Origin of the sequence: Streptomyces sp. 11x1, assembly GCF_032598905.1 — a bacterium.
Lineage (GTDB): Bacteria > Actinomycetota > Actinomycetes > Streptomycetales > Streptomycetaceae > Streptomyces.
Genome location: NZ_CP122458.1, coordinates 1827235 through 1942577, shown reverse-complemented (window position 1 = coordinate 1942577; position 115343 = coordinate 1827235). Strand labels below are relative to the sequence as shown.

Below are 115343 nucleotides of genomic sequence, written 5' to 3'. Positions count from 1 at the left end.
CACGAGCTCGACCGCCTGGAACGCATCGTCACCGCCCACGACCACACCGGAGAACCCCACGATGGCCACTGACCGCGACTCCGAACGCGACGCCATCACCGCAGCGATCCAGCGGCTGCTCGACGGACGTCCAACCCGGTCCACCGGGGCGCTCACCACGCTGCAACTCGCCGCCGAGGCAGGCGTCAAGCGCTGGGTCCTCACCCACAAGCACGTTGACCTGAAAGAGGAATTCGCCCGCCGAAAGTCCGAGGTGAACGGCATCCCGCCCGCGTTCCAGCATCTGCACGCCCGCGCAGTAGACGCCGAAGCCGCCGCCCGCGCACTGCGGGAGGACAACGAACGACTCCGCGAGCACGTCGCCGTCTACGCCCAGGTCATCCACGAACTCCGCACCGAGCTGGACCGGCGCACCGCCAACAGCACCCAGCGCAGCCCCGTCCGGAGCCTCCCCACCGGCATCACCTGACGCGCGAGGCGGTCGCGGCGCTGACCGTTTCCCAAGCCTGGTCCGTGTCACAAGAACTGCGATGCGTGTCTGGGATAGGGAACTCTGTCGACCGCATCAGCCGGTCGAGTGCTACCGGCCCGGCCGCTCGGGCTCCATCCGGAAGCGGACCAAGCGGGTCTTCGCGGCGGCCGTGCGCAGCTCGTTGTCGGTGGGCTGCCGGTCGCCTGGGAGGCCGAGCATCAGCCCCTTGGCGGCCTTGGGCCCTTTGCGCCGGCCGAACTCGCCCAGCAGGGCGGCGACTTCCTCAGGGTCCTCGACGACCGTCGGGACGGCGCCGTGGTCCTGGCCCCGGATGCGCAGCCGGACGGCGGACCCTTCGCGCATGCTGGGGATCCAGCCGAGCTGGGAGGACATGGCGAGCACCGTGCCGGGATCCCAGTCGAAGTAGCCGATGGGAACCGTGAATTCGCGGCCCGTCCTGTGCCCCTTGTACGTGAGCAGCATCAGGCGCCCGCTCAGCGGCTTGTGGAAGCGGGAGGCGAGCAGCGGCCGTACGACCTTGTTGGCGGCTCGGAAGATCTTCACCATGGGTGGCCTGGTCGTGTTCCCCGCGGGTGTGCCGGAGGTGCTCACCAGATGCCGCCGGGGACGGTGTGGACGATCTCGGCCTGGTCGCGCTTGGTGTAGGCGTCCCAGTAGTGCTCGGCGATGGTCTCGGGCTCGGTGCCGGGACCGCTGCCGATAAATACTCCGATGGCCACGTGCGCGGTGTGTACCCCGTGCTCGGCGAGGTCGACGCCCAGGGCCAGGGCGTAGTTGCGCAGGGCCGCCGCCGCGACGCCGATGCTGCCGAACGCGCCGCCGAGCGGCCGGACCGAGGAGGCGCCCGTGGAGAACAGCAGGGTGCCACTGCCGCGTTCGAGCATGGCGGGCAGCACCTGACGGACCGCGGCGACCGCTCCGTACAGGTAGTAGTCGAGCTGCTTGTGGAGGTCCTGCGCCGTGGCGTCGACGGCGGCGGCGCCGGCGAACGTGGGGTCGGCGGGTGAGTACTCCAGTACGTCGACGGCCCCGAACCGGTCGGCGACCGCGGCGAGCGCCGACTGCAGCGAGTCGGGACGCGTCACGTCCGCGGCGAAGCCTGCGGCCTCGATGCCGTCCTCGGCGAGCCGCGCGGCGAGCGCGTCGAGCTTGTCCTGGGTCCGGGAGACCAGGGCGACCTGGAAACCTTCCCTTCCGAAGCGGCGGGCGATGGACAGGCCCAAGCCGGGGCCTGCCCCGATGACGGCGATGACGGGCATGGGTAGTGCTCCTGTGGTCGGACGGGCTGGACGGATGAGGTGCACCTCCCGCCACGACAGCGGTCGGGACTGAAAGTCGAGGGATGCCTCATGTTCTTGGATCGTAGCAGAGAACATGAGGCATCCCTCCGGTTGGTAGCCTGAGTGACATGGCCATCGACCGTCCGTCCGCCTCTGCCTGGAACCCGGCCCCTGTCCGCCCCCTGCGGCGCGACGCGCAGCGCAATCGCGAGGCCCTGCTCACCGCGGCCCGCTCCTGCTTCGCCGAGCAGGGGATGGAGGCACCCCTGGAGCAGGTGGCAAAGCGGGCCGGGGTGGCCATCGGCACGCTGTACCGGCACTTCCCCACCCGGCTGGACCTGGTGCAGGCAACCTTCGCCGGGAAGCTGGCCGTCTGGCGGGAGGCCGCCGAGAAGGCCGTCAGCATGGATGACGCCTGGGCGGGGCTGTGCCACTTCCTGGAGACCATGTGCGAACTCCAGTCACAGGACCGGGGGTTCAACGACCTGGCCTCCATACGGTTGCCGGAGAGCGCCTGCCTGGCGGGCGCCCAGACCCGCATCCGCGAACTCGGTGTACACATCGTCGAGCGTGCGCAGGAGCAGGGCAGCCTGCGCCCCGACCTCACCCCCGAGGACCTTGCCTTCGTCATCTGGTCGCACAGCCGCGTCACCGAGGCCACCCACGCCATCGCCCCGGACGCCTGGCGCCGCCACCTTTACCTTCTGCTCGACGGCTTCCGAACCGACCGCGCCCACCCGCTACCGGCGCCGCCGCTCACCGAGGAGCAGTTGTACCGCGCCATGATCAGCCTCGGCGGAAACGGGGCCTGCGGCGCCTGACCGTCGGGACGCGGGTTGTCTCAAGGCGCCGCGGGGAGCCCCTTCCCGGCGACCAGGCCGAGCCGGTACGCCTCCGTCCCCGCGACGCAGAGTTCGTGGAGGCATTCGGTGACTCCGCATGCACCGGCGGCACAGCGTGCGTCTCGAAGGCCGCCGCCTCGGCGAAGCGTTCGTACTAGGTGCGGGTCCGGTCGGCCGCCCCGGGAGCCGGCCGGACGCGGTCCCGAGCACCGGTCAGGCTCAACCGATCGAGCGAACATCCGGACCAGACGGCGGGCAGCTGCCCACAAGAATCATGGTGATGCGGCTGGGACCGGTCCCCGGCGGGACACTGGAAGCAACAGCTGGCAATAGGCGAGAGAACCGGGGGGCTACACCGGGGGGTGGGGGCGGGTTCCGGTTCGTGGGTGGCCGCCGGTGAGTGGGGGCCGTTCGCGCAGTTCCCCGCGCCCCTGAAAAGCAGGGGCTGCGCCCCCTGCTTTTCGTCCAGCGGCCCCGCCGCCTCCAGGCCCGCGGGGCCTGGTCTTTCAGGGGCGCGGGGAACTGCGCGAGAAGCCCCACGCGCCGGTGGTCGCCCGATCACCGGCCGGGCAACGGTGCTCCGCAACAACGGTCACCGCGCGGTCAGCACGCGCGGCCCCGCCTCCGTGATCGCCACCGTGTGCTCCGCGTGCGCCGCCCGGGAACCGTCGTTCGTGCGCAACGTCCAGCCGTCCGGGGCCGCGTGGTACCCGTCCGTACCCCCGCCGATCACCATCGGCTCGATCGCCAGGACCATCCCGTGCCGCAGCTTCATCCCGCGCCCGGGGCGCCCCTCGTTCGGCACCCCCGGATCCTCGTGCATCCTGCGCCCGATGCCGTGCCCGCCGAACCCGTCGGGGATGCCGTACCCGGCGGCCCGGCAGACGCTGCCGATCGCGTGCGCGATGTCTCCGATGCGGTTGCCCACGACGGCCGCCTCGATACCCGCCGCGAGGGCGCGCTCGGCCGTCGCGACGAGCCGCAGGTCTGCCGTGCGCGGCGTGCCCACCACGAAGCTGAGCGCCGAGTCCCCGGCCCAGCCGCCCAGTTGCGCGCCGAAGTCGAGGGACACGAGGTCACCGTCGTGCAGCCGGTACGCCGTGGGAATGCCGTGCACGATCGCGTCGTTCACGGATGCGCAGAGCACCGCGGGGAAGGGCGTGGGCGCGAAGGAGGGGTGGTAGCCCAGGAAGGGGGAGGTGGCGCCCGCCTTCCGCAGCACCTCGTGGGCCAGCTCGTCCAGTTCGAGCAGGGAGACCCCCACGTCGGCGGCGTCCCGCACGGCCGTGAGCGCCTGCGCCACGACCTGCCCCGTCTCGTACATCGCTTCGATCGACTCATCCGTCTTCAGTTCCACCATGCCAATTACTATACCGCTCGGTATCCAATTCTAATACCGGTCCGCCGGAGGGGATCGGTATTAGAATGGGGTCATGGTGCGCACCCCTCTCACCCCCGAAGAGCGCGAACGCGGCGAGCGGCTCGGCCGGTTGCTGCGTGACGCCCGTGGCGGCCGCAGCATGGCTGAGATCGCCGCCGGCGCGGGCATCTCCGCGGAGACCCTCCGGAAGATCGAGACCGGCCGTGCCCCCACCCCGGCCTTCTTCACGATCGCCGCCCTCGCCCGCGCGCTGGGTCTGTCCATGGACGACCTCGTGACGCGCTGCGGGCCGGTCGACGCCGAGACGCCGACGGCGGCGGCGGCGGTGGGGGCGACGGTGGCGGCTGTGGCCTGAGGGTGGATCGTCGCCCTGGCCGAAGTTGTTCGCCGGCCCTGGCCGGACTTCTCGCTCATGGCCACCGGGGCGGCGCGCACGGCACACTGCGCCCGCTCTGAAAACTTTACGTAGCCCGTCTGTAACACAACTGGTGTTTTCTTGCGGACCGGAGCACTCCAGTCGGCCGGGGAGTATGCGATGGCTGTGGATCAACTCCCGGGTCAGGTGCGGGAGTTCGCGGGATACCTGAACAAGCTGATGACCAAGCTCGACCAGGGCGCCGGTTGGTGCGCCGTCTTCTGGCAGCGGGATCCCGAGGGTATGCGCGCGTGCCTGGACGGTCTGGAAGTGCCGCCCTGGGACGTCGTGGAAGCGCTGATGCACGACCTCGAAACCGCGTACGGACCCGCCGCGGCCGCCCAGGAGACCCAGCGGGCCCGCGCGCTGCACCGCGCCTCGCTCGCCGCGTACGACTCCCGGCCCGGTGGCCGTCACGCCCTTGGCGACCGGCTCGACGTCATGCTCCGCGAACAGCGCTACGCCGCCGACCGTACCGCCGACCTGACCCGCAGGCTCCAGGCGGCCACCAGCCAGGAGGAGGCCGACTCCCTCCGCCTGGACCTGGCCTGGGCCCACAACGACCACGAACGCGCCAGTGCCCGCTGCGCGGAATTGCGCACCCGCATCGAGAACGCCGACCGCCGCGCCCCGCACCACCCCGTGCGGGGCGCGGCGCGCGTCGAGGAGGATGCCGTCGGGGACGTCCGCCGCGTACCGTCGGCGGGGGAGCGGGCGGACGACCGTCGCCCCGTATCCACCCCCGCCCCCACCGCCACACCCACCCCAGCCCCCGAATCCGAGCCCGATCCCGGCCCCCGGGACCACGCCCCGGAATCCACCGCCCAGGAGTTCCCCGCACCCGCCCCCGCGGCGACCAAGCAGCGTGCCAAGCGCCGCCCCCGAGGGGGTGCCCGTTTCGCCGGGGCGGTGGAGGTCGAGGAGGCACCGCCCGTGGTCGAGCCCGCGGCCGAGTCCAAGACGGAGCCGAGCGGGGGCCGCAAGGGGATGATTCCCCGGGGTGCCCGGTACGCCGGGGCCGGGGAGCCGGCCGAGGCCGTGGCACCGCAGCAACCGCAGGCGCGTCAGGCGTTGGACGACGAGGCGCGGCAGGAGGTCGCCGGGACCGTGCACCGGCTGGTGAGGTTGCGCCGGGAAGGCCGCAGCGGGGAGGCGCACGCCCTCCTCGTGGAGGTCGCGCACTGGCCCGCCGCCCGTTTCCCGCTGCTCGCGGCCGAGTTGCACCGCGCGGGGCTGGACGCCGACTGGGCGACCCTGCTGTGGGAGGCCGGGTCGTTGCCCGCCGACCGGCTGGTCGCGGTCGCGGACGCCCTGAACGCGGTCGGTCGCGCCGCGGACGGGGAGCAGATGCTGCGGCAGGGCGTCACGAGGCCCGCCGAGGAGATCGGCGAGGCGGTGCTCGGCTTCGTCGCGCAGGGGCGTGATCGGGAGGCGCGTGCGCTGCTCGACGTCTATGTGCGCGTGCGTACGCCGGAGGAGGCGGCGCGGAGCGTGGAGGCCCATCCTCGGCGGCTCGCGCCCCTCGTTCTGGCGGCGGCGCGCGGTGTCTCGCAGGAACGCCACCGAGACGTCACCCACGCCCTACGAGTCCAGGGCCTCACCTGACCCCACCCCCACCCCCACCCCCACCCCCGACGCCACCCGTTCCCGCTGTCCCCCTGCCCCCTGCCTCACCGGTCCGGACGCCGATCCGATGTACCGCCCGGAAGGTGTCGCGCCGATGCCGCCGACGCCCTGGACGCCCAACTCCGCCCGCCTTCGTGCCCGCCTGTCCGCGGTGGTTCCCCTCCCACCCGACACCCCCGCCCCACCAGCCCGCAGCCGGGCCGCCGTCGCCGGTGCGTCCGGTTCCAGGTGCGAAACGCAGGTGTAATCACCCACTGGAGTGCGAAACGTGATCGACTCGGCCGGTTGACGACGATGGTCTTGCCCAGCCCGTCGACGGGGCTTAGTTTCAAGCCTCTACGGCCTGCTTCTACGGGCGTAGAGGCTCTCTGACGTCCCTGTCGAAGGAGCAGCTGACATGACCAACGTCGTACGCGCCGCCCTGGTCCAGGCCACCTGGACCGGAGACACCGCGTCCATGGTCGACAAGCACATCGAGCACGCCCGCGAGGCGGCCCGGCAGGGCGCGAAGGTGATCGGCTTCCAGGAACTCTTCAACGCGCCCTACTTCTGCCAGGTCCAGGAACCGGAGCACTACGCCTGGGCGGAACCCGTGCCCGACGGCCCCACCGTGACCCGCATGCGGGAGCTGGCCCGCGAGACCGGCATGGTGATCGTCGTCCCCGTCTTCGAGGTCGAGCAGTCCGGGTTCTACTACAACACCGCCGCCGTGATCGACGCCGACGGCAGCTACCTCGGCAAGTACCGCAAGCACCACATCCCCCAGGTCAAGGGGTTCTGGGAGAAGTACTACTTCAAGCCCGGGAACCTCGGCTGGCCGGTGTTCGAGACGGCCGTCGGCAAGGTGGGCGTCTACATCTGCTACGACCGCCACTTCCCGGAGGGCTGGCGCCAGCTCGGCCTGAACGGCGCCCAGCTCGTCTACAACCCGTCGGCCACCCACCGCGGCCTCTCCGCCCACCTCTGGCAGCTGGAACAGCCGGCCGCGGCCGTCGCCAACGAGTACTTCGTCGCCGCGATCAACCGCGTCGGGCGGGAGGAGTACGGGGACAACGACTTCTACGGCACCTCCTACTTCGTGGACCCGCGCGGCAAGTTCGTGGGCGAGGTCGCGAGCGACCAGGGCGAGGAACTCGTCGTCCGGGACCTCGACTTCGACCTCATCGAGGACGTACGACAGCAGTGGGCGTTCTACCGGGACCGCCGGCCCGACGCGTACGAAGGACTCGTACAGCCCTGACGTGGGCACGTACAGCCGTGACACTCGCAGAACCCGTACAGCAGTGAAAGGAGTGGTGCAGCCGTGACCGACGAACTGCTCGGACGCCACAAGGCCGTACTGCCCGACTGGCTCGCGCTCTACTACGCGGACCCGCTGGAGATCACGCACGGCGAGGGGCGCCACGTCTGGGACGCCGCCGGCACCAAGTACCTCGACTTCTTCGGCGGCATCCTCACCACGATGACGGCGCACGCCCTGCCCGAGGTCACCAAGGCGGTGAGCGAGCAGGCCGGGCGGATCATCCACTCCTCGACGCTCTACCTCAACCGGCCGATGGTCGAACTCGCCGAGCGGATCGCGCAGATGTCCGGCATCCCGGACGCCCGCGTCTTCTTCACCACCTCCGGCACCGAGGCCAACGACACCGCCCTGATGCTGGCCACGACGTACCGCGGCAGCAACCAGATCCTGGCGATGCGCAACAGCTACCACGGCCGCTCCTTCAGCGCGGTCGGCATCACCGGCAACAAGGGCTGGTCCCCGACCTCGCTGTCCCCGCTGCAGACGCTGTACGTGCACGGCGGCGTCCGCACCCGCGGCCCGTACGCCGACCTGAGCGACGCCGACTTCATCACGGCCTGCGTCGCAGACCTGGAGGACCTGCTCGGCCACGGCCGCCCGCCGGCCGCGCTGATCGCCGAACCGATCCAGGGCGTCGGCGGCTTCACCTCACCGCCCGACGGCCTGTACGCGGCCTTCCGCGAGGTGCTCCAGCGGCACGGCGTGCTGTGGATCGCCGACGAGGTGCAGACCGGCTGGGGCCGCACCGGCGACAACTTCTGGGGCTGGCAGGCGCACGGCCAGAACGGGCCGCCGGACATCCTGACCTTCGCCAAGGGCATCGGCAACGGCATGTCCATCGGCGGTGTCGTCGCACGCTCCGAGGTCATGAACTGCCTCGACAGCAACTCGATCTCGACCTTCGGCGGCACCCAGATCACCATGGCCGCCGGCCTCGCCAACCTCAACTACCTGGTCGAGCACGACCTCCAGGGCAACGCCCGCCGCGTCGGCGGGCTGCTCATCGAGCGGCTGCGGGCGATCACCGCGCAGATCCCGGCGGTCAAGGAGGTACGCGGCCGGGGCCTCATGATCGGCATCGAGCTGGTGAAGCCCGGCACCGAGGAGGCCAACCCCGAGGCCGCGGCCGCCGTTCTCGAAGCGGCCCGCCGGGAGGGCCTGTTGATCGGCAAGGGCGGCGGCCACAACACCAGCGCGCTGCGCATCGCGCCCCCGCTGTCGCTGACCGTCGCCGAGGCCGAGGAGGGCGCCGACGCCCTCGAACGGGCTCTGAGGAGCATCCAGTAGCACCAGAGGAACAGATCTGAGGAACATCGCCATGACCACCACCTCGGCCACCGCTCCGGAACCCGCCCTGTCGGTACGCCAGGTCCTCGCCCTGGACCGGGTCCTCGCCGGAGAGCCCGAGGTGGTGGCCGGGGCCGGTCACCTCGACCGGCCCGTGCGCTGGGTGCACGTGGCGGAGGCGCCCGACGTCGGCGTGATGCTCAGCGGCGGCGAGATGGTCCTCACCACCGGGGTCCTGCTCGCCGGCGACGAGGACGCCCAGGCCGAGTACATCCGCTCGCTGTACCGGTCCGAGGCCGCCGCGGTGGTCCTCGGCCTCGGGCGGGCCTTCCCGACACCGCCCGACGTGATGCGGCGGGCGGCGGAGCGGTGCGGTCTGCCCATGGTCGTGCTGCACCGGCCGTTCCCCTTCGCCGACCTGACCGAGGAGGTCCAGTCCCGACTGGTACGGCGGAAGTTCGCGGCCGTGAGCCTGTCCGAGGCCGTCCGCACCACCCTGACCGGGCTCATCACCGCGGGCGCCCCGCTGCAACGGCTGCTCGACGAGATCGCCCAGCACGCGGGCTGTCCGCTCGTCGTCACCAACCTCGCCCACCGGGTCCTCGCCACGGCGGGGGAGCGGTCGGCGGTCGACGACGTGCTGCGCGACTGGGAACGCATCTCCCGCCAGGCGGGCGGCACCCAGGGCGACGGCTGGGTCCGGGCCGAGCTGGGCGGGCGCGGGGAACGCTGGGGGCAGATCGTGCTGTGCGGCTACCGGGGCGACATCGCCACCGGGCGGCTGCTCGCCGACCGGGCCGCCGAAGCGCTCGTTCTCCACCGGATGCTCGGCGGCGCGGCACACTCCTGGGAGGAGCAGTCCGCGCAGAGCCTGCTGACGGACCTCGTCTCCGGGGTCGTACCGGCCCGGCAACTGCTGCCCAGGGCGCGGGCGGCAGGGCTGCCCGTCAATCGCCGTACCTTCGTGCCGCTCGTCGTACCCGACGGTGGACCGGCCCAACTCGACCGCGTGTTGCGGATGTTGGGGCTCCCCGGGCTCGTCGCCGAGCTCGCGGAGGGGGCCACCGCCGTACTCCTCAGCCTGGCCCGGGACCAGGACGCGACCGCGCTCACCGCGCACTTCGCGGCCCGGCTGCGGTCGGAGTCCGGGGTGCGGACAACGGTCGTGGCCGCCGCCGAGGCGCGCACCACGTGGGAGGACGTGCCGGGCGGGCTGCGCGAGGCACGGCACGTGGCGGACGCCGTCGCCCAGTCCGCCGCGACCGGGCTGGACCTCCCCGTCGTCGTACGCCTCCGCGACGTCCATCTGCGCGGCCTGATCCGGCTGTTGCGCGACGACCCGCACGTCCAGGCATTCGCCGAGCGGGAGTTGGACGGGCTGCTGTGCGGCGACGGACACGCCGAACAGGATCTGCTGCCCGTGCTGCGGACCTATCTGGCGACCGGCCGGAACAAGTCGCACACCGCGCAGCTGCACCATGTGAGCCGGCCCGCGCTGTACCGCCGGCTGGAAGCCATAGAGGCCCGCCTCGGTGTGGACCTCGACGACTTCGAACAGGCCGCCTCCGTCCACATCGCCCTGCTCGCGCACGACGCGCAACAGGGCTGAAACATGCCGGGACCTGCGAAAACAGCGGTGAAACATGCGCCCACGAAGAGGTGACACGGTGGAACGGAGAAGGCCCGCAGACGTGACACCGTGCAACTCAAACCGGCTTCGCGGACTTCCTACTCTCGCTGCACACCGAGTGACCGGAGGTCCCGATGAGCAGAGTCATCCGCGCAGCCATCTTCCAGACGGCCTGGACCGGCGACAAGGAGTCGATGATCCAGGTCCACGAGCAGGCGGCCCGCGACGCGGCGGCCCAGGGCGCGCAGGTCATGTGCTTCCAGGAGCTGTTCTACGGGCCCTACTTCTGCCAGGTCCAGGACAAGGCGTTCTACGAGTACGCGGAAGCGATCCCCGACGGCCCGATCGTCAAGCGCTTCCAGGCGCTCGCCAAGGAACTCGGCCTGGTCCTCGTGCTGCCGATGTACGAGGAGGAGCAGCCGGGGGTCCTCTACAACACCGCCGCCGTGATCGACGCGGACGGCAAGTACCTCGGCAAGTACCGCAAGCACCACATCCCTCAAGTCCCCGGATTCTGGGAGAAGTTCTACTTCCGCCCCGGCAACGCGGGCTGGCCGGTCTTCGACACCGCCGTGGGGAAGATCGGCGTCTACATCTGCTACGACCGGCATTTCCCGGAGGGCTGGCGTGCGCTCGGCCTCGGCGGCGCCGAGATCGTCTTCAACCCCTCGGCCACCTCGCGCGGCCTGTCCCGCTACCTCTGGCAGCTGGAGCAGCCGGCGTCGGCCGTCGCCAACGAGTACTTCATCGGCGCCATCAACCGGGTGGGTGTCGAGGAACTCGGCGACAACGACTTCTACGGCACCTCCTACTTCGTGGACCCCGAGGCCCAGTTCGTCGGCGAGGTCGCGAGCGACAAGGAGACCGAACTCGTCGTACGGGACCTGGACCTGGCCAAGCTCCGCGAGGTCCGCGACCGCTGGCAGTTCTTCCGCGACCGCCGACCGGACGCGTACGGCCCGCTGACGGCGCCGTAAGCAGCGAGGTCCAGCACCCCCGTGCCCCAAAGGGGCGCGGGGAACTGCGCGACCAGCCACGAACGACCGGCACTTTCCCGACAACCGAACGGAGCGTGACCGAATGAGCGGCCGTACTCTGATCCGCGGCGGTCTCGTCATCACCGCGTCAGACGAACTGCATGCCGACGTCCTGATCGAAGACGGCCGAGTCGCCGCTCTGGCGGCAAGTGGCACATCCGCCGCGGAGGCCTGGACCGCCGACCGAACCCTCGACGCCACGGGCAAGTACGTGATCCCCGGCGGCGTGGACGCCCACACCCACATGGAGTTGCCCTTCGGCGGCACCTTCGCCTCCGACACCTTCGAGACCGGCACCCGCGCCGCCGCCTGGGGCGGTACGACGACGATCGTCGACTTCGCCGTACAGAGCGTCGGCCACACCCTCCGCGAGGGCCTCGACGCCTGGCACGCCAAGGCGGAGGGCAACTGCGCGATCGACTACGGCTTCCACATGATCGTGTCGGACGTGAACCAGGACACGCTCAAGGAGATGGACCTGCTGGTGCAGGAGGGCGTCACTTCCTTCAAGCAGTTCATGGCCTACCCGGGCGTCTTCTACAGCGACGACGGCCAGATCCTGCGCGCCATGCAGCGCTCCGCCGAGAACGGCGGCCTGATCATGATGCACGCGGAGAACGGCATCGCGATCGACGTACTGGTCGAACAGGCCCTGGCCCGCGGCGAGACCGACCCCCGCTACCACGGGGAGGTCCGCAAGGCCCTGCTGGAGGCCGAGGCCACCCACCGCGCCATCAAGCTCGCCCAGGTCGCGGGCGCCCCCCTGTACGTCGTGCACGTCTCGGCGATGGAGGCAGTCGCCGAGCTGGCCCGCGCACGGGACGAGGGGCTCAACGTCTTCGGCGAGACCTGCCCGCAGTATCTGTTCCTGTCCACGGACAACCTCGCGGAGCCGGACTTCGAGGGCTCCAAGTACGTGTGCAGCACGCCCCTGCGGCCGCGCGAGCACCAGGCCAAGCTGTGGCAGGGCCTGCGCACCAACGACCTCCAGGCGGTCTCCACGGACCACTGCCCCTTCTGCTTCGTCGGGCAGAAGGAACTCGGCCGCGGCGACTTCTCCAAGATCCCCAACGGCCTGCCGGGCGTCGAGAACCGGATGGACCTCCTCCACCAGGCGGTCGTCGACGGGCACATCTCGCGCCGCCGCTGGATCGAGATCGCCTGCGCGACCCCGGCCCGGATGTTCGGCATGTACCCGAAGAAGGGCACCATCGCGCCGGGCGCCGACGCCGACATCGTCATCTACGACCCGCACGCCGAGCAGGTCATGTCCGCCCGGACCCACCACATGAACGTCGACTACTCGGCGTACGAGGGCAAGCACACCACCGGCCGGGTCGAGACGGTCCTCTCGCGCGGCGAACTCGTCATCACCGAGCGGGAGTACACCGGGCACGCCGGGCACGGCGCCTACACCCCCCGCTCCACCTGTCAGTACCTCAACTAGGAGTGGAGCAGATGGACTTCGGACTCGTCCTGCAGACCGACCCGCCGGCCTCGCGTGTCATCGAGCTGATGAAGCGCGCCGAGGACAACGGCTTCACGTACGGCTGGACCTTCGACTCCGCCGTGCTGTGGCAGGAGCCGTTCGTGATCTACAGCCAGATCCTGTCCAGCACCACGAAACTGACGGTCGGCCCGATGGTCACCAACCCGGGCACCCGCACCTGGGAGGTCACCGCCTCGACCTTCGCCACCCTCAACGACATGTTCGGCAACCGCACGGTCTGCGGCATCGGCCGCGGCGACTCGGCGATGCGGGTCGCGGGCCGCAAGCCCAACACGCTGGCCCGGATCAGCGAGGCGATGAAGGTCATCCGCTCGCTGGGCAGCGGGGGAGAGGCCGACCTCGGCGGTACGGTCATCAGCTTCCCCTGGATCAAGGAGGGCGCCGAACTTCCGGTCTGGATGGCCGCGTACGGCCCCAAGGCCCTGAAGATGACCGGTGAGGAGGCCGACGGCTTCATCCTCCAGCTCTCCGACCTCTACCTCACCGAGTACATGGTCAAGGCGGTCAAGGACGCGGCCGTCGCCGCCGGGCGCGACCCGTCCGAGGTGAAGATCTGCGTGGCCGCGCCCGCCTACGTCACCGAGGACGACTCGCCCGAGGCGCTGGCCCATGCCCGCGAACAGTGCCGATGGTTCGGCGGGATGGTCGGCAACCACGTCGCCGACCTGGTGTCCAAGTACGGCGAGCACTCCGCGGCCGTACCGGAGGAGCTGACGGACTACATCAAGGCGCGCGAGGGGTACGACTACTCCCACCACGGCCGCGCCGACAACCCCGACACCCAGTTCGTGCCCGACGAGATCGTGGACCGCTTCTGCGTCATCGGCACCCCCGCCATGCACATCGAGAAGCTGAACGCGCTGCGGGCCCTCGGCGTGGACCAGTTCGCCGTCTACGACATGCACGACGCGCAGGAGAGGGTGATCGACACCTACGGCTCGACGGTCATCCCGGCGGTCAACGGCTAGACCCGGCTTCCCTGCGGTCACCGGCCGACCCGGCTTCCCGGAAGGCCCCGCCGACTGCAAGAATCCGGCCACCCCGACAACCGGAATCAACCGCTCCGATCTGCTTCTTCACCCTCCCCCCGCCCCTCCCCCGAGACCCCCCACACCTTGTCTCCTGTCCTTCCGCCGTCCCGGAAGGGCAGGGCCCAAGGCCTCCGCACGGCCTTTCTTCCCGTCCCGCCTTCCTGATTGGCCTGCCCATGACCGACATAGCTCCCACGGGGTCGCCGACGGCCCCGTCCGCCGACCTGTCCGGCCGGATCGAGCTGGCGCCCGGGGACTTCCCCGCCGAAAGCCCCTTCGCCAACGAGGACCTGCGCCCCGTACCCGTCTCCGAGCGCAAGTGGACGACGTACAACTTCGCGGCGCTGTGGATCTCCATGGCCCACTGCATCCCCAGCTGGACCCTGGCCTCCGGCCTGGTCGCCCTCGGTATGGACTGGAAGCAGGCCGTCTTCACCATCGCCCTCGCCAACGTCATCGTGCTGCTGCCGATGCTGGCCACCGGGCACGCCGGCCCCAAGTACGGCATCCCCTTCCCGGTGCTGGCCCGCGCCTCCTTCGGTCTGCGCGGCGCCAACATCCCGGCGATGATCCGTGCCGCCGTGGCCTGCGGCTGGTTCGGCATCCAGACCTGGATCGGCGGCTCCGGGATATTCGCCCTCGGCTCCAAGCTCACCGGCGGTGAGTGGGAGAGCGCGGGGAAGATCGCGGGCAACCCGTGGCCGCTGTGGCTCTGCTTCATCCTCTTCTGGGCCCTGCAGATAGCGATCATCTACCGCGGCATGGACTTCCTGCGGCACTTCGAGAACTGGGCCGCGCCGTTCGTGATCGTCGGCGCGTTCGTGCTGCTGGTCTGGATCGCGGTCAAGGCCGACGGCTTCGGCGCGCTGCTCGACCAGCCCTCCAAGCTCGGCTGGGGCCCCGACTTCTGGCCGGTCTTCTTCCCCTCGTTGATGGGAATGATCGGCTTCTGGGCAACTTTGTCCCTGAACATCCCTGACTTCACCCGTTTCGGTGCCAGTCAGAAGGCGCAGACCTGGGGCCAGTCCCTGGGCCTGCCCACCACGATGACGCTCTTCGCGATCCTCGCCGTCCTGGTCACCTCCGGCTCCGAGGTCGTCTACGGCGAGGCCATCTGGGACCCGGTCACACTGGCGGCCAAGGCCGACAACGTCTTCGGTCTCCTCTTCGCCCTGATCACCGTGCTCGTCGCCACCATCTCCGTGAACATCGCCGCCAACGTGGTCTCACCGGCGTACGACCTGGCGAACCTCGCCCCGAAGCTCATCAACTTCCGTACGGGCGCGCTCATCACGGGTGTCGTCGGCATCCTGATCTTCCCGTGGAAGCTGATCTCCACGCCCGAGTTCTACATCTTCACCTGGCTCGGCGTGGTCGGCGGTCTGCTCGGCACCGTCGCCGGCATCCTCATCGCCGACTACTGGATCGTCCGCCGTACCGTCCTGCACCTGGCGGACCTGTACACGCCGGGCGGACGCTACTGGTACGCCTCCGGCTGGAACTGGCGGGCCATAGCGGCCTTCGTGGTCGGCGGTGTGCTCGCGGTCGGCGGCTCGTACTCGACCGTCTCCGAGGACGGCGTCTCCTCGGGGCCGTTCCCGCACGACGGCCTGATCCCGTTCCTCAAGCCGCTCGCCGACTACGGCTGGGCGGTGGGCCTGGGCACGTCGATGCTGCTGTACGTGGTGCTGATGGCCGGTGAGCGGGAGAAGGTCCGGACCGACAGGGAGCGGGTGTCCGTCTGACGGGCCCGTGCTCGCGGCGGCGGCCGGCGCCGGGGAGACGCCCTACTGGGAGTCCTCCAGCACGGCCGCCGCCTCCTTCGCAACCTTGATGGCACCCTTGTTGATCTCGTCCGTGCCGGGCGCCTTGCGCGACTCGAAGTCGCTGCCGTTGTAGGTGACGACCACCAGGGCGTTGGACATCCGGACGTACACCACACCCTCCCGGGTCTGCTGCTTGTCCTCCGTGGTGAGGTTCACCACGGAGTACGCCTCGTCGCCGAGACCGGGCACGGCGCCGCCGCCGCTCTTCTCCGTGGTGCGCGTCCTGTAGGCGCTTTCGGCCTTGTCGTCCGACTGCTGGACTTCGTACGAGACATCCAGCCAGCGGTAGTCGAAGCCCTTGAGCGCGTTCCACGAGCAGGTGCGGCGCACGGACTCGTTGGTCGACGCGATCTCCTTGCCGGCCGTCTTCGCGCCGGGAACAAGTGCTTTGACCGTTTTCTCCGTGACGCCGGAGCAGGGCGAGGGCGCCTTCTCGTACGTCTTGGTCACCGTCGCCGTCGACGGCGCGGACTCGTCGGTCGAGACGGGGCCCGACGCCGTGTCCCGCGCGGTGTCCTCCCCGGCCGGGCTCGCGGACAGCGGACCGGACGCCAACGCCCAGCCCGCGACGGCGAGTACGGCGACCGGCATCAGTCGCGCGGTGAGGGCGAGCGGCAGAGGGAGATCACGCACAGCGCACTTCTCGGGGTCGAGGCGGCGGTACCGCCGGGCGATGGGGTACGCCAGTGTCACACGACTGCCTGTGGGACGAAAGTGCGAACTCGCTCCGTGCACACCCGGTGACAGGGTCCCCGCGCGTGCGGAGTCACGGCGTCCCGTGCGGAGTCACGGCCTCCGCGCCCTCGTCCGTGTCAGGATCGGACCATGATCCCGATACGCGGCCGTACGGCCTCCCGCGCGCTCGTGGTGGTGGCGCTGACCCTGGCCGTCGGCGGCTGCGGACTCTCCGAGGAACTCGACCGCGAGCGTGACCCGGACCGTGCCGGGCCCACGGCCGCGGCCTCGTCGGCGGGGACGGAAGCCCCCGGTGGACCGGGTCTCCCGGCGCCTTCCGAGGCGCTTGAGGGCGAGTTGGGGGCGGATCCGACGGGGGACACCTCGCCCGGCACGACGGCCGGCTGCCCGAGCTCCGGGGTGCGTATGCTGCCCGGCCTCGTGGAGGCGGCGATGGGGTTGCGGGCGATGGGCGTGACCCTCACCAACTGCGGCGAGAAGACGTACACCGTCAAGGGCTACCCGTCGATCCAGCTGCTCGACGCAGAAGGCGAGCCCCACGACGGCGTACGTGTCCTCCAGGGCCCCCAGGACGTCACCACAGCCGTGCCCGACCTCGGTCCGCACCAAGTCACCCTGAAACCGGGCGAGTCCGCCGGGACCACACTGGTCTGGCGCAACACGGTCACCGAGGCGGACGCACCGGCCGTGAACGCCCAAACCCTGCGCATCGCCCCGCTCCCCGGCCGCCCCGCGGAGGTCCTCACCCCCGACGGCGGCCTCGACCTGGGCAACACGGGCCGCCTCGGCGCGACGGCCTGGACGAAATTCGCCCCTGACTTCTAACCGTTTGCGCGTACTCCACGGTGATCAGCACCCTGGCACCATGAGCCGGTCACCGTACGACACCGAGCCCCGACTCCCGTCCCTGCCCGAGGAGATCCTCGCCTACTACGAGCGCGGAGGAGAGCTCACCCGCCTCCGGGAGGGCGCCGGTCGGCTGGAGTTCTGGCGCACCAGGGACCTCCTCCGCCGACTGCTGCCCGGGGCGCCCGCGCGCGTGCTCGACGTCGGCGGCGGTACGGGGATCCACGCCGAGTGGCTCGCCGGGGACGGCCACCGGGTCGAGGTCGTCGACCCCGTTCCGCTGCACGTGGAACGGTCCGGGCGGCTGCCCGGGGTCACCGCCCGGCTCGGGGACGCCCGCGCGCTGCCCGCCGAGGACGCCGCACACGACGTCGTGCTGCTCCTCGGTCCGCTGTACCACCTGCCCGAACGGCCCGACCGGGTACGGGCGTTGGCCGAGGCCCGGCGCGCGGTGCGGCCCGGCGGTGTGGTGGTCGCGGCCACGATCAACCGCTTCGCCGGCCTCAACGACAGCCTCAGGCAGGGGAACTACTTCATCCCCGAGCGCCGCGAGCGCACCGACGCCGTGTCGGATCACGGCAGGCACCGGTACTCGCCGGCCGACCCCGACTTCACCACCGCCTACTTCGCCGATCCCGCGGACGTGCCGGGCGAGTTCGCCGAGGCCGGCCTCGCGCCCGACGGACAGTACGGCGTCGAGGGCGTCGCCTGGCTGATGGGCGGGGTGGAGGAGTGGCTGGACGACCCGGAGCGCCGGGAGGCCGTACTGGCGGCGACCCGGCGCATCGAGGCGGAGCCGTCGCTGCTGGGGGCGAGCGGACATGTGCTGACCGTGGGGCGGAGGCCGGGAGAGGATCTGGAGGGCGGCCACTGCTGAACCGCGGTGCGCCGCCCGCTGCGTACGATCACCGAACGCCCGCCGCGCAGTGAGGAGTCCGCCCGTGTTCACCACTCGACCGACGCTCCAGGGGACCTTCGGCATGGTGTCCTCCACGCACTGGCTCGCCTCGCAGTCGGCGATGGCCGTGCTGGAGGACGGCGGCAACGCGTTCGACGCGGCCGTGGCGGCGGGCTTCGTCCTGCACGTCGTCGAACCCCACCTCAACGGCCCGGCGGGCGAGGTGCCCATCCTGCTCGCCCCGGCCGGCGGCGAGGTCCGGGTGCTGTGCGGACAGGGCGTGGCACCCGCCGGGGCGACCGCCGCGCACTACCGGGGGCTCGGCCTCGAACTCGTCCCCGGCACCGGCCCCCTGGCCGCCGCCGTGCCGGGCGCCTTCGACGCGTGGATGCTCCTCCTGCGGGACCACGGCACCAAGGACCTCGCCGACGTCCTGAAGTACGCCATCGGGTACGCGGAGGACGGACACGCGCCCGTGGAGAACGTGGGGGCGACCGTCGAGGCCGTGCGGGACCTCTTCGAGAAGGAGTGGCTGTCGTCGGCGGAGGTGTACCTGCCGGACGGGCGGGCGCCCCGGCCCGGCGAACTGTTCCGCAACCCCGCCCTGGCCGCGACCTGGCGGCGGCTGCTCGCGGAGGTCGAGGGGGCCGGGGACCGGGAGGCCCGGATCGAGGCGGCGCGCGCGGTGTGGCGCTCCGGCTTCGTCGCCGAGGCCCTCGTCCGCCAGGCCGGCCGGCCCACCCTCGACACCAGCGGCGAACGGCACACCGGCACGCTCACCCTGGCCGACCTGGCCGCCTGGTCCGCGACCTACGAGGCGCCGGCGACGTACGACTGGAACGGCTGGACCCTGTGCAAGGCGGGCCCTTGGAGCCAGGGCCCGGTCCTCCTCCAGCAACTCGCCCTGCTGCCGCGCGACCTGCCCCCGTACGGGTCCGCCGAGTACGTGCACCTCCTCGTCGAGGGCTGCAAGCTCGCCATGGCGGACCGGGAGGCCTGGTACGGGGATGCGGCGCCGGTGCCGCTCGCCGAGCTGCTGTCCGACGAGTACAACACCGCGCGGCGGGCGCTCGTCGGCGACACGGCGTCGTACGGCCTGCTGCCGGGCGCCCCGGGCGGCCGTACCCCGCGACTGAGCGCGCACGCGCGCGTGGTGGCCACCGAGGAGCCGGGCTTCAGCGCGCTGGGTGTGGGCGAGCCCACGGTCGCAAGCGGGCTCGGGGGTGTCGGCGAGCCCACCGTGGCCAAGAGCCCCCGGTCGCCGGTGCCGGGGGAGCCGGAGGTCGCGGCGGACGGCGGCACCCGGGGCGACACCTGCCACCTCGATGTCGTCGACCGTTGGGGCAACATGGTCGCGGCCACGCCCAGCGGCGGCTGGCTGCAGTCCAACCCGGTGGTGCCCGAGCTGGGCTTCCCGCTCGGCACCCGGCTGCAGATGGCCTGGCTGGACGAGGGCCTGCCCAACTCCCTCACGCCGGGCCGACGCCCGCGCACCACGCTCACCCCGTCGCTCGCGCTGCGCGACGGGGTGCCCGTCATGGCCTTCGGCACGCCCGGCGGCGACCAGCAGGACCAGTGGCAGCTGCACTTCTTCCTCGCCGTCGCCCTCCGTCCGCACGTGCGCGGCGGCCTCGACCTCCAGGGCGCGATCGACGCCCCGAACTGGCACAACGACAGCTTCCCCGGCTCGTTCTACCCGCGCGGCATGCGCCCCGGCAGCGTCACCGTCGAGTCCCGGACGCCCCCGGCGGTCGTCGAGGAACTGCGCCGGCGCGGCCATGACGTCGTCGTCGGCGAGGCCTGGTCCGAGGGCCGGCTGTGCGCGGTGGCACGCGACCCGGAGACCGGGGTGCTGTCGGCGGCGGCGAACCCGCGCGGCATGCAGGGATACGCGGTCGGGCGCTGAGCCGGGGCGCCTCCTCCCGCTTCCGGGGGCTCCGGCCGGCACCGGGAATTCACGGCGATTCCATGCTGAATGCCCCGAACGGGTGGGGATTGTCAGTGCCGCGTGCTGTCATGGAGACATGATCGAAGACAACGAAACCATCGACGAGTTTCTCGCCCGACACGCCTCGGACGTCGAGGAAGCGATCCGCAAGGCCGCCGCCACGGAGATCATGCCGCGCTTCCGGCAGCTCGCCGCGCACGAGGTCGACCAGAAGAGCGGCCCGCACGACCTGGTGACCGACGCCGACCGCAAAGCCGAGGCGTACCTCACGGAGGCGCTCCCTGCGCTGCTGCCCGGATCGGTCGTGGTGGGCGAGGAGGCGGTGCACGCCAACCCCGCGTCGTACGAGGCGCTCCAGGGGCAGGCACCGGTCTGGATCGTCGACCCGGTGGACGGCACCCGGCAGTTCGTGCGCGGCGAGCCCGGGTTCTGCACGCTGGTCGCCCTCGCCCAGGGTGGGGTCCTGCTCGCCTCCTGGACGTACGCTCCCGCGCTCGACCGGCTCGCCGTGGCGATCCGCGGCCAGGGGGCCACGCTCGACGGTGAGCCGCTGCGTGCCGGAGCGCCCGCCCCCGGCCGCGACCTCGACATAGCCACCTCCCACCCGGACTACACCACCGAGGACCAGAAGCGGGCCCTGCTCGGCCTCTGGACCGACGGGGTGTCCCCGCGTGCCTGCGGCTCGGCCGGGCTGGAGTACCTCGCCATCGCCCGGGGCGACTTGGACGCGGTCGCCTTCAGCTGGGAAGCGGCGTGGGACCACGCGGCCGGCCTCCTGCTGGTCGAGGAGGCGGGCGGCGCCCACCTCACCCTGGCCGGCGAGCCCTTCCGCATCACGGGCGGCAACACCCTGCCGTTCACCGCGGCCCGGGACGCGGCCACGGCCCGCCGCGTGGCGAATCTGCTGGCGGCCGGGGCCTGAAGAGGGGGCCCGGGCCGGCGCGGGGGACAGCCCGCCGGGAACGGGGCACGCGCGCCGGGCCGTGTGGCGGCCCGGGGTGCGGAGGACGGCATGCGGCGGCACGGGGTGCGGAGGACTGCGCGCGGTCCGGCGTGCGAGTCGGCCGGGCGTGGGGTCACCCCTGACCGGTGCTGTCGGTGCCGCGGCATATCCTGAGCGCAGGTGTTGCCGTCGGCGGGAGCCCGTCGGCACGGCCTGCTGGTCATCGGCCGACGACGAAGGGGTCCGGACGTGCCGTCGATGCTCGACGCGGTGGTGGTGGGGGCGGGGCCGAACGGCCTGACGGCCGCCGTGGAGCTGGCCCGCCGCGGCTTCTCCGTGGCCCTGTTCGAGGCGAAGGACACCGTGGGAGGGGGCGCCCGCACCGCGGAGCTGACCCTGCCCGGCTTCCACCACGACCCCTGCTCGGCCGCCCACCCGCTCGGCGTCAACTCGCCCGCGTTCAAGGCGATGCCGCTCCACCGCTACGGCCTGGAGTGGCTGCACGCCGACCTCCCGATGGCGCACCCCTTCCTCGACGGCTCGGCGGCCGTGCTGTCCCGCTCGGTGGGGGAGACGGCCGCCTCGTTCGGGCCGCGTGACGCGGGCGCGTACCGCAGACTGGTCGAGCCCTTCCTGCCCAAGTGGGACACGCTCGCCCGGGACTTCATGTCGCTGCCGCTCTCCGCGCTGCCCCGCGACCCGGTCGGTCTCGCCCGCTTCGGCCTCGTCGGCCTGCCGCCCTCGACCTGGCTGATGCGCCGCTTCAAGGACGAGAAGGCCCAGGCGCTCTTCGCCGGACTCGTCGCCCATGTCATCGCTCCGCTCGGCGGCCTCGCCACCGGCGCCGTCGGCCTGGTCTTCGCCCTGGCCGCGCACGCCGCCGGCTGGCCGGTCGCCCGGGGAGGCTCGCAGGCCATCTCCGACGCGCTCGCCGCCTACCTGAAGGACCTCGGCGGCACCGTCCACACCGACTACGAGGTCAAACGCCTCGACGACCTGCCGCCGGCCCGCGCCTACGTCTTCGACACCTCACCCACCGCGCTGGCCCGGATCGCGGGCTTCGGCGGCCACTACGACGCGTACCGCTACGGCGCGAGCGTCTTCAAGCTCGACTACGCCCTGGACGGCCCCGTGCCGTGGACTGCCGAGGAGGCGCGCCTCGCCGGTACCGTCCAGGTCGGGGCGAGCAGGGCCGAGATCGGCGCGGCGCTCGACGCGGCCTCCCGTCAGGGCCGCGCGCCCGACCGGCCCTTCCTGATCACCGTCCAGCCCAGCCTGGTGGACCCCGGCCGGGCCCCTGAGGGCAAGCACGTCTTCTGGGCCTACGGTCACGTCCCCAACGGCTGGACGGGCGACCTGACGGACGCCGTCGAGCGTCAACTGGAGCGTTTCGCCCCGGGCTTCCGCGACCGTGTGCTCGCCCGCGCCACCGCCGGCCCGCCCGAACTCGCCGCGCACAACGCGAACTACGTGGGCGGCGACATCGCCTGCGGCGCCGCCTCCGGCCTCCAACTGCTGCTGCGCCCCAGGCTCTCGCTCCGCCCGTACGGGACCCCGCACCCGGCCGTGTTCATCTGCTCCTCCGCGACCCCGCCGGGACCCGGGGTGCACGGCATGTCGGGCCACAACGCGGCCAAGGCGGTCTGGCGGAGACTGCGGCAGGAACCCTGAGTCCACCGGCGCTCTTGCCCGCACCCCGGCCAACATCAATCGGGCACGCGCACTGCGCGGAGGGCCGGACCGTGCTGGGGTGCGTCCGCCTCGTCGCCCCGCGTCTGCTGAACGTGCAGATCGAGGACATGCGGCGTGGCGTGCACCAGCATCTCGAACTCGGCACCGGAGAGATCGACTTCCCACCCGTGGTCGCTGTCCTCCAGGGCCTCGACCACCGAGGACCGGTCTCCGTGGAGATCCAGCGCGGTTCCCTCGACGCCCCCGAAGTGGCCCGCCGCCCGCTCGACTTCCTGCGCGGCGACGGCCTGACCCGACCACGCCGGAAACCGCCCGACCCCACCTAACCACCTCTCTCGTCCCTCACCTCCGGCGTTCTTCGCCCCTGGTGTCCCTCACGCTCCAGGCCGCCAACCGCGCCTGTCCGTCTTCGCCGACCCCGACACCCTGGACGTGCGCCGCGGTGCCTCCGGCCATCTGGCCTTCGGCCACGGACTGCACCGGTGCATCGGCCGGTCCCTGGCCCGCGCGGAACTCCAGGTCGGCCTGCCCGTGCTCTTCGCCGTCTGCCGGGCCTGCGCCCGACCGCACCGCCGGAGGACTTCGCGCCGACGATGACCACGGTCCACGGGGTGCGGTCGCTGCCGGTCGGCTGGTAGGCCGTCGCGAACGAGGCGTGCCGCCCACCACGGAGTGCGCCGGAAATGGAGGGCTCGCGTGTCCCGTCGGCTGGTATAGAGGCGGGCATGACGACCATCACCCTCGTCCGGGGCGACATCACCCGGCAGTCCGTCGACGCCATCGTCAACGCCGCGAACTCCTCCCTCCTCGGTGGGGGAGGAGTGGACGGCGCCATCCACCGGCGCGGCGGCCCCGCCATCCTGGCCGACTGCCGCAAGCTCCGCGCCTCCCAGTACGGCAGAGGCCTCCCCACCGGCCAGGCCGTCGCCACCACGGCGGGCGACCTGGACGCGCGCTGGGTCATCCACACCGTCGGACCCGTCCACAGCCAGAGCCTCGACCGCTCCGCCCTGCTCGCTTCCTGCTACCGCGAGTCCCTCCGCGTCGCCGACGAGTTGGGAGCCCGGACCGTCGCCTTCCCGGCCGTCTCCGCCGGCGTCTACGGCTGGCCCATGGCGGACGCCGCCCGTATCGCCGTGGAGACGGTCCGCACCACCGAGACCTCGGTCGAGGAGGTCAGGTTCGTCCTCTTCGACGACGAGGCATACCAGGCGTTCGCCGAACAGACGGGCTGACACCGGCGCGCAGCGGGACGCGGCACGGCTGTCGCTCTCCCGCACTCTGACGGACGAACAGCGCGACCGACTCGAACGGAGTCGTACGGAGGGGTCGTTCGAGGGAATCACGCTGGTCAGGGTGGTCGGCGTGGTCGATCGGCGGGTCCGTCCGGGGCGCTGTGCTCGGTTGCGGCGCCTCGTGGCGCCTCCCACCGTGAGCGCAAGGACAGCTCTTCGAAAGGAACGTGCATGCGCGCCCTCGTCTCCCGTGCTCTTCTCCTGTCGCCTCTGGTCTGCGGGGCACTGGTCTTCGGGCCGGTCGGCACCGCCACCGCGGCCGTCGACGCGGGCCGAACCGCCTCCGACCGTGCCGCTTCCCGGGCCGCCGCGGTCCCCGAACCCGATCTGGACGCCTTCTTCGACTCGTTGGAGAAGGAGATCGACGCCCTCGTGGCGAAGGAGGGGGCGGAGGCGGACGCCATCGTCGACAAGGAGATCGCCGACATGGAGACGCTCCTCGACAAGCTCGAGAGCGACTTGGACGCGCTGCTGGCGGACCTCGACGCCGACACGGACGCGGCCGCGGAGGCGGCGGGCACGGTCACGGAGACCGACGCCGTCGGCATCGACGTGGACGAGCTGCTGGGCCAGCTGGACCTGCTCGACCGCATGGACCAGAACGACGTGCTCGCCCCGTTGCTGGACGAGATGACCACCATCGCCGAGCTGGACGCCGACCAGCTGAACACCACCGAGGCGGCCCGGCACGTCGCGGCGCTCAGGACCGCCCACGCCACCGTGCAGCAGCGGTTGCAGAAGATCGAGGCGGCGGCCCCGACCGGCTCAGACCGCGCCGCCGCGGCGAAGGCCGACCCGGTCGCGGATCTGCCGGCCGCCCTCCAGGCCGCGGTCGACGCCTTGCTGAAGGCGCTGACCTCGCTCGACCTGGGCGCGGTCCTGGGGGCAGTGACCGGTCTGCTCGCCCCGGTCCTCGGTGTCGTCACCGGTCTCCTGCAGCCGGTGCTCGGCCTGGTCACCGGTCTGCTCGGCGGTCTGCTCGGCGGCTTGCCCGCCACGACGCTCCCGGCGATTCCCTCGACGTGACGGACGGCCCGGACACTCGCCTCGGGCACCCGTCCCGGCCACCGGCCGGGGCGGGTGCCGTGTTGTTTGCCCGGTGCTGCGTCCCGATTGCCCGGTGCTGCGTGCTGTCAGCCCGGTGGTGGGAGGTGCCGGTCGCCGCCCGGTGGGCTCAGTCCCCTTCCGGCGCGTCGCTGAGCCCCAGCCGCAGGTGCTCGACGTGGTAGACGGCCTGGTCCAGCAGCTCGGCGACATGGTGGTCGTGCAGCGCGTACACCACGGAACGGCCCCGGCGCTCGCCGACGACCAGGCCGAGGTTGCGCAGCAGACGCAGCTGGTGGGAGCAGGCGGACTGTTCCATCCCGACCTCGGCGGCCAACTCGGTGGCCGGGAGCGGCCCTTCGCGCAGCCTGGCCAGGATCAGCAGGCGGGACGGGGTGGAGAGGGCCTGGAGGGTGGTGGCCACCTTGGCGACGTTGGCCGCGTCCAGACGCACACGAGGGGTGGCGTCCTGCGCTGAGGTGACGGCTCCATGACCCATGGCGAGTATCTTACCCATCGCACATGAAGGCATGAATGAGTCTTCATGTGTTCCTGTATGGTGGCCCGCGTGTCTGCCACCCTCACCCCCACCCCGGTCCGCCGTCCGTCCGCGTCGACGGCCCCCCGCCGCCGCACCCGCGTCCTCGCCCTTCCCGAGGCCCGCTGGGCGCTGGCGTCCACCCTCGCCTTCCTGCTCGCGTTCCCGCTGGACCTGGCCGGAGGCTCCGCCTGGCTGCACGGCCCGCTCTACGCGATCGCCTACGTGGCCGGCGGCTGGGAGCCCGCCCTCGAAGGGCTGCGGGCACTGCGCGAGAAGAGCCTCGACGTCGACCTGCTGATGATCGTGGCGGCGCTGGGCGCGGCCGCGATCGGCCAGGTCCTCGACGGGGCCCTGCTGATCGTCATCTTCGCCACCTCCGGTGCCCTGGAGGCCCTCGCCACCGCCCGCACCGCCGACTCCGTACGGGGTCTGCTCGACCTCGCGCCCACCACGGCCACCCGCCTGTCGCCGGACGGCACCGCCGAGGAGACCGTGCCGACGGACCGGCTCGCCGTCGGTGACGTGGTGCTGGTCCGCCCCGGCGAGCGCATCGGTGCCGACGGGCTGGTCCTTGCGGGGGAGAGCGAGGCTGACCAGGCCACCATCACCGGGGAACCGCTGCCGGTCCCCAAGGCCCCGGGCGACGAGGTCTTCGCGGGCACCCTCAACGGCACGGGAGCGCTGCGCGTCCGCGTCGCGCGTGACCCGGCCGACTCCGTGATCGCCCGCATCGTGAGCCTGGTCGAGGAGGCCTCCCGCACCAAGGCGCCGACCCAGCTCTTCATCGAGAAGGTCGAACAGCGGTACGCCGCCGGTGTCGTCGTCGCCACCCTCGCCGTCTTCGGCGTCCCCCTGGCCTTCGGCGAGGACCTCACGGCCGCGCTGCTCCGCGCCATGACCTTCATGATCGTCGCCTCGCCCTGCGCGGTGGTCCTCGCCACCATGCCGCCGCTGCTCTCCGCCATCGCCAACGCCGGCCGCCACGGCGTCCTTGTGAAGTCCGCCGTCGCGATGGAGCGGCTGGGCGAGATCGACGCCGTCGCGCTCGACAAGACCGGCACCCTCACCGAGGGCACGCCCGAGGTCGTCGCCGTACGACCGCTGCCGGGCTCCGGGCTCGACGAGGACGGACTGCTGGCGCTGGCCGCGGCCGCCGAGTACCCGAGCGAACACCCGCTGGCCCGCGCGGTGGTGGCCGCCGCCGGGTCGCGGGGACTGCGGGTGGCCGCCGCCGAGGACTTCGTGGCCACGCCGGGCCGAGGCGTCCGGGCGACCGTCGAGGGACAGGCGGTGACCGTGGGGCGGGCGGGGGAGCACGGCGGCGACGGCGACGAGGCCGCCGTGGACGCAGCGGTCGCCCCGGGGACGACCGTTCTCGTCGAGCGGGACGGGGCCGCCGTCGGAACGCTCACCCTGGCCGACCGGTTGCGCCACGACGCGCCCGCCGCGGTGGGCGCACTGACCGTCCTGACCGCTGGGTCGCCGGTCCTGCTCACCGGGGACAACGCCCGTGCCGCTGCCCAGGTCGCGGCGGACACCGGCATCGACGACGTGCGGGCCGAGCTGTTGCCGCAGGGCAAGGTGGAGGCCGTGCGGGAGCTGCAGGGCGGGGGCGCGCGGATCCTGTTCGTCGGGGACGGGGTCAACGACGCGCCCGCGCTCGCCGCCGCGCACGCCGGTGTCGCCATGGGCCGGGCCGGCTCCGATCTCGCGCTGGAGACCGCGGACGCGGTGGTGGTGCGCGACGAGCTGGGCGCGATCCCGGCGGTGGTGCGGCTGTCGCGGGCGGCCCGGCGGCTGGTGGTGCAGAACCTGGTGATCGCGGGGGTCTGCATCGCGGTGCTGGTGGTGTGGGACCTGGTCGGTCATCTGCCGCTGCCCCTCGGGGTGGCGGGACACGAGGGGTCCACGGTGCTGGTGGGGTTGAACGGCCTGCGGTTGCTGCGGGAAGCCGCGTGGCGGAGGGCCGCGGGGGCCTGAGAGGGAGGGGCGTCCCGTCGCGCGGCGGCTGCGGGTGCGTCGTGGCCGTTCGCGCAGTTCCCCGTGCCCCTTGAGGACGGCATGGGCTTGCGGAGGTCGCAGGCCACCCCACGCCGATGTCGGATTTCCGCCAGCCCTGCCCCCTCTCCCTCCCCGATGCTTGAGTCATGCGGAACGGGATGCACGCGGATACGGAACGGTGTGTGCGGGCCGTGCGGTCGAAGGACGCGCGGTTCGACGGATGGTTCTTCACGGCGGTGGTGACCACGCGGATCTACTGCCGGCCCAGCTGCCCGGTGGTACCGCCCAAGGCGGAGAACATGACCTTCTACCCGAGTGCGGCGGCCTGTCAGCAGGCCGGGTTCCGGGCCTGCAAGCGGTGCCGGCCGGACACGAGCCCGGGGTCACCGGAGTGGGACCAGCGGGCGGACCTCGTGGCGCGGGCGATGCGGCTGGTCGGGGACGGCGTCGTGGACCGGGAGGGCGTGCCGGGACTGGCACGGCGGCTCGGCTACAGCGCCCGGCAGGTCGAGCGGCAACTGCTGGCCGAGCTGGGCGCGGGCCCGCTGGCCCTCGCCCGGGCGCAGCGGGCGCAGACCGCGCGGCTGCTGATCGAGACGACCGCGCTGCCGATGGCGGAGATCGCGTTCGCCGCCGGGTTCGGGTCGATCCGGACGTTCAACGACACCGTCCGGGAGGTCTTCGCGCTGGCGCCCGGCGCCCTGCGCGAGCGGGCGACGCGGTCGGCCCGGCAGCGCTCCGACTCCGCCAGCACATCAGGGGCGTTGAGCCTCCGGCTGCCGTTCCGGGCCCCGCTCAACCCCGACAACCTCCTCGGACACCTCGCCGCGACCGCCGTACCCGGGGTGGAGGAGTGGCGCGACGGCGCGTACCGGCGCACGCTCCGGCTGCCGTACGGTCACGGCGTCGTCGCCCTCACGCCGGAGCCCGACCACATCGCCTGCCGGCTCTCCCTCGGTGATCTGCGGGACCTGCCCGTCGCCATCAGCCGCTGTCGCCGCATGCTCGATCTGGACGCCGACCCGGTCGCCGTCGACGAGCAACTGCGCACCGATCCCGTGTTCGCGCCGCTGGTGGACAAAGCACCGGGGCGCCGGGTGCCACGGACCGTCGACGAGGCCGAGTTCGCCGTACGGGCGGTGCTCGGCCAGCAGATCTCCACGGCCGCCGCCCGGACCCACGCGGCCCGGCTGGTGGTCGCGCACGGTGAACCGGTCGACGACCCGGAAGGGGGCCTCACCCATCTCTTCCCGTCCCCCGAGTCGCTGGCGGCCGTCGATCCCGAGACCCTCGCGATGCCGCGCACCCGACGGACCACCTTCACCACCCTGGTCGGGCAACTCGCCGACGGAACACTGCACCTGGGCGTCGACAGCGACTGGGCCGAGACCCGTGCCCGGCTCCTCGCGCTGCCCGGTTTCGGTCCCTGGACCGTCGAGGTCATCGCCATGCGCGCGCTCGGCGACCCGGACGCCTTCCTCGCCGGGGACCTCGGCATCCGGCGCGCGGCACGGGAGTTGGGCCTGCCGGCCACCCCGGCGGCCCTCGCCGCCCGGGCCGAGGTCTGGCGGCCGTGGCGGGCGTACGCGGTCCAGTACCTCTGGGCGACGGACAGCCACCCCATCAACTTTCTTCCTGTATAGGACAGTTCATGCAGCAGCAGAAGCGGCACACCGTCGTCGACAGCCCCTACGGCCCCCTGACCCTCGTCGCCGACGACGGTGCCCTGTGCGGCCTCTACATGACCGAACAACGCCATCGCCCGCCGCAGGAGAGCTTCGGCGCACGCGACGACACGGCCTTCGCCGAACCCCGGGAACAGCTGGAGGCCTATTTCGCGGGCGAGTTGAAGGTGTTCACTCTCGAACTCCGGCTGCGGGGAACCCCGTTCCAACGCCAGGTCTGGGAGCAGCTCGCCCGGATCCCCTACGGCGAGACCCGTTCGTACGGCGAACTCGCGGGCGCCCTGGGCAATCCCAAGGCATCCCGCGCGGTCGGTCTGGCCAACGGCAAGAACCCCGTGGGCATCATCGTCCCCTGCCACCGTGTGGTCGGCTCCGACGGCAGCCTCACCGGATACGGCGGCGGCACGGAGCGCAAGCAGCGCCTGCTGGACTTCGAACGGGGCGCGGCCCTCTTCTGAGGGGCCCGGCCCCGGGCCTGTCAGTCGCTCGCCGCGCGGATCTCCCGCAGCACCTCCGGCAGCGCCGCCCCGATCGGCTCCCGTACGATCTCGTCCGCCCGCTCGTCGTACGGGGTCGGCTCGGCGTTGACGATGATCAGACGGGCCCCGTGGTCGGCGGCGACGCCCGCGAGCCCGGCGGCGGGCTGCACCTGGAGACTGCTGCCGACGGCGATGAAGATCTGGCAGGCCTTGCTGATCGCGACGGCCTCGCCGAGGACCACCGGGTCGAGGCGCTGGCCGAACATGACGGTGGCGGACTTCAGCACGCCCCCGCACTTCAGGCACGGCGGGTCGTCCTCACCGGCCTCGACCCGGGCGAGCGCGTCCTCCATCGGCATCCGGGCGTGGCACCCGACACACACCACGGACCGCGCGGAGCCGTGCAGTTCCAGGACCTTGCGGGCGGGCATCCCGGCCAGCTGGTGCAGCCCGTCCACGTTCTGCGTGATCACCCGCACCGGCACCCCGGACCGCTCCAGCTCCGCCACCGCCCGGTGCGCCACGTTCGGCTCGGCCTGGAGTGTCCGGTTCCGCCGCCGCATCTGCCACGAACGCCGGCGGATCTCCGGATCACCCATGTAGTACTCGTACGTCACCAGCTTCTCGGCCTCCGGATCGCGCCGCCACAGTCCGTTGGGGCCCCGGTAGTCGGGGATGCCGGAGTCGGTGGAGATGCCTGCGCCACTGAGGAGGGCGACGAGGGGCTTGTTCATGGGGCGAGCGTAGGTCGGCCCAGCGGCCGGGGCGAGCGGATATCGGCGTGGCGGGTCAGGGGGCGGGCAGGCCGTAGGTGCGGTCGTAGTGCTGGGCGACCAGGACACCGCTGTGGTCGCAGGCGAGCTGCCAGTCGTTGACGCCGGTCTCCACGCCGTCCGTGAAGTTCCACAGGAGCCGGCCCTTGGCGGCGCCGATCGCGTAGAAGCCGTTCTTGTTCTTGTAGGCGGGGACGTAGACCGCCTCGGGGCCCGCCGTGATCGGCTGGTCGATGTTGAGGCGGGGGGTGGGGCAGAACCAACGGCGGGCGCCGGTGCCGGCGTTGAACGCGTACACACCGGCCGGGTCCGTGCCGGTGACGTAGACGGTGTTGCCGTAGCCGCCGAGGGACGCGAACATGCCGCGCTCGGGCTTGACCCGCCAGCGGAGTCTGCCGCTGCCGAGGTCCAGGGCCTTGAGCTCCTGGCCGATGGCGAACACCGTGCGGTTGATCACGGCGAGCCCGGGCCGCAGGTCGTAGCCGACCGGGTACCGCCACAGGACGCCGGAGCTGTCGGTGTCCCGGACCGTGACGTTGCGCAGTCCGTCGGCGTAGACGAAGTAGCCGGGGAGGATGACCGGCGCCAGCTTGATGCCGACGTCCTCCGGGCTGATGGGGATGACCTCGGCGCGGCGGGCCGCGAAATCCACGCCGAACACCGCCTCCGTGGACGTCGCCACGCCCTGCTCGTCGGAGTCGCGCCGGAGCCGCACGCCGATGATGGAGACGGCTTGGTCGTCGGTGGCGCCGAGCAGGGTGGTGAAGCGGAAGTCCGGCCCGAAGTCGATGGTGAAGCGTTCCGTTCCGTCGACCGGGTCGACCCCGATCACGGTCGCCCCCTCACCGAGCGCGATCGCGGCGTCGAAGGCCAGCAGGGCCGGGGTGGGCGACTGACTGATGCCCTCGTAGACCCACTTGGGCCGGGTGCCGTCCTTGAGGTCCAGGCAGACCAGGTCACCCGGCCGGGTCTTCACCAGGGCCGTGCCGTCCTTGAAGGCGGCGGGCGCCTGGAGCAGCGGGGCGCTCCGGTAGGTCCACAGCGGCTTCGGGGCCGGACCCGCGGGCTCCGTGGACGACACCGTCGGCTTGTTGCGGCTGAGCACCAGGCCGGCGCCGACCGCGGCCGCGGCGGAACCCGCCGACACGGTGAGGACGGTGCGCCGGGACGGACCGGAGCGCGGTACGGCACGGCGGTGCCCGGCGGCGCGGTACGGCTCGGGCTCGTCGGGAGCGGCACCGGGCTCCGCGCCGTCGACGGCCCCGCTGTGCCCGCCGTCCCCGTCGGCCGACGACACCTCGGCCGCCCGGCCCCCGGAGCCGTCGTACAGGCCGCCGGAGCCGCCGGACGCGCGCGTCGACGCGGCGTCCGCGATGCCCGGCGCTTCCTCCCGCTCGAAGTCGTACGTGGCCGGTTCCTGCCGCGTGTCGTACACGGCCCGGTCGGGTCGCGGCGTGTAGGCGTGACGTTCCTGCTGGAAGTCGTACGCGTCCTGCTTCCGTTCGGTCTCGGTGGAGCGGAAGGAGACCGACCCGTTCGGCCCGGTCTCCAGGGTCTGCACCGCCGCCGCGCGGAGGGCGACCGAGGAGGCCACCGACGGGGGCAGCCAGCCGTCGGCCGCCAGTTGCTCCACACCGCCGGGCGCGCAGGCGGCGGCCAGCTTGTCCGGGGTGATCCGCAGCCGGGGGTCCTTGGTGAGACAGAGGTTGATGATCTTGTCGAGGGGTTCGGGCACACCGGTCAGATCCGGTGCGCTGTGCACCACCTGGTACAGGAGCGTGGCCGCCGCGCTGCCGCTGAACGGGGCGTGCCCGGACGCGGCGAACGTGAGCACCGAGCCCAGCGAGAAGACGTCCCCCTCGGGGCCCAGCGGCTCGCCCGTGGCCTGCTCGGGGCACATGTACTCGAAGGAGCCGAAGAGCGCGCCGGAGCGGGTGAGGTCGTAGCCGTCGCTCGCCCGGACGATGCCGAAGTCGATCACGCGCGGACCGTCGGCGGCGAGCAGCACGTTGGAGGGCTTCAGGTCGCGGTGCACCAGTCCGGCCGCCTGCACCGAGATCAGGGCCTCGGCGATTCCGGCGCCCAGCACGAGCACCGACTCCACCGGCAGGGGCCCGTGCGCGGCGACCGCCTCGGCCAGGGTGGGCCCGGCGATGTAGTCGGTGGCCAGCCAGGGGGTGGGGGCCTCGGGGTCGGCGTCCACCACGGGCGCGGTGTATCTGCCGCCGACCGCCCCCGCGGCCTCCACCTCGCGGCGGAAGCGGATACGGAAGTTCTTGTCCCCCATCAGCTCGGGCCGGATGGCCTTCACCGCGACGGTCCGCCCCTGCGGGGAGCGCGCCAGATAGACCCGCCCCATCCCTCCTGCGCCGAGCCGTGCCACGAGACGGTAGGGACCTAGCTCCTCGGGATCGTCTGAGCCCAGTGGTTCCATGACCTCAGCTGCCTGTTCGGTGAGGACGGGCGAGAAACGGCCCGCAGGTGGGGGGGAGACCGACTGCCCCGGGCGGCTCCCGGTGACCGTTCCCCCAAAGGCTCCGGATCTCCCGGCGCCACGGCCCGCGCCCGGGCCGCCGGTCACGGGTGTCCCGAGTGCTGCCCCGGCCACCGAACGGGGCGACGAGGCGCGATCGCTCGGACGGGGCTGACGTCAGCCTAGATGCTGGAGTGACGAACGGGCAGCGTTTTCAGCCAGCACTTTAAACTTCCATTAAGTGGAAGGTTCACCCACTTCACGTTCTGTGCAAGGCAAGTTGACGCGATGTCAACTGACTCCTGTCAACGGCGGACGGTGACCGAGCGACCCCGCGGTGGCCGATTCTCGACGGTTCAGGCCACCCGCTCGCCGTTCTCCAGCTCGACCGCCCCCGTGCCCTCCGCCAGCGCGTCGAGGGCGGCCAGCACCCGTCGGCCGAGCGGTCTCAGGAGATACCCGGGCAGTTCGGCGCGCGGGACGAGCCGCCACGACAGCAACTCCTCCTCCTGCAACCGGATCCGCTTCAGATCGTCCTCGTCGAGCACCCCGCCGTCGTACACATACGCGACCAGCGGCGGCCGTCCCGCCCCGCGCACCCAGTCCACGGCGAGCAGCCGCCCCGGCTCCACGTCCAGCCCGATCTCCTCCAGGGTCTCGCGCCGCGCCCCCTGCCTCGGGCTCTCGCCGTCGTCCGACTCGATCGTCCCGCCCGGAAGCGCCCATCCCTCACGGTAGTTGGGCTCGACGAGCAGAACGCGCCCCTCGGCGTCACGGAAGATCGCGGCGGCACCGGCGAGGATACGGGGCAGGCTCGCGATGTACGCGGCGAAGTCCTGAGCGGTCATCCGCCCAGGGTAGACGGCCCGCGACGGCGGGAAATCGGCGCTCGGGGAGCGGAAGGACCGGCGCTCAGGGGCCGAATGCCTCGGCCAATCGCACCGTGCGCTGCGCGAGTTCGCTGATGCGCACCCCGTCGAAGCCGAACACGGCGCTGCGCACGGTGTCCTCCAACGGGTCCTTCCAGCGCTCCGGGATCGCCGCCGCCCCGCACAGCACACCCGCCACCGAACCGGCGGTGGCCCCGTTGGAGTCGGTGTCCAGGCCGCCTCGGACGGTCAGCGCGAGGGTGCGGGTGAAGTCGCCCTCGCCGTAGAGCAGCCCGGCCGTGAGCACGGCGGCGTTCGGCACCACGTGGATCCAGCCGAGCCCGGACGTCTCCTCGCCCACCGTCGTGAGCGTCTCCTCCCAGGCCAGTCCGGCCTCGTACAGCGACACCACCCGCCGCACCGTCCGCGCCAGCCGGCTGCTCGCCGGGACCACCGCCAGCGCCTCGTCCAGCGCGGCCCGCGCCCCCGGCGCCGTGAATGCCGCCGCGATCAGCGCCGCCGCCCACATCGACCCGTACACGCCGTTGCCGGTGTGCGACAGCACCGCGTCGCGCCGGGCCAGCGAGGCAGCGCGCCGGGGCAGGCCGGGGGAGGTCCAGCCGAAGACGTCGGCGCGGATCAGGGCGCCGATCCACTCCTGGTACGGGTTGTCGTAGGTTGCCGTCAGCGGCGGCTTCAGCCCGTTCGCGAGGTTCCGGTACGCCACCCGCTCCGCCGTGAACGTCTGGAGGTACGGCAGCCGCAGCAGCCACAGGTCACCGAGCTGCTCGGTGCTGAAATCGAAGCCGTGCGTCTCCAGCAGGTGCAGCCCGAGGATCGCGTAGTCCACGTCGTCGTCGCGGCAGCTGCCGTGGATCCGCCCGCGCACGCACTCGCGCCACTCCGGCCGCAGCGCGAGCCCGTCGCTCTCAGTGGGCGGTTCCGGGAGGTAGTCGGTGAGCGGCAGGGCACCGGCCAGCCGTAGATAGCGGTCGATGCGCGCCCGTGTCCACACCTCCCCCTGCTCCACCGGCTTCCCGAGCATGTTCCCCGCGATCCGGCCCAGCCAGCCCCCGAGCACACGGTCGGCGAGCTCGGCGCCGACCGGGGGCGCGAGGGAGGTGGTGGTCGTGGGCGTCATGTCCGAAGGTCTACCCGATTCCGCCCGATTCCGCGCACGCCGGCCCGGCGGGGCTCGCGCGGCGTCCGCCCGTGGTGTCCGCCCGGCGCCGTCCGGCGGACGGTCTTCGGTGGACGGTGTTCGGTGGGCGGGACGGGGCATGACGTACCGGGACCGGGGCGGTTAGGGTCACAGCGGCGCGACTGCCTTGACGTGCGCAAGGCCCGACGAGCGAGGGGAACGCAAGGTGGCGAACGCCGCGATGGACGGGATCGACACGTCCGGCGACAGGGACATGCCTGGCGACACAGGCACGGACACGGCCGACGGCACGGGCACGGCCGCCCCGCGGGTGCTGATTGCCGCGGACAAGTTCAAGGGCACGCTGACGGCCGTCCAGGTCGCCGAGCGGGTCACGGCGGGCCTGCGCCGGGTCCTGCCCGACCTGGAGGTCGAGGCGCTGCCGGTCGCCGACGGCGGCGACGGCACGGTGGCCGCGGCGGTCGCGGCCGGTTTCGAACGCCGCGAGGTACGGGTCGCGGGGCCGCTCGGTGAGCCCGTCACCGCCGCCTACGCGCTGCGCGGTGACACGGCCGTCGTGGAGATGGCCGAGGCGAGCGGCCTGCAACGGCTCCCCGCCGGGGTCTTCGCACCGCTCACGGCCTCCACGTACGGCTCCGGGGAGCTCTTGCGCGCCGCGCTCGACGCGGGCGCCCGCACGATCGTGTTCGGCGTCGGCGGCAGCGCCACGACGGACGGCGGCGCCGGCATGCTGGCCGCGCTCGGCGCGCGCTTCCTGGACGCGGCGGGGGAGCCCGTCGGGCCCGGCGGCGGAGGCCTGCGCGACCTGGTGACGGCGGACCTGTCGGGCCTCGACGAGCGGCTCACGTCGGTCGACCTCGTCCTGGCCAGCGATGTCGACAACCCGCTGACGGGCCCGAAGGGCGCCCCGGCCGTGTACGGCCCGCAGAAGGGCGCGAGCCCCGAGGACGTGGCGGCGCTGGACGCGGCCCTGACGCACTTCGCGGCCGTCCTGGAGAAGACGGTCGGGCCGCGCGCCGCCGAGCACGCCCTCGCCCCGGGCGCGGGCGCCGCGGGCGGCATCGGCTACGGCGCCCTCGTCCTCGGTGCCCGCTTCCGGCCCGGCATCGAGGTGATGCTCGACGTGCTGGGCTTCGCGGCGGCGCTGTCGAAGGCCACGCTCGTCATCACCGGCGAGGGCTCCCTCGACGAGCAGACCCTGCACGGCAAGGCCCCGGCGGGGGTCGCGGCGGCCGCCCGCGCCGCCGACAAGGAGGTCGTGGCGGTCTGCGGACGCCTGGCCCTGCCACCGGAGGCCCTGGGCCGGGCCGGCATCCGCAGGGCATACCCCCTGACGGAGGCCGAGCCGGACGTGGAGCGGTGCCTGGCGGATCCGGGGCCGATCCTGGAACGGGTGGCCGAGGGGATCGGCCGGGACTTCCTGACCTGACGGCTAGGGCATCGGGATCAGATTGCCGTCCAGTTCCCTGAAGTAGCTGCCGCTGCCGAGGCCCTCGACCTTGCCGTTCTTGAGCCAGTGCTTCGAGAAGCGGTGGATGGCCTCGGCGGTGGTCTCCCAGACGAGCGAGTGACCCGAACCCTCGAAGCAGAACATCAGCTTCTTCGACCCCGCGATGGCCTTGTACAGGGCCGGCACGGAGAAGTTCAGATCGTCCGGCATCGGCGTCGGAGTGTTGGCCGTCCGGTCGTTCTGTCCGTAGAGGATGAGCACGGGTACACGGCCACCGAGCACGTACTTGTTCTGGTGCATGAGCGGCACGGTGTGGTTGTTCCAGCCCCACCAGTAGGTGTTGCGGTATCGCAGGACGCCCTCCGGCTCGCCGCCGTTCACCCTGCGGCCCCACTTGCTGCCTTCGTGGTCGTCCCGCATACAGGCCTCCCACGCCAGTTCGTCGATGCCGGGCTCCCAGAGGGCGGCGGGACCGCTCAGCGAGGCCTTGAACCCCGACTTGCTGGCGACGTGCATCGGGAAACCGGGCCGAGGCAGCTGCGCGGCCTCGGCCGGACGCCCGAAGGGTTCGTCGACCTGCTCCGACCAGCGCCCCTTCGGCGGGAACATCGGGGCGAGCAGGAAGAGGCTCCTGACGTCGTCGGGGTTCTGGAGCGCGTAGGGGCCCATCACGAACGCGGCCGCGGACCAGCCCACGAAGTGGATCGGCTTGTCCGCGTCGGGACGGCTCCTGATGAAGTCGACGACCGTCTTCACCTCGGCCCATTCGCTCTCCGAGTTGCCCAGCTGGTAGGGGTACGGGGGTGGCGGAGTGCACGGTTCCGGCAGGGGGTTGGGGACGAGCACCGGCGCCTGCTGGGCGGGATTGGCGTTGCACGGCACGTCCATCATCGGGCGGGGTGACCGTCCGGAGCCCTGGAGGTCCATGATGAAGACGTCGAAGCCGGCCTTCGCCAGTTCCTGTGCCCAGCTGTACCGGATCGGGTTGTCACCGGGCACCGGTGCGAGGTCGAAGCCGGGGAGTGCCGGCACGCTCCTGCCGTGCAGCATCAGCACGGTCGCGCGCTCGTGCCCGTGCGTGGCCCTGTACTCGCGGACGGGCAGCTCCACCTCGATGTCCTCGTTCGCCGGGATCTTCGAGACGTGCCTCACCCTGTGCTCTTCGAGTTCGTACGAGGTCATGCTCTTCTCCTGACGCTTGACGCTCGAAAGGGATCAAATAATGTGAAATCCCCCCTCTCCACCGTCCGCCTCTTCCTCACCCGCAGCAACTGGAGCCCCACGCGAGGTAGTTGACCCCTCAAGGGCAACCCCGACGCCCTTGAACGCGAAACGGGTGTGGCCCGAGCCGTATCGGCTCGGGCCACACCCCTCAGTGCTGGAGCGGAGCGTCAGGGCAGCTGGGTCGCCCGCGCCTCGCGCCGGTTGTCGCGGAAGTTGTTCACCCGGCGGGCCGTGGCGAACAGCGGGATGACCGCGCCCATGACGAGCTGCAGCGCGCAGCCGGTCTGGAGGAGGAGCTGGCCGCCGGGGGCGTCGAAGGCCCAGGCCGCCAGGAGGCCCATCGCGAGGACGATCCAGGTGAGCACCGCGCCCGCGAGGGGACCCCGCGGCTTCGGGTACTCGACGCGGCTCACCATCAGCCACGCGACACCGACGATGGCCAGGAGCGTCGCCACGAAGGGCAGCTCCAGCAGCACGATCGAGATGACCGTCAGCGCGCCGAACGGCGACGGCATGCCCTGGAAGGTGCCGTCCTTCACCGTCACGCAGGAGAATCTCGCGAGCCTCAGCACCACGGCCAGCAGCACGACGATCGCCCCCACCGCCGCCACCCGCTGGTGCGCGTCGTCCGCGACCATGCCGTAGACGAGGACGAAGTACGCCGGCGCGAGGCCGAAGCTGATGAGGTCGGAGAGGTTGTCCAGCTCCGCGCCCATCGGCGAGGAGCGGAGCTTGCGCGCCACCAGCCCGTCGAACAGGTCGAAGATCGCCGCGCACAGCATCAGGATCACGGCCGTGGCCGCGCTGTGCCGGGCCATGCCCGACTCCTGGCTACCGGTGAGGTGCGGGATCAGGATGCCCGTGGTGGTGAAGTACACCGCCATGAAGCCGCACGTGGCGTTGCCGAGGGTGAGCGTGTCCGCTATCGACAGGCGGAGCGACAGCGGCATCTCCTCCGCGTCGTCCTCGACCTCGTCGACTTCGGGCACCCAGCCCGTCGCGGCCGTCTGGCCGGGTTGGGTCTCCGGATCAATCACGGTCAATGCGAGTCACCCCAGCCACGGTCTTCTGGCCCACCTCGACGTCGATCTCCACACCCTCGGGCAGGTAGATGTCGACGCGGGAGCCGAAGCGGATCAGCCCGATCCGGTCACCCTGCTCGACCTTGGTGCCCTCGGGGATGTACGGAACGATACGGCGAGCCACGGCGCCGGCGATCTGGATCATCTCGATGTCACCGAGTTCGGTGTCGAAGTGCCAGACGACGCGCTCGTTGTTCTCGCTCTCCTTGTTGAACGCCGGTACGAACCCACCCGGGATGTGCTCCACGGACGTCACCGTGCCGGAGAGCGGCGCGCGGTTGACGTGGACGTTGAGCGGGCTCATGAAGATCGCGACGCGGGTGCGGCCGTCCTTCCACGGCATGATGCTCTGCACCACCCCGTCGGCGGGCGAGATGACCCGGCCCTGGGCGATCTCACGCTCGGGGTCGCGGAAGAACCACAGCATGCCCGCCGCCAGCGCGGTGGCGGGTACGGCCACGGCCCGGGCAGCGCCGGAGCGGCGCGAACGGGCGAGGCTGAGTGCTGCGGTGGCGACGGTCGGGAGAAGCCACGGCGATGCTCCGCGCGCAAGACGTACGCCTGCCAGGCTGTCGCGTGGTGCAGAGGTTTGGCTGTGGGGCATGGATGACCTTCGTAGCGGATGATGCCGCGCGGTGACTGGGGACGGCGGCTTTCACGGGATCGTACCGGTCGCGGACCGCAACTGGGCAAGCCAGGAAGCCGAGTCGACGGCCGAAGAGTGCTGACGGGGTGTGATCTTCTTCTCGAAGAAAACACCCCGAACCAGACATCCGACCCCGGACCGAACGCGTACTAGCCCTGGAATCGATACTCTTCGAGCAGTCGACGACCGATGATCATTTTCTGGATTTCGGCGGTACCTTCACCGATCAGCAGCATCGGCGCCTCGCGGTAGAGACGCTCGATCTCGTACTCCTTGGAGAAGCCGTAACCGCCGTGGATCCGGAAAGCGTCCTCGACGACTTCTTTGCAGTATTCGGAGGCGAGGTACTTCGCCATCCCTGCTTCGAGGTCGTTTCGTTCGCCCGAGTCCTTTTTGCGTGCTGCGTTGACCATCATCGCATGCGCGGCCTCGACCTTGGTAGCCATCTCGGCCAGCTTGAACTGGATCGCCTGGTGCTGGGCGATCTGCTTGCCGAAAGTGTGGCGCTGCTGGGCGTACTGGACACCGAGTTCGAATGCACGCTGAGCGACACCGCAGCCACGTGCGGCCACATTCACCCGGCCGACCTCGACGCCGTCCATCATTTGGTAAAATCCCCGGCCGGTGGTGCCGCCGAGTACACGATTGGCCGGAATGCGCAGTCCGTCCATGATGAGCTCGGTCGTGTCGACGCCCTTGTAGCCCATCTTGTCGATCTTCCCGGGAATGGTGAGGCCCGGGCGGACCTCTCCGAAGCCGGGCTCCTTCTCGACGAGGAAGGTCGTCATCGACTTGTGGGGCGCCGTGCCCTCGGGGTGTCCTTCGTCACTTCGGACGAGTACGGCGACGAGTGTTGACGTTCCGCCGTTCGTGAGCCACATCTTCTGACCGTTCAGGACATACTCGTCGCCGTCCTTGACCGCCTTCGATGTGATCGCCGACACATCGGAACCGAGCCCCGGCTCCGACATCGAGAAGGCGCCGCGGACGTCACCGGCCGCCATCCTCGGCAGGAAGTGGTCCTTCTGCTCCTGCGTGCCGTGCTGCTTGAGCATGTACGCCACGATGAAGTGCGTGTTGATGATCCCGGACACGGACATCCAGCCCCGGGCGATCTCCTCCACGCACAGCGCGTACGTGAGGAGGGACTCGCCCAGACCGCCGTACTCCTCGGGGATCATCAGGCCGAACAGGCCCAGCTCCTTGAGCCCGTCGACGATCTGCTGCGGGTACTCGTCCCGGTGCTCCAGCTCGGTCGCGACCGGGATGATCTCCTTGTCCACGAAGTCACGGACGGTGGAGAGGATCTCCCGCTGGACATCCGTGAGGCCGTGGGTCTGGGCGAGTCGTGCCATGGCTACTTCTCCTGCTCCCTGAGCTCGGGGCGGCCCGGCTGCTCGCCGCCGCGCTCCTTGATGTAGGTCTCGGTGGGCACCATGACCTTGCGACGGAACACACAGACCAGCGTGCCGTCCTGCTTGTAGCCCTTGGTCTCCACGTACACGATGCCGCGGTCGTTCTTCGACTTCGACGGCCACTTGTCGAGCACGGTCGTCTGGCCGTAGATCGTGTCGCCGTGGAAGGTCGGCGCCACGTGCCGCAGCGACTCGATCTCCAGGTTGGCGATCGCCTTGCCGGAGACGTCCGGCACGGACATGCCCAGCAGCAGCGAGTAGACGTAGTTCCCGACCACCACGTTCTTGCCGAAGTCCGTCGTCCTCTCGGCGTAGTTGACGTCCATGTGGAGCGGGTGGTGGTTCATGGTGAGGAGACAGAAGAGGTGGTCGTCGTACTCCGTGACCGTCTTCCCGGGCCAGTGCTTGTACACCGCCCCGACCTCGAACTCCTCGTAGGTGCGTCCGAACTGCATCGCGCTCAGGCCTCCGGGATCTCGAACTTGCTGGTGCGCTGCATGCCGGCGGCGCGCCCCTTGCCGGAGATGACCAGCGCCATCTTGCGGCTGGCCTCGTCGATCATCTCGTCGCCGAGCATCGCCGAGCCCTTCTTGCCGCCCGCCTCGGAGGTGTAGTAGTCGTACGCGTCCAGGATCAGCTCGGCGTGGTCGTAGTCCTCCTGCGAGGGCGAGAAGATCTCGTTCGACGCCTCGACCTGACCGGGGTGCAGCACCCACTTGCCGTCGAAACCGAGGGCCGCGGCTCGCTGGGCGACCTCACGGTAGCCGTCGATGTTGCGGATCTGCAGGTAGGGGCCGTCGATCGCCTGGAGGTTGTTGGCGCGGGCGGCCATCAGGATCTTCATCAGGATGTAGTGGTAGGCGTCCGCCGGGTAACCGGGCGGCTGCTCGCCCACGACCAGTGACTTCATGTTGATCGAGGCCATGAAGTCGGCCGGGCCGAAGATGATCGTCTCCACGCGCTGGGAGGCCGTGGCGATCTCGTTGACGTTGTTCAGGCCCTGCGCGTTCTCGATCTGTGCCTCGATGCCGATCTTGCCGACCTCGAAGCCCATCGTCTTCTCGATCTGGGTCAAAAGCAGATCGAGGGCGACGACCTGCTGGGCCGTCTGCACCTTCGGCAGCATGATGCAGTCGAGGTTCTGGCCGGCGCCCTCGACGACGGTCACGACATCGCGGTACGTCCACTCCGTCGTCCAGTCGTTCACGCGCACGACCCGCGTCTTGCCGGTCCAGTCGCCCTCGTTGAGGAACTTCACGATGGTGTGCCGAGCCTCGGGCTTGGCGAGCGGGGCGCAGGCGTCCTCCAGGTCGAGGAAGACCTGGTCCGCCGGGAGGCCCTGGGCCTTCTCCAGGAAGCGCGGGTTGCTTCCCGGCACTGCGAGGCAGGAGCGCCGCGGGCGAAGGCGGTTCACCTGAGGAACAGGGCTGGTCATGCGAGGACCTCCGTGCTGATGGGGGGGTTGAGCTTGTTCGCTTTGCGGATCTCGTCGACGATACGGCCGATGATCCCGGTGATGTCGAAGTCCTTCGGGGTGAACACCGCGGCCACTCCGGCGGCCCTGAGCCGGTCCGCGTCGGCGTTCGGGATGATCCCGCCGGCGATCACCGGGATGTCGCCGGCCCCCGCCTCCCGCAGCCGCTCCAGCACGTCCGGGACCAGTTGGGCGTGCGAGCCGGAGAGGATGGAGAGCCCGACCGCGTGCACGTCCTCGGCGAGGGACGCGTCCACGATCTGCTCCGGGGTGAGCCGGATGCCCTGGTAGACCACCTCGAAGCCCGCGTCACGGGCCCGCACGGCGATCTGCTCGGCCCCGTTGGAGTGCCCGTCAAGGCCGGGCTTGCCGACCAGGAAGCGGAGCTTGCCGACGCCCAGGTCCCGCGCCGTCAGGTCCACCTTGCGGCGGACCTCCGCCATGGCCGAGCCCTCCTCGGCGGAGACGGCCACCGGAGCCGACGAGACACCGGTCGGCGCCCGGAACTCGCCGAACACCTCGCGCAGGGCCCCGGCCCACTCGCCGGTCGTCACCCCGGCGCGGGCGCACTCCAGGGTGGCCTCCATGAGGTTGTCGGTGCCCTTCGCGGCCTCCTTCAGCCGCTCCAGCGCCTTGCACGGGCGCGGGTGGTTGAAGGGTGGCTGGTAACGGGTGTCGCGCCAGTTCCGGAGCGACTCGATCACCCGCGCCTCGACCGCCGGGTCGACCGTCTGGATGGCCGCGTCCAGGTCGGCGGTCAGCGGGTTCGGCTCCGTCGACTCGTAGATGTTGACGCCGACGATCTTCTCCTCGCCGGACTCGATCCGGGCCCGGCGCTCGGCGTGCGAGGAGACCAGCTGCGACTTCAGGTAGCCGGACTCGACGGCGGACATCGCGCCGCCCATCTCCTGGATCCGCTCGATCTCGGCGAAGGACTCCTCGACCAGCTCGGCCACCTTCGCCTCGATGACATGGGAGCCCTCGAAGATGTCCTCGTACTCCAGCAGGTCGCTCTCGTGCGCCAGCACCTGCTGGATGCGCAGCGACCACTGCTGGTCCCAGGGCCGGGGCAGGCCCAGCGCCTCGTTCCAGGCCGGCAGCTGCACCGCCCTGGCCCGTGCGTCCTTGGAGAGCGTCACGGCCAGCATCTCCAGCACGATCCGCTGGACGTTGTTCTCCGGCTGCGCCTCGGTCAGCCCGAGAGAGTTGACCTGGACGCCGTACCGGAAGCGCCGCTGCTTGGGGTTCTCGATGCCGTACCGCTCGCGGGTGATCCGGTCCCAGATGCGGCCGAAGGCCCGCATCTTGCACATCTCCTCGACGAAGCGGACGCCCGCGTTCACGAAGAAGGAGATGCGTGCGACGACCTCACCCATGCGCTCCTCGGGCACCTGGCCGGAGTCGCGCACGGCGTCGAGGACCGCGATCGCCGTGGACATCGCGTACGCGATCTCCTGCACCGGCGTGGCCCCTGCCTCCTGCAGGTGGTAGCTGCAGATGTTGATCGGGTTCCACTTCGGGATGTGGGAGACCGTGTACGCGATCATGTCCGTCGTCAGCCGGAGCGAGGGTCCCGGCGGGAACACATGGGTGCCCCGCGACAGGTACTCCTTGACGATGTCGTTCTGGGTCGTGCCCTGGAGCCGGGTGATGTCCGCGCCCTGCTCCTCGGCGACGACCTGGTAGAGCGCCAGCAGCCACATGGCGGTGGCGTTGATCGTCATCGAGGTGTTCATCTGCTCCAGGGGGATGTCCTGGAACAGCCTGCGCATGTCACCGAGATGGGCCACCGGGACGCCGACCCGGCCGACCTCGCCGCGGGCGAGGATGTGGTCGGAGTCGTAGCCGGTCTGGGTCGGCAGGTCGAAGGCGACCGACAGACCCGTCTGCCCCTTGGCGAGGTTGCGCCGGTACAGCTCGTTGGACGCCTCGGCCGTGGAGTGACCGGCGTATGTGCGCATCAGCCACGGCCGGTCCTTTTCCTTTTGCGCCGGAGGCGCAGTGCGCTGTGTGCCGGTGTCGACGTTCCTCAGCCCGCGACCGCTTCGCTCCCTTGTCTTCGTCTCTTTCGACACCGGCGCGCACTGCGCCTCCGGCGCGGCCTCCCGCTTGCCGCCATCGGCGGGCTGACGCTCACTCATCTTGGACCTCAGATGTTCCGGAAGCGGTTGATGGCGTCGATGTGCTGGGCGCGCTTGGCGTGGTCGCGCACACCGAGGCCCTCCTCGGGGGCGAGCGCGAGGACGCCGACCTTGCCCTGGTGGAGGTTGCGGTGCACGTCGTACGCGGCCTGCCCGGTCTCCTCCAGGGAGTAGACCTTCGACAGCGTCGGGTGGATCTTGCCCTTGGCGATCAGGCGGTTGGCCTCCCAGGCCTCGCGGTAGTTTGCGAAGTGGGAGCCGATGATCCGCTTCAGTGACATCCACAGGTAGCGGTTGTCGTACTCGTGCATGTAGCCCGAGGTGGAGGCGCAGGTGGTGATGGTGCCGCCCTTGCGGGTGACGAAGACGCTGGCACCGAAGGTCTCGCGGCCCGGGTGCTCGAAGACGATGTCGATGTCCTCGCCGCCGGTCAGCTCGCGGATGCGCTTGCCGAAGCGCTTCCACTCCTTGGGGTCCTGGGTCTGCTCGTCCTTCCAGAACTTGTAGCCCTCGGCGTTGCGGTCGATGATCGCGTCGGCGCCCATGGCCCGGCAGATGCCGGCCTTCTGCTCGCTGGAGACGACACAGATCGGGTTGGCGCCGCCGGCCAGCGCGAACTGCGTGGCGTAGGAGCCGAGTCCGCCGCTGGCGCCCCAGATCAGCACGTTGTCGCCCTGCTTCATGGCGGCGCCGTTGCGGGAGACCAGCTGCCGGTACGCGGTGGAGTTCACCAGACCCGGTGCGGCGGCCTCCTCCCAGCTGAGGTGGTCGGGCTTCGGCATCAGCTGGTTGGACTTGACGAGCGCGATCTCGGCGAGGCCGCCGAAGTTGGTCTCGAAGCCCCAGATCCGCTGCTCGGGGTCGAGCATCGTGTCGTTGTGGCCGTCGGAGGACTCCAGCTCGACGGAGAGGCAGTGCGCGACGACCTCGTCACCGGGCTTCCAGGAGTTGACTCCGGGGCCGGTGCGCAGCACGACGCCCGCGAGGTCGGAGCCGATGATGTGGTACGGCAGGTCGTGACGCTTGGCCAGCTCGCTGGTGCGGCCGTAGCGCTCCAGGAACCCGAAGGTCGACAGCGGCTCGAAGATCGAGGTCCACACGGAGTTGTAGTTGACCGAGGAGGCCATGACGGCCACCAGGGCCTCGCCGGGGCCGAGCTCGGGCACCGGGACCTCGTCCAGGTGGATCGACTTGCGCGGGTCCTTCTCACGGGTCGTCATGCCCGCGAACATCTCCGTCTCGTCCTTGTGCACGGTGATCGCGCGGTACGACTCGGGGAGCGGCAGAGCGGCGAAGTCGGCGGACGTGGAGTCCGGCGACTGGATCGCGTCCAGGATGTCCTTCACGGTGGTGCCTCCGGCGACGAGCGTCCTCGCGGGAAGACGCTGTTGAGGGTTACGTCGGGTGCTGCTGCTGGGTGGTGATGCCGTCGGTTCGGCGGAGGTGGTGCTTCGGCGGCGCTGTGTGTGGCGCGGAGGGTTGCCTGTGACGCAGGCGTCCGGGCGCGCGGACCGAGGTCTGCGGGGACAGTCGGCGTACGGGGTTCATCCGCACTCCGGCCGCCCGGACTCCTTCAACGTATGGCACGCCGTGTCACCTCGCAAGGCACCGAGTGCCAGAAAGTTCGCTCAGGTGAAATCTTTACGCAACACCTGAGCGATGATCGATCAGGTGGGGGTGGAAAAAGGCCTCTGACGTGCCAAAACGGCCACCCCGGGGGGTGGCCGTTCTCACAGTTACCGTTGAGTAGATCGAGGTTTCGAGCGCGGTTCCGGAACGGATCAGCGGTCGCGGAGCGCCTCTTCGATGGTCCGCATGACCTCGTCGAGCGGGGCGTCGGTGCGGGCGACGGTCACCAGGACCTCGCCGTGCGTGGACGTCGTCGCGGCGGCCGGCTCGGGCGCCAGGGTGCGGCCCGCGCCGATGCCCGTGCCGAAGGTCTTGCGGACGATGGCGAAGGCGTGGTCGAGCTGGGTCTCGACGTCGCCCTGTCCGCCGGATCTGAGCCACCGCCGCAGCACGTGGTTGTGCGCGGTGACCACGGCGGACGCGGCCACCTCGGCGAGCAGCGGGTCGTCGTTGCCGGCGTCGTGGTGGGCGTGCTCGTCGAAGTGGCCCAGCAGATAGCGGGTGAAGAGGCGCTCGTAGCGGGCCACGGAGGCGATCTCCGCCTCCCGGAGGGTGGGGACCTCACGGGTCAGCTTGTAGCGGGCGACCGAGATCTCCGGCCGGGCCGCGTACATCTTCATGACCTCCTTGATCCCGCGGCACACCGTGTCGAGCGGATGCTCGTGCGGGGGCGCCGCGTTGAGCACCGCCTCGGCGCGGATCAGGGTGTCGTCGTGGTCCGGGAAGATCGCCTCTTCCTTGGAGCGGAAGTGGCGGAAGAAGGTGCGGCGGGCGACCCCGGCCGCCGCCGCGATCTCGTCGACGGTGGTCGCCTCGTACCCCTTGGTCGAGAACAGCTCCATGGCCGCGGCCGCCAGTTCCCTGCGCATCTTCAGGCGTTGGGCGGCGGCACGACTTCCCGCGGCGCTCTCCGGAGCGTCGGGCGCAGCTGGTGTACGTGAGGACTTGGCGGGCTGGGACATGCCCCGAACGTACTGCATCCGTGCAGGAGAGTGCGCGTGAGCGGCCATCGTTCCGCCCGGCCGGGACCGGGGTGGGACCAGGTCGGCGGCCGGGGCGGCGGGGGAGGGGCCGGGCACGGAGACGGCGGACCGGGACGCCGAGGGGCGGCTGCCCGGGCCGAGCAGACCGCCCCAGTCCGCCTCGGCCGCCGGGCCGACGGAACGGCTCGGACCGACCGCCGACTTGCCGGCACGGCTTGTGCCGGCCGTCGACGGTGCGGGAGGGCCTGTGCCGGCCGCCGGCGTTGCGGGACGGTTTGCAGCCGTCGGCCGAGGCTCCGGTCCGGGATCCGCCGGGCGGCGCCCCGGCCCGGTCCTTGTCGTCGGCCCGTCCGAGGGCGCGCCGGTCGGCGCCGGGGACGCCCGGTCCGTCGCCGCCGGGCCCGGTCGGCGGGCCGACGACAAGGATGCGGGGCCCCCGGCCGTGCCGAGCTCGTCGCCCGTCCCGTCAGCGCTTGGCATATTCGCGGAAGCCGCGGCCCGTCTTGCGGCCGAGGCAGCCCGCGGCCACCAGGTGCTCGAGAAGCGGCGCCGGGGCCAGTCCCGGGTCGCGGAACTCGCGGTGCAGCACCTTCTCGATGGCCAGCGAGACATCCAGCCCGACCACGTCCAACAGCTCGAACGGGCCCATCGGGTAGCCGCCGCCCAGCTTCATGGCCGCGTCGATGTCGTCCAGCGTCGCGTAGTGCTCCTGCACCATCTTGATCGCGTTGTTCAGGTACGGGAACAGCAGCGCGTTCACGATGAACCCGGCCCGGTCGCCGCAGTCCACCGGGTGCTTGCGGACCTTCGCGCACAGCTCGCGGACCGTGGCGTGCACGTCGTCGGCCGTCAGCACCGTACGGACCACCTCGACCAGCTTCATCGCCGGCGCCGGGTTGAAGAAGTGCATCCCGATCACGTCCTGCGGACGTGAGGTGGCGCGGGCGCAGGCGACGACCGGCAACGAGGAGGTGGTCGTGGCGAGGATCGCGCCCGGCTTGCAGACCTTGTCGAAGGTCGCGAACAGCTGCCGCTTGACCTCCAGGTCCTCGGCCACCGCCTCCAGCGCCAGATCGACATCGGCGAAGGCGTCGTAGGAGCCGGCCGGAGTGATCCGGTCCAGGGTCTCGGCGGCGGCCTCGACCGTCATACGCCCCTTGTCGACGGAGCGGGCCAGCGACTTGCCGATCCGCGCCTTCGCGGCCTGCGCCTTCTCCTCGCTGCGGGCGGCGAGCACGACCTCGTACCCGGCCTTCGCGAACACCTCGGCGATCCCGGACGCCATGGTGCCGGAGCCCGCGACACCGACCGAGCGGACGGTGCGCCCGGCGACCGTGGCGACCCCGTCCCGCGGCGTCAGTGCGTCCGGCACGACCGTGGCGGATCCGGGCGCCTCGTAGGAGTAGAAGCCGCGCCCCGACTTGCGGCCGGTCAGGCCCGCCTCGCTGAGCTGGCGGAGGATGGGCGCCGGTGCGTGCAGCCGGTCGTGCGAGGCCGCGTACATGGCCTCCAGGACCGTGCGCGCGGTGTCGACGCCGATGAGGTCCAGCAGCGCCAGGGGGCCCATCGGCAGCCCGCAGCCGAGCCGCATGGCCGCGTCGATGTCCTCGCGGGAGGCGTACTTGGCCTCGTACATCGCGGCGGCCTGGTTGAGGTACCCGAACAGCAGCCCGTCGGCGACGAAACCGGGCCGGTCGCCCACCGCGACCGGCTCCTTGCCCAGGTCGAGGGCGAGATCCGTGACGGCCGCGACGGCCTGCGGCGCGGTCAGCACCGAGGAGACGACCTCGACCAGCTTCATGGCGGGCGCCGGGTTGAAGAAGTGCAGACCGAGGACCCGCTCCGGACGCGCCGACTCCGCCGCCAGCCGGGTCACCGACAGGGCGTTGGTGCCGGTGGCGAGCACGGCCTCCGGCCGCACGATCGCGTCGAGTTCACGGAAGACCTGCTGCTTGATCTCGTACGACTCCGGGACCACCTCGATCACCAGGTCGGCGTCGGCCGCGGCCTGGAGGTCGGTGAAGGTGCGGAAGCGGGCGAGGGCGTCACCGCGCTCCCGCTCGGTGATCCGCCCACGGGTCACGGCGCGCTCGGTCGCGGCCTCCAGGGCCGCGACGGCACGCGCGCCGGCGGCCTCGCTGATGTCGATGCCGACGACCTCGCGGCCGGCCCGGGTCAGCACCTCGGCGATACCGGTGCCCATGGTGCCGAGACCGACCACAGCGATCGTCTGGAACGGGGATTGCGCGGACAGGGGGGACAGCGACGAGTCGGAAAGGGGAGTGGCCATCGCGGGACTCCAGGAATGAGGGTGACGACTGAGGGAAGCGCCGCGGATACGCGAAGAGCGCGCAAGCGGCGCGTGGGGCGCGGGTGTTGGTGATGCCGGGCTGATGAACGCACACGCCCGGTGCCGTCGCCACGGGGCGTGCACACGCCCGGGGAACGGCTGAACCGACCGGCCCTGTCCCGAGGCTGAGCCGTACTGGTACGCGGACATCGAAACTCCGGGTACCGAACCGACTGTGCTCGCGACGGCTGCGTCACCAAACCGTCGAGAGCGAACACGAGTGGGTAACTCGCTCGTCTGAGCTTAACCGGTGGGTAACGAGCGCGCCAGCCCTCGTGTTTGTGACGTACGTCCCGAAGGGTGTTCGCGAAGCGCGTTCACGCCCGTACGCTCGGTCGCATGGACGAAGAGTTGCGATCACTCACGGAGCGTGTGCGGGGCGAGTCGGGAGGCTCGGCGGAATGGGAGCGGCTCGTCACGACCGAGTCCACGGACGAGTTGGCGGCGGTGCTCACCGAACCGGGGCAGCCGCTGTGGGCGCGGGAGTTGGCGGCGTTCAGGCTGGGGGTGGCGGGGGACCGCCGGGCCTTCGAGGCGCTGGTCCTGCTCCTCAACCACCGCGATCCCCCGCGGTGCGCCTCCGCCGCGTACGCGCTGGCCCGGCTCGGCGACCCGCGCACCGCGCGGGCGGCCGCCGCCCTCGCGACGAACGAACTCCGGGTCGCCTATGCCCTGCACCCCGTGCGGTTGCTCGTCGAGCTCCGGGCGCCCGAGGCGGTGCCGGCGCTGATCACCACGCTGCGGCGCCGCCTCGGTCCGCACGACCCCTACCGCCGGGTGGCCTTGGCCTGTGTGGAGGGGCTGGGGGCGTTGGGGGACAGCAGGGCCGAGCCCGTCCTGAAGGACGCCCTCGCCCATCCGAGGCTCGCGGAGGCGGCGGTGCGGGCGCTGACGCGAATTCCCCGCCAGCGGTAGCGCTCCGCTCTCAGGGCCGTGGTTCGGCTGCGGGTCGGTGACGGGCCGTGGTTCGGCTGCGGGTGCGTGGGGGTTCTCGCGCAGTTCCCCGCGCCCCTCAGCGGTGTCGTGCGTAACGAACCTCGGGAACTTCCACCCCCTCCACCTCGAAGGGCTCCTCCATGCCGTCCGGCGTGAAGCCGTGGTGTTCGTAGAAGCGGCGGGCCCGGACGTTGTCCTTCAGCACCCACAGGAGCATCCGGTCGTGGCCGACGGCCTCGCAGCGTTCGGCGCACGTGCGCAGAAGCGCCGCGCCGACCCCGCCGCCCCAGTGGCCGGGGTGGACGTAGAGCGCGTACAACTCGGCGTCCTCGGTACGGACTTCGCCGTCGCGGTAGGGGCCGTACGCCGCCCAGCCGACGATTTCGCCGGCCCGCTCGGCGACCAGGTTCACCACAGGGTTGCCGGGCTTCAGGAGCAGCTCGCGCCGTCGTTCCGCGTCCTCGGTCACCCGCATCGCGTCGAGGTACGACCGGGGTACGAGCCCGGCGTACGCGGTCCGCCAGCCCGCCACCCGTATCTCCGCCACGGGACGGCAGTCGGCCGGCGTCATTTCACGGACGCCGAGGTCATGGGGGGTGTCGTTCATGACGGCACCCTAGGCGGGGCGGCCGTGGGAGTCCCGTGGTTTTCGGCGGGCCACTCCCACGGCCGGGGCTCAGCCGCGGAAGCCCAGCAGGCCGTGCAGCGTCGAGCCCCGGGACGAGGCGGACGCGGCCCGCTTGCTCAGGGGCTTGGGGTCGGGGAGCTTCGCACAGACGGCGTCGACCTCGCCCGTGCCGCGCGGCACCCTGCCGTCGGTCAGGTACGCCGCCAGGTGCTTGTCCAGACAGGTGTTGCCGCTCAGCGAGATGCCGTGGTTCCCGCCGCCCTGCTCGACCACCAGGCTGGAGTTCCGCAGCAGCTGGTGCGTGGCGACCCCGCCCTCGTACGGGGTCGCTGCGTCGTCCGTCGCCTGGAGGATCAGGACGGGCGGCAGCGCGGTGTTGGAGACGTCCACCGGATCCAGGGCCTCGGTCGGCCAGAACGCGCAGGGCGCGTTGTACCAGGCGTTGTTCCAGGTCATGAAGGGCGCCTTCTCGTACGCCGTCCAGTTGTCGTCGCGCCACTCGGCCCAGTCGCGCGGCCAGCGTGCGTCGCGGCACTGCACCGAGGTGTAGACGCTGTAGCCGTTGTCACCGGCCGCGTCCACGGCGCCGAAGTTCTCGTAGGCCTCGACCAGAGGGTCGTCGTTCTTCTTCTTCGCGTAGGCGGCGAACGCCTCGGCGAGATGGGGCCAGTAGCCGTCGTAGTAGCCGCCGGGCATGAAGGTGTCCTCCAGCTCGGAGGGGCCCACCTTGCCGTCCGCGGGTCTGCGGGCCAGCGCCGCCCGCATGGCGTACCACTTGGCCTCGATCTTCTCCGGGTCGGTTCCGAGCCGGTACGTCTTGTCGTTCTTGGCGATCCACGCCATCAGTGCCCGGTGGCGGTCGTTGAACGCGTGGTCCTGGCGGAGGTTGTCGTCGTACCAGACGCCCGACGGGTCGACGACGGAGTCCAGCACCGCGCGCCGCACCCGGTGTGGGAACAGCTTGGCGTAGACGGCGCCCAGATAGGTGCCGTACGAGTACCCGAAGTAGTTGATCTTCTTGGCGCCGAGGGCCGCGCGGATGGCGTCCATGTCCTTGACCGAGCTGACCGTGTCGATGAACGGCAGCACGTCCGCGTACTTCTTCGCGCAGGCGTCGGCGAAGGCCTTGGCGCGCTTGAGGTTGGCCCGCTCGGTCTGCGCGTCGGCCGGCAGGGAGTCGGGGCGCACCGGCCCGAAATGTCCGGGTCGGCAGTCGAGTGCGGGCTTGCTGGCGCCGACGCCGCGGGGGTCGAAGCCGATGACGTCGTACTGCGCCGCCACCTTCTTCGGCAGCGAGGACGCGACGAATCCGGCCAGGGTGCGGCCGCTGCCGCCGGGGCCGCCCGGATTGACCACCAGGGGACCCTGGTACTTCTTCGCGGTGTGCGGGACGCGGGACAGGGCGAGCGTGATCTTCCTGCCGTCCGGCTCGCCGTGGTTCAACGGCACTTTCAGGGTGGTGCACTGGAGCGTCGGATAGTCGCCTGTGGCGCACTTCTTCCAGGCGAGCTTCGCCGTCGGAGCGGCGGCGAGGGCGCCACTCGCGCCGGCCGGGACCGCCGTGACCATTCCGGCCAGCACGGCGGCGGCACCGCACAGAGCGGCTGCGCGTTTCTTCATCAGTCAGGCCTCCCAGGACGGAGGAACGCGGGCCGTGCAGACCACGGCCTTCGTCGCATGGTCCCGGAGCGGGCCTCCGAAGGAACTCGTGCCGGTGAGAGTTGACCCGATCGGGGCGCTGGAAGCGCCCGGATGCCCTGAGGGAGGGTCAGAGCAGCGTCAGCTGTGTCGGTTCCGGGTCCCGTACCGGTTCCGGTGCGACCGGCTCGCGCGCGGGTGCCCGTCGCGGCAGCTCCGCGCGCCGGGGTCCCATGCCGTACTCCTGGGCCAGCTCGTGGACCTGACGGGTGATCTGCCGCTGGTACCACTTGGGGGCGTAGGCGCCCTCCGCGTACAGCAGCTCGTACCGCCGTACGAGATGGGGGTGGTGGCGTTCCAGCCAGGCCATGTACCACTCGCGGGCGCCGGGCCGCAGATGCAGCACCAGGGGGGTCACCGAGGTGGCGCCGGAGGCGGCGATCGCCCGCACGGTGGCGCGCAGCCGGTCGGGGTGGTCGCTGAGGAAGGGGAGCACGGGGGCCATCAGCACCCCGCAGCCGATGCCGACGTCGGTGAAGGCCCGCACCACGTCGAGTCGGCGCTCGGGGGCGGGCGTGCCCGGCTCGACCGTGCGCCACAGCTCGGGGTCGGTGAAGCCGACGGAGACCGAGATGCCGACCTCGGTGACCTCCGCGGCCTGTCGGATCACATCCAGGTCGCGCAGGATCAGCGTGCCCTTCGTCAGGATCGAGAAGGGGTTCGCGTGATCGCGCAGGGCGGCGATGATGCCCGGCATCAGACGGTAGCGGCCCTCGGCGCGCTGGTAGCAGTCCACGTTGGTGCCCATGGCGATGTGCTCGCCGTGCCAGCGCGGTGAGGCGAGCTGCCGGCGCAGCAGGTCGGGGGCGTTGATCTTCACCACGATCTGGGAGTCGAAGTCGAGGCCCGTGTCGAGGTCCAGATAGCTGTGCGTCTTGCGGGCGAAGCAGTAGACGCACGCGTGCGTGCAGCCCCGGTACGGGTTCACCGTCCATTCGAACGGCATCCGCGAGGCGCCCGGCACCCGGTTCACGATCGTCCTGGCCCGGACCTCGTGGAAGGTCATGCCGCGGAACTCGGGAGTGTCGAAGGTGCGGCTCGTCACCATGTCCGCGCCGAACAGCGCGGCGTCCCGGGCCGTGACGGGGTTCTCGGCCAGATGGTCCCAGCGCATGGACGCCTCCTCGGTTGCCCTCGCCCCAGAATAGAACACATGTTCCCTTGATCGTGCGAACTGGTTTTCGAACATCGTGTGGAGGTCTCGTCGGGGGCCCTCGGGCCGTCCGCTCCGGGCCCTTGACGCGGTCCGCTACGGGGCCCCGGGGCCGTCCGCCCCGGGCCCTTCGGGCGCCCCGATTTGGGCCCTCCGGCCGGGGGGTGGTTGGCTTTCCGCACATCCCCGAGTTACCAAGTGCTGGAGGAAGTGCAATGGCGCAGGTCGAGGCCACGACCGAACGAGTCGTAGCGGCGGACGCGGAAACGGTGTTCGACACCCTGGCCGAGTACAACGGCGCGCGCGAGAAGCTGATGCCGCAGCACTTCAGCGAGTACGAGGTGCGCGAGGGCGGCGACGGCGAGGGCACCCTCGTCCACTGGAAGCTCCAGGCCACCAGCAAGCGTGTCCGCGACTGCCTCCTGGAGGTCACCGAGCCCTCGGACGGCGAGCTCGTCGAGAAGGACCGCAATTCCTCCATGGTCACCGTCTGGCGGGTGACCCCGGCCGGTGAGGGCAGCTCCCGCGTCGTCGTCACCACCACCTGGCAGGGCGCCGGCGGCATCGGCGGCTTCTTCGAGAAGACCTTCGCCCCCAAGGGCCTCGCCCGGATCTACGACGCCCTGCTCGCCAACCTCGCCGCCGAGGTGGAGAAGTAGCACGCAATGCGCGGTGCGCCCGGCCCAACGGGCGACCGCCCGGGGCGCGTTGGAGTCCTCACCGGTTCGAGTGGATCTCCTTGGCGCTCCCCGGAATGCCGTAACTCGCCGCACTTGCCGACAGTTGCCGCTTGACGCGGGAATTGTGCGGTAAGTGCGACGAGGGGAGCGGTACGCATGGGCGCGACCACACTGGTGAAGGACGAGCCGACCACCACACCCGCTCCACCGCCACCGGCGGACGGGCCTGCCCGACTCGGCCCGCACCGCGTCCGGATGGTCTTCTCCGCCCTGCTGCTCGTCCTGCTCCTCGCCGCGCTGGAGCAGATGGTCGTCGCCACCGCCCTCCCCGAGATCGTCGGGGAGCTGCACGGCGCGGACCGACTGTCCTGGCCGATCACGGCCTATCTGCTCACCGCCACCGTCACCCTCCCCGTCTACGGCAGGCTCGGTGAACTCCACGGCCGCAAGGGCGTCCTGCAGTGCGCGCTCACGGTCTTCGTGGCCGGCTCCGCGCTCGCCGGGTTCTCCCGGACCATGGACCAGCTCATCGCGTTCCGCGCGCTCCAGGGCGTCGGCGCGGGCGGCCTCATGATCGGCGTGCAGGCGATCATGGCCGACATCCTGCCGACCCGGAACCGGGGGCGCTGGCTGGGCCTGGTGGGCGCCGTCTTCGGCCTCGCCTCCGTCGCGGGCCCGCTCCTGGGCGGCGTGCTCACGGATCACGTCGGCTGGCGGTGGTGCTTCCACCTCAACGTGCCCGTCGGGCTCCTCGCGCTGGCCGTCGTCACCTTCGCGCTGAGACTGCCGCCGTCCACGGCCAAGGGGCGCCTCGACGTCGTGGGGGCGGTGCTGCTGGCCACCGCCTCGACCTGCGCCGTCCTGCTGGCCGGTTGGGGCGGCACCACCTACGCCTGGACCTCGCGGCCCGTCCTCGGCCTCGCCGCCGGCGCGGTCGCCGCCACCGTGCTCTTCCTGGTCGCCGAGCGGTTCGCGCCCCAACCCCTCATCCCCCTACGGCTGTTCAGGGACCCGGTCTTCGTCGTCACCGGCCTGGTGGGGATCGCCATCGGCATCGCCCTCTTCTGCGCCGCCGGTTACCTGCCGACCCAGCTGCGGATGGTGGGCGGGATCTCCGCCACCGAGGCCGGGGTGCTCATGCTGCCGATGACCGCCGGCATCGTCGGCGCGTCCGTGGTCTCCGGCCGGCTCATCGACCGCACCGGCCACTACCGGACCTACCCCGTCCTCGGCTGCGCCCTGGCCGCGCTCGGCGTGTGGCTGCTGTCCCGTCCGGGGACGGACGCGTCCCGGCTCCAGTTCGGCATCTGGACCGCCGTCCTCGGCGCGGGCATCGGCATGGTGATGCCGGTCCTGATCCTCGCCGTGCAGAACTCCGTGCGCCCCGCCGACATCGGGCCCGCCACCGCGGCCGGCAACTACCTCCGGCAGGTCGGCGGCGGCGTGGGCGTGGCCGCCTTCGGCGCGCTCCTCACCGCCCGGCTGACCGACCGCCTCCCCCAGCGCCCGGGCGCCGTGCTCCCCGACCCCGGCTCGCTCACCCCGGACCTCGTCCACACCCTGCCGCACCCCCTGCGGGAGGCCTACGTCCAGGCGTACGCGGACGCCATGCCGGGGATCTTCCTGTACCTCACGCCGGTGCTCGTCCTCGGGCTCCTCGTCGCCTGCTTCCTCAAGGAGAGGACACCGGTGCCCGTCGACGAGGTGCCCGCCGACCCGGCCCCCGAGCCCGAGCCCACGGACACGCCCCCCGTCCAGATCCCGCAGGCCCGTTCGCCGTACGTCCCCGGCGTCGCCGTCCCCGTCCGCGGCACGGTCCGGCTCTCCGACGGCAGGGTCGTGACCCGGGCCGCGCTCACCCTCATCGACGCCGGGGGCCGGCAGGCCGGGCGCGGCGGCAGCGGCGACGACGGGCGATACGCGCTGTCCACCCCGGGGCCGGGCGCGTACGTGCTGATCGCGGCCGCCGGGGGCCACCAGCCGCAGGCCGTGAGCGTCACCGTCGGGGAGGGGCCCGTCGAGGTCGACATCGTGCTCGGCGGCGCGGGCCGCCTGGCCGGGACGGTACGCACGGCGGACGGCCGGACGGTGAGCGACGCGACCGTCACGCTCACCGACGTCCACGGCGAGGTCGTCGTGACGACCCGCAGCGGGGAGTGGGGCGAGTACCTCGTCACGGAGCTGGTCGCGGGCGAGTACACCCTCGCGGCGGGTGCCCACTCCTACCGGCCGGCCGCGCTGCCCGTCACCGTCCGGGCCGCCCGCGAGACACGCCAGGACATCGAGCTCGCCGGGGGCGCCGTCCTGCGGGGCACGGTCCGCGCCGGGGCCGGCCGGCCGGTGGAGGACGCGCGCGTGACCCTCCTCGACGCCGCCGGGAACGTCGTCGACACGGCGACCACCGGCATCGACGGGACCTTCCGGTTCGTCGACCTGTCCTGCGGCGAGTACACGGTCATCGCCACCGGCTATCCACCCGTCGCGACGGTGCTCCAGGTCGCCTCCGGCTCCAGGACGGAACAGGACCTCCACCTCGGCCACGCGGACTGAGGTGCCGGCACTCGGGGGCGCGCGGACCATCGTGCGCCGCCCGTGTGGCCTGCGCGTGCGCCGGAGGCTCCCAGGGAGCAATTTGCGTATTGCCACACATCGCAACGCTACGCAGCCGTACGGTAGTGGGGGCGGCGCAGATCTTGCGAGCCATGGGAAGAAAGGGCCTTGGCCATGGACCGTGGCACCGACACGGGCGCGACTACCGGCCTCGTAGCCGGTGACGAGACGCCGGAACACGCCGCCGTCGGCCGGATTCCCCTGGCCGTCGTCGTGGTCGACCGCGCCGGGCTCGTGTCGCACTGGAGCTCCGGCGCACGCCGGCTCTTCGGCACGACCAAGGACGAAGCGGTGGGCCACCCCGCCCTCGACCTGCTGCCCGTCTCCGGCGCCCTCCCCGACGAGGACGACATCCTGCTCCGCGTGGCCGACGGCGCGTACGACGTCCTCGGCCACGACCTGGAGACCTCGCTCGACGGGCAGCTCTCCTACCCGGCGGCCGGCCGCGCCCGGCTCACCGTGCCCGGCCGCGGCAGGATCGACGTCCTGTGGTGGGCGTACCCCCTGGTCGGCCCCGGCCGGGAACGGCTGCTGGTGCTGGCCGCCGACGCGGAGACCCTGCGGCGCGAGGACGGGGCGGACGTCGCCGTCGAGCGCATCGCCCCTGGATTCGCCCTGCACACCGACTTCCCCGGTGCCGAGGAACTCGCCCGCAGGCTCCCCGAGATCCTGCCCAGCATGAGCGTCGGCGAGGGCGCCCGCATCGTCGCCCAGGTTCTCGAACTCGGTTATCCGGTACTGGAGTTCAGCCAGAACAACCGGGTGCCCGTCACCCCTGACTGGGGCGTGCCCCGGCGCGCGGGGCGACGGGCCCGCCGGGAACGGGCCGCGCGCGCCGTCGCACAGGGGCTGACGGTGCCGGAGGACGCGCCGGACGAGGGCGAGGACCTCGAACACGCGGCCGTGCGCGAGCGTCTGGAGTTCCTCAACGAGGTCAGCGGGCGCATCGGCACCTCCCTCGACCTCTCCCGGACCATCGTCGAGGTCAGCAGGGCGGTCGTGCCCCGCTTCACCGACGTCGCCGGCACCTATCTGCGCGAACAGGTCGTCGCCGGCGAGGGGTTCCCGGATGGGGTGCCCGACACGACGACCATGTGGCACCGGGTGGCCGTGGAGCACACGGACGAGCCGGGTCGCTGGGACGACGTCGTGCCCGTCGGCGAGGCCATGCCGTTCCCGGCGCACACCCCGTTCTTCCAGTGCATGACCACCGGCGAGCCCGTCCTCGTCCCGCGCATCACCGAGCAGATGGGGCACGCGATCGCCGCGCAGTTCGAGAAGCGCGACATCCGGCCGCTGATCACGGGCCGCTCCATGCTGGTCGTGCCCCTGAAGGCCCGCAACGTCGTCCTCGGCTTCATGATCCTGCTGCGCCACCCGGAGCGCGAGGTCTTCGACGACATGGACCGCGTGACCGGCGCCGAACTCGCCGCCCGGGCCGGCCTCGTCCTCGACAACGCCCGGATGTACACCTACCAGGAGAACGTCGCCGAGACGCTCCAGGACAGCATGCTCCCGCAGATCGAGGCCCACATGACGGGCTGCGACATCGCCACCCGCTATCTGCCGGGCACCCTGCTCGGGCGGGTCGGCGGCGACTGGTTCGACTCGGTGAAGCTGCCGGGCGCCCGCACCGCGCTGGTCGTCGGCGACGTGATGGGGCACGGCCTCAACTCGGCCGCGATGATGGGCCAGTTGCGCACGGCCGTGCAGACCATGGCTGCCCTCGATCTGCCGCCCGCGCAGCTCCTGCGCAACCTCGACGACCTCGCCCAGCGCCTCGGCGAGCACTATCTCGCGACCTGCCTCTACGCCGTCTACGACCCCATCGCGAGCGAACTGCACCTCGCCAACGCGGGCCACATCCCACCCGTGCTGGTCCGCGCGGCGGACGGCCGCAGCGAACTGCTCGACCTGCCCACGGGCGCGCCGATCGGCGTCGGCGGGGTGGCGTTCGAGGCGGTACGCGTGCGCGTGGAGCCGGGTGACCGGCTCGTGATGTGTACCGACGGGCTGGTCGAGATGCGCGGCGAGGACATCGGCGTGGGCCTCGCGACGCTCTGCGAGTCCGCCGCCCACCCGGCCGCCTCCATGGACGACGCCTGCGACACGATCATCCGCGCCCTCAACACACGCGGCGGCCGAAAGGACGACGTCGCCCTGCTGATGGCGCGGCTGAGCGGCATCGAGCCCGAGGACGTCGCCGAGTGGCGTCTCGCCCCCGACCCGGTCGAGGCGGCCCGCGCTCGCGCCGCCGTCCGCGAACAGCTGTCCGTCTGGGGCCTCGACGCCCTCACGGACACCACCGCGCTCCTGGCCGGCGAACTCGTCACCAACGCCGTACGGCACGCGCGTGGGCGCCGGATCGAACTGCGTCTGGTCCGTGGCGACACCCTGCTGTGCGAGGTCTACGACGACGATCCGACGCTGCCGACCCTGCTCAGCGCGGCACCGACGGACGAGTTCGGCCGTGGACTGCGTGTCCTGACCGCCCTGGCCCGCGAGTGGGGGACCAGCCGGACGGGCGCGGGCAAGACCGTGTGGTTCGAACTGACCCTGCCGAGGCGGCGCGCGTGATCCGAACGCGGGGTGAAGGTACGCGCACGGCGCTTGTCTCCGGCTGCCGGGCAGGGTAGACCGATCTGGGCCGTCACAGCGGCGGCCGTGTCGCTGGTCGGGGGTAGGGCATGAGTGTGACGAGTCGGTACCGGGACGCCTGGGAGGGGTTCTGGCGGGAGGCCTCCGACGAACCGGGCGCCGTCTTCTGGGACGCGGGGCCCGAGCGGACCGCGGCCGTTCATCTGGCGCTCTTCGAGCCCTACCTGACCGCGGCGGACCTCCCCCTGGTCGACCTGGGCTGCGGCAACGGCACCCAGACCCGCTTCCTGGCCGACCGCTTCCCCCGCGTCATCGGCGTCGACCTCTCCGGCGCCGCCCTCGACCGGGCCCGCGCGGCCGACCCGGACGGCCGGGCCGCCTACCGTGTGCTCGACGCGGCCGACAAGACGGACGCCGAAGCCCTCCACGCCGACCTCGGCGACGCCAACGTCTATGTGCGCGGCGTCCTCCACCAGTGCGAGCCCGACGACCGCCAGCGACTCGTGGACACCGTTGCCACGCTGCTGGGCGAACGCGGCCGGGTCTGCCTCGTCGAACTGGCCGAGGCCGCGAAGCCCGTTCTCATGGGCCTCGCGGCCGACCCGGCCGGTCCTCCCGCCAAGCTCGCCCCGATCTTCCGGCACGGCATCGCCCCCGGCGAGGTCACCGACGCCGCGGTCCCCAAGTACCTGCGTGCCGCCGGTCTCACCGTGGTGGCCAGCGGTGAACTCCCGCTGGCCACCACGGAACACACCGCGGACGGCACCCGCCTCGAACTGCCGTCCAGGTGGTACGTGGCCGGCCGCACGGCCTGAGGCCGGGCGTCGCGGGCGGACGGCGAGGTGACGACAGGCCCCGGTCCACGCCTCGGTGGGCCGGGCCGGTGAGAGTTATCCACAGGTCTGCCACGGATCGTCGTGAGCGCGTACGGTTCGAGCCATGAAGATCCTCATCAGCGCCGACATGGAGGGCGCCACCGGTGTCACCTGGCCGGCCGACGTGCTGCCGGGGACACAGCAGTGGGAGCGGTGCCGTTCGATGTTCACCTCGGACGTGAACGCCGCCGTGCTCGGGTTCCTCGACGGCGGGGCCGACGAGGTGCTGATCAACGAGGCGCACTGGACGATGCGCAACCTGCTGCTGGAGGAGCTGGACGAGCGCGCCCAGATGCTCACCGGCCGCCACAAGGCGCTGTCCATGGTGGAGGGCGTGCAGCACGGGGACGTGGACGGCATCGCGTTCGTGGGCTATCACGCGGGCGCCGGGATGGAGGGCGTCCTCGCCCACACCTACCTGGCGAACTCCATCACCGGGGTGTGGGTGAACGACGAACGGGCCAGCGAAGGCCTGCTCAACTCGCATGTGGTGGCCGAGTACGGGGTACCGGTGGTGCTGGTGACCGGCGACGACGTGGCGTGCGAGGACGCCCTGGGCTATGCGCCCGAGGCGCTCAAAGTGGCGGTCAAGGACCATGTGTCGCGGTACGCGGCGGTGTGCCGCACCCCGGCGAGAACGGCCGCGGACATCCGCGCGGCGGCGAAGGAGGCCGCGGCGCTCGCCGTACGGCACGAACCGGTCAGGGGCGGCCCGTTCACCGTGGCGCTGGAGTTCGACGCCGAGCATCTGGCGATGGCCGCGACCGTGGTGCCCGGGGTGGTCCGTACCGGTGAACGCAAGGTCGCGTACACCAGCCCGACGATGTACGAGGGAATCCGCACCTTCAAGGCGGTCACCACGATCGTCTCGGCCGCGGTGGAGGAGACATATGGCTGAGCAGACGGCACCCGTGGACCAGCGGGCGCTGGACGAGGTGGTCCGGTTCACCTCCGACCTCATCCGCATCGACACCACCAACCGTGGCGGCGGGGACTGCCGGGAGCGGCCGGCCGCCGAGTACGCCGCCGCGCTGCTGGCCGAGGCGGGCCTGGAGCCCACACTGCTGGAGCGCACCGAGGGCCGGACCAACGTGGTGGCGCGGATCGAGGGCACCGACCCGTCGGCGGACGCCCTGCTGGTCCACGGTCATCTGGACGTCGTGCCCGCCCAGGCCGCCGACTGGACCGTGCACCCGTTCTCCGGGGAGATCCGCGACGGTGTGGTCTGGGGGCGGGGCGCGGTCGACATGAAGAACATGGACGCGATGATCCTCGCCGTCGTACGCCAGTGGGCGCGCACCGGCGTGCGCCCCCGCCGGGACCTCGTGATCGCGTTCACCGCCGACGAGGAGGCGAGCGCCGAGGACGGCTCCGGGTTCCTCGCCGACCGGCACGCCGCTCTCTTCGAGGGCTGCACCGAGGGCATCAGCGAATCGGGGGCCTTCACCTTCCACGACGGCGGCGGCCGGCAGATCTATCCGATCGCGGCGGGGGAGCGCGGCACCGGCTGGCTGAAGCTCACCGCACGCGGCCGGGCCGGCCACGGCTCCAAGGTGAACCGGGCCAACGCCGTGACCCGGCTGGCGGCGGCCGTCGCCCGGATCGGCGCCCACGAGTGGCCCCTGCGGCTCACCCCGACCGTCCGCGCCGCCCTCACCGAACTCGCCGCGCTGTACGGCGTCGAGGCCGACCTCGACGGCCCGGGCGGCGTCGACCGGCTGCTCGACAAGCTCGGCCCGGCCGCCGCCCTGGTCGAGGCGACCGTCCGCAACAGCGCCAACCCGACCATGCTGGACGCCGGTTACAAGATCAACGTGATCCCGGGGGAGGCCGCCGCACGTGTGGACGGACGGTATCTGCCCGGCGGCGAGGACGAGTTCCGGGAGACCCTCGACCTGCTCACCGGACCGGACGTGGAGTGGGAGTACGAACACCGGGAGGTGGCGCTCCAGGCGCCGGTGGACTCCACCACGTACGCGCGGATGCGGGCAGCCGTCGAGGAGTTCGCGCCCGAAGGGCACGTGGTGCCGTACTGCATGCCGGGCGGCACCGACGCCAAGCAGTTCTCGCGGCTCGGCATCACCGGCTACGGCTTCTCGCCGCTGAAGCTTCCCGAGGGCTTCGACTACGCGGCGCTCTTCCACGGCGTCGACGAGCGCGTCCCCGTGGAGGCGCTCCACTTCGGCGTCCGTGTGCTCGACCGCTTCCTGCGGACGGCCTGACCGATGAGACTCGGGGGACGAAGGGACATGGGGGACAAGGTGCAGACCCTGGCGTACGGTTCGTGGCCCTCGCCGATCGACGCGGCGCTCGCCGCCGCGCACGACGGGCATCCCGAGTTCGTGGGCTTCGTCGGCGACGAGGCCTGGTGGACCGAGCCACGGCCCGCCGAGGGCGGCCGGCGCACCCTGGTGCGGCGCACGGCCGACGGCACGGAGGAGTCGGTCCTGTCGGCCCCGTGGAACGTGCGCAGCCGCGTCATGGAGTACGGCGGGCAGCCCTGGACCGCGGTCCCGCGGGACACCGGCCACCTCGTGGTCTTCGCGAACTTCGCCGACCAGCGCCTCTACGGGTTCGAACCGGGCGGCGAGCCCCGCCCGCTCACCCCGGTGTCGCCGGTCGGCGGCGGCCTGCGCTGGGTGGACCCGAGACCGCACCCGGAGCGGGACGAGGTGTGGTGCGTCCTGGAGGAGTTCACCGGCGAGGGGCCCACCGACGTCCGCCGGGTCGTCGCCGCCGTACCGCTGGACGGCTCGGCGGCCGAGGACCGGGGTGAAGTACGGGAACTCACCGACGACAGCCGGCGGTTCGTCACCTGCCCCCGGCTCTCGCCCGACGGCCACCGTGCCGCCTGGCTCGCCTGGGACCACCCCAGGATGCCCTGGGACGGCACGTCGCTGCTGGTCGCCGAGGTGACCGAGGACGGCCTGCTCGGCACGCCCCGGACCGTCGCGGGCGGCCCGGAGGCGTCCGTCGCCCAGGTCGACTGGGCCGCCGACGGCACCCTCGTGTACTCCAGCGACACCACCGGCTACTGGAACCTCTACCGCCTCGACCCCGACGGCGGCGACCGCACGGCCCTGTGTGCCCGGGAGGAGGAGTTCGGCGGCCCGCTGTGGAAGGTCGGCTGGCGCTGGTTCGCGCTGCTGGAGGGCGGGCTGGTCGCCGTGATCCACGGGCGGGGCGCCACCGCGCTCGGCGTCCTCGACCTGGAGACCGGCCAGGTCGTGGACGCGGCCGGACCATGGACGGAGTTCGCGCCCTCGCTCGCCGTGCGCGGCGGCCGGGTCCTCGGCATCGGCGCCAGCCCCCGCAGCGCCTACGAGGTGGTCGAACTGGACGCGGCCACCGGCGACGCCCGGGTGGTCGGAGCCGTGCACGACGACCCGGTGGACCCCTCCTACTACCCCGAACCCCAGATCCGCAGCTTCCTCGGCCCCGCCGGACGCGAGATCCACGCCCACGTCTACCCGCCCCACAACCCCGGCGCCGTCGCCTTCAGCACCGAGCTGCCGCCCTACGTCGTCTGGGCCCACGGCGGGCCCACCAGCCGCGCGCCGCTGGTCCTGGACCTCGCGATCGCCTACTTCACCTCACGCGGCATCGGCGTCGCCGAGGTCAACTACGGCGGGTCCACCGGATACGGACGGGAGTACCGCAACCGGCTGCGCGAACAGTGGGGCGTCGTCGACGTCGAGGACTGCGCGGCCGTCGCGCTCGCCCTCGCCGACGAAGGCACCGCCGACCGGACCAGGCTGGCCATCAGGGGCGGCAGCGCGGGCGGCTGGACCGCCGCCGTGTCCCTCACCGCGACCGATGTATACGCCTGCGGAACCATCCTGTACCCCATCCTCGACCTCGCGAACTGGGGTTCGGGGGAGACGCACGACTTCGAATCCCAGTATCTGGAGACTCTAGTGGGTCCCCTGACCGAGGAGCCGATGCGGTACGCGGAGCGGTCGCCCACCGAGCACGCCGACCGGATCAAGGCGCCGTTCCTACTGCTCCAGGGCCTCGACGACGTGATCTGCCCGCCCGCGCAGTGCGAGCGGTTCCTCGCCCGGCTGGACGGGCGGCGGGTGCCGCACGCCTACCTCGCCTTCGAGGGGGAGGGGCACGGCTTCCGGCGGGCGGAGACGATGGTGCGGGCCCTGGAGGCGGAGCTTTCGCTGTACGCGCGGGTCTTCGGGTTGAATCCTCCGGGTATCCCAACTCTGGAGCTCGCCAAGTGACACCCGTGATACCAGTGACACCCGTGACATCAGTGACGCCGCTGACCAGACCGGCTCGCCTCGTCCCCGGCGCCCGGGTGGCCGTCGTCGCGCCCAGCGGACCGGTCGCCGAGGAACGGCTCAGCGCCGGGCTGGACCTGCTGCGCGGCTGGGACCTCGACCCCGTCGTCGCACCCCACGCATTGGACCGGCACCCCGAGTTCTCCTACCTCGCGGGCACGGATGCCGACCGGGCCGCCGACTTCCAGAGCGCCTGGTGCGACCCCTCCGTGTCCGCCGTGCTGTGCGCCCGCGGCGGCTACGGCGTCCAGCGGATGGCCGACCTGCTCGACTGGGACGCGATCCGGGCCGCGGGCCCCAAGACACTCGTCGGGTTCAGCGACATCACGGCGCTGCACGAGGCGTTCGCCACCCGCGCCGGACTGGTCACCCTGCACGGCCCCATGGCCGCGGGGGTCGACTTCCTGAAGAACACCCGGGCCCAGGAACATCTGCGTGCCACCCTGTTCTCCCCCGAGTCGGTCCGCACGATCCGGGCCGTCGAAGGCAGTGCCGCCCTCGTACCGGGCCGGGCGCGGGGCGTGCTCCTCGGCGGTTGCCTCTGTCTGCTCGCGGCCGAGCTGGGCAGTCCCCACGCCCGGCCATCCGCCCGGGGCGCGCTGCTCTGCCTGGAGGACGTCGGCGAGGAGACCTATCGCCTCGACCGCTATCTCACCCAGCTCCTGCGCGCGGGCTGGCTCGACGGGGTCGTCGGCATCGTCCTCGGCTCCTGGGCGGAGTGCGAACCGTACGAGAAGGTGCGGGCACTGCTCGTCGACCGGATCGGCGGGGCCGGGGTACCGGTGGTGGAGGAGTTCGGTTTCGGACACGGGGAAGGGGCACTGACGATCCCCTTCGGGGTGACGGCGGAGCTGGACGCGGAGGCGGGGACGCTGACGCTGGACGAGCCGGCGCTGATCTGACGACCCGCGCCGCCCCCGGCCGACTGCCCGACGCCTCTCCCACCAGGCGCGTCTGGGGCGCCCCCGTCATTCTGGAGGTATGAGCGCGAAGAAAACGCCACGAGTCGGGACGCACGGGCGGAAGCGATGGAGCGAGACGCTGACCCCCGGCCGGGTCGTCGTGGGCCTGCTCGCCGTCCTCGCGCTCGTCTTCGTCTTCCAGAACACCCAGAGCACCGAGATCCAGCTGCTGGTCTCCGAGGTCACCATGCCCCTGTGGCTGGCGCTCCTCGGGACGGGCCTGGTCGGAGCGGTGTGCGGGGCCTACTTCATGAGACGCCACAGGTGATACCCGCCCCGACGTACCGTGGCGGGGTGTCCGAGAACGTTCGTCATCTCATCGAAGGCCCCCGCGTCGTGATCCGGCGCTTCACACCCGAGGACGGTCCCGAGTTCGTCCAACGGGTGCGGGAGAGCGGGGAGCTGCACCGGCCGTGGCTGTTCCCCCCGGCGACCGAGGCCGCGTACCGCGCCTACGCGGGACGGCTGATCGAGGATCCGACCAAGGCCGGGTTCCTGGTGTGCGAGAGGGACGGCGGGGGCATCGCCGGCTTCATCAACATCAACAACATCGTGGAGGGCGGCTTCCAGAGCGGCGCCCTCGGCTACGGCGCCTTCGCCCACGCCGCCGGGCGGGGCCTGATGGGGGAGGGGCTCGCGCTGGTCGTGGAGTACGCGTTCACCTTCATGGGGCTGCACCGGCTGGAGATCAACGTGCAGCCCCAGAACGCCGCCTCCATCGCCCTCGCCCGGCGGTGCGGGTTCCGGCTGGAGGGGTTCTCACCGGACTTCCTGTTCATCGACGGTGCTTGGCGGGACCACCAGAGGTGGGCGCTCACCACGGAGATGGAGCGCCCGGCGCCGGGCGGGGGCCGCCTGCCGGAATGATCCGTTCCCGTCCCGGTGGGCGACCCCGTCGCGCAGGATGGGAGCCATGCGGAACATCGTCGTCGTGGACGCTCCCTCCAACCTCGGCCTGCGGCCGCCCGCCCCGGGAACCGTGCCCGGCTGCCACAAGCTCGCCGGCGCGCTGCGCGAACAGGGCATCGTGCGGCGACTCGCGCGCTGGAGGGCGGGGTGGTCGTGCCGCCGCGCTACGACCGGGGCGACTGGCAGGAGGGCGACGGTGTCTTCAACGCCGGGGCGATCGCCTCGTACACGCGCAGGCCGGCCGACCGGATCGAGCGGCACGTCCGGGCCGGTGAGCTGCCCGTCGTCCTCGGCGGGGACTGTTCGATCCAGCTCGGCGCCGCGCTCGCGCTGCGCCGGATCGGGCGGTACGGGCTGGTCGCCGTCGACGCCTCCGCCGATTTCCGGCACCCGGGGAACTCCGACCGGGTCGGGGCGGCCGGCGGCGAGGAGCTGGCGCTCGCCACGGGGCGCGGCCAGCCGGACCTGACCGATCTGGAAGGGCTCGGGCCCTATCTGCGCGACGAGGACGTACGGGTCTTCGGCATCCGGGACGCGTTCGAGGACGACCGCACCGAGCCGGCCGCCCTGCAGATCCCCGTCGTGACCGTCGGCGAGCTGCGCACCCAGGGCCTGCTGCGAAAGTGGCGCGTGCCGTGCGACGCCCGGCACGCACTCTCGCCGAACCGCCCGAACTGGACGGCTTCTGGGTCCACCTGGACGACGACGTCCTCGACCCGTCCGTCATGCCGGCCGTCCACAGCCCCGACCCCGACGGGCTCCTCCCCGACGAACTGACCGCGCTGCTCCGCCCGTTGGTCAGCTCACCGCACTGCGTGGGCCTCAACGTCACCATCTACGACCCGGATCTGGACCCCGACGGCACGGCGGGCGCGCTGCTCACGGACCTCGTGGTGGCCGCGTTCGCCGCCTGAGGCTCACCCGGCCGCCCGGCGGTCCGCGTACTCGTAGACCGAGCCGTCGGGGTGGACCGCGATCAGATTGCGGCCGACGGGGGTCGGGACGGGGCCGGCCAGCACCTGGGCGCCGGAGGCGGTGAGGACCCGGTTCGCCTCGTCGACGTCCTCGACCGCGATGGTCGCGGCGACCTTGCGCAGGACCTCCAGCTCCGCCTCCGGGCCGCTCATCAGCAGGAAGCAGCCGACGGCTGCGACCTGGACGCCACCGCGTTCGAAGCGCATCGCCGGTCCGCCCGAGAGTCTCTCGTAGAACGGGACCGCTGCTTCCAGGTCGTCGACGCAGATGCGGAGCGTGGTGCCGAGAATCTCCATGGTGCAGAGCCTAGTTGGGGATCCGCCCCCGGCGCATGCCGCGTTACCGGCCCGCGTTACGCGGGCACGGGCAGGGGTACCCGGGCGCAATGGACCGCTTGGATCATCTCGAACATCTGGACAAGCACCTGGTCGACGAGCTGGCGCTGGTGGCCCGCGAGACCATCCGCGACGAGCTGCGGCAGCAGACCCGCAAGCAGCGCCGCAAGGCCGCGCTGTACGCCGCGTCCGGGGCACTCGCCCTCTACGCGGGTGCCGCCCTCGCGCTGGCCCTCGGGCTGGCCCTGTCGCTGGGCCTGCCGGACTGGGCCGCCGCGCTGATCACGGCCGTGATGCTCGGTGTGGCGGCGTATGTGCTGCGAAGCGCGGCGCGTCCCTCGGCGTCCCGGCCGACGGCCGAGCACGAGGGCGAGATCGCCGGGGGCCGTGACCGGGTGGTCGGCGGCACGGCGCCGGGGATGCCCCCGGGCAGTGCGGGGCCGGCCGGATATCCGCCGGTGCCGCCCGTCGCACCCGGCGGCGCGACCGGTGCGCCGCCCCCGGCCGGTGTCGACCCCGAGGACCCGCGTCACCGGTAGCGGTGAGCGGAGGAAAGAGCAGGAAGAGCAGGAAGAGCAGGAAAGCCGAGCAGAAAAGAGAGCAGCCGAAGGAGCGGGGCCCGGACGGCAAGGACGTTCCGGGCCCCGCTCCTTGCGCACGTGCACTCGGCCCAGACGATGGGGAGAGGGAAACACCATCTGGGCCGAGAACTCGGGGGCGGTGCGGATCAGCGCTGGAGTTGCGGCAGCACCTTCGTGCGGTAGAAGTCGAAGAAGCCACGCTGGTCGGGGCCGACCTGGCTGACGTACACACGGTCGAAGCCCGCGTCGGCGAAGGCGGTCAGCTCGGCGACGTGCTCGTCGACGTCGTCGCCGCACACCGTGTTCTCGCCGACCATCTGTTCGGTGACCAGCGGCTCCAGCTGTTCGAAGAGGCTGGGCGGGGGCAGGATCTGCCCCATCTCGCCGGGCAGCAGCTGGCTCGACCGCAGGTGGCGGACGAGCCGGACCGCGGCGTCCCGGTCGGGGCCCCAGCACACCTTCGTGCCGCCGCTGACGGGGTTCGCGCCCCCGCCGCCCTGCGGTACTCGATCAGCTCGGCGGGACCGAACTCCTCGGTCGCCAGGAAGTATCCGTACTCGGGCATGGGGGTACCTCCGCGACAGGTGCGCTCGGGGCGGGCCGGTTCGCGGTCCGAGTACCCGTGGATCACGGCGGAAACCCGCGCACGATCGGGCGGACCTCCGGTTTGGGCCCGTGGACCAGGGGGACGCGGAAGGTTCGTACGCACGCGACCCGCCGGAGGCGAACCGTGAGTCGACCCCGCATCGTGATCGTCGGTGCCGGTTTCGCCGGCTACCGGACGGCCCGCACCCTCGCGCGGCTGACCCGGAACAAGGCCGACATCACCCTGCTGAACCCGACCGACTACTTCCTGTATCTGCCCCTGCTGCCCCAGGTCGCCGCCGGCATCCTGGAACCACGCCGGGTCACCGTCTCCCTCACCGGCACCCTGCCCCATGTGCGGCTGGTGCTGGGTGAGGCCGACGACATCGACCTCGACGCGCGCACCGTGCGCTACTCGGATCCCGAGGGCGGCGTCGGCACCCTCACCTACGACCGGCTGGTGCTCGCGGCCGGCAGCGTCAACAAGCTGCTGCCCATCCCCGGCGTCGCCGAGCACGCCCACGGCTTCCGGGGGCTGCCCGAGGCGCTGTACCTCAGGGACCACGTGACCCGGCAGGTGGAGCTGGCCGCCGGGAGCGAGGACCCCAAGAGCTGCGACGCGCGCTGCACCTTCGTGGTGGTCGGCGCCGGTTACACCGGGACCGAGGTCGCCGCCCATGGCCAGATCTTCACCGACGCGCTGGTGCGCAAGCAACCGCTGCGGGAGGGCATGCGACCGCGCTGGATGCTGCTCGACATCGCCGACCGCGTGCTGCCCGAGATGGACGAGAAGCTGTCGCGGACCGCCGACAAGGTGCTGCGGCAGCGGGGTGTCGACGTGCGGATGGGGACCTCCGTGAAGGAGGCCACACCGAACGGAGTGCTGCTGACCGACGGGGAGTTCGTCGACACCCGCACGCTCGTGTGGTGCGTGGGCGTACGGCCCGATCCGCTCGCCGAGTCGCTGGGGCTGCCGATGGAACGCGGCCGGCTGCTCGTCGAGCCCACGCTGCGGGTGCCGGGCCGGCCGGACGTGTTCGCCTGCGGCGACGCGGCCGCCGTACCCGACCTGACCAAGCCCGGCCAGTACACCCCGATGACCGCCCAACACGCCTGGCGGCAGGGCAAGGTGGCCGCGTACAACGTCGCCGCCTCCCTCGGCCGGGGCGAGCCCGAGCCCTACCGCCACAGCGACCTCGGCTTCGTCGTGGACCTCGGCGGGGTCAAGGCCGCCGCCAACCCGCTCGGCGTACCGCTGTCCGGGCCCCTCGCCGGAGCCGTCGCCCGCGGCTACCACCTTGCCGCCATGCCCGGCAACCGCGTCCGGGTGGCCGCCGACTGGCTCCTGGACGCCGTACTGCCGCGCCAGGGCGTCCAGTTGGGCCTCGTACGGTCCTGGTCCGTCCCCCTGGACACGGCGTCACCGGAGCTGGCCAAGGTGCCCGGCGCCCCCCAGAAGGCGAAGACGGGCGCCGACGAGTCCCCGGCCACGTCACCGGGTCAGGAGCGCGGCCCGGCGTCCGAAATTCCGCCGAAGCCCGCCGAGGGTTCAAAAGGAGAGTCATGAACAGCCGTCAACTCACCGAGCTGGCACAGCAGTTGCGGGTCGACAGCGTCCGCGCTTCGGATGCCGCAGGCTCCGGGCACCCGACGTCGTCCATGTCGGGCGCCGAGCTGATGGCGGTGCTGCTCGCGAAGCATCTGCGGTACGACTTCGAACGCCCCCAGCACCCCGCCAACGACCGGTTCGTGCTGTCCAAGGGGCACGCCTCGCCCCTGCTGTACTCCGCGTACAAGGCGGCGGGCGCGATCAGCGAGACCGAGCTGATGACCTTCCGCAAGCTGGGCAGCCGGCTGGAGGGACACCCCACGCCACGGCGGCTGCCGTGGGTGGAGACGGCCACCGGGTCGCTGGGCCAGGGACTGCCCGTCGGCGTCGGCATCGCGCTGGCCGGGAAGCGGCTGGACCGCACCGGCTACCGGGTGTGGGTGCTGTGCGGCGACAGCGAGCTCGCCGAGGGCTCGGTGTGGGAGGCCGCCGAGCACGCCGCGTACGAGCATCTCGACAATCTGACGGCGATCGTCGACGTCAACCGGCTCGGACAGCGCGGGCCCACCCGGCACGGCCACGACCTGGACGCCTACGCCCGCCGCTTCGCGGCCTTCGGCTGGCACACCATCGAGATCGACGGACACGACGTGGACGCCGTCGACCGCGCCTACGGCGAGGCCGCCTCCACCAAGGGCCAGCCCACCGTGATCCTGGCCCGCACCCTCAAGGGCAAGGGTGTCGAGGCCGTCCAGGACCGGGAGGGCCTGCACGGCAAGCCGCTCAAGGACGCCGACGAGGCGATCGCGGAACTCGGCGGGGTGCGCGACCTCCGCGTCGAGGTCCCTCAGCCGCCGGCCGCCCGGATGCTGCACGCCGTACGCACCGGGCACCTGGAACTGCCGCGCTACGAGACCGGTGACGAGGTCGCCACCCGGGACGCCTACGGGCAGGCCCTCGCCGCGCTCGGCTCCGCCCGCGGGGACGTCGTCGCCCTGGACGGCGAGGTCGGCGACTCCACCCGCTCCGAGTTCTTCGCCAAGGAGCACCCCGACCGCTACTTCGAGTGCTACATCGCCGAACAGCAGCTCGTGGCCGCCTCGGTGGGCCTCGCGGCCCGCGGCTGGGTGCCGTACGCCGCCACGTTCGCGGCGTTTCTCACCCGTGCCCACGACTTCATCCGCATGGCGTCGGTCAGCGGCTCCGGCATCAATCTCGTCGGCTCCCACGCGGGCGTCGCCATCGGCCAGGACGGGCCCTCGCAGATGGGTCTGGAGGACCTGGCGATGATGCGCTCGGTGCACGGCTCCACCGTGCTGTACCCGTGCGACGCCAACCAGACCGCCAAGCTCGTCGGCACCATGGCCGGCCTCGACGGCGTCCGCTACCTGCGCACCTCCAGGGGCGCCTCGCCCGTCCTCTACAGCCCGACCGAGGAGTTCCCGGTCGGCGGCAGCAAGGTGCTGCGTGCCTCGGACACCGACCGGCTGACGGTCGTCGCGGCCGGGGCCACCGTCCACGAGGCCCTCAACGCCGCCGACGCGCTGGACCGCGAGGGCATCCAGGTCCGGGTGATCGACCTCTACTCGGTCAAGCCCGTCGACCGCCGCACCCTGCGGGAGGCCGCCGAACGCACCGGCTGCATCCTCACCGTCGAGGACCACCACGAGGAGGGCGGCCTCGGCGACGCGGTCCTCGACGCCTTCCTCGACGGCCGCCCGGTGCCCCGCCTGGTGCGCCTGGCCGTCCGTACGATGCCGGGCTCGGCCTCGCCCGAGGAGCAGCTGCGCGAGGCGGGGATCGACGCGGAGGCCATCGCGGTGGCCGGACGGCTGCTGGTGGAGCACGCGATCACGCCCTGAGAGGAGCAGGCGATGGGGGACAGCCACACGATGCGGGTCGGTCGCCGTACCGTCGAGATCCACCGGCCGGACAAGGTGCTGTTCCCCGCCGACGGCGGCGGCAAGGAGTACACCAAGGGCGATCTCGTCGCCTACCACCGTGCCGTCGCCCCCTTCATGCTGCCCCATCTGCGCGGGCGCCCGCTGATGCTGGAACGGCACCCCGACGGGCTCGACGGGCCCATGTTCATGCAGAAGAACACCCCCGAGCACTATCCGGACCGGATCGAACGCGTCGAGGTGGCCAAGGAGGGAGGCACGGTCGTCCACCCGGTCTGCGACGACGCGGCCACCCTCGTCTACCTGGCCGACCAGGCCTGCCTCACCCTGCACCGCTGGCTCTCCCGGGCCGGGGACGTCGACCGACCCGACCGGCTCGTCATCGACCTCGACCCGTCGGTGGACGACTTCGCGCAGGTCCGGGAGGCCGCCCGGGACGTACGGGACCTGCGCGACGCGCCCAACCTGCCGTCCGTACCGATGACCACCGGCTCCCGGGGCGTCCACGTCGTCGTACCGCTGAACGGGCACGACGACTTCGACGCGGTGCGCGACTTCGCCCGGGAACTCGCCGGGGAACTCGTCCGCGCCCATCCCGAGCGGCTCACCGTCGAACCCCGCAAGAAGGACCGGGGCGACCGGCTCTACCTCGACATCCAGCGCAACGTCTACGCCCAGACCGCCGTAGCCCCCTACACCGTGCGCGCCCGCCCCGGCGCGCCCGTGGCCACGCCCCTGACCTGGGAACAGCTCGACGCCCCGGCCGTCGACGCCCGCCGATGGACCCTGGCGGACGCCGTCGACCAGGCCCGCACCGACCCCTGGGCGGGAGCCATGAGGCGGGGTCGCGCGCTCGCTCCGGCACGGCGGCTGGCCGCGTTGCGCGGTTGACGGCGCTGCGCGGCTGACCCGAAAAGGTTTGGCCAACGGACGTGTGGCCACTCGGTGTTCGAGGTGGTCATGTCGAACGCATCAAACACATCAAAAACACATAATTCGCCCACAAGGCGTGAATCGGATGAACCTGAAGAGGTGCGGGAATCGGCGGACGAGCGCCCCGGCCCCATGCAGGTGCTGCGTCATGCGCGGACCCAGCTCGCGGAGCTGACCGGCATGGCGCCCGAGTCCGTGTCGTCGTTCGAACAGTCCGAGGACGGCTGGACGCTGGAGGTCGAGGTCCTGGAGGTCGCCAGGGTCCCCGACACGATGAGCCTGCTCGCGAGCTACCGGGTGGAACTCGACCCGCAGGGCGAGCTCACCGGCTATCGGCGTGTCCGCCGTTACGAACGCGGGCGGGCGGACCCACATCGCCCCGGCGGCCGCTAGACGCCGTCCCGCTCAAGCACCCACAGGCCTCAAGCACCCACAGACAAGGAGGATCGGCCGGCATGACCGTAGTCCCGGCACAGCAGTCCGGCGGCGGAGGCGGCAGCAGCGGCCTGTACGACGTCCTGGAACTCATTCTCGACAGGGGGCTCGTCATCGACGCCTTCGTGAGGGTCTCCCTGGTCGGCATCGAGATTCTGAAGATCGACGTCCGGGTCGTGGTGGCCAGCGTCGACACCTATCTGCGCTTCGCCGAGGCGTGCAACCGGCTCGACCTGGAGGCCGGGCCGCGCAAGAACCCCGGCCTGCCGGACCTCGTCGGTGAGATCACCGAGTCCGGCGCGCGTGGCAAGTCCAAGGGGGCGCTGTCCGGCGCCGCCGAGACGATCTCCGACGCGTTCAAGCAGGCCCGCGAGGAGGGCCAGTCCGAGTCGCGGCCGCGGGCCCGCAAGACCACGAGCTCGCGCAAGAGGGAGGAACAGGAGTGAGCACGTACGTCTACGGCATCACCGCGAGCTCGCACCCCGGCCTCCCGGAGGGCATGGGCGGAGTGGGAGATCCCGCGCGCCCGGTGCGCATCCTGAAGGAGGGCGAGCTGGCGGCGATCGTCAGCGAGGCCCCCGAGGGGCTGCGCCCCAAGCGCAAGGATCTGCTCGCCCACCAGAACGTCCTGAGCGAGGCGGGCGCGGGCGGCCCCCTGCTGCCCATGCGGTTCGGCAGTGTCGCCCCGGACGACGCGTCCGTCACCGGGGTGCTCGCCGAACGCGCGGAGCACTACCGGGAACGGCTCGGTGCCCTCGACGGCAAGGTCGAGTACAACGTGAAGGCCAGCCACGACGAAGAGGCCGTGCTGCACCGCGTGATGGGGGAGAACCCCGAGCTGCGCGCCATGACCGAGGCCAACCGGCAGGCGGGCGGCGGTACTTACGAGGACCGGCTGCGGCTCGGCGAGATGGTCGTCGCCGCCGTGCAGGCCCGGGAGGCCGACGACGCGGCGGAGTTGTGGCAGGCGCTGGAGCCGGCCGCCGAGGCCGTCAGCGCGGGCCCCGAGTCGACCGGCTGGCCGGCCAATCTGTCGTTCCTCGTGGGCCGGGACTCGGCGGCGGTCTTCCTCGACGCCGTGGATGAGGTCCGCAAGAGCCATCCGCACATCGAGGTACGGGTGAACGGGCCGCTGCCGCCGTACAGCTTCGTCGAACCGGGGCCGGCGCAGCCCGCGGAGCCCGCGGAGACGACGCACTGACAGCGCGCGACGGCCGAGGAGGCGAGTGCATGGGACTGATCACAGAGGTACTGCTGCTGCCGTTCGCGCCGGTGCGCGGCAGCCTCTGGACGGTGAGACAGGTGCTCACCGAGGCCGAGCGCCAGTACTACGACCCGGCGTCCGTCCGCGCCGATCTCGCCCGCCTCGAGCATCGGCTCGAAGCGGGCGAGATCGATGAGGAGGAGTTCGACCGCCTGGAGGACGAGCTCCTCGACCGGCTGGAGATCAGCACGCAGAGGAGCACAGGAACCGGCAACGGGACGACACAATGAATCGAATAGGACTGGGCCTCGCCGTAGGGGCCGGATACGTCCTCGGACGTACCAAGAAGATGAAACTCGCGTTCGCCGTCGGCACCATGGTGGCCGGCAAGCGGATGCACCTCAGCCCGCGGGCGCTCGCGGAGCTGGTGTCCCAGCAGCTGCAGAACAACCCGCAGTTCAAGGAGCTGGGGGACCAGCTGCGCGAAGACCTGCGCGGTGCTGGCAAGGCGGCCACCGGTGCGCTGGTGGAGCGGCAGATCGAAGGGATCGCCGGCCGTCTGCACGGGCGCACCTCGCAGGTGCGCGACCAGCTCGCCGGGGTGACGCCGGATGCGTCGGGGCGCGACGAGGACGAGGACCGCGAGCCCGAGGACCGCGAGCCCGAGGACTCGGGACCCGACCGCGAGTCCGACGAGCGGTCGAGGCGCTCCCCGCGCGGGCAGGCGGCGAAGAAGCCCCCGCCCAAGAAGGCCGCCGCCAAGAAGACGGCCGCCAAGAGGACCGCCCCGGCGAAGAAGGCGGCTCAGACGAAGAGGACCGCACCGGCGAAGAGGACCGCACCGGCCAAGAAGGCTGCTCGCAAGGCCACGCGGTCACGGACGACGAGGGGAGGCGACGGTGATGACTGAGACCCTCGGAACGGCGACCGGCCGCGCTACCGGCGAGGCGGCGGACCGGGCGAAGGACGCGACGAAGAGCAATCCGCTCTCCGACGTCGCCCACAGCGAGGCCGTCGATCACCTCAAGGCCGAGGCCCAGGAGTATCTGGCCGCCCAGGTCCAGCGGCTCCTCGTCGGCGCCGGCCGCAAACTCGGCGAGACGACCGGCAAGCTCAACGACATCGCCGACGGCAACAGCCCCGGCTTCGCCAAGCTGGCCCTCGACGGCGGCCGCAAGCTCGCCGAGGGCAAGGGGCCGCTGCGCACCGCTCTGGAGGTGGGCGCGGGCCGCGCCAAGGACAACGTGCTCGGCGGGCTCAAGAATCTCTTCGGCGGCAAGGACAAGGGCAAGGGCAAGGGCGGCTCGGGCAGCAAGCCCACGGTGATCATCGAGTCCATCGACGTCGGGGTGCCGCTGCGCACCGCGTACGACCAGTGGACCCAGTACCAGAGCTTCAGCACCTTCGCCAAGGGGGTGAAGAGCGCCAACCGGGCCGACGACACCCACTCCGACTGGCAGCTGAAGGTCTTCTGGTCCAACCGCAGCTGGAAGGCCCACACCACCGAACAGGTGCCCGACCAGCGGATCACCTGGACGTCGGAGGGCGCCAAGGGCACCACGAAGGGCGCGGTCACCTTCCACTCCCTCGCCGACGACCTCACGCGGGTCCTGCTGGTGATGGAGTACTACCCGCAGGGCCTCTTCGAGAAGACCGGCAACATCTGGCGCGCCCAGGGCCGCCGGGCCCGGCTCGACCTCAAGAACTTCGCCCGATTCATCACTCTCAGGGGCGAGGCCGAGGACGGCTGGCGCGGCGAGATCCGCGACGGCGACGTCGTCGTCAGCCACGAGGACGCCCTCGCCGAGGAGGAGCGGGAGGACGAGGAGCAGGAGGAGCTGCCCGACGACGAGGCGTCGGAGGACGGCGAGGCCGAGGGCGAGTACGAGGAGGACGAGGACGCCGACGAGGCCGAGCCGGACGAGTACGAGGAGGCCGAAGGGTACGTCGAAGAGGACGAGGAAGGCGACCTGGAGGACCCGGAAGAGGTACCGGAGGAGGCGTACGAGGACGTTCCCGAGGCCGAGGACGACGCCGAGGAGGACAGTGAGGAGGAACCGTACGAGGATGAGGACGAGGAGCGGGCCGCCGTGGGCGGGAGTCGACGATGACGTTCCCGAGCCGAGTCCCCGAGCCGTACGGGCAGAACGGGAGTGCCAACCTGGCCGACATCCTGGAGCGCGTCCTCGACAAGGGCCTGGTGATCGCGGGTGACATCCGCATCAACCTGCTCGACATCGAACTGCTCACCATCAAGCTGCGCCTGATCGTCGCCTCCGTCGACAAGGCCAAGGAGATGGGGATCGACTGGTGGGAGACCGACCCGGCGCTGTCGTCCAACGCCCGCCGCGACGAACTCTCCCGTGAGAACGCCGAGTTGCGCGCCCGGCTCGCGGAGCTGGACGACGGCGGGTACCGGCGGGAGCCGGAGTCGGCCATCGGACGCGGCCGCGCCAGAGAGGAGCCCTCATGACCGGACTGCGGTATGTGTACGCCGTCTGCCGCCCCTTCGACGCGGCGCTCCAGTCCCAGCTCAAAGGGGTCGCGGGCGCGCCGCCCCGGCAGCTGCGCCACCACGATCTGATCGCCGTGGTCAGCGAGGTGCCGGAGCGCGACTTCGCGGAGCAGCCGCTCCGCGCCCATCTGGAGGACCTGGACTGGCTGACGGAGACCGCCCGGGCCCACCAGAGCGTGATCGACGCCCTCACCGTGGTCACCACGCCCCTGCCGCTCCGGCTCGGCACCGTCTTCCGCGACGACAGCGGCGTACGGGTCATGCTGGAGGCCCGCGAGGAGGGCTTCCGGCGCACTCTGGACCGGCTCTCGGGCCGGGTGGAGTGGGGCGTCAAGGTCTACGCGGAGTCCGAGGAGCGGGAGGAGGCCCAGGCGCCCGCGAAGGTCTCCAGCGGGCGGGACTATCTGCGGCAGCGGCGGCGGAGCCACCGGGCCCACGAGGAGTTGTGGGAGAACGCCGACCGGTTCGCCCGCCGGCTGCACGAAACTCTCGCGCAATTCGCCGAGGACACCCGGCTGCACGCCCCGCAGAATTCCGCGCTCTCCGGAGTTCCCGGACGCAATGTGCTGAACGCGGCCTATCTGGTGCCGCGCGCGCATTCCGAGGAGTTCGTGGAACTGGTGGACCGCACGAAGGGCGAGGAACCGGGATTGCGGGTGGAACTGACCGGGCCGTGGGCCGCCTATTCCTTCAGCGGGGAGACCGGCACGGGGGAGGAGAGCACGTGACCGTGATCGAACGTCGTGAGGTCGCCCTCGTCGACCTCCTCGACCGGCTGCTGGCCGGCGGGGTCGTCATCACCGGGGACCTCACCCTGCGCATCGCGGACGTCGACCTCGTCCGCATCGATCTGAACGCGCTGATCAGCTCCGTGAACGCACAGGTCCCGTCGCCTTGGGGAGGAGCCGAGTGACCGGCCGCAACCGTCTCGAACTGGAGCCCGACACGGTCGAGAGGGACCTGGTCAAGCTGGTCCTGACCGTCGTCGAGCTGCTCCGTCAGCTCATGGAGCGGCAGGCTCTGCGGCGCTTCGACACCGGTGAGCTGTCGGAGGACCAGGAGGAGCGCATCGGGCTCACGCTGATGCTGCTGGACGAGCGTATGACCGAGCTGCGCGAGCGCTACGGGCTGCGGCCCGAGGACCTGAATCTGGACCTCGGGCCGCTCGGACCGTTGCTACCGCGGGAGTGACGTCACCACCTGTACCAGCGGCTCCTTCCTCCGGAGGCGGACGTGCCGCGCAGCAGGAAGCCGAGGAGCCACAGCACCAGGACGGCCAGGGCGATGTACCAGAGAACCTTCACCGCGAATCCGGCGCCGAAGAGCACCAGAATCAGAAGCAGTACCAACAGGATGGGAACCATTATGCGAACCTCCTGATGGTCCGGGTTACCAGAATTCCCGCTTTCAGGCCGCCTCACGGCAGAGAATTTCTCCGTGGAGTACAGCGAACCAGCCGTCCTCCTGCTCTCCCCATTCCCGCCAGGAATCCGCGATCGCCCGCAATTGCCCGGCCGCGGCATGGCCGCCCTCGGTGGCCCGGTCGGCGTAGGCGGAGGCAACCGTCCGGTCCGCCCACAGTCCGCTCCACCACGCCCGTTCCCGAGCCGTGGCGTAGGTCCAGGTGGCGGAGGTGGCCGTGATGTCGGTGAGCCCGGCGCGCAGCGCCCAGGACTTCAGCCGGCGCCCCGCGTCGGGCTCACCGCCGTTGGCGCGCGCGACCCGGCGGTACAGGTCCAGCCAGTCGTCCATGCCGGCCGACTCGGGGTACCAGGTCATCGCGGCGTAGTCCGAGTCGCGGACGGCGAGGATCCCGCCGGGCCTGGTCACCCGGCGCATCTCGCGCAGTGCCTGCACCGGATCGCCGACGTGCTGGAGTACCTGGTGGGCGTGGACCACGCAGAAGCTGTCGTCCGGGAAGTCCAGGGCGTGGACGTCCGCGACGGCGAAGTCCACGTTCTCCAGGCCGCGTTCGGCGGCCGTGGCCCGGGCCTGGTCCAGGATGCCGGGCGCGTGGTCGACACCGGTGACATGGCCGTCCTGGACCAGGGCGGCCAGGTCCGCGGTGATGGTGCCCGGACCGCAGCCGATGTCCAGGACCTTCATGTGCGGCTTCAGTGAACCGAGGAGGTAGGCCGCCGAGTTGGCGGCCGTGCGCCAGGTGTGTGAGCGCAGCACCGACTCGTGGTGCCCGTGCGTGTAGACGGCGGTCTCCTGTGCCTTCGGCATGGCCGTTCCCCTTCCGCGAGGGCCGCGACAACCGCGGGTTCGTCCTCGAACCGTACGCGGGTCCCCCGAATAGTGAGACCGCCGTCTTGAATTGTGGACACTCGGTGCGTGGGTGGCGGAGGGGGTCAGCGCATCGGTACGGGCCGGTACACCGTCAGGGCCTCCGGGATCTTCCGGAGCGTCAGATCGCCCTTCACCTCGGTGACTTCGCCGTCGTACGCGAGGAGGGCGCCCGGCGCGATGCCGTCCACCCGGAGCCGCCGTACGTGGACCGCCGCATGGGCCGGGCTCCGGGGCAGCGGGCCCGCGGCAGCCGCGGCCAGTAGTCGCAGGGCCGGGCGGCGGCCGCCGTGCACGACACGGACGTCCAGCAGCCCGTCGGCCAGGTCGAAGCGCCGGGCCGGGGCGAGGCCCAGCCGGCGGTAGGTGCCGTTGCCCGCGAAGAGCAGCCAGATCGGACGGGGCCGGCCCTCGAAGGTGGCCTGGAGCGGATGCCGGTCGGAGCGCAGGACCCGCAGGGCCGCGATGACCCCCGCCGGCCAGCCGCCGAGCGCCTTCTCCCAGCGCTCGCGCTCACGCACCAGGTCGGGGTAGACACCGAGGCTGAAGGTGTTGAGGAAGTGGCCCTCCGTGTCGCCGGTGGTGAAGTGCCCGAGGTCCACCCTGACGGCCTCGCCCTGGCGCACCGCGCGGCCCAGGTCGCGTACGTCCTCCACGCCGAGGTCGTACGCGAAGTGGTTGAGGGTGCCGCCGGGCAGGACGGCGAGGGGGATTCCATGGCGCAGGGCCACCTCGGCGGCGGAGTTCACCGTGCCGTCGCCGCCGCACACGCCGAGCACCCGGGCCCGGGTGGCGGCCTTCTCCAGCTCGGCGCGCACATCCTCCGGCTCGCACTCCACGGTCTCGGCCCCGGGCAGCACGTCCCGCAGGGCGCGCACCCGGTCCGACGTGCCGGAGGCGCGGTTGGCGACCACGACCAGACCCTCGCCGTCCGGCAGGGCGGGCGCGTCCACGTAGGGGCGGCCGGGCGGCGGCAGCCGGTCGCGGGTGGGCACCATGCCCCGCACGGCGTAGGCGGCGCCCACGCCCAGGGCGGCGCCCACCAGGACGTCGCTCGGGAAGTGCACGCCGGTGTACACGCGGGACAGCGCCACCGCGGTGGCCAGCGGGGCGACCGCGGCGCCCCAGCCGCGCGACTCCAGGGCGACACCGGCGGCGAAGGCGGCGGCGGAGGCGGAGTGGCCCGACGGGAACGACGTGGTGATCGGCTGGCGCTTCAGCTGACGGGTCAGCGGCACGTTGTGCAGGGCCGGGCGGGGGCGGCGGATCGAGCGCTTGCCGAGGGTGTTGATGGTCGCCGAGGCGAGCGCGAGCGAGGCGACGCCCCGGACGGCCGCCCTGCGGGCCCGCGGACTCCGGGTCGCCGCGATCGCCGCCGCCGTGGCGAACCACAGCACCCCGTGGTTCGCGGCCCGGCTCAGCTTCGGCAGGAGGGGATGGGCACCCGGCCAGTCGCGGGTCGCCACCGCGTCGAAGAGGCGGCTGTCCGCGGCGAGGAAACGGTCGCGGAGGATGTGGTGGCCCGGGGGGCGGACGGTGAGGTCGACGTCTGGGGTCATGGGTCCACGGGTACCCCATGGCGACGGAACCGTGTCGGGCGGGGTGGGGTTCGGTGAGGGTGGGTGGGGTTGCGTTGCCGGGTGCGGGTGAGTGGGGCTTCTCGCGCTGTTCCCCGCGCCCCTCAAGGGCCTACGGCCCTTTCGGGCCGAAAGCAAGGGGCGCGGGGAACAGCGCGTCCAGCCCCACCGGACCGGCACCCGACAAGGCACCCACGCCCGACAACGAAATGGATTTGCCCGTGTGGTGGCGCGGCTCGGACAATGCGCCCCATGGGACATCTCGAAGCCGCTCATCTGGAGTACTACCTGCCGGACGGGAGGGCGCTGCTCGGGGACGTGTCCTTCCGGGTGGGGGAGGGGGCGGTGGTCGCGCTCGTCGGGCCCAACGGGGCCGGGAAGACGACGCTGCTGCGGCTGATCTCCGGTGAGCTGAAGCCGCACGGCGGATCGGTGACCGTCACCGGTGGCCTCGGGGTGATGCGGCAGTTCGTGGGCTCCGTGCGGGACGAGACGACCGTGCGGGACCTGCTGGTGTCGGTGGCGCAGCCGAGGATCAGGGAGGCCGCGAAGGCGGTCGACGCCGCCGAGCACGCGATGATGACCGTGGACGACGAGGCGGCCCAGCTGGCGTACGCGCAGGCCCTCTCCGACTGGGCCGAGGCGCGCGGCTACGAGGCGGAGACCCTGTGGGACATCTGCACCGTGGCCGCGCTCGGCGTGCCGTACGAGAAGGCGCAGTGGCGGCAGGTGCGGACGCTCTCCGGCGGTGAGCAGAAGCGGCTCGTCCTGGAGGCACTGCTGCGCGGCACCGACCAGGTCCTCCTCCTCGACGAGCCCGACAACTACCTCGACGTCCCCGGCAAGCGCTGGCTGGAGGAGCGGCTGAAGGAGACCCGCAAGACCGTCCTGTTCGTCTCGCACGACCGGGAACTGCTCTCCCGAGCCGCCGAGAAGATCGTCAGCGTGGAGCCGGGACCGGCGGGCGCGGACGCCTGGGTGCACGGCGGCGGCTTCGACACCTACCACGCGGCCAGGCGACAGCGCTTCGAGCGCTTCGAGGAACTGCGCAGACGCTGGGACGAGAAGCACGAGCAGCTGAAGAAGCTCGTGCTGAACCTCCGCCAGGCGGCCGAGAACAGCGTCGCGCTGGCCTCCCGCTACCAGGCCGCCCAGACCCGGCTGCGCAAGTTCGAGGAGGCCGGACCGCCGCCGGAGCCGCCGCGCGAGCAGGACATCACCATGCGGATCAAGGGCGGTCGTACGGGCGTCAGGGCGGTCACCTGCAAGGCACTTGAGCTGACCGGCCTGATGAATCCCTTCGACCTGGAGGTCTTCTACGGCGAACGGGTCGCCGTCCTCGGTTCCAACGGCTCGGGAAAGTCGCACTTCCTGCGGCTGCTCGCCGGTGACGAGGTCGCCCACACGGGCGAGTGGAAGCTCGGTGCCAGGGTCCTGCCGGGGCACTTCGCGCAGACACACGCCCACCCGGAGCTGGAAGGGCGCCCGCTGCTCGACATCCTGTGGAAGGAGCACGCCCAGGACCGGGGCGCCGCCATGTCCCGGCTGCGCCGCTACGAGCTGACCAAGCAGGCCGAGCAGCCGTTCGATCGGCTCTCCGGCGGCCAGCAGGCCCGCTTCCAGATCCTGCTGCTGGAGTTGCAGGGCGTCACCGCGCTGCTCCTCGACGAGCCCACGGACAACCTCGACCTGGAGTCCGCGGAGGCATTGCAAGAGGGCCTGGAGACCTTCGAGGGCACGGTCCTCGCCGTCACCCACGACCGCTGGTTCGCTCGTTCGTTCGACCGCTTTCTGGTCTTCGGTTCGGACGGTCGCGTACGGGAGACCCCGGAGCCCGTGTGGGACGAGCGCCGCGTGGAGCGCGCCCGCTAGGCCCTGTCCTCGGCTGCCGTCCGCGCGGGGGCCCGGGGCCCCGGATCTTCGTACAGTGGAGGGAGGACCACCGAGATCGGGGTACCACCATGACCGGAGTGCACCCGGACCAGCTGGACGACCAGCAGTTGATGAAGGAACTGGAGTCGATCCACCGCACGCGGCACGACACGCTGCTGCACGGGTCGACCGAGGCGCTGCGCACCCACAACGAACGGATGGCCCAGCTGGAGGGCGAGTATCTGCGCCGCCATCCGCGCCGGCCGGTCGTCTCGGGCCGTACGCGCGACGGAGCGCGGGATCGAGGGCCGGCGACGCCATGAGACCCGGGGCGAGCGCGGGGACGCGTGCGCTGCTCGACCGGCACGCCGAGGCACAGGACCTCTTCGGCGCGAGGGTCCACGCCGTCCGGGACGACCAGTGGGGCGCCGACACGCCCTGCGCCGAGTGGTCGGTCCGCGACCTCGTCAACCACCTCGTCTCCGAGCAGCTGTGGGTGCCCTCGCTGGTACGGGACGGCTGCATGATCGAGGAGGTCGGCGACACCTTTGGGGGCGACCTGCTGGGCCCCGACCCGGCGGCCTCCTGGGACACCGCCGCCCACTCCGCGCGGGAGGCGTTCACGGCGCCCGGCGCGCTGGAACGCACGGTCCACCTCTCCTACGGCGACACCCCGGCGACCGCGTACTGCGCGCAGATGGTCGCCGATCTCGTCGTGCACGCGTGGGACCTGTCCCGGGCGATCGGAGCGGACGAGCGGCTGCCGGGGGAGCTGGTGCGGTTCGCGGCCGACGAGATCGCCCCGTATGCCGGTGATCTGGAGAAGAGCGGGCTGTTCGGGGCGCCGGTGGCTCCGCCCGTGGGGGCGGACGCGCAGACCAGGTTGTTGTGTCTGCTCGGGCGGCGGCCGTAGGGGGGCGAGGGCGTAGGGGGCCGTTCGGAGCTCGGGGCCGTCGGGTGTGCTGCGGGATGCGGGTGCGTCGTGGTTGATCGAGCAGTTCCTCGCGCCCCTGAACGGGAAGGGCCTTGGGCGCCCCTTACCGAGAGGCGCCCAAGGCCCGTGTGATCGTCGTTCGTCAGCAGTGGGTCGGCGGGCGGTCCCAGTGGCGGTGGGCCGCGATCGCCGCCACGAACTCCCTGGTGAAGTCCTCGCTCGCGGTGCCCTGGGCCGTGTCCGTCACCACGCCCCGGTCCGCCACCACATGGTGGAACTCGGAGGAGAGCCGGACACCCTCCGGCCGGAGGGCGGCGACGACCCCGACGCCGGACCCCAGGGCGCCGATCGGCTTGCCGTGCCGGTAGGCGTCGCGGACGAAGCGCATCGCGTCGAGGTCGGCGGCCTGGGACGGGGTGCCGACCGGACCACCGGGCAGGAACACCGCGTCGTACAGGACGGAGGCCACCGTCGGCAGGGCCCGGTCCACGGTGTACCCCGCGCCGTCCGCGCCGCGTACGGTGCCGTCCTGGGCCGCGATGGCCTCCACGATCGCGCCCTCGGCCGCCAGCGCCTCCCGCACACCGGTCACCTGCTCGGCGTCCACACCGTCGGAGACCAGAACCGCGATCTGCCGGGTGCGGATGGAACCGGGACCGCGCTGCGCCTCCAGACTGAGGGCCGGGGAACTGAGCTTGTACGCCCCCGGCTCGGCGTCCGACGGGACGGGCACCCCGATGCCCTTCGCCACCTCGGCCGCCAACTCCGGGTCCACCTTCACCAGTTGCTCCACCGTACGAGCGCGGACGGAGAGGGCCCCGACCTTGCCCAGTTCGAAGCGGAAGGCGGCCACGATGTGCTGCCTCTCCCAGGGCGCCATGCTGTTCCAGAACAGCGCGGGCTGGCTGTGATGGTCCTTGAAACTCTCGCTGCGGCGGCGGATCTTGGCACCGTCGACGCGCTCGGCGAGGTGCGCGTAGGCGTGCGGGTCGGCGCCCGCATGGGCCGGGCAGCCTCCGCCGAGGGAGTTCGGGAAGTAGTTCGTGCCGCGATGGATCGCCGACTGGTGGTAGCCGTCGCGGTGGTTGGTGCGCACCGGCGCCACGGGCCGGTTCACCGGCAGCTGGCTGAAGTTGGGGCCGCCCAGGCGGATCAGCTGGGTGTCCAGGTAGGAGAAGTTACGGGCCTGCAGGAGCGGGTCATTGGTGAAGTCGATGCCCGGGACGACGTTCGCCGTGTGGAAGGCGACCTGTTCCGTCTCCGCGAAGAAGTTCTCGGGGTTGCGGTCCAGCACCATCCGGCCGATCGGCCGTACCGGCACCTGCTCCTCCGGGATGAGCTTCGTGGCGTCGAGCAGATCGAAGTCGAAGGCGAACTCGTCCTCCTCCGGCACGAGTTGGACGCCCAGCTCCCACTCCGGGAACTCGCCGGCCTCGATGGCGTCCCACAGGTCCCGGCGGCTGAAGTCCGGGTCCCGGCCCTGGCACTCCTGCGCCTCGTCCCACACCAGTGCGTGCGTGCCCAGCTTCGGCTTCCAGTGGAACTTCACGAAGGTGCCCCGCCCGTCGGCGGTCACGAAGCGGAAGGTGTGCACGCCGAAGCCCTGCATCATGCGGTAGCTGCGCGGGATCGCCCGGTCGGACATCAGCCACATGATCGCGTGCAGCGTCTCCGGCTGGAGGGACACGAAGTCCCAGAGCGTGTCGTGCGCGGAGGCGCCCGTCGGGATGTCGTTGTGCGGCTCCGGCTTCACCGCGTGCACGAAGTCGGGGAACTTGATCCCGTCCTGGACGAAGAAGACCGGGAAGTTGTTCCCCACCAGGTCGTAATTGCCCTCGGACGTATAGAACTTGGTCGCGAAGCCGCGTACGTCCCGCACGGTGTCCGCCGACCCGCGCGGCCCCTGCACGGTCGAGAACCGCACGAAGACGGGGGTGCGGACCGACGGGTCCTGGAGGAACGCCGCGCGGGTGAACTCCGCGCAGGACACGTACGGTTCGAAGTACCCGTACGCCCCCGCGCCCCGGGCGTGGACCACTCGCTCCGGGATCCGCTCGTGGTCGAAGTGGGTGAGCTTCTCCCGGAAGTGGAAGTCCTCCATCAGGGTCGGCCCGCGCTCACCGACGGTCAGCGAGTCGTCGGTGTGGTCGACGGCCACGCCCTGGTCGGTGGTGAGGGGCCCCGACGCCGGGTCGACCGGGTGGGCCGCCTCGCGCTGCTCCTGCTTGCGGTCCTGGGGAGAGGTCATCAGGCGGCCTCCTGGGAGAACACGTCGAGGAACGCCTCACAGAACGCCTTGAGGTCGTCCGGTTTGCGGCTGGTCACGAGCTTGTTGGGGCCGTGGTCGCAGATCCGCACCTGCTCGTCCACCCAGGTGCCGCCCGCGTTGCGGATGTCCGTGCGCAGACTCGGCCACGACGTCAGGACCCGGCCGCGCACCACGTCCGCCTCCACCAGCGTCCACGGCGCGTGACAGATCGCCGCGACCGGACGGCCCCGCTCGAAGAACGACCGGGTGAACGACACGGCCTTGTCGTCCATACGCAGGAAGTCGGGGTTGGCCACCCCGCCGGGCAGGACCAGCGCGTCGAACGACTCGGGCGGCGCCTCGCCCACCACGGCGTCCACGGCGAACGTGTCCGCCTTGTCGAGATGGTCGAAGGCCTGAATACGACCGGGCTTCGTCGACACCAGGACGGGTTCGTGACCGGCGTTCTCCGCCGCCTGCCATGGCTCGGTCAGCTCGATCTGCTCGACACCCTCGGGGGCTGTCAGGAATGCGATACGCATGGCTGCTCGGTCTCCTCTCCTTGCCTTTCCCCGTGTTGTTCCGTGCGTTGTTCCAGGCCTTGTTGCGTGCCTTGTTCCGGGCTGTGCGCCGTGCCCGGTCCGCCGGCGGTCATCGGGCCACCACCCGCAGGGCGCGCAGCTCCGGGTCCGACGGATCGGGTACGTACATGCCGTGCTCCACGCCCGACCCGAGGTACTCCACGACCGCCCGGTTGATCCGCTCGCCCGGACAGATCACCGGCACTCCGGGCGGATAGGGGCTGGCGGGCTCCGCCGCCACCCGGCCCACGGCCTCCGCCGGCGGCACCTGGTCCACCGGCCCGAAGAAGGCGTCGCGGGGGAGCAGCACGCTCTCCAGCTCCAGCTCCTCCGGCTCGGGCAGCCGTACGTCCGGCCGCGGCGGCAGCGACTCGCGACGCTTCACGAGGTCCGTGAGGGCGTCGAGGAGCGCCGCGCAGCTCTCCTCCGTGTCGGCGTGGGTGAGTTGGGCCACGACACGTCGGTGGTCGCCGAGCCCGAGATCCACCCGGTGGTGCTCGCGCAGCCACTCGACGGCCGCGTACCCGCTCGTACCGAGGCCGGAGACGTCGATCACGACCATCAGCGGGTCGTACGCGAACGCCCGGTCGGGACCGGCGAGTTCGGCGTCGGCCAGCGGGACGAGTCCGGGCAGCGCGGCCACCTCGGTACGCAGCCGGGTCGCCAACCTCAGCGCCCGGTCCAGGAGTTCATGGCCGCGCTCCACCAACTGCCGCCGCCACCCGTCCAGCGCCGCCCACATCAGGACCGACGGACTGGTGGTGTTGAGCAGGCCGCCGCGGAGCCTGAGCACCGCCGGATCGACCAGGTCGCCCCGCAGATGGAACACCGAGCCCTGCTCCAGGCCCGCCCCCATCTGGTGCACCGACGTCACACACAGGTCGGCGCCCGCGTCCATGGCCCAGCTCGGCAGGGCCTCGTGGAACGGCAGATGGGCGCCCCACGCCTCGTCGACGGTCAGCGGGCGGCCGCGCGCGTGGCAGACCTCCGCGACGGCGGCGATGTCCGCGCAGGTGCCGTACGCCGTGGGTGTGACCAGCAGCATGCCTTTCGCGTCGGGCGCCCGCTCGAAGGCCTCGGTGACCTGCTCGGGGCCCGGCGGATGCGACAGCCGGTGCTCGGCGTCCCAGCGCGGGCGCACCCACACCGGTTCGATGCCGGCCAGGATCACGCCCGCGATCACGGACTTGTGGGCGTTGTGCGCGACCAGCAGCTTCTCGCCCGGCCCGGCGACCGCCAGCATCGACGCCTTCACCGGCAGGGAACTGCCGCAGGCCGAGAAGTAGGCCCGGTCCGCGTCGACGGCGTGCGCCATCAGCTCCTCGGCCCGCTCCAGGACCCGGCCGGACATCCGCCGGTCGTCCAGGCCGTTCAGGGCGAGCACGTCCGAGGCGATCACATCGGGACCGAGCGTCAGGGCGACCCGCGCGTCCACGCCCACGCCACCCTTGTGGCCGGGCGGTGAGAAAGGCCGGCGGTCGGCGCGCCGGTAGCGCTCCAGGGCCTCCAGGACGGGGGTACGGGAGTGGTCGGGCCGCTGATCGGTGGTCACGCTGTCGTCGTCCATGGTCTCCGTGCCGGTGGCTGTCCGATGCGGGGTGGGGGCCGGGGGCGCGCTTGGGGTCGGGGCTGGGGATGTCGGGACGGGGTCGGCGTTGGTGGTGTGCGTCGGCGGCGGTTCAGCCGGCTGGCTGGTGTCGGTGGGCGGGGCGCGCCGCCACGGTCCGTCGGAGGCGAGCCGCCCGGTCAGGCCGGGACCGGCCCCGGGCCGACGCCGGAGCCCGGGTTTGTTTCGGAACCGGATCCCGAGCCCGAGGCCGTCCGCGGGTCGGCCCCGCAGATCTGGTCCGGACCTCGGTCGGCGCCGGAGAGCCGGTCCGCCCCTGGGTCGGCGCCGGAGAGCCGGTCCGTTCCTGAGTCGGTGGCGAATAACCGGTCCGCTCCCGGGCTGGTCCCGGCGGTTCGGTCGGTCCGTGGCCATGGTTCGGGGGATGCCCGGCTGATGTGGGCGAGCGTCGAGCCCGGGTCCTGGGAGACGGCCAGGTCGCCGAGGCTGACCATGCCCACCGGGTGTCCGCCCTCCATGACGGGCAGTCGGCGTATCGCGTGGTCGCGCATCCGCGCGACGGCGGCGGACACCGCGTCGTCCGGGCCGATCACGACCGGGTTCGGGGTGCAGACGGCCTGGGCGCTCACTGTCAGCGGGTCGGCCCCGTCGGCGACGGCCCGCAGGGTGATGTCGCGGTCCTTCAGAACCCCGATCACGTGTCCGTCGGCCGCGACGAGCACGTCCCCGATGTTCTGGGCGCGCATCAGCTGCGCAGCCTCCACGAGGGAGGCGTCCGGGCGGACCGTCGCCACACCTGGCGTCATGACTTCCCTCACGAACTCGGCCATGGTCTCCGGGCCTCTCGCCGCTCCGTCTCGACCGGGGTCGCGCCCGCATCGGCGTGACCTTGCCCGCAGTACCCGCGAGGAGGGGCCCTATGTGTCCCCGTCGTGTGTGGATTCCGTGGCCTCCGCCGGGGGCCGCGCGGCCCCACCCCTCGCTTCTCCGGCCGCTCCGGCTCCCCCGGTCCCACCGCTCTCGTCCTGGACCTGGACCACCGCCTCAGCGAGTTGGTGGACCGAGTCGTAGCGGGCCTTCCGCGGCAGTCGCTCCAGGGGCGCGACCAGCCCGTCCGGGGCGTGCCGGTCCCGCAGGACCCGGATCAGCTCGGCGGGGCCCGCCGGGAACGACGTACGGCCCAGGACCCGGGCCAGGTCCAGCCGCAGCGCCTCCACCCGCGCGGGCGCCCGGCTCGGCGTCACCGGCCCGTGCGCCACCTCCGGATCGTCCTCTGCGTAGGGCTCGGGGTCGTTCCACTCCTCCGTCCGGGTGGGATGCCCAGATCGGAGCAATCCCTGCAGTTCGTGCTTCATCTCGTCGTCGCGGTGGGCGCTCATCCGGTCGCTGCCTCGCTGCATGACTCCCCTCCAGATCGGTTGGTGGCCCCCGCGTACCCGAACACCCGGCACCGACACGGGGGAGCCGGGTCACGGACCTCCGGGGCGCGGACCGGCGGCGCGCGGAACCGGTGGCGCGTGCCTCAGGACGCACCGTCGCCGTTGTCGGACGAAAGGAAAAAGTTCAGTCCTCGTGGCCCTGATCCCGGAACGCGTTCGTGGTTCCGCGGGACTGCAAATCGTTTGACAGACCCCCTGATCCTCAAGCAGAACGCGGCCGGGACGGAGAGTTGCAGGGACACGACGCAGGCGCATCTCGGTTCCCGCCGCGACACCGGAGCCGCTCCCGGTGATGGTCGATCGGCTCGGCGTCCTCTGCCGTTCGGCGGGGGTGGTGCGGAAGCTTGGCAGACGCGTCCAGGCGTCCGGACCGGCGACGTTGTGCGCATGACTCAGACAGAGTTCTCGCACGAAACGCCACCTCCATGGCACGCGATCATCGTGCCCGTGCCCGCGGTCGTTGGGCCGCCTCCGCGTACGGGGAAACGCACGCGCTTCACGATCTACAGAACGTACGCGACCGCCTCCGTGGCCGCCCTGCTGGCCACCTTCCTCACCCCGGCGGCGGCCCGGGCCGCCCCCGCCCCGAAGGAGAGCCGACCGGTCTACTCCTACGCCCATGCCGTCCGTGAGTCCGTCTGGGTGGACACCGGCCTCGACGGCGATGGCGACGGCAGGAACGACCGCGTCGCCGCCGACATCGTCCGGCCCCGCGAACCCGCCCGGCTGGGCCGCAAGGTCCCCGTCATCATGGACGCCAGCCCGTACTACTCCTGCTGCGGGCGCGGCAACGAGAGCCAGAAGAAGACGTACGACACGCGCGGTCGCGTCGGCCGGATGCCGCTGTTCTACGACAACTACTTCGTTCCCCGCGGCTACGCCTTCGTCGGCGTCGACCTCGCCGGCACCAACCGCTCCGACGGCTGCGTCGATGTCGGCGGCCGCAGCGACATCCGGTCCGCGAAGGCCGTCGTCGACTGGTTGAACGGCCGCGCCAGGGCCTACACCAGCCGGCGCGGCGGCACCGCCGTCAAGGCGACCTGGACCAACGGCCGCACGGGCATGATCGGCAAGAGCTGGGACGGCACCATAGCCAACGGCGTCGCCGCCACCGGCGTCAAGGGCCTGAAGACGATCGTTCCGATCAGCGCGATCTCCTCCTGGTACGACTACTACTTCGCCAAGGGTGCCCCGTTTTCGGAGTTCGGCCCCGACTGGCTGTCCTTCGCAGTGCAGAGCGACGACGCCTCCAGGCGCTGTGCGGCCATGGAGCGCAAGCTCGTCGACGGGGCCCCGCGCAGCGGTGACAGGACGCCCCTGTGGACTGAGCGCGACTACGTCAAGGACGCGGCGAAGGTACGCGCGAGCGTGTTTCTCGTGCACGGGATGCAAGACCTCAACGTCCGCGCCAAGCATTTCGGGCAGTGGTGGGACGCCCTCGCGAAGAACGGCGTCGAGCGCAAGATCTGGCTTTCCCAGACCGGTCACGTCGACCCCTTCGACTTCCGGCGCGCCGACTGGGTCCATGCCCTGCACCGCTGGTTCGACCACGAACTCCTCGGCTACGACAACGGCATCGACCGTGAGCCCATGGCCGACATCGAGCGGCACCCCGACCAGTGGGTCACCTCGAACGTGTGGCCGTCGCGCGACACGCACACCACCACCCTTCACCCGGCCATCGGCAGTCGGCCGGGCGTGGGGACCCTCGGCCTGAACAAGAGCACCGGCACCGAGACGTTCACCGACAACCGCGCGCGCGGCGAAACCGACTGGGCGGCGCGGATCGGCAGCACGACGCCCGAGAAGGCCGGCTTCCTGACGAAGCCGCTCACCAGCGACCTACGTCTGTCCGGCTCCTCCAAGGTCACCGTCACCGCCACCCCGACCACGTCGACGGCCCATCTGTCCGCCGTCCTCGTCGACCTCGGCCCCGACACCATCCGGGACCACGCCGACAAGGCCGAGGGCATCACCACCCTCACCAACCGCACCTGTTGGGGCAGCAGCACCAAGCGGGACAGCGCGTGCTTCAAGGCAACGCGGGCGAAGAAGAGGTCCGTCGACTACACCGTGTTCAGCCGCGGGTGGGCCGACCTCGGCAACCACGCCTCCGACCGCAAGGGGGTCCCGCTCACCCCGGGCAAGGCTTACACCATCACGCTCGACCTCGCGGCCACCGACCACGTCGTCCCCAAGGGGCACCGCCTGGCCCTGATCGTCGCGGGCACGGACAAGAACCTCATCGAACCGCCGTCCACCACCCCGACGCTCACCCTGGACCTGGCCCGTACGTCGGTTCGCGTCCCGCTCCTCGGCGGCGCCGCCGCGTTCACCCGCGCCACCTCGGGCGGCACCTCCACCGCACCCGAGGCCAGGGTCCTGGACGGCGTGCGGGCACCGCACACCGCACAGCGCGTCCCCGGCAACTGACCGAGGCGGGCGGCCGGGCATGCCCGGCCGCCCGCCTTCCGGGCGACGGCGCTCACCTGGTCCTCGTAGCTTTGTGAGGTGTGCTGTGGGGCAGTGAGGTCGACGCCGCGCAGCGCGCGGCCGAGGAAGCAGCCGTCCTCGGTGGACATACCGGCTCCGCAGGCGGCGTACGGCGAGGTCGGGTGTGCTCGGCGTCGCCCTGTGATGGTGAATCCGCCGAAGATGTGCAGCCGATGCTCCTGCTTGGGGCCCCACAGCGTGCGTCGGGCCAGTGAGTCGATGCCGTCGACGCCGACCAACACGTCGTGCTGCGCCGTGGTGCCGTCGGCGAAGTGCCCAGTGACCGGCAGGTATTCGCCGACACCAGCCGGTGGGCAGACCTGCCCGCGGCCGAACTCGTCCGCGCGGCAGTGGCCGAAACGGTCGGCATCTTTCGGTCCTGAGGGCGGCGGAAGCCCTCACGCTCCCCGACAGCGAGACCGTGGTTCGCCACTGCTTCAGCACCGTCTTCGCCGCGTCGGTCATCCGTGCAGTCATCTCCACCAGCCGCCGATTCCGCCGGTTCGGCCACCACCGGCGGCCGCACGCCGCTCCGGGGGCAATCATCACGTTCCGGGTGACCGACTCGACATCAGCCACCCGGGCCGACCGTGAGCCGGAGGCGGGGAAATTGCCGTCAGACCAGCCTGAAGTGCCGCACTTTGCCGTTCGGTGTGCGTCGCCATGCCGTCCGTCGATAATTGGGTGCCAACGCCTGCGGCACTCGCCGCGTTCTGACCGGAGTCGGCTCGCGCGTCGGCCGTCGGGGACGTCGCGGCTGACTGAGGGGGGTGGCAGGGTGATTCGGGTGCTGTTGGCCGACGACGAGGCGTTGATCCGCGCCGGGATCCGGTTCGTGCTCGACGTCGCCGATGACATCGAGATCGTGGCCGAGGCGGACAACGGTGCCGGCGCCGTCGAGCTCGCTCGCAAGCACCTCGTTGACGTCGCGCTGCTGGACATTCGCATGCCTGGCGTCGACGGGCTGGCCGCGGCCGTCGAGATAAGAACGGTGGCGCCGCGGACGAGCGTGGTCATGCTGACCACCTTCGGTGAGGAAGAGTACGTCACCCGGGCGCTGCGCTGCGGCGCTGCGGGGTTTCTGCTCAAGGACACCCCGCCCGACGACCTGATCAGGGCTGTCCGGGTGGCGGCCGCCGGTGAGCCCGTCCTGTCGCCCCGGGTCACCCAGCAGTTGATCGATCGCCACGTCAACCGCGACGTGAGCCAGGCCGACGATGCGCGGCGCCGTGTCGCGGCTCTGACCGACCGCGAGCGCGACGTGCTGTGCCTGCTGCGTGAGGGCTGCTCGAACGCTGAGATCGCCAAGGCGCTGCTGATGAGTGAAGGCACCGCCAAGTCTCACGTCAGTCGCATCCTCTCCGTCCTTGGCTGCACCAACCGGGTTCAGGCGGCGATCCTGGCGCATGATGCCGGAGTTCTTCCGCCAGGCAGCCGTTCCTGATCCGCCTCGTCGAGCCCACGCGAAGCGTCGGCTTGCCGGGTTCCGCCTACGGCGTCCGGATCTCGACCTTCTGCGCGAGCTTGGCGTCGTGGAAGCAGAACCGGCCCGCTTTGCGGGCGGTCATGCTGTCGCCGCCGGTCAGCTCGCGCACCCTGTCCTGGGTGTCGCCGATCTTGATTTGCTGGTAGGTCAGTGGCGAGACGGCAGACTCGAAGTAAGAACAGACGCTGAGCCGAGACCGCCGCAGACCGCGACGGCGACTCCGGCGAGGGCGATGAAGGCCGTCTTGGTCTTCCTTCGTGATGCGTGGTGGTGGGGCCCGTCTTCGGCCCCGGTACGGGAGGGGAGCATCTGCGCGTCGGCCAGGGCGGGTTGATCGATGGTCGGGCTCATTGCGCCCGGGCTTCAATGGCGCAGGGGGAGGGTGGCGGTGAGGGCGTGGTTGCCGGTGAGCGGGTCTGTGCCGGCGGTGAAGTCGCCGCCGGCCAGGCGGGCGCGTTCGCGCAGGCCGGCCAGTCCCAGGCCGCTGCTGGGCGGTGGGACGGCGGGCGGGCGTGCGACGTTGAGTACGTTGATGGTGAGTTTTTCGGTGTCGACGGTGACGGTCAGCCGGGTTGGCGCACCCGGGGCGTGTTTGTGCACGTTGGTGAGGGCTTCGCGCACGATGCGGTTGACCGCTCGGCGGATGCCGGTGTCGGCGTCGGTGAGGTCGCCGCCGCGCCAGGACAGGGTGAGGGGCAGGCCCGCATGCTGGGCTTCGGCGACCAGGCTGGTGACATCCTCGCGCGTGCCGACCGCCGATTCGGCGCCGTCCGGTGGTTCGGCGCCGTCGAGGCGCAGGATGCCCAGCACCGTGCGAAGCTCGTCGAGTGCGGTCCGGGAGGTGGTCCGCAGCAGGTCGGCCTGCTCGTTGATCTCGGGGGCCGCGGTGCGGGTGCGCATCTCCAGGGCACCGGCGTACAGGACGATCAGGCTGAGCCGGTGGCCGAGCAGATCGTGCATCTCGCCGGCGATGCGCGCCCTTTCCTGCATCCGGGCCTGCGACTCGCCGAGCAGGTTGGCGCGTTCCAGCAGGGCGTTGCGTTCGTGCAGGGCATCCATGGCCAGGGCTCGCTCCCCCTGCCGCATGCCGATGGCGCCCGGCAGTACCACCAGCAGCACATTGATGACGACGATGCGGCCGACATCCTCCAGGTCAACCGTCAGCCCGGCGAGCTCGACGAAGCTGGCCGCGGATTGCACGCCGGTGGCGAGCGTCAGAGCGGCCACCGCGAGGCGAGTGTCCGGGACCTGGCGGCCCACCGCATAGGCGAGCATCACGCTCACCGGCCAGACAAAAGCCAGCAGGGTCGTGCTCTGCAAGATCAACGCCACTGCCGCGAGGCCGGTCCCTGCCAGCAGCGAGGTGATCGGCCAGGTGAACCGGCAGAGCAGGGCGAGTGCGGCGGCCAGCAGGCCGATCGCTGTTGCGGGCTGCCCGGGCACGTTGATGACGGCCGTGACGATCGCCGTGGCGGGCAGGAACAACCACCACGCCAACAGCAACCTGCCCTGCCAGGTCGTCACCGCCCCGGCGGTGACGACCTCGGGGAGTTTCGCCCAACCAGCCACGGCACCTCCACGACGACGGCGGTGGCCGCCGAGCCGGGCGGTCGCCCGACCGATGAGCGCAGCCGCGTCCGGGCCACGCCGGCCGGGGTCACCAGCCGCAGCAGTGCAGCGGTGATGACCGGTAGCCCGTGATCGGCGCCGACCGTACCCGAGGACGGGGGCCGTGGTCATCGTATCCGGGCTCAGCCAGGGCCGACCTTGTTCGGGCGAAGGGCGAACGGGCCCTGACACGCCGCGTCTCACCGGACGAACTTCGCCAGTTTGGTGGTGTTGTTGAGCAGGTACTCCAGCGGTCCGCGGCGGAAGAAGCGCGACCAGACGGTGGCGAACACGATCGCCCCGGCGATGAACCCGAGCAGCGGAACAAAGGTGCCGATGGCCTCATCGGGCAGCATGGCGTAGGCGGCGACGTGGGCGACGTAGAGCGTCAGGGACATGGTGCCCACGGCGATGAGCGGGCTCGCCAGCAGGCGCAGCCACGCGAGCCGGGCCATGGTCGCGGTCGCGCAGACGAGTACGGTGATCGCCACGCCGAGGCCGCCGATGATCTCGAAGGTCGTACCGCTGTGCGGCTCGGCTCCCAGCAGCGACGAGGCTATGTTCGCGCTGTCCGTGACCTTGTTGTTGATGTAGTCGAAGGCCGGCGATCCCGGTCGCAGGGATTCGATGGAGTTCGGATCCAGGTTCGCGAAGGCTTCCTTCAGAGCGGCCTTGTCCGCCTGAATGGGCGGGTACAGCCTTGCCGTCAGCCAGGCGGTCCCGTATCCGAGCGCCATCAGCGCGGCGCCGAGCGCGGCCAGCCGACGTTGCACCACGCCGGCGGCCAGGTCGAGCCGGGCCAGTGCCATGCCGGCGATCACGAACGGCATCCAGGTGATCGCGGGGTAGTAGCCGTCGAGCAGCAGACCCAGCAGTCCGTCGCCGCCGAGCCTGCCGATCGGGTCGTAGGTGTTGATGATCTTCGCCGTCGTCTCGCCCAGCAGCCACTTCAGGCCGAACGCCGCCTGCGGCCCGACGACCGCGAGCACGGCCGCGATGATCGCGAGGGTTCTGGCCCGCAGTCGTATCAGGGGCAGTGCCAGCAGGAAGTACACCCCGTAGAAGGCGAGAATCACCAGGATCCCGGTCCTGAGCATCGTCAGCACGGTGCCCAGCGCCAGCAGGACCACAGCCCGGATCACGATCCGGGCCTTCGCCTGCCGGCCGGCCAGGCCGGTCTTCGGCTCCCGACGGCTGGCGATCAGCATCAGCGAGAACCCGGCGAGGGTGGCGAACAGGATCGACGACCGGCCCTCGGTCAGTTCCAGCAGCCAGCCGCCGAAGCCACCCACGTCCTCGGCAGGTGGGGCGACGTGGACCGCGAACATGCCGAACACCGCCAGCGCGCGGGCCAGGTCCACCCCGACCAACCGCCCCACCGACGGCTGCTGTTCGACCACGCCCGCGGGTTCAGCGGGTGCCCCGTGCCGCGGAGGTGGCGTTTCGTGCGAGATCTCGATCTGAGTCATGCGACCAACGTCGCCGGTGGGGACGCCCTGACGCCTCTGCCAAGCTTCCGGACCACCTCCGCCGAACGGCCAAGGACGCCGAGCCGATCGGCCATCACCAGAAGCGACTTCGGTGCTGCGGTCTTGACTCGCGGTCGCTGTCGCGGCCGGTGCGGGCGGCCGACGTCGCCGACGCGGCCCCTGTGCTTGTCGATGAACGCCACGAGCAGGTGTGTGACCGGTCGAGCTCAGAGATGCCGACGCGCATCGTGTGGCTGCTGGAGAACTCCCCGCCGCTACCGGCCGGGGACAACTGACTCGGACACGTGGCGTGACGTCGGGACATTCAGCCGCACCACGATGCCAGGTACGGCACTGAACAGTTCACCGCGCTACTGAACCGACCACTGAACTCTTTCGTGCGCAACTGAACTCTTCAGTGCCGTTCAACAGCCGTCGTGCTTCTTCGACCCGGCGCCCGGCAGGAACTCCTGCATCTTCGCCTTGAAGCCCTGTTTGACCATGGACGCCCGGTCGGCGTCGCCCTTGAGGATCGAGGCGGCCGTGGACTCCATCTGCTCCCAGGTCGCGTGCGGCGGGATCGGCGGCACCGCCGGGTCGGTGAGGAACTCCACCACCGCCGGACCGTCCGCCGCGAGGGCCGCGCGCCAGCCCGCCTCGACGTCCTCCGGCTTCTCCACCCGGATCCCGGTCAGCCCGAGCGAGCGCGCGAAGGCGGCGTACTGGACGTCGGGCAGCTCCTGCGAGGGCAGGAAGGACGGCTCGCCGCCCATCGCCCGCAGCTCCCACGTCACCTGGTTGAGGTCGTGGTTGTTCCAGACGGCCACCACCAGCCGCGGATCCTCCCAGCGGTCCTGGTACTTCGCCGCGGTGATCAGCTCCGCCATGCCGTTCATCTGCATCGCCCCGTCCCCGACCAGGGCGATCGCCGGACGGTCCGGGTGCGCGAACTTCGCGCCGATCGCGTACGGCACCCCGCACCCCATCGTCGCCAGCGTGCCGGACAGCGAGCCCCGCATGCGTCCGCGCATGGTGATGTGCCGGGCGTACCAGTTCGCCGCCGAACCGGAGTCCGAGGAGATGATCGCGTCGTGCGGCAGCAGCGGATCGAGGGCGTGGGCCACCAGCTCGGGGTTGATCGGATCAGCCGACAGCTCAGCCCGGCGCGCCGTCACCTCGCGCCAGCGCGCCACCCCCGCGCACACCTCGTCGTACCAATCGCGCCCCCGCTCCGGATCGATCAGCGGGATCAGCCGCTCCAGCGTCGCCTTGGCGTCCCCGACGAGATTCACCTCGTACGGGTAGCGCATCCCGACCATGTGCGGGTCGATGTCGATCTGCACGGCCCGCGCCTTGCCGAAGTCCGGCAGGAACTGGGAGTAAGGGAAGGACGAGCCGATGGTCAGCAGCGTGTCGCAGTCACGCATCAGCTCGTACGAGGGGCGCGTGCCCAGCAGCCCGATCGAGCCGGTGACGTACGGCAGTTCGTCGCTCAGCGCGTCCTTGCCGAGGAGCGCCTTGGCGACGCCCGCGCCGAGCAGCTCGGCGATCCGGGCCACCTCGGCACGGGCACCGGCGGCGCCCTGCCCGATGAGGATCGCGACCTTGTCGCCGGCGTTCAGGATCTCGGCGGCCCGCTCCACCGACTCCGCCGACGGCACCGCCGTCCAGGAGCCGCCGCCCAGACTGGAGGGGACCATCTTGAACTCGTGGGTCGGCGCCGAGTACTCCAGTTCCTGCACGTCACCGGGGACGATGACGGCCGTCGGCGCCCGCCGGGCGTACGCGGTGCGGATCGCCCGGTCGAGGACGTTCGGCAGCTGCTCGGGCACGGTCACCGTCTCGACGAAGTCCGAGGCCACGTCCTTGAACAGGGTGTGCAGGTCGACCTCCTGCTGGTAGGAGCCGCCCATCGCGCTGCGGTGCGTCTGGCCGACGATCGCCAGCACCGGCACATGGTCCAGTTTGGCGTCGTACAGCCCGTTGAGCAGGTGGATCGCCCCCGGGCCCGACGTCGCCGCGCACACCCCGAGCCGGCCGGAGAACTTGGCGTAGCCGACCGCCTGGAAGGCGGACATCTCCTCGTGCCGGGACTGGATGAACCGCGGCCGGTCCTCGGCCCGGCCCCAGGCCGCGAGCAGCCCGTTGATGCCGTCCCCTGGGTAGCCGAATACCTGTTCGATATCCCATTCGCGCAGCCTCCGCAAGATGTGATCGGCGACGGTGGTGCTCATACTGGACCTCCCGGGGTGTGGTCTCCCGAGCGAGTCACCCGCGGGCGGAATGGAAAACCCCGAATGTGTTTGCCATGCATGATCCGGGGCAGGCGCATAGAAGTGCTTCGGACAGGAGGCACGTCCGTGGAAGTGGCGAGGTTTCCCTCACGGGTGTGCTGTCCCTCGTGCAGCTCCGCGCCCCCACGGTGACCGTCCATCCCAGAAGCGCCATCCAGGGAGTTGCGACGCACCATGCGTACCCAGGCGAAGCATCATCCGCACGACGATGCCCCCGACACCGCGGAGGCCTTCCGCCAGCTGGCCGCACTTCCGCCCGGTCAACAGCGGGACACCCTGCGTGAGCAGATCATCGAGGCATGGCTCCCCATGGCCGAACGGCTCGCGGGCCGGTTCCGCAACCGCGGTGAGAGCTACGACGACCTGCGCCAGGTCGCCTCGCTCGGCCTGGTCAAGGCCGTCGACCGCTACGACCCCGAGCTGGGGAACGCCTTCGAGAGTTATGCCGTGCCCACCGTCACCGGTGAGATCAAGCGGCACTTCCGGGACCACATGTGGACCCTGCACGTGCCGCGCCGGGTCCAGGACCTGCGCAACCGTGTGCGGTTCGCCAGTCAGGACCTGTCCCAGACCATCTCCGGGCGACGCCCCACCGTCGCGGAGATCGCCGCACACGCGAACATGAGCGAGGAGGACGTCCGGGTGGGGCTGGAGGCCCTGGAGAGCTTCACGGCGCTGTCGCTGGACGCGGAGCTGCCGGGGAGCGAGGACGGCTACTCGCTGAGCGACGCGCTGGGGGCGCCGGACCCCGCGTTGGACACGGTGGTGGACCGCGAGGCCGTGAAGCCCCGGCTGGCCGCGCTGCCGGAGCGGGAGCGGGCGATCCTGTACATGCGGTTCTTCGGCGACATGACGCAGAGCCGGATCGCCGAGCAGTTGGGGATCTCGCAGATGCACGTGTCGCGGTTGATCAGCCGGTGCTGTGATCGGCTGCGGGACCAGGTGATGAAGGACGCGGTGTAGCTCCGCTGGTTGGCCGTGGGCGCCGTGGGGGTGGGGTGCGTCGGTCGTCTGCGGGTTCGTCGTGGCTGGTCGCGCAGTTCCCCGCGCCCCTTACGGGGCCCGGGTTTCCATGGCCAGGGCTATGTGGCGGGACATCGTGTCCATCGCCTGGGCCTCGGCCATCGAGAAGGCCAGGCGGGCGCCTGAGCGGAAGAGGGTCAGGACGCCCGTGACCGGGCCTTCCGGGGGAGCCAGCGGCACGGTCAGCAGGGAGGTCACATCGGCCTTCACGAGGACCGGGGCCCCCGAGCCGTCGTGGCCGAAGGCGGCCGGGTCGGCCGGACGGATCTGGAGGGCGGGGGAACCGCCCCGGGCGGCCGTGACGACGAGGGGACAGGTGGCGGGGTCCTGGGACACCAGGAGCTTTGCCTCCTCCTCCGAGGGGGCCAGGACCGTGGAGCGCGCGAGGCCGGGAGTCGTCGTGTCGGCGACCACCCAGTCGGCGAAGCGGCCGTGCAGGACACGGGCCGCCCGGTCGAGGGCCGTACCGGCCGGCGCCGTGAGCAGGGCCGTGGTCATCGCGTCGAGGAGGTCCATCAGGGCCGCGTGGCGGGTGGTCTCGGTGAGGTTGGGCAGCGGACGCAGGGGCTCGACGGTCGGCATCCGGTGTCCGGCCGGCTGGAGGAGGACCAGGACGGTGTTGCGCGGCTCACCGCTGCCGGGGCGCAGCTTGGTGAGCGTGGCGCGGACCGGCAACGACGGGCGCTGCTGCAGGTGGACGCTGAGACTGCGGTCGCCCTCGCCGCGGGCCACGGCCGCCGCCTGCGAACGGAACGCGCCCCGGTCGGAATGGGCGAGGAAACCGCTGAGCGGACGGCCCGTCGCATAACCGGACCGTACGCCGGTGAAGGCGGTCGCGGCCTGGTTGAGGCGCCGCACCACCGTCTCGCGGTCCACCAACAGCACCGGCAGCGGCAGGCTTTGGAACATGGTCCTCAGCAACTGGTGCTCCTGCGCGGCGGACGAGGTGCCGCCGGCCGGACCCGAGGCGGTGAGTCGCTCGTACCACGGCCACAACTGGTCCGCGACGTGGTCGAGTTCGAAGAACGCCGCGTCCAGGACCGTCGGCAGATCTCCCGTCGGCACCGAACGGGCCGCCTTGAGCTCCGCGACACGGTGTACGAAATCCGCGAGTTCCTCACCGAATTCGTCCGTCTGGGTCATACGACGAACGTAGCGCCTGGACGACGCGGAGGGCACGGCCGGACCGAAGGCCGAAGATTCGTTTTCCGCGCGGGTGCGTGGGAAGGCGATCCGAGGAGGAGGCGTGCATCATGCCGGAACGCGAACAACTCGGCCGCGTGGGCCGGGAATCAGCGGAATCCGCACATCCGGGCAGAAGGCTCTCCGAACTCGTCGAACAGGCCGCCCGCTGCACCGACGACTGCTGCGGCGCCAGCGGCATGGTGTCCGACAGCGGCACCGAACGGCCCGCCGCGGTCACCCACCCCGACCTCGCGGGACTCGTCGCCGTCCAACTGCGCTCGGGCGACGGACCGCTCCCGGCCGCGCTGGAGCGCGGTGAGCCCGTCGACTCCGCCGATCTGCTGCGCGAGGAACGCTGGCCGGAGTACCGGGCGGTGGCCCTCGACGCGGGCGTACGGTCCAGCGTCACGCTCCCCTTCAGGCGCTCCGGGCTCACCGTGACCCTCAGCCTCTACAGCTTCCGCCCCCACGCCCTGAGGGACGTCCCGCACGGCCCCGCCCGTGCCCTCGGCGACCTCGCCGCGACCTGCATCGTTCGCGACCGCTCCTACCGGGCCGCCCTCAGCGAACTCGACCAGCTCGGCGCCGCACTGCGCTCCCGCCCCGTGGTCGACCAGGCCTGTGGCATGGTCATGCACGTCCTCGGCTGCGACGCCGACGCCGCGTTCACCGTCCTCCGCCGCATCTCCCAGGGCACCAACCGCAAACTCTCGGACGTCGCGTCGGCGGTGGTCCAGAAGAGGGGCCGGGGCCTGGAACGGGAACTGGTCTCCCTTTCTGATTGAGCCGACCCGAGCCGCAGCACGCCCCCATAGGGGCGCGGGGAACTGCGCGACCAGCCACAACGAACCGGCAGCCGACCACGAACCCGCTCCCGCCACGGTGCTCACCGGCGAACGCGGCGGAGCGAACCGTCACCCGGTCGGCCCTCCGCGTCCCGCGAATGGTGCCCGGTGACGCGCGCCCCGTGGGGCTCGGCGCTCTGATGGACGCGGGGCACGGCGGTCGTGCCCCCACCCCGCCGGAGTCGGCCGAAGGAGTCCCCCCGATGCCCCCGCCCACGCGCCCGCCCATGCGCCGCAGAGCCCGTGTCCTGTCCGCCGCCGCCCTGATCGGTGCCGTCCTGGGCGCCGCCGCCACACCCGCGTACGCGGACCCCGCGGCCGAGGTGGACCCCCAGTCCGTCGAGCCGGGCGGCACCCTCACTTTCTCCGTCGCCTGCGACCCGACCGGCGGCACCGCCCCCGAGACCATCGAGGCCAGCTCACAGGCGTTCGAACAGGGCACCGTCACGCTGCAACGCCTCCCCGGCGACGGTGACGCCGGCCCCTCCTACCAGGGCACGGCGAAGATCGCGCCCGCCGCGGACTTCGAGACCGGCGTCGACGCGGCGAACTCGGCCACCGAGTGGGGCGTCGACGGAGTGTGCCCCGCGGCCCCCGGAGGCGAGGGCAAGCAGTGGAGCGCGGCCTTCGACGTCTCCGTCGGAGGCGACCAGTCCTGGTCCACCCTCAAGCCGACCCACCAGCCCACGCACCAACCGACCCACCAGCCCACGCACCAACCCTCCCACCACTCCACGCACCAACCGGCACCGGTCCAGCGCGGCGTCCACGCGGGTGACGGCGGGGCCTTCACCGACTCCGTCCCGGCCATGGTCGCGGGCGGCCTGCTCGTCGCGGGCGCGCTCGGCGCGGCCGTGCACCGGCTGCGCCGCCGGGACCGGTGGACGCCCTGAGGGCTCCGCGCCCGCCACCGGCCCCTGACGGATGTGACCGGCGCAACCCGCCCCGGGGCCCATGGCGCGCGCGGGCCTGGGTACTGACAGGCCGAGGGTGCGTGCGACGCCCGCCGAGTTCGACACGGGCCGCCGACGCACCCCGACGCACGACGGAGCACCGAGCAACACCACGCGGCAGCACGAGCACCATCGACATCCCGGAGCGATCCCGAGGGGTGAGCGCCGGGCGACGCACCAGGAGCGGGCGGAGGCACACATGCGGCGGACGGATCCGGAAGGGCACGGTCCGGTCCGCTACGGCCCGCCGCTCCCCGCCCAGGGACTGCCCGTCCTGCCCGAACTGGCCGCCGCGCTCTCCGCCGCGTCGGACCGCCCCCACCCGGTCCCGCTCGGTGGCGACCCCGCCCTCCTGGACGCCGCCTGCGGCTACTGGGACCGGCGCGGACTGGACACCACCCGGGACAGGGCCCTGGCCGCCCCCGGTGCCCCCGCCCTGCTCCTCGCGCTGACCGCCGCGATCGGCGGCGACGTGCTGCTCCCACGGCCGTGCGCCGCCTGGTGGGAGCCGCAGGCACGGGCGCTGGGGCGAAGCGTCTTCCACGTGGCCACGCCCGCCGAGTGCGGGGGCGTGCCGGACCCGTACGCGCTCCTGGAGACCGTCCGCAGGATCCGGGCCGAGGGTGGCGACCCCCGGCTGCTCGTGCTGTGCGTCGCCGACGACCCGACCGCGACCGTGGCCCCGCCCGAACTGGTGCACGAGGCCATGGAGGCGGCCCTGGGGGAGGGGCTGCACCTGGTCAGCGACGAGACCTGGCGCGACACCGTGCACGACCCGCACGACACCGTGCTGCTCAGCCCCGCCGAGATGCTGCCCGACCGGGTCACCGTCGTCGCCGACCTCGCCGGCGCCTTCCTGCCCGCCGGCTGGCCGGCCGCCGTCGCCCGCTTCCCGGCGAACGGGGACGGGACGGGGCTGCGCGACCGGGTCCTGGACGTGCTCACCGCGCTGGGCGCCCGGGTCGCCACCCCGGTGGCCGCGGCCGCCGCCCACGCCCTCGGCGAGCCCGCCGCCGTCACCGAACGGCTCGCCGCCGCCGTGCGTCTGCACGCGCGCCTTGCCGAGGCCGCGTACCGCGCCGTGGTGGCCGCCGGGGCGCTCGCCCTGCCGCCGCGCGCCGGACGGCATCTCTACGCCGACCTCGCCCCGCTGCGCTCGACCCTCGCGGGGTACGGCGTCGGTGACGCCCAGGAGGCGGAGGACTTCCTCACCGAGCGGCTCGGGATGCCCGCCCCCGGTGGCCACCGGTTCGGGGACGACCTCGGGGCGCTGCGCGTCCGGCTGTCCACCGACGCGTTCCTCGGCACCACCGAGGAGGACCGCGCCCGCGCCCTCACCGCACCGGATCCCCTGGAACTCCCGCAGGTGGAAAGGGCGTTGACCCGCCTTGGAGCGGCGTTCGAGGCCCTGCGGTGAGGCTCTTCGGCAGGACCGACGGCACCAGCGGGACCGACGGCACCAGCGGCCTCGGTGACCCCGGCGGCCTCGGTGACCCGGCCTTCGGCGGACTTCAGCGATGACGATCCTTCGTGACGACGACGCTCAGTGACGGGAGCCTCCTCGATGACGCAGCAGTCCGAGTCGACCACCTCCACGACGAACGCCTCCTCGACGACCACCTCCACGACGACAGCCTCCATGCCGACAACCGCGGCGACGACCGTCTCCTCGACAACCACCCGGGGCACCGCCGACCCGGAGTCCGGGACTCCCCTCCTCCCGCCGCTCGCTCCGCCCCGCCCCCTCGGGGAGCCGCGCCGCTGGCCTCGGTCGTTCGCCGGCCGGCTCACCACGCCCCTCCCCGGGCTGAAGGCCTTCGCCCGGTTCGCCCGTGAGGGCTCGGTGCGGCCCGGGGCCGACGGACTCGCCGACGTCCCGCTGCTGCCTTACGAACCAGGCCCGTTGCCGAGGGCGGACGCCCGTACCCTGGCCGTCTCCTGGGCGGGGCACGCGAGTTGGGTGGTGCGGATCGGCGGGCTGACCGTCCTCACCGACCCCGTCTGGTCCCGCCGCATCCTGGGCACCCCGGCGCGCGTCACCCCCGTGGGCGTCGACTGGGACGCGCTGCCCCGGGTGGACGCGGTCGTCATCAGCCACAACCACTACGACCACCTGGACGCGCCCACCCTGGCTAGACTCCCGCGCGACACCCCGGTGTTCGTGCCCGCCGGACTCGGCCGCTGGTTCCGGCGGCGCCGGTTCGACCGGGTCACCGAGCTGGACTGGTGGGAGGCGGCCGAACTCCACGGCGTCCGCTTCGACTTCGTACCGGCCCACCACTGGTCCAAGCGCACCCTCACCGACACCTGCCGGTCCCTGTGGGGCGGTTGGGTCCTCACCGCCCCCGGCGGCCGGCGCCTCTACTTCGCCGGCGACACCGGCTACGGCCACTGGTTCTCCCTCATCGGCCGCCGCCACCCGGGGATCGACGTAGCCCTCCTGCCGATCGGCGCCTACGACCCCCGCTGGTGGCTGAGCGACGTGCACTGCGACCCGGAGGAAGCCGTCCGTGCCTTCCAGGACCTCGGCGCCCGGCACATGGCCCCCATGCACTGGGCCACCTTCGTGCTGTCGGCCGAACCGGTCCTGGAACCCCTGAGGAGGGTGAGGACGGCATGGCGGGCGGCCGGACTGCCGCGCGAGAACCTGTGGGACCTGCCGATCGGCGGCTCCCGAGTGCTGGACTGACCCTCACCGGACGACCCGGCGCCACACACTCGGCACCAGGCTGATCAGCAGCGTCAGCACGACCGCCGCCAGTACCCCTTCCCACGGCTCCTCGAACAAGGACCCGCCCAGGATGCCGATCAACTGGTACGTCACGGCCCACGCGAGGCACGCCGGCAGATTCCCCCGGGCGAACCGCCGCAGCGGCATCTTCGCCAGCAGACAGGCCAGCATCACCGGGAGACGCCCGGCCGGCATCAGCCGCGACAGCACCAGCACGGCCACCCCGTGGTCGTCGAGCTTCGCCTGCGCCTGGGTCAGCCGGTCCTCCGGCGCCCGGCGGCGAATCGCCTCCAACCAGCGCGAACCGTTCTTGGAGCCCATACCGCGCCGGCCCAGCCAGTACAGCGCGATGTCCCCGAGGAAGGCGGCGACCGACGCCACCGCGAACACCAGCAGCAGCGAGAGCGGCGCCGTCTGATGGAACGCCACCACGGCCGCCGAACTGACCAGCGCCCCGGTCGGCACCACCGGCACCAGCGCCCCGATCAGCACCAGCAGGAACAGCGTGGGATAGCCGATCGCCTGCTGGGTGGACGCGTACGGCACGGGAGCGCTCGCGGCCAGGGCGATCACCGAGCCTCCCCCACGACCTCTGCGACCTCCGCCGACGGGCGTCTCATCGGGCCACCCCCGGTCGCACGCTCTCCCCGTGGCCCAGCCGGTGCACGGCCACGTCGGGAGCGCGTGCGGCGGCGAGGCGTACGAACTCCTCACCAGGAGCGTGGAATTCATGGGGGCGCACGGCGTCCATGCCGATCGGCCAGTACGTGCCGTAGTGCACCGGAACCGCGCTCCGGGGCGCGAGCAGCGCAAGCGCCTCCGCCGCGCGCCCCGCGTCCAGGTGTCCCTCGCCGAGGTACGGTCCCCAGCCGCCGACCGGCAGCAGGGCCACGTCGACCGGCCCGACCTCCTTCGCCATCGTCTCGAACAGCCCGGTGTCCCCGGCGAAGTACGTCCGCGCCTCGCCCTCGACGACGAAGCCGAGCGCGGGCGAGCGATGCGGTCCCACCGGCAGCCGCCGCCCGTCGTGCCGGGCGGAGACAGCGCGTACGACCAGGTCACCGACCCTGACCTCGTCACCGGGCGCCGCCTCGGAGAGCCGGAGATGGGCCAGCCTGCGCAGCCCCGGCACCTGGCGCGGCGCGCCCTTCGGCACCACCACCCGGGTCCCCGGAGCGAGCCGGGCCAGGGAGGGGACGTGCAGATGATCGGCGTGCAGATGCGACACCAGTGCGACGTCCGCGACCGCGGCCTCCGGTGGCGGGGGCGCGCCCCGGCGCCTGCGCAGATGTGCGAGCCGGCGCGCGAACAGGGGGTCGGTCAGCACTCTCGTACCCGAGTCCTCCACTGTGCAGGTCGCGTGACCCCACCAGGTGATCTCCACCGGCACTCCGTTCGCCTCCTTCGCGCCACTCCCCCGAGCCTACGGGCTGGAGTAGGGTCTGCGGCCTGAGCTCGTCCCGCGGATCATGCCGTGGACGGGCATGCCGGTTCCGGCGTCCGCGGTTCGCTCCGCGGGACGGGTCCCGGGCCCGGGGGAGGGGGAACAGCATGGGAGACAAGGGCGATCGGAGCGGCGTCTCCGGGGTGGCGTGCCCGGACGCGGCTCGTGGCCGCGGCGCGGTGGGGCAGGTCGCGCCGGGACGCGGTGCGGTGGTGCGGGTCGCGGCCATAGCGAGCCTGACACCGCTGGAGGAGCTGGAGGCGGACCCCTTCCTGGTCGACTCCCGCAGCCAGCACGCCATGTGCGCCCGCTGGGCGGCCGAGCGCGGCTATGTGGTCACGCGCGAGCTGCTCGTACGCGGTCTGCGCCCCGATCACTGCGCCCTGTGGGCCGACGTCGACGCCGGCCTGGTCGATCTCTTCGTCGCCCCCAGCCACCGCGTCCTGGAGCGCGCCTTCGCCTCCGTCGACGACTTCACCGCCGAGTGCGCCCGGCGCGGCATCCGCGTCGAGACCGTCGGCCACGCCGAACCCGCCTACGACGCCCAGATGAAGGCCCATGTCCACCGCCGCCTGTCGATGCCGACGGCGGGCTACGACGGCCGTTGAGGGCACCACGTGCCTCTTCGAGCGCCGGGTGCACCAGCGCCCTCCAGGGGCGCGGGGAACTGCGCGACCGGCCACCGACGACCCGCGGCCCGCGACGCACGGCAAGCGCCGGCCCCTGCCCGCCCCCTTGCCGAGCCGTGCCCCCGTGCCGCCCCCTCGATGCCACCCCGGCGCCCCCACCCCCTATGACAGGCTGACCCCAGGATCGTGACGCAAAGGTGGCCGGAACGTGGGCGGTGGTCGTTGGCGGAGGGTGCTGAGCGGCGTCTGGCGGATGCTCGCCGTATGGGCGGTGTCCACCCTGACCATGCTCGTGCTGGCGGGCGCGCTCCCCGACTTCCGGCTCCAGTCCGAGAGCGACGAGAGCGCCACGCAGATCGCCGTGACCGCGGCGCTCGGCGCGGGCGCCTTCGGTCTGCTGTCCTCGCTCGTGTGGCCGCTGCTGGTGCGGGCCCTGCTGCTGGTGCCGGCACTCGTCCTCGGCCTGCTCGTCTTCTTCCTCAATGGCTCCCTGCTCCTGCTGGCCCTGCGGCTCAACCCCTCAGGCCAGGGCGCGGCCGCGCCCGAGACGGCCGTGGTCGTCGCCGCGGTGATGTCCGCCGTCGCCTCCGCCACCGGCGGCGCCCTCGCCGTACGGGACGACGACGCCTACCGGCGCCGCCTGTACCGCCTGGCCGACCGCCGCCGCGGGCACGCCGCCGGCCGCCCGGGGCCCGCCGGCCCCGGCACCCTCTTCCTCCAGCTCGACGGAGTCGGCCACGACGTGCTGGAGGCGGCGGCGGAGAAGGGGCTGATGCCCACCGTGGCCGCGTGGCTGGGCCTCGCGCCGCCGCCCGCCTCCGCCGGCATCGCCCGCCCCCGGCCCACGCACCGGCTCACCCCGTGGCGCACCGACTGGTCCAGCCAGACCGGCGCCAGCCAGCTCGGCATCCTGCACGGCACCAACCACGACGTGCCGGCCTTCCGCTGGTACGAGAAGGACACCCGGGAGGTGATGGTCTGCAACCGGCCCTCCAGCGCCGCCGAGCTCCAGCGCCGGGCCGTCGACCACACCGGCGACGGCGGTCTGCTGACCGTCGACGGCGCCAGCCGCGGCAACCTCTTCAGCGGCGGCGCCGAGCAGCTCGCGCTGGTGCTGTCGATGGCGGCCCGCCGGGGCAGGCGCAACCGGTCCCGCGCCGGCTACTTCGCCTACTTCTCCGACCCAGCCAACGCCGTCCGCACGGCCATGTCCTTCGTCGCCGACGTCCTGAGGGAGATCGGCCAGTCCACCCGGGCCCGGTTGGCCGAGCAGCGCCCGCGCGTCAAGCGCGGCGGGCTCTACCCGTTCATCCGGGCCTTCGCCACCGTCGTCGAGCGCGATGTCGTCGTCGCCGCGGTGATCGGGGACATGTTCGCCGGCCGCGCGGCGATCTACGCGGACCTGGTGGCGTACGACGAGGTCGCGCACCACTCCGGACCGCACAGCCGGGACGCCGCGAAGATCCTCGAACGCCTGGACCGCTCCCTCGCGTTGATCGCCCAGGTCGCCGAACACGCCCCGCGCGCCTACCGGATCGTCCTCCTCTCCGACCACGGCCAGAGCCCCGGGGAGACCTTCCTGGGCCGCTACGGCCTCACCCTGGGCGACCTGGTCCGCGCCGGCTGCGGCCTGGCCGTCCCGCGCCGCGCCCAGCGCACCCACAGCGGCGCCGAGGCACGCGCGGCGGTACGGGCCGCGCTGCGCATCCCCGTCGAGGAGGGCGTCGAGGAGCACCGCCCCACCCGCCGCTCCGAGCCCATCACGCTGGCCTCCGGCAACCTCGGCCTCGTCTCGTTCCCGGACGTCTCCCACCGGATGAGCCGCGAGGAGATCGACGCCCGTCACCCCGCGCTGCTCTCCACCCTGGCCAACCACCCCGGCATCGGATTCGTCCTCGTCCGCAGCGAGAAGCACGGCGGTGTGGTCCTCGGCGCGCACGGCGCGGAGATCCCGATCGACGATCTGAGCGACGAACACCCGGGCCCCCTGGCCGACTTCGGCCCCGGTGCCGCCGACGCCGTACGCCGCACGCACGGCTTCCCGCACACCGCCGACATCATGGTCAACTCCTCCTACGACCCCGCCGACGGCGAGGTCCTCGCCTTCGAGGAACAGATCGGCTCCCACGGAGGCCTGGGCGGCTGCCAGTCCCGCCCCTTCCTGATGTCCCCCCTGGCCCTCTCCGAGCCGGTGACGGAGGACGAGCCCCTGGTGGGCGCGGAACACATCCACCGCGTCCTGAGACGCTGGCTGAGGGAAGCGGACGGCCCCCAAGTACCCATGGCTCAACTGGAGCGCTCCGAAGGGGCGCGGGGAACTGCGCGACCAGCCACGAACCGACCCGCACCCGCCACCCAGCAGGGCCCGGCAGACGCTTAGGCATCCCCCAGCAGGACCCGGCAGACGCACAGGTGCCCCCGGCCACAAAAAATTCGGCTGCGCTCCCGCGAAGCGGTCACCCACACTGGCCGCAACGTCCGCGACGTCCGCAGGACCGAATCCCTGGAGCCCACGCCTTGCAGGCAGCCGTCACCGTCACGCCCTCCCGCCTCCCCGAGCTGCTGCTCGGCCTCGCCACCGTGCGCCCCGTCTTCCTCTGGGGCGCCCCCGGCATCGGCAAGTCCTCCCTCGTGCGGGACTTCGCCGAGTCGCTGGGCCTGGAGTGTGTGAGCCTCCTCGGTACGCAGCTCGCGCCGGAAGACCTGATGGGCGTCCCGCAGATCCGCGACGGTCGCTCCGTGTTCTGCCCGCCGGAGGCGATCGCCCGCGACGAGCCGTACTGCCTGTTCCTGGACGAGCTCAACGCGGCGACCCCGGATGTGCAGAAGGCCTTCTACTCGCTGATCCTGGACCGCCGTATCGGCAACTACGAGCTGCCGAAGGGCTCGATCGTCGTCGGCGCCGGCAACCGTGCCACCGACAACGCCCTGGCCCGCCCCATCGCCTCCGCCCTGGTCAACCGGCTCACCCACGTCCACCTCCAGGCGTCGGCCAAGGACTGGCTGGCCTGGGCCGAGGGCAACGGCATCCACCCCTGGATCCTGGACCACCTCACCGACCGCCCGGACCAGCTGTGGTCGAAGCCGCCGAAGAGCGAGGAGCCGTTCTCCACGCCTCGCTCCTGGCACATGCTCTCCGACGCGCTGCACTCCTTCGGGACCGACCTCGACGAGGAGACCCTGAAGGTCCTCGCGCACGGCACGCTGACGCCCGCGCACGCGGTGGCCTTCTGCGGCTACGTCAAGATCGTGCGCAGCCGGTTCGGCATCGAGGCCATCCTCAAGGGCGAGGCCGGCTGGCCCCACCGCGTGGAGGACCGCGACCTGCTGTACTACCTCGCCGACTCCTTCCGCGGCCGGCTGATCAAGGAACTGCCGGTCAGCAAGCAGCACATGTCCGCGAACGGGCGGCAGACCGCGTACCGCGCCAAGTCCCTGCTGGTGCGGCTCGCGGAGATCTCCGTCGAGGTCGCCCAGACCGTCATCGCCGACGACACCGACGGCAACCCCGTGCTGCCGGCCTGGTTCCTGGTCGAGGCGGCCCGCGACATGCCCCGGCTGGTGGAGGCGCGCCGGTGAGCACGGCCGGCGGCAAGGGCCGGGGGAAACGGAAGACACAGCGGGACCTCGCCACCGAGGCGTTCGAGGCGGGACTGGAGGCGGTGCGGCGCAACTCCGCGCTGCGGGCGGTCGGGTTCAGCGTCTGCCGCAAGGAGAAGTGCGACCTGGCGCCCCGCGAGGGCCTCGTCCGGGTCGACTCCGAGGGCGTGCTGCACGCGCACCCCGACCGGCTCGCGGCCCCCGACGTCTGGGCCTGGGCCATCGCCCACGCCGCCATCCACCTCGGCTTCGGGCACGTCCCGGCGGCGCGGGGCGAGCGCGCCCAGCCCGACCGGTTCGACCTCGCCGCCCGCTGCGTCGCCGTCAACCGGTTCCTGCTCACCTTCCCCGTCGGCCTGACCCCCGAGAACCTGCCCGACCGCTACCCGGACGGCGACGAGGAGCGCCTCGCCGCCCGCTGGCGCCGTGACGGACTCCCGGCGGCGTACGAGCACTGCGGCACGTCCGGCGGCGAGCCCGACCAGCTGCTGCTGTCCTGGCCCACGTGGCGGGGCACACCCACGGACTGGCAGCTCGCCTTCGCGCACGCCCTCACCCGCACGATGTCCGCCGCGATGGACATGGCCGGCGGCCGCCGTGAGTCCCTGGACGACGAGCCGACCCGCATGCGGCCCTGGGAGAAGGCGCTGAGCTGGTTCATCTCCTCCTACCCGCTGCTCGGCGGCATCGCGGCCGGCATCCGGATCGTCGCCGACGTCGAACTCGCCCATGCCCACGGCATCTCCGTCGCGGCCGTCGACGCGGAGGCGGGCGAGATCTACATCAACCCGCTCCGCCAGTTCGACGACGAGGAGTGGCGGTTCGTCCTCGCCCACGAGATGCTGCACGCCGCCCTGCGCCACGGCGACCGCTGCGGCACCCGCGACCCCTTCCTGTTCAACATCGCCGCCGACTACGTCATCAACGACTGGCTGCGCGAGATGCAGGTCGGCACCATGCCCGAGGGGCTGCTGTACGACCCCGGACTGACCGGGCTGTCGGCCGAGGAGGTCTACGACCGGATCGTCGGTGACCTGCGCCGGATGCGCAGGCTCGCCACCCCGCGCGGCAGGGGCGTGGGCGACATCCTCGGCGGTCCGCTCGGCTCGCCGCGCGACTACGTGGACCTCGACGAGTTCTACCGCCGGGGCCTGGCCCGGGGCTTCGACCTGCACGAGCGGCAGGAACGCGGCCTGCTGCCCGCCGGTCTGGTCGAGGAGATCCGCGCCCTCAGCCATCCGCCCCTGCCCTGGGACGCGCAACTCGCCCGCTGGTTCGACGAGTTCGTACCCAGCCCCCAGGCCGTACGCACCTACGCGCGCCCCTCGCGCCGTCAGTCCGCCACCCCCGACATCCCGCGCGCCGGACGGTACTTCCCGCCCGAGGAGGTCGCCCGCTGCACCTTCGGCGTCGTCCTCGACACCTCCGGCTCCATGGACCGGACGCTGCTCGGCAAGGCGCTGGGCGCGATCGCCTCGTACGCGGCGGCCCGGGACGTACCGGCCGCCCGGGTCGTGTTCTGCGACGCCGCCCCGCACGACGCGGGGTACCTGCCGGTCACCGAGATCGCCGGACGGGTACGGGTACGCGGGCGCGGCGGTACGGAACTGCAGCCGGGCGTCGATCTGCTGCACCGCGCCGACGACTTCCCGCCGGGCGCACCGGTCCTGGTCATCACGGACGGCTGGTGCGACGTGCTGCGGGTGCGGCGGGAGCACGCGTATCTGATTCCCCAAGGTGCTCGCCTGCCGTTCACCGCGCGGGGGCCGGTGTTCAGGGTGAGATGAGCCTCGTACCCGCCGGAGTGTGATCGGATGGGGGCACGGAACCCCGGCGGCGGAACCCCGGCGACGGGACTCCGGCATCGTGACTGACAGGAAAGGACTCATCGTGGCCACCACGCGCACCGCACACACCGTCTGGGAAGGCGAGCTGCTCAAGGGCACCGGCACCGTCACCTTCGACTCCTCCGGCATCGGTTCGCAGCCGGTGTCGTGGCCGTCGCGCGCGGAGCAGGCGAACGGCAAGACCAGCCCCGAGGAGCTGATCGCGGCCGCCCACTCCAGCTGCTTCTCCATGGCGCTCTCCCACGGCCTCACGGGCGCGGGCACCCCGCCCACCCGCCTGGAGACCAAGGCCGACGTGACGTTCCAGCCCGGCGAGGGCATCACCGGCATCCACCTCACCGTCCGCGGCGAGGTGCCCGGCCTCGACGCGGCCGGCTTCCAGGAGGCGGCCGAGGGCGCAAAGAAGAACTGCCCGGTCAGCCAGGCCCTGACCGGCACGACGATCACGCTGACGGCCGAGCTGGCCTGACCGTCTGCTTCGTGCGCCCCGTCTCCGCCCCATTGACAAGAGCCCACTCAAGTTTTGTGCTGGTGGTGGGAACACTTGGCGGACCTCGCGGGTCCTTGCGGACTCCGCTGGAAGGGGACGGCGATGGGGCGTGCGGTCGGGATCGATCTCGGGACGACGAACTCGGTGGTGGCCCTGCTGGAGGGCGGTGAGCCGACCGTCGTCGTCAACACGGAGGGGCAGCGGACCACACCGTCGGTGGTGGCCTTCGCCAAGAACGCCGAGGTGCTCGTCGGCGAGATCGCCAAGCGGCAGGCCGTGACGAACGTGGAGCGCACGGCGCGCTCCGTCAAACGCCACATGGGCGACGCGAGTTGGCGGTTCCCCACGGAGGGCTCCGTGGACGGCACCCGCTACCGGGCCCAGGAACTGTCCGCGCGCGTCCTGCAGAAGCTGAAGCGGGACGCCGAGTCGTACCTCGGCGAGGACGTCACCGACGCGGTCATCACCGTGCCCGCGTACTTCGACGACGCGCAGCGGCAGGCGACCAAGGAGGCGGGGGAGATCGCGGGCCTGAAGGTCCTGCGGATCATCAACGAGCCCACGGCGGCGGCCCTCGCCTACGGCCTGGACCGGGGCGAGGAGCAGACCGTCCTCGTCTTCGACCTCGGCGGCGGCACCTTCGACGTCTCCCTCCTGGAGATCGGTGACGGGGTCATCGAGGTGAAGGCCACCAACGGCGACACCCGGCTCGGGGGCGACGACTGGGACCAGCGGGTCGTCGAACACCTCGTCCAACGCTTCCGGGGGCAGCACGGCGTCGATCTCGGCCGCGACAAGATGGCGTTGCAGCGGCTGCGGGAGGGCGCGGAGCGGGCCAAGATCGAGCTGTCCAGCTCCTCCGAGACGTCGATCAACCTCCCGTACGTCACTGCTTCCGCGGAAGGGCCCCTCCACCTGGAGGAGACGCTGACGCGCGCCCAGTTCCAGGAGCTGACCGCCGACCTGCTCGATCGGTGCAGGACGC

Annotated in this window: 100 protein-coding genes and 4 pseudogenes (2 of these 104 only partly in view); 66 read left to right on the top strand and 38 right to left on the bottom strand. The window is 71.8% G+C overall.

What is annotated here, in order from left to right; all coding sequences use genetic code 11:
* A protein-coding gene (locus P8T65_RS08615) for a hypothetical protein (protein ID WP_316724779.1) crosses the window boundary here: on the top strand, positions 1-72 show its 3' portion. The gene continues 420 nt to the left of window position 1, outside the view; 72 of the gene's 492 nt are visible here — the last part of the coding sequence; its start codon lies beyond the left edge, outside the window; the stop codon is at positions 70-72.
* Positions 62-469 carry a hypothetical protein gene (locus tag P8T65_RS08610; protein ID WP_316724778.1) on the top strand — a complete coding sequence of 136 codons (408 nt, stop codon included), beginning with the start codon at positions 62-64 and terminating at the stop codon, positions 467-469. The genes P8T65_RS08615 and P8T65_RS08610 overlap by 11 nt, the downstream gene beginning before the upstream one ends.
* Positions 470-580: 111 nt before the next feature.
* On the opposite strand, the gene P8T65_RS08605 is transcribed toward P8T65_RS08610, so the two are convergent.
* Together P8T65_RS08605 and P8T65_RS08600 are read right to left on the bottom strand one after the other, a co-directional pair.
* Complete coding sequence (locus P8T65_RS08605; protein WP_316724776.1) at positions 581-1039, bottom strand: hypothetical protein; 459 nt, start codon at positions 1037-1039, stop codon at positions 581-583.
* A 41-nt stretch (positions 1040-1080) separates the two neighbouring features.
* Positions 1081-1752, bottom strand: coding sequence for an SDR family NAD(P)-dependent oxidoreductase (locus P8T65_RS08600; RefSeq protein ID WP_316724775.1), 672 nt, complete (start codon positions 1750-1752; stop codon positions 1081-1083).
* Positions 1753-1901: 149 nt separating this feature from the next.
* Here P8T65_RS08600 and P8T65_RS08595 point away from each other — a divergent pair, with 149 nt between their 5' ends.
* Entirely contained in the window at positions 1902-2594 is a 693-nt protein-coding gene (locus P8T65_RS08595) for a helix-turn-helix domain-containing protein (RefSeq protein WP_316724774.1), read from the top strand.
* A 613-nt stretch (positions 2595-3207) separates the two neighbouring features.
* Here the strand turns inward: P8T65_RS08595 and map are convergent.
* Positions 3208-3975 carry a type I methionyl aminopeptidase gene (gene map / locus P8T65_RS08590; protein WP_316724773.1) on the bottom strand — a complete coding sequence of 256 codons (768 nt, stop codon included), beginning with the start codon at positions 3973-3975 and terminating at the stop codon, positions 3208-3210.
* A gap of 73 nt (positions 3976-4048) precedes the next feature.
* On the opposite strand from map, the gene P8T65_RS08585 reads away from it, so the two are divergent.
* The 9 genes from P8T65_RS08585 (at position 4049) to P8T65_RS08545 (ending at position 15580) form a co-directional block, all read left to right on the top strand.
* Positions 4049-4351: a helix-turn-helix transcriptional regulator gene (locus P8T65_RS08585; RefSeq protein WP_316724771.1), complete on the top strand. Its 303-nt coding sequence runs from the start codon at positions 4049-4051 to the stop codon at positions 4349-4351.
* Positions 4352-4531: 180 nt separating this feature from the next.
* Complete coding sequence (locus P8T65_RS08580) at positions 4532-6016, top strand: hypothetical protein (protein WP_316724769.1); 1485 nt, start codon at positions 4532-4534, stop codon at positions 6014-6016.
* Between the two features lie 418 nt (positions 6017-6434).
* Complete coding sequence (locus tag P8T65_RS08575; RefSeq protein ID WP_316724768.1) at positions 6435-7277, top strand: nitrilase-related carbon-nitrogen hydrolase; 843 nt, start codon at positions 6435-6437, stop codon at positions 7275-7277.
* Positions 7278-7340: 63 nt separating this feature from the next.
* Positions 7341-8627, top strand: coding sequence for an aspartate aminotransferase family protein (locus P8T65_RS08570; RefSeq protein ID WP_316724767.1), 1287 nt, complete (start codon positions 7341-7343; stop codon positions 8625-8627).
* A gap of 31 nt (positions 8628-8658) precedes the next feature.
* Positions 8659-10236: a PucR family transcriptional regulator gene (locus P8T65_RS08565; protein ID WP_316724766.1), complete on the top strand. Its 1578-nt coding sequence runs from the start codon at positions 8659-8661 to the stop codon at positions 10234-10236.
* A 155-nt stretch (positions 10237-10391) separates the two neighbouring features.
* Positions 10392-11234: a nitrilase-related carbon-nitrogen hydrolase gene (locus P8T65_RS08560; protein WP_230213592.1), complete on the top strand. Its 843-nt coding sequence runs from the start codon at positions 10392-10394 to the stop codon at positions 11232-11234.
* 103 nt (positions 11235-11337) lie between these two features.
* Positions 11338-12741, top strand: coding sequence for a dihydropyrimidinase (gene hydA, locus P8T65_RS08555; RefSeq protein WP_316724764.1), 1404 nt, complete (start codon positions 11338-11340; stop codon positions 12739-12741).
* An 11-nt stretch (positions 12742-12752) separates the two neighbouring features.
* Positions 12753-13772 (top strand): TIGR03842 family LLM class F420-dependent oxidoreductase, encoded by a 1020-nt coding sequence (locus P8T65_RS08550; RefSeq protein ID WP_316724763.1) that lies wholly within the window; start codon positions 12753-12755, stop codon positions 13770-13772.
* A gap of 239 nt (positions 13773-14011) precedes the next feature.
* Positions 14012-15580 carry an NCS1 family nucleobase:cation symporter-1 gene (locus P8T65_RS08545; RefSeq protein ID WP_316724762.1) on the top strand — a complete coding sequence of 523 codons (1569 nt, stop codon included), beginning with the start codon at positions 14012-14014 and terminating at the stop codon, positions 15578-15580.
* A 42-nt stretch (positions 15581-15622) separates the two neighbouring features.
* Here P8T65_RS08545 and P8T65_RS08540 read toward each other — a convergent pair whose 3' ends face one another.
* The gene (locus P8T65_RS08540) at positions 15623-16294 is read right to left on the bottom strand and encodes a hypothetical protein (protein ID WP_316724761.1); all 672 of its coding nucleotides are present in this window, start codon (positions 16292-16294) and stop codon (positions 15623-15625) included.
* A gap of 192 nt (positions 16295-16486) precedes the next feature.
* On the opposite strand from P8T65_RS08540, the gene P8T65_RS08535 reads away from it, so the two are divergent.
* From P8T65_RS08535 to P8T65_RS08500, 8 genes and pseudogenes are all read left to right on the top strand, one after another.
* Entirely contained in the window at positions 16487-17182 is a 696-nt protein-coding gene (locus P8T65_RS08535) for a DUF4232 domain-containing protein (RefSeq protein WP_316724760.1), read from the top strand.
* A gap of 40 nt (positions 17183-17222) precedes the next feature.
* The gene (locus tag P8T65_RS08530; RefSeq protein ID WP_316724759.1) at positions 17223-18080 is read left to right on the top strand and encodes a class I SAM-dependent methyltransferase; all 858 of its coding nucleotides are present in this window, start codon (positions 17223-17225) and stop codon (positions 18078-18080) included.
* Between the two features lie 64 nt (positions 18081-18144).
* The gene (locus P8T65_RS08525; RefSeq protein WP_316724758.1) at positions 18145-20007 is read left to right on the top strand and encodes a gamma-glutamyltransferase; all 1863 of its coding nucleotides are present in this window, start codon (positions 18145-18147) and stop codon (positions 20005-20007) included.
* Positions 20008-20125: 118 nt separating this feature from the next.
* Positions 20126-20971 carry an inositol monophosphatase family protein gene (locus tag P8T65_RS08520; RefSeq protein WP_316724756.1) on the top strand — a complete coding sequence of 282 codons (846 nt, stop codon included), beginning with the start codon at positions 20126-20128 and terminating at the stop codon, positions 20969-20971.
* Positions 20972-21250: 279 nt separating this feature from the next.
* Entirely contained in the window at positions 21251-22663 is a 1413-nt protein-coding gene (locus P8T65_RS08515) for an NAD(P)/FAD-dependent oxidoreductase (RefSeq protein ID WP_316731524.1), read from the top strand.
* A gap of 38 nt (positions 22664-22701) precedes the next feature.
* Positions 22702-23010 (top strand): annotated as a pseudogene (locus P8T65_RS08510) (sugar phosphate isomerase/epimerase family protein); the annotation flags it as partial.
* 399 nt (positions 23011-23409) lie between these two features.
* Positions 23410-23919, top strand: a complete 510-nt coding sequence (locus P8T65_RS08505) for an O-acetyl-ADP-ribose deacetylase (protein ID WP_230213602.1) — start codon at positions 23410-23412, stop codon at positions 23917-23919.
* 231 nt (positions 23920-24150) lie between these two features.
* On the top strand, positions 24151-25005 hold the full coding sequence (locus tag P8T65_RS08500) for a hypothetical protein (protein WP_316724755.1): 855 nt from the start codon (positions 24151-24153) through the stop codon (positions 25003-25005).
* A gap of 148 nt (positions 25006-25153) precedes the next feature.
* Here P8T65_RS08500 and P8T65_RS08495 read toward each other — a convergent pair whose 3' ends face one another.
* Entirely contained in the window at positions 25154-25522 is a 369-nt protein-coding gene (locus P8T65_RS08495; RefSeq protein ID WP_316724754.1) for a metalloregulator ArsR/SmtB family transcription factor, read from the bottom strand.
* Between the two features lie 57 nt (positions 25523-25579).
* Between P8T65_RS08495 and P8T65_RS08490 the strand changes: the two genes are divergently transcribed.
* The 3 genes from P8T65_RS08490 to P8T65_RS08480 all read left to right on the top strand — a co-directional run bounded on the left by P8T65_RS08490 (position 25580) and on the right by P8T65_RS08480 (position 29708).
* The gene (locus P8T65_RS08490) at positions 25580-27544 is read left to right on the top strand and encodes a heavy metal translocating P-type ATPase (RefSeq protein WP_316731523.1); all 1965 of its coding nucleotides are present in this window, start codon (positions 25580-25582) and stop codon (positions 27542-27544) included.
* Between the two features lie 179 nt (positions 27545-27723).
* Complete coding sequence (locus tag P8T65_RS08485; protein ID WP_316731522.1) at positions 27724-29208, top strand: AlkA N-terminal domain-containing protein; 1485 nt, start codon at positions 27724-27726, stop codon at positions 29206-29208.
* An 8-nt stretch (positions 29209-29216) separates the two neighbouring features.
* On the top strand, positions 29217-29708 hold the full coding sequence (locus P8T65_RS08480) for a methylated-DNA--[protein]-cysteine S-methyltransferase (protein WP_184901392.1): 492 nt from the start codon (positions 29217-29219) through the stop codon (positions 29706-29708).
* A gap of 20 nt (positions 29709-29728) precedes the next feature.
* Here the strand turns inward: P8T65_RS08480 and P8T65_RS08475 are convergent, their stop codons facing one another.
* The 4 genes from P8T65_RS08475 to P8T65_RS08460 all read right to left on the bottom strand — a co-directional run bounded on the left by P8T65_RS08475 (position 29729) and on the right by P8T65_RS08460 (position 34985).
* Positions 29729-30463, bottom strand: a complete 735-nt coding sequence (locus P8T65_RS08475; protein WP_316724752.1) for a Sir2 family NAD-dependent protein deacetylase — start codon at positions 30461-30463, stop codon at positions 29729-29731.
* A 55-nt stretch (positions 30464-30518) separates the two neighbouring features.
* Positions 30519-32936, bottom strand: coding sequence for a protein kinase domain-containing protein (locus P8T65_RS08470; protein ID WP_316724750.1), 2418 nt, complete (start codon positions 32934-32936; stop codon positions 30519-30521).
* A 395-nt stretch (positions 32937-33331) separates the two neighbouring features.
* Positions 33332-33823 (bottom strand): NUDIX hydrolase, encoded by a 492-nt coding sequence (locus P8T65_RS08465; protein ID WP_316724748.1) that lies wholly within the window; start codon positions 33821-33823, stop codon positions 33332-33334.
* 64 nt (positions 33824-33887) lie between these two features.
* Positions 33888-34985 carry an ADP-ribosylglycohydrolase family protein gene (locus tag P8T65_RS08460; RefSeq protein WP_316724746.1) on the bottom strand — a complete coding sequence of 366 codons (1098 nt, stop codon included), beginning with the start codon at positions 34983-34985 and terminating at the stop codon, positions 33888-33890.
* A 241-nt stretch (positions 34986-35226) separates the two neighbouring features.
* Here P8T65_RS08460 and P8T65_RS08455 point away from each other — a divergent pair, with 241 nt between their 5' ends.
* On the top strand, positions 35227-36435 hold the full coding sequence (locus P8T65_RS08455) for a glycerate kinase (RefSeq protein ID WP_399103016.1): 1209 nt from the start codon (positions 35227-35229) through the stop codon (positions 36433-36435).
* 3 nt (positions 36436-36438) lie between these two features.
* Here the strand turns inward: P8T65_RS08455 and P8T65_RS08450 are convergent, their stop codons facing one another.
* The 10 genes from P8T65_RS08450 to P8T65_RS08405 form a co-directional block, all read right to left on the bottom strand.
* Positions 36439-37638, bottom strand: a complete 1200-nt coding sequence (locus tag P8T65_RS08450) for an alpha/beta fold hydrolase (protein WP_316724745.1) — start codon at positions 37636-37638, stop codon at positions 36439-36441.
* 209 nt (positions 37639-37847) lie between these two features.
* Complete coding sequence (gene pssA, locus P8T65_RS08445; protein WP_184903917.1) at positions 37848-38669, bottom strand: CDP-diacylglycerol--serine O-phosphatidyltransferase; 822 nt, start codon at positions 38667-38669, stop codon at positions 37848-37850.
* Positions 38670-38709: 40 nt separating this feature from the next.
* A complete protein-coding gene (locus tag P8T65_RS08440; protein WP_078531507.1) occupies positions 38710-39366 on the bottom strand; it encodes a phosphatidylserine decarboxylase in 657 nt (218 codons plus the stop codon).
* 191 nt (positions 39367-39557) lie between these two features.
* The gene (locus P8T65_RS08435) at positions 39558-40763 is read right to left on the bottom strand and encodes an acyl-CoA dehydrogenase family protein (RefSeq protein ID WP_184901404.1); all 1206 of its coding nucleotides are present in this window, start codon (positions 40761-40763) and stop codon (positions 39558-39560) included.
* 2 nt (positions 40764-40765) lie between these two features.
* Positions 40766-41278 carry a MaoC family dehydratase gene (locus tag P8T65_RS08430; RefSeq protein WP_316724739.1) on the bottom strand — a complete coding sequence of 171 codons (513 nt, stop codon included), beginning with the start codon at positions 41276-41278 and terminating at the stop codon, positions 40766-40768.
* A gap of 5 nt (positions 41279-41283) precedes the next feature.
* Entirely contained in the window at positions 41284-42258 is a 975-nt protein-coding gene (locus tag P8T65_RS08425) for a CoA ester lyase (protein ID WP_215450560.1), read from the bottom strand.
* A complete protein-coding gene (locus P8T65_RS08420) occupies positions 42255-44330 on the bottom strand; it encodes a protein meaA (RefSeq protein ID WP_316731520.1) in 2076 nt (691 codons plus the stop codon). The genes P8T65_RS08425 and P8T65_RS08420 overlap by 4 nt, the downstream gene beginning before the upstream one ends.
* A gap of 116 nt (positions 44331-44446) precedes the next feature.
* Complete coding sequence (gene ccrA / locus P8T65_RS08415) at positions 44447-45784, bottom strand: crotonyl-CoA carboxylase/reductase (protein ID WP_316724738.1); 1338 nt, start codon at positions 45782-45784, stop codon at positions 44447-44449.
* A 435-nt stretch (positions 45785-46219) separates the two neighbouring features.
* On the bottom strand, positions 46220-47029 hold the full coding sequence (locus P8T65_RS08410; protein WP_230213611.1) for a TetR family transcriptional regulator: 810 nt from the start codon (positions 47027-47029) through the stop codon (positions 46220-46222).
* Between the two features lie 487 nt (positions 47030-47516).
* On the bottom strand, positions 47517-49340 hold the full coding sequence (locus P8T65_RS08405) for a 3-hydroxyacyl-CoA dehydrogenase family protein (protein WP_316724734.1): 1824 nt from the start codon (positions 49338-49340) through the stop codon (positions 47517-47519).
* A 399-nt stretch (positions 49341-49739) separates the two neighbouring features.
* Between P8T65_RS08405 and P8T65_RS08400 the strand changes: the two genes are divergently transcribed.
* A complete protein-coding gene (locus P8T65_RS08400) occupies positions 49740-50315 on the top strand; it encodes an adenylosuccinate lyase (RefSeq protein ID WP_316724733.1) in 576 nt (191 codons plus the stop codon).
* 97 nt (positions 50316-50412) lie between these two features.
* On the opposite strand, the gene P8T65_RS08395 is transcribed toward P8T65_RS08400, so the two are convergent.
* From P8T65_RS08395 to P8T65_RS08385, 3 genes are all read right to left on the bottom strand, one after another.
* A complete protein-coding gene (locus P8T65_RS08395) occupies positions 50413-50943 on the bottom strand; it encodes a GNAT family N-acetyltransferase (RefSeq protein WP_316724732.1) in 531 nt (176 codons plus the stop codon).
* A 69-nt stretch (positions 50944-51012) separates the two neighbouring features.
* Positions 51013-52584, bottom strand: a complete 1572-nt coding sequence (locus tag P8T65_RS08390) for an alpha/beta hydrolase (protein ID WP_316724731.1) — start codon at positions 52582-52584, stop codon at positions 51013-51015.
* Between the two features lie 148 nt (positions 52585-52732).
* Positions 52733-53776, bottom strand: a complete 1044-nt coding sequence (locus tag P8T65_RS08385) for an Rv2578c family radical SAM protein (RefSeq protein WP_316724730.1) — start codon at positions 53774-53776, stop codon at positions 52733-52735.
* Positions 53777-54030: 254 nt separating this feature from the next.
* Here P8T65_RS08385 and P8T65_RS08380 point away from each other — a divergent pair, with 254 nt between their 5' ends.
* The 11 genes and pseudogenes from P8T65_RS08380 (at position 54031) to P8T65_RS08330 (ending at position 67655) form a co-directional block, all read left to right on the top strand.
* Positions 54031-54474 carry an SRPBCC family protein gene (locus P8T65_RS08380; protein WP_012999610.1) on the top strand — a complete coding sequence of 148 codons (444 nt, stop codon included), beginning with the start codon at positions 54031-54033 and terminating at the stop codon, positions 54472-54474.
* A 177-nt stretch (positions 54475-54651) separates the two neighbouring features.
* Positions 54652-57045: an MFS transporter gene (locus P8T65_RS08375; protein ID WP_316724729.1), complete on the top strand. Its 2394-nt coding sequence runs from the start codon at positions 54652-54654 to the stop codon at positions 57043-57045.
* A 174-nt stretch (positions 57046-57219) separates the two neighbouring features.
* Positions 57220-59682 (top strand): SpoIIE family protein phosphatase, encoded by a 2463-nt coding sequence (locus tag P8T65_RS08370; protein WP_316724728.1) that lies wholly within the window; start codon positions 57220-57222, stop codon positions 59680-59682.
* Positions 59683-59792: 110 nt separating this feature from the next.
* The gene (locus tag P8T65_RS08365) at positions 59793-60518 is read left to right on the top strand and encodes a class I SAM-dependent methyltransferase (protein WP_316724727.1); all 726 of its coding nucleotides are present in this window, start codon (positions 59793-59795) and stop codon (positions 60516-60518) included.
* Between the two features lie 124 nt (positions 60519-60642).
* A complete protein-coding gene (locus tag P8T65_RS08360) occupies positions 60643-61476 on the top strand; it encodes a M55 family metallopeptidase (RefSeq protein ID WP_316724725.1) in 834 nt (277 codons plus the stop codon).
* The gene (locus tag P8T65_RS08355) at positions 61469-62800 is read left to right on the top strand and encodes a M20/M25/M40 family metallo-hydrolase (protein ID WP_217178221.1); all 1332 of its coding nucleotides are present in this window, start codon (positions 61469-61471) and stop codon (positions 62798-62800) included. The genes P8T65_RS08360 and P8T65_RS08355 overlap by 8 nt, the downstream gene beginning before the upstream one ends.
* A 27-nt stretch (positions 62801-62827) precedes the next feature.
* Positions 62828-64810, top strand: coding sequence for an LpqB family beta-propeller domain-containing protein (locus tag P8T65_RS08350; RefSeq protein WP_316724724.1), 1983 nt, complete (start codon positions 62828-62830; stop codon positions 64808-64810).
* A gap of 32 nt (positions 64811-64842) precedes the next feature.
* Complete coding sequence (locus tag P8T65_RS08345; protein ID WP_316731519.1) at positions 64843-65772, top strand: LD-carboxypeptidase; 930 nt, start codon at positions 64843-64845, stop codon at positions 65770-65772.
* A 79-nt stretch (positions 65773-65851) separates the two neighbouring features.
* Positions 65852-66100, top strand: a complete 249-nt coding sequence (locus P8T65_RS08340; RefSeq protein WP_316724723.1) for a LapA family protein — start codon at positions 65852-65854, stop codon at positions 66098-66100.
* Positions 66101-66126: 26 nt separating this feature from the next.
* On the top strand, positions 66127-66699 hold the full coding sequence (locus tag P8T65_RS08335; RefSeq protein WP_316724722.1) for a GNAT family N-acetyltransferase: 573 nt from the start codon (positions 66127-66129) through the stop codon (positions 66697-66699).
* Positions 66700-66745: 46 nt separating this feature from the next.
* A pseudogene (locus tag P8T65_RS08330) lies at positions 66746-67655 on the top strand (arginase family protein).
* A gap of 3 nt (positions 67656-67658) precedes the next feature.
* Here P8T65_RS08330 and P8T65_RS08325 read toward each other — a convergent pair.
* Positions 67659-68012 (bottom strand): VOC family protein, encoded by a 354-nt coding sequence (locus P8T65_RS08325; protein ID WP_316724721.1) that lies wholly within the window; start codon positions 68010-68012, stop codon positions 67659-67661.
* Between the two features lie 89 nt (positions 68013-68101).
* Between P8T65_RS08325 and P8T65_RS08320 the strand changes: the two genes are divergently transcribed.
* The gene (locus tag P8T65_RS08320) at positions 68102-68590 is read left to right on the top strand and encodes a phage holin family protein (protein ID WP_316724720.1); all 489 of its coding nucleotides are present in this window, start codon (positions 68102-68104) and stop codon (positions 68588-68590) included.
* A 188-nt stretch (positions 68591-68778) separates the two neighbouring features.
* On the opposite strand, the pseudogene P8T65_RS08315 reads toward P8T65_RS08320, so the two are convergent.
* Positions 68779-69132 (bottom strand): annotated as a pseudogene (locus P8T65_RS08315) (LLM class F420-dependent oxidoreductase); the annotation flags it as partial.
* A 230-nt stretch (positions 69133-69362) separates the two neighbouring features.
* On the opposite strand from P8T65_RS08315, the gene P8T65_RS08310 reads away from it, so the two are divergent.
* The 13 genes from P8T65_RS08310 to P8T65_RS08250 all read left to right on the top strand — a co-directional run bounded on the left by P8T65_RS08310 (position 69363) and on the right by P8T65_RS08250 (position 78945).
* Positions 69363-70784: an NAD(P)/FAD-dependent oxidoreductase gene (locus P8T65_RS08310; protein ID WP_316724719.1), complete on the top strand. Its 1422-nt coding sequence runs from the start codon at positions 69363-69365 to the stop codon at positions 70782-70784.
* Positions 70781-72628 (top strand): transketolase, encoded by a 1848-nt coding sequence (locus P8T65_RS08305; protein ID WP_316724718.1) that lies wholly within the window; start codon positions 70781-70783, stop codon positions 72626-72628. Before P8T65_RS08310 ends, P8T65_RS08305 begins: the two co-directional genes overlap by 4 nt.
* A gap of 12 nt (positions 72629-72640) precedes the next feature.
* Complete coding sequence (ligD, locus tag P8T65_RS08300) at positions 72641-73558, top strand: non-homologous end-joining DNA ligase (RefSeq protein WP_316724716.1); 918 nt, start codon at positions 72641-72643, stop codon at positions 73556-73558.
* 69 nt (positions 73559-73627) lie between these two features.
* The gene (locus tag P8T65_RS08295; RefSeq protein WP_316731518.1) at positions 73628-73993 is read left to right on the top strand and encodes a gas vesicle protein; all 366 of its coding nucleotides are present in this window, start codon (positions 73628-73630) and stop codon (positions 73991-73993) included.
* A gap of 62 nt (positions 73994-74055) precedes the next feature.
* Positions 74056-74481, top strand: coding sequence for a gas vesicle structural protein GvpA (locus P8T65_RS08290; RefSeq protein ID WP_033529797.1), 426 nt, complete (start codon positions 74056-74058; stop codon positions 74479-74481).
* On the top strand, positions 74478-75236 hold the full coding sequence (locus P8T65_RS08285; RefSeq protein WP_316724715.1) for a GvpL/GvpF family gas vesicle protein: 759 nt from the start codon (positions 74478-74480) through the stop codon (positions 75234-75236). The genes P8T65_RS08290 and P8T65_RS08285 overlap by 4 nt, the downstream gene beginning before the upstream one ends.
* Positions 75237-75265: 29 nt before the next feature.
* Positions 75266-75529: a gas vesicle protein GvpG gene (locus tag P8T65_RS08280; RefSeq protein WP_316724713.1), complete on the top strand. Its 264-nt coding sequence runs from the start codon at positions 75266-75268 to the stop codon at positions 75527-75529.
* Complete coding sequence (locus P8T65_RS08275) at positions 75526-76149, top strand: DNA primase (RefSeq protein ID WP_316724712.1); 624 nt, start codon at positions 75526-75528, stop codon at positions 76147-76149. Before P8T65_RS08280 ends, P8T65_RS08275 begins: the two co-directional genes overlap by 4 nt.
* The gene (locus P8T65_RS08270) at positions 76142-77350 is read left to right on the top strand and encodes an SRPBCC family protein (RefSeq protein WP_316724711.1); all 1209 of its coding nucleotides are present in this window, start codon (positions 76142-76144) and stop codon (positions 77348-77350) included. Before P8T65_RS08275 ends, P8T65_RS08270 begins: the two co-directional genes overlap by 8 nt.
* Entirely contained in the window at positions 77347-77712 is a 366-nt protein-coding gene (locus P8T65_RS08265) for a gas vesicle protein (protein ID WP_316724710.1), read from the top strand. The genes P8T65_RS08270 and P8T65_RS08265 overlap by 4 nt, the downstream gene beginning before the upstream one ends.
* The gene (locus P8T65_RS08260; RefSeq protein ID WP_316724709.1) at positions 77709-78482 is read left to right on the top strand and encodes a GvpL/GvpF family gas vesicle protein; all 774 of its coding nucleotides are present in this window, start codon (positions 77709-77711) and stop codon (positions 78480-78482) included. Before P8T65_RS08265 ends, P8T65_RS08260 begins: the two co-directional genes overlap by 4 nt.
* Positions 78479-78667 carry a gas vesicle protein gene (locus P8T65_RS08255; RefSeq protein ID WP_316724708.1) on the top strand — a complete coding sequence of 63 codons (189 nt, stop codon included), beginning with the start codon at positions 78479-78481 and terminating at the stop codon, positions 78665-78667. Before P8T65_RS08260 ends, P8T65_RS08255 begins: the two co-directional genes overlap by 4 nt.
* The gene (locus P8T65_RS08250; RefSeq protein ID WP_316724707.1) at positions 78664-78945 is read left to right on the top strand and encodes a gas vesicle protein K; all 282 of its coding nucleotides are present in this window, start codon (positions 78664-78666) and stop codon (positions 78943-78945) included. Before P8T65_RS08255 ends, P8T65_RS08250 begins: the two co-directional genes overlap by 4 nt.
* A gap of 2 nt (positions 78946-78947) precedes the next feature.
* On the opposite strand, the gene P8T65_RS08245 is transcribed toward P8T65_RS08250, so the two are convergent.
* The 3 genes from P8T65_RS08245 to P8T65_RS08235 form a co-directional block, all read right to left on the bottom strand.
* Complete coding sequence (locus tag P8T65_RS08245; protein ID WP_316724706.1) at positions 78948-79118, bottom strand: hydrophobic protein; 171 nt, start codon at positions 79116-79118, stop codon at positions 78948-78950.
* Positions 79119-79161: 43 nt separating this feature from the next.
* A complete protein-coding gene (locus tag P8T65_RS08240) occupies positions 79162-79983 on the bottom strand; it encodes a class I SAM-dependent methyltransferase (RefSeq protein ID WP_316724704.1) in 822 nt (273 codons plus the stop codon).
* A 125-nt stretch (positions 79984-80108) separates the two neighbouring features.
* Positions 80109-81602, bottom strand: a complete 1494-nt coding sequence (locus tag P8T65_RS08235) for a phosphatase PAP2 family protein (protein WP_316724702.1) — start codon at positions 81600-81602, stop codon at positions 80109-80111.
* Positions 81603-81872: 270 nt separating this feature from the next.
* Here P8T65_RS08235 and P8T65_RS08230 point away from each other — a divergent pair, with 270 nt between their 5' ends.
* The 3 genes from P8T65_RS08230 (at position 81873) to P8T65_RS08220 (ending at position 84405) form a co-directional block, all read left to right on the top strand.
* Complete coding sequence (locus P8T65_RS08230; RefSeq protein ID WP_316724701.1) at positions 81873-83492, top strand: ATP-binding cassette domain-containing protein; 1620 nt, start codon at positions 81873-81875, stop codon at positions 83490-83492.
* Positions 83493-83581: 89 nt separating this feature from the next.
* Positions 83582-83815: a DUF6158 family protein gene (locus tag P8T65_RS08225; RefSeq protein ID WP_215450621.1), complete on the top strand. Its 234-nt coding sequence runs from the start codon at positions 83582-83584 to the stop codon at positions 83813-83815.
* Positions 83812-84405, top strand: a complete 594-nt coding sequence (locus P8T65_RS08220; RefSeq protein ID WP_316724698.1) for a TIGR03086 family metal-binding protein — start codon at positions 83812-83814, stop codon at positions 84403-84405. The genes P8T65_RS08225 and P8T65_RS08220 overlap by 4 nt, the downstream gene beginning before the upstream one ends.
* A gap of 163 nt (positions 84406-84568) precedes the next feature.
* Here P8T65_RS08220 and P8T65_RS08215 read toward each other — a convergent pair whose 3' ends face one another.
* The 5 genes and pseudogenes from P8T65_RS08215 to P8T65_RS08195 form a co-directional block, all read right to left on the bottom strand.
* The gene (locus tag P8T65_RS08215; protein WP_316724697.1) at positions 84569-86674 is read right to left on the bottom strand and encodes a catalase; all 2106 of its coding nucleotides are present in this window, start codon (positions 86672-86674) and stop codon (positions 84569-84571) included.
* Entirely contained in the window at positions 86674-87216 is a 543-nt protein-coding gene (locus P8T65_RS08210) for a type 1 glutamine amidotransferase domain-containing protein (protein ID WP_316724696.1), read from the bottom strand. The genes P8T65_RS08215 and P8T65_RS08210 overlap by 1 nt, the downstream gene beginning before the upstream one ends.
* 109 nt (positions 87217-87325) lie before the next feature.
* Positions 87326-88822, bottom strand: a complete 1497-nt coding sequence (locus P8T65_RS08205) for an ornithine decarboxylase (protein ID WP_316724695.1) — start codon at positions 88820-88822, stop codon at positions 87326-87328.
* 407 nt (positions 88823-89229) lie between these two features.
* Positions 89230-89652, bottom strand: a pseudogene (locus P8T65_RS08200) (CBS domain-containing protein); the annotation flags it as partial.
* Between the two features lie 87 nt (positions 89653-89739).
* Positions 89740-90222, bottom strand: a complete 483-nt coding sequence (locus P8T65_RS08195) for a DUF2795 domain-containing protein (protein ID WP_399098550.1) — start codon at positions 90220-90222, stop codon at positions 89740-89742.
* 426 nt (positions 90223-90648) lie between these two features.
* Here P8T65_RS08195 and P8T65_RS08190 point away from each other — a divergent pair, with 426 nt between their 5' ends.
* The gene (locus tag P8T65_RS08190) at positions 90649-92694 is read left to right on the top strand and encodes a Xaa-Pro dipeptidyl-peptidase (RefSeq protein ID WP_399098548.1); all 2046 of its coding nucleotides are present in this window, start codon (positions 90649-90651) and stop codon (positions 92692-92694) included.
* Between the two features lie 838 nt (positions 92695-93532).
* A complete protein-coding gene (locus tag P8T65_RS08185; protein WP_316724693.1) occupies positions 93533-94198 on the top strand; it encodes a response regulator transcription factor in 666 nt (221 codons plus the stop codon).
* Positions 94199-94603: 405 nt separating this feature from the next.
* Here P8T65_RS08185 and P8T65_RS08180 read toward each other — a convergent pair whose 3' ends face one another.
* From P8T65_RS08180 to P8T65_RS08170, 3 genes are all read right to left on the bottom strand, one after another.
* A complete protein-coding gene (locus P8T65_RS08180) occupies positions 94604-95809 on the bottom strand; it encodes a histidine kinase (protein ID WP_316724692.1) in 1206 nt (401 codons plus the stop codon).
* A 239-nt stretch (positions 95810-96048) separates the two neighbouring features.
* The gene (locus tag P8T65_RS08175) at positions 96049-97317 is read right to left on the bottom strand and encodes a heparan-alpha-glucosaminide N-acetyltransferase domain-containing protein (RefSeq protein WP_316724690.1); all 1269 of its coding nucleotides are present in this window, start codon (positions 97315-97317) and stop codon (positions 96049-96051) included.
* A gap of 425 nt (positions 97318-97742) precedes the next feature.
* Positions 97743-99551, bottom strand: a complete 1809-nt coding sequence (locus P8T65_RS08170) for a thiamine pyrophosphate-requiring protein (RefSeq protein WP_316724689.1) — start codon at positions 99549-99551, stop codon at positions 97743-97745.
* Positions 99552-99785: 234 nt separating this feature from the next.
* Between P8T65_RS08170 and P8T65_RS08165 the strand changes: the two genes are divergently transcribed.
* Positions 99786-100574 carry an RNA polymerase sigma factor SigF gene (locus P8T65_RS08165; protein WP_316724688.1) on the top strand — a complete coding sequence of 263 codons (789 nt, stop codon included), beginning with the start codon at positions 99786-99788 and terminating at the stop codon, positions 100572-100574.
* Positions 100575-100664: 90 nt separating this feature from the next.
* Here the strand turns inward: P8T65_RS08165 and P8T65_RS08160 are convergent, their stop codons facing one another.
* Positions 100665-101777 (bottom strand): PAS domain-containing protein, encoded by a 1113-nt coding sequence (locus tag P8T65_RS08160; protein WP_316724687.1) that lies wholly within the window; start codon positions 101775-101777, stop codon positions 100665-100667.
* A 110-nt stretch (positions 101778-101887) separates the two neighbouring features.
* On the opposite strand from P8T65_RS08160, the gene P8T65_RS08155 reads away from it, so the two are divergent.
* The 4 genes from P8T65_RS08155 (at position 101888) to P8T65_RS08140 (ending at position 106306) form a co-directional block, all read left to right on the top strand.
* A complete protein-coding gene (locus P8T65_RS08155) occupies positions 101888-102604 on the top strand; it encodes a GAF and ANTAR domain-containing protein (protein WP_316724686.1) in 717 nt (238 codons plus the stop codon).
* Between the two features lie 287 nt (positions 102605-102891).
* Entirely contained in the window at positions 102892-103557 is a 666-nt protein-coding gene (locus P8T65_RS08150; RefSeq protein WP_399103011.1) for a PT domain-containing protein, read from the top strand.
* A 259-nt stretch (positions 103558-103816) separates the two neighbouring features.
* A complete protein-coding gene (locus tag P8T65_RS08145; protein WP_316724684.1) occupies positions 103817-105034 on the top strand; it encodes an aminotransferase class I/II-fold pyridoxal phosphate-dependent enzyme in 1218 nt (405 codons plus the stop codon).
* Positions 105035-105181: 147 nt separating this feature from the next.
* On the top strand, positions 105182-106306 hold the full coding sequence (locus P8T65_RS08140) for an MBL fold metallo-hydrolase (protein WP_316724683.1): 1125 nt from the start codon (positions 105182-105184) through the stop codon (positions 106304-106306).
* Positions 106307-106309: 3 nt separating this feature from the next.
* On the opposite strand, the gene P8T65_RS08135 is transcribed toward P8T65_RS08140, so the two are convergent.
* Together P8T65_RS08135 and P8T65_RS08130 are read right to left on the bottom strand one after the other, a co-directional pair.
* Positions 106310-106921 carry a VTT domain-containing protein gene (locus P8T65_RS08135; protein ID WP_316724682.1) on the bottom strand — a complete coding sequence of 204 codons (612 nt, stop codon included), beginning with the start codon at positions 106919-106921 and terminating at the stop codon, positions 106310-106312.
* A 43-nt stretch (positions 106922-106964) separates the two neighbouring features.
* Positions 106965-107738 carry an MBL fold metallo-hydrolase gene (locus tag P8T65_RS08130; RefSeq protein ID WP_316724681.1) on the bottom strand — a complete coding sequence of 258 codons (774 nt, stop codon included), beginning with the start codon at positions 107736-107738 and terminating at the stop codon, positions 106965-106967.
* Positions 107739-107899: 161 nt separating this feature from the next.
* On the opposite strand from P8T65_RS08130, the gene P8T65_RS08125 reads away from it, so the two are divergent.
* The 6 genes from P8T65_RS08125 to dnaK form a co-directional block, all read left to right on the top strand.
* The gene (locus P8T65_RS08125) at positions 107900-108400 is read left to right on the top strand and encodes a hypothetical protein (RefSeq protein ID WP_230213652.1); all 501 of its coding nucleotides are present in this window, start codon (positions 107900-107902) and stop codon (positions 108398-108400) included.
* A gap of 229 nt (positions 108401-108629) precedes the next feature.
* Positions 108630-110801 (top strand): phage holin family protein, encoded by a 2172-nt coding sequence (locus tag P8T65_RS08120; protein WP_316724680.1) that lies wholly within the window; start codon positions 108630-108632, stop codon positions 110799-110801.
* Between the two features lie 137 nt (positions 110802-110938).
* On the top strand, positions 110939-112000 hold the full coding sequence (locus tag P8T65_RS08115; RefSeq protein ID WP_316724679.1) for a MoxR family ATPase: 1062 nt from the start codon (positions 110939-110941) through the stop codon (positions 111998-112000).
* A complete protein-coding gene (locus tag P8T65_RS08110) occupies positions 111997-113808 on the top strand; it encodes a DUF2201 family putative metallopeptidase (RefSeq protein ID WP_316724678.1) in 1812 nt (603 codons plus the stop codon). Before P8T65_RS08115 ends, P8T65_RS08110 begins: the two co-directional genes overlap by 4 nt.
* Positions 113809-113911: 103 nt before the next feature.
* Positions 113912-114337 (top strand): OsmC family protein, encoded by a 426-nt coding sequence (locus tag P8T65_RS08105; protein ID WP_012999567.1) that lies wholly within the window; start codon positions 113912-113914, stop codon positions 114335-114337.
* A 123-nt stretch (positions 114338-114460) separates the two neighbouring features.
* Positions 114461-115343: the 5' end (the start) of a molecular chaperone DnaK gene (gene dnaK / locus P8T65_RS08100; protein ID WP_316724677.1), read on the top strand. 1013 nt of this gene lie beyond the right edge of the window; only the first 883 of its 1896 coding nucleotides appear in the window; the start codon lies at positions 114461-114463; its stop codon lies off the right edge, out of view.

Coding starts and splice junctions, on each gene's coding strand:
- P8T65_RS08610 (WP_316724778.1), top strand. CDS start 62: ATGGCCACTGACCGCGACTCCGAACGCGACGCCATCACCGCAGCGATC.
- P8T65_RS08605 (WP_316724776.1), bottom strand. CDS start 1,039: ATGGTGAAGATCTTCCGAGCCGCCAACAAGGTCGTACGGCCGCTGCTC.
- P8T65_RS08600 (WP_316724775.1), bottom strand. CDS start 1,752: ATGCCCGTCATCGCCGTCATCGGGGCAGGCCCCGGCTTGGGCCTGTCC.
- P8T65_RS08595 (WP_316724774.1), top strand. CDS start 1,902: ATGGCCATCGACCGTCCGTCCGCCTCTGCCTGGAACCCGGCCCCTGTC.
- map (WP_316724773.1), bottom strand. CDS start 3,975: ATGGTGGAACTGAAGACGGATGAGTCGATCGAAGCGATGTACGAGACG.
- P8T65_RS08585 (WP_316724771.1), top strand. CDS start 4,049: ATGGTGCGCACCCCTCTCACCCCCGAAGAGCGCGAACGCGGCGAGCGG.
- P8T65_RS08580 (WP_316724769.1), top strand. CDS start 4,532: ATGGCTGTGGATCAACTCCCGGGTCAGGTGCGGGAGTTCGCGGGATAC.
- P8T65_RS08575 (WP_316724768.1), top strand. CDS start 6,435: ATGACCAACGTCGTACGCGCCGCCCTGGTCCAGGCCACCTGGACCGGA.
- P8T65_RS08565 (WP_316724766.1), top strand. CDS start 8,659: ATGACCACCACCTCGGCCACCGCTCCGGAACCCGCCCTGTCGGTACGC.
- P8T65_RS08560 (WP_230213592.1), top strand. CDS start 10,392: ATGAGCAGAGTCATCCGCGCAGCCATCTTCCAGACGGCCTGGACCGGC.
- hydA (WP_316724764.1), top strand. CDS start 11,338: ATGAGCGGCCGTACTCTGATCCGCGGCGGTCTCGTCATCACCGCGTCA.
- P8T65_RS08550 (WP_316724763.1), top strand. CDS start 12,753: ATGGACTTCGGACTCGTCCTGCAGACCGACCCGCCGGCCTCGCGTGTC.
- P8T65_RS08545 (WP_316724762.1), top strand. CDS start 14,012: ATGACCGACATAGCTCCCACGGGGTCGCCGACGGCCCCGTCCGCCGAC.
- P8T65_RS08535 (WP_316724760.1), top strand. CDS start 16,487: ATGATCCCGATACGCGGCCGTACGGCCTCCCGCGCGCTCGTGGTGGTG.
- P8T65_RS08530 (WP_316724759.1), top strand. CDS start 17,223: ATGAGCCGGTCACCGTACGACACCGAGCCCCGACTCCCGTCCCTGCCC.
- P8T65_RS08520 (WP_316724756.1), top strand. CDS start 20,126: ATGATCGAAGACAACGAAACCATCGACGAGTTTCTCGCCCGACACGCC.
- P8T65_RS08515 (WP_316731524.1), top strand. CDS start 21,251: ATGCTCGACGCGGTGGTGGTGGGGGCGGGGCCGAACGGCCTGACGGCC.
- P8T65_RS08505 (WP_230213602.1), top strand. CDS start 23,410: ATGACGACCATCACCCTCGTCCGGGGCGACATCACCCGGCAGTCCGTC.
- P8T65_RS08500 (WP_316724755.1), top strand. CDS start 24,151: ATGCGCGCCCTCGTCTCCCGTGCTCTTCTCCTGTCGCCTCTGGTCTGC.
- P8T65_RS08495 (WP_316724754.1), bottom strand. CDS start 25,522: ATGGGTCATGGAGCCGTCACCTCAGCGCAGGACGCCACCCCTCGTGTG.
- P8T65_RS08490 (WP_316731523.1), top strand. CDS start 25,580: ATGGTGGCCCGCGTGTCTGCCACCCTCACCCCCACCCCGGTCCGCCGT.
- P8T65_RS08485 (WP_316731522.1), top strand. CDS start 27,724: ATGCACGCGGATACGGAACGGTGTGTGCGGGCCGTGCGGTCGAAGGAC.
- P8T65_RS08480 (WP_184901392.1), top strand. CDS start 29,217: ATGCAGCAGCAGAAGCGGCACACCGTCGTCGACAGCCCCTACGGCCCC.
- P8T65_RS08475 (WP_316724752.1), bottom strand. CDS start 30,463: ATGAACAAGCCCCTCGTCGCCCTCCTCAGTGGCGCAGGCATCTCCACC.
- P8T65_RS08470 (WP_316724750.1), bottom strand. CDS start 32,936: ATGGAACCACTGGGCTCAGACGATCCCGAGGAGCTAGGTCCCTACCGT.
- P8T65_RS08465 (WP_316724748.1), bottom strand. CDS start 33,823: ATGACCGCTCAGGACTTCGCCGCGTACATCGCGAGCCTGCCCCGTATC.
- P8T65_RS08460 (WP_316724746.1), bottom strand. CDS start 34,985: ATGACGCCCACGACCACCACCTCCCTCGCGCCCCCGGTCGGCGCCGAG.
- P8T65_RS08455 (WP_399103016.1), top strand. CDS start 35,227: ATGGACGGGATCGACACGTCCGGCGACAGGGACATGCCTGGCGACACA.
- P8T65_RS08450 (WP_316724745.1), bottom strand. CDS start 37,638: ATGACCTCGTACGAACTCGAAGAGCACAGGGTGAGGCACGTCTCGAAG.
- P8T65_RS08440 (WP_078531507.1), bottom strand. CDS start 39,366: ATGCCCCACAGCCAAACCTCTGCACCACGCGACAGCCTGGCAGGCGTA.
- P8T65_RS08435 (WP_184901404.1), bottom strand. CDS start 40,763: ATGGCACGACTCGCCCAGACCCACGGCCTCACGGATGTCCAGCGGGAG.
- P8T65_RS08430 (WP_316724739.1), bottom strand. CDS start 41,278: ATGCAGTTCGGACGCACCTACGAGGAGTTCGAGGTCGGGGCGGTGTAC.
- P8T65_RS08425 (WP_215450560.1), bottom strand. CDS start 42,258: ATGACCAGCCCTGTTCCTCAGGTGAACCGCCTTCGCCCGCGGCGCTCC.
- P8T65_RS08410 (WP_230213611.1), bottom strand. CDS start 47,029: ATGTCCCAGCCCGCCAAGTCCTCACGTACACCAGCTGCGCCCGACGCT.
- P8T65_RS08405 (WP_316724734.1), bottom strand. CDS start 49,340: ATGGCCACTCCCCTTTCCGACTCGTCGCTGTCCCCCCTGTCCGCGCAA.
- P8T65_RS08400 (WP_316724733.1), top strand. CDS start 49,740: ATGGACGAAGAGTTGCGATCACTCACGGAGCGTGTGCGGGGCGAGTCG.
- P8T65_RS08395 (WP_316724732.1), bottom strand. CDS start 50,943: ATGAACGACACCCCCCATGACCTCGGCGTCCGTGAAATGACGCCGGCC.
- P8T65_RS08390 (WP_316724731.1), bottom strand. CDS start 52,584: ATGAAGAAACGCGCAGCCGCTCTGTGCGGTGCCGCCGCCGTGCTGGCC.
- P8T65_RS08385 (WP_316724730.1), bottom strand. CDS start 53,776: ATGCGCTGGGACCATCTGGCCGAGAACCCCGTCACGGCCCGGGACGCC.
- P8T65_RS08380 (WP_012999610.1), top strand. CDS start 54,031: ATGGCGCAGGTCGAGGCCACGACCGAACGAGTCGTAGCGGCGGACGCG.
- P8T65_RS08375 (WP_316724729.1), top strand. CDS start 54,652: ATGGGCGCGACCACACTGGTGAAGGACGAGCCGACCACCACACCCGCT.
- P8T65_RS08370 (WP_316724728.1), top strand. CDS start 57,220: ATGGACCGTGGCACCGACACGGGCGCGACTACCGGCCTCGTAGCCGGT.
- P8T65_RS08365 (WP_316724727.1), top strand. CDS start 59,793: ATGAGTGTGACGAGTCGGTACCGGGACGCCTGGGAGGGGTTCTGGCGG.
- P8T65_RS08360 (WP_316724725.1), top strand. CDS start 60,643: ATGAAGATCCTCATCAGCGCCGACATGGAGGGCGCCACCGGTGTCACC.
- P8T65_RS08355 (WP_217178221.1), top strand. CDS start 61,469: ATGGCTGAGCAGACGGCACCCGTGGACCAGCGGGCGCTGGACGAGGTG.
- P8T65_RS08350 (WP_316724724.1), top strand. CDS start 62,828: ATGGGGGACAAGGTGCAGACCCTGGCGTACGGTTCGTGGCCCTCGCCG.
- P8T65_RS08340 (WP_316724723.1), top strand. CDS start 65,852: ATGAGCGCGAAGAAAACGCCACGAGTCGGGACGCACGGGCGGAAGCGA.
- P8T65_RS08325 (WP_316724721.1), bottom strand. CDS start 68,012: ATGGAGATTCTCGGCACCACGCTCCGCATCTGCGTCGACGACCTGGAA.
- P8T65_RS08320 (WP_316724720.1), top strand. CDS start 68,102: ATGGACCGCTTGGATCATCTCGAACATCTGGACAAGCACCTGGTCGAC.
- P8T65_RS08305 (WP_316724718.1), top strand. CDS start 70,781: ATGAACAGCCGTCAACTCACCGAGCTGGCACAGCAGTTGCGGGTCGAC.
- ligD (WP_316724716.1), top strand. CDS start 72,641: ATGGGGGACAGCCACACGATGCGGGTCGGTCGCCGTACCGTCGAGATC.
- P8T65_RS08295 (WP_316731518.1), top strand. CDS start 73,628: ATGTCGAACGCATCAAACACATCAAAAACACATAATTCGCCCACAAGG.
- P8T65_RS08290 (WP_033529797.1), top strand. CDS start 74,056: ATGACCGTAGTCCCGGCACAGCAGTCCGGCGGCGGAGGCGGCAGCAGC.
- P8T65_RS08280 (WP_316724713.1), top strand. CDS start 75,266: ATGGGACTGATCACAGAGGTACTGCTGCTGCCGTTCGCGCCGGTGCGC.
- P8T65_RS08275 (WP_316724712.1), top strand. CDS start 75,526: ATGAATCGAATAGGACTGGGCCTCGCCGTAGGGGCCGGATACGTCCTC.
- P8T65_RS08270 (WP_316724711.1), top strand. CDS start 76,142: ATGACTGAGACCCTCGGAACGGCGACCGGCCGCGCTACCGGCGAGGCG.
- P8T65_RS08265 (WP_316724710.1), top strand. CDS start 77,347: ATGACGTTCCCGAGCCGAGTCCCCGAGCCGTACGGGCAGAACGGGAGT.
- P8T65_RS08260 (WP_316724709.1), top strand. CDS start 77,709: ATGACCGGACTGCGGTATGTGTACGCCGTCTGCCGCCCCTTCGACGCG.
- P8T65_RS08245 (WP_316724706.1), bottom strand. CDS start 79,118: ATGGTTCCCATCCTGTTGGTACTGCTTCTGATTCTGGTGCTCTTCGGC.
- P8T65_RS08240 (WP_316724704.1), bottom strand. CDS start 79,983: ATGCCGAAGGCACAGGAGACCGCCGTCTACACGCACGGGCACCACGAG.
- P8T65_RS08235 (WP_316724702.1), bottom strand. CDS start 81,602: ATGACCCCAGACGTCGACCTCACCGTCCGCCCCCCGGGCCACCACATC.
- P8T65_RS08230 (WP_316724701.1), top strand. CDS start 81,873: ATGGGACATCTCGAAGCCGCTCATCTGGAGTACTACCTGCCGGACGGG.
- P8T65_RS08225 (WP_215450621.1), top strand. CDS start 83,582: ATGACCGGAGTGCACCCGGACCAGCTGGACGACCAGCAGTTGATGAAG.
- P8T65_RS08220 (WP_316724698.1), top strand. CDS start 83,812: ATGAGACCCGGGGCGAGCGCGGGGACGCGTGCGCTGCTCGACCGGCAC.
- P8T65_RS08215 (WP_316724697.1), bottom strand. CDS start 86,674: ATGACCTCTCCCCAGGACCGCAAGCAGGAGCAGCGCGAGGCGGCCCAC.
- P8T65_RS08210 (WP_316724696.1), bottom strand. CDS start 87,216: ATGCGTATCGCATTCCTGACAGCCCCCGAGGGTGTCGAGCAGATCGAG.
- P8T65_RS08205 (WP_316724695.1), bottom strand. CDS start 88,822: ATGGACGACGACAGCGTGACCACCGATCAGCGGCCCGACCACTCCCGT.
- P8T65_RS08195 (WP_399098550.1), bottom strand. CDS start 90,222: ATGCAGCGAGGCAGCGACCGGATGAGCGCCCACCGCGACGACGAGATG.
- P8T65_RS08190 (WP_399098548.1), top strand. CDS start 90,649: ATGACTCAGACAGAGTTCTCGCACGAAACGCCACCTCCATGGCACGCG.
- P8T65_RS08175 (WP_316724690.1), bottom strand. CDS start 97,317: ATGACTCAGATCGAGATCTCGCACGAAACGCCACCTCCGCGGCACGGG.
- P8T65_RS08170 (WP_316724689.1), bottom strand. CDS start 99,551: ATGAGCACCACCGTCGCCGATCACATCTTGCGGAGGCTGCGCGAATGG.
- P8T65_RS08165 (WP_316724688.1), top strand. CDS start 99,786: ATGCGTACCCAGGCGAAGCATCATCCGCACGACGATGCCCCCGACACC.
- P8T65_RS08160 (WP_316724687.1), bottom strand. CDS start 101,777: ATGACCCAGACGGACGAATTCGGTGAGGAACTCGCGGATTTCGTACAC.
- P8T65_RS08155 (WP_316724686.1), top strand. CDS start 101,888: ATGCCGGAACGCGAACAACTCGGCCGCGTGGGCCGGGAATCAGCGGAA.
- P8T65_RS08150 (WP_399103011.1), top strand. CDS start 102,892: ATGCGCCGCAGAGCCCGTGTCCTGTCCGCCGCCGCCCTGATCGGTGCC.
- P8T65_RS08145 (WP_316724684.1), top strand. CDS start 103,817: ATGCGGCGGACGGATCCGGAAGGGCACGGTCCGGTCCGCTACGGCCCG.
- P8T65_RS08140 (WP_316724683.1), top strand. CDS start 105,182: ATGACGCAGCAGTCCGAGTCGACCACCTCCACGACGAACGCCTCCTCG.
- P8T65_RS08125 (WP_230213652.1), top strand. CDS start 107,900: ATGGGAGACAAGGGCGATCGGAGCGGCGTCTCCGGGGTGGCGTGCCCG.